This is a genomic window from Rhodococcus sp. NKCM2511 (assembly GCF_014905595.1).
Lineage (GTDB): Bacteria > Actinomycetota > Actinomycetes > Mycobacteriales > Mycobacteriaceae > Rhodococcoides > Rhodococcoides fascians.
In genome coordinates this window covers 113,765-225,661 of record NZ_BNHJ02000003.1, presented here as the reverse complement: position 1 = coordinate 225,661, position 111,897 = coordinate 113,765, and the positions used below count along the sequence as shown (strand labels likewise).

Here is a 111,897-nt window from a genome sequence, read left to right as displayed (position 1 = left end):
TGAGCAGCTGGGAGATGGCCTGCTGCCGATTGTTGAGCTCCTCGAGCAGTGGACCCGCATCGGTGATCAGTTTGTTGAACTGCTCGTTGCGGTCGGCCAGCACCTTGGAGGTTTCGCCGGTGGCTGCGAACAACTTCTTGAGTTCCTCGTCGCGGCTGGCCACCGTCTGCGACAACCGAGTCACGCCGTCGAGCGAGGCTCTGATGTTGGCCGGGGTCTCGGAGAACGCGTCGGACAACGTCCGCATGCTGGTGGCGAGCTGGTCGGTGTCGATGTCGTTGATCGTCGACGCCGCCGCCGAGAACGCGTCGATGACGTCGTACGGAGAGGTGGTGCGCGCCAACGGAATCGGATCTTTCGGGCTCAGGGTGTCCGAGCCACTCGGATCCAGTGCCAGGTACTTCTGCCCCAGCAGAGTCTTGATGGCGATGGCCGCTCGCGACTCGTTGCCGACCCAGGCGTCCTGCACCGTGAAGTCCACGAGCACCCGGTCGCCGTCGAGCCGCACGTCGGTGACCTTGCCGACCTTGACCCCCGCGATACGGACTTCGTTGGACGGCTTCAGACCTGCGGCTTCACTGAACTCCGCGGTGTACACCGAACCTGCACCGATGATCGGGAGACGGTCGAGGAAGAAGACCGACATCGTGGCGAGCAGGATGATCGCGATTCCCAGTGCCCCGATGGTGGCCGGACTACGTCGAGATGTCATTGCTTGATCCCCCCAGCTTTGCAGCGCTCTGCCGAGTTCGTGTACAGGGGCTGATTGACGGTCGGAAGCCCGGTCGGCAAATTCAGGTTCGGCGAATACCCCGGTCCGGCGACGATGTCGATACCGCAGAGGTAGAACGTGAACCAGGATCCCTGCTGAGCCGTACGAATCAGCTTGTCGAGCTTGACCGGCAGATTTCCGAGGACCGCGTCCACGTCGGCGCTGCGTCGATTGATGGTCTCCGACAACGTGTTCAGCGCTGTGACCGAACCCTGGATCGACGGCCGTGTCGGCTCGAGCAGGTCCGCGGTGGCGTTGGTCAGTCCGGCCAGCGAGGTCACGGCCGAGCCGACGACGTCGCGGTCGGCCGACAGGCCCGACACGAGCTGCTGAGTGTTGACGATGAGGCTGTCGAGCTGCCCGTCGTTCTGGTTGACCGTGGCGAGCACGTTGTTGAGGTTGGTGATGACCTGACCGATGACCTGATCCTTGTCGGCCACGGTGTTGGTCAGACTCGCAGTGTTCTTGACCAGTTCGTTGATGGTGCCCGATTCCCCCTGGAACACCTGGATGATCTGGTACGAGAGCTTGTTGACGTCATCTGCGCTGAGCGTGGTGAACAGCGGGCGGAATCCGTCGAACAGAGTCGTCAGGTTCACTGCGGGCTTGGTGCGCTCGAGCGGGATGGTCGCTCCCCCGGTGATCTTCTTGCCCTGATCGCCCGAACCCTGCTCGATGGCGATGTAGCGCTGACCGACCAGGTTGCGGAAGCGAATGGTGGCCGTCGAACTCGCCGGCAGCCAGTCGCGACTGCTCAGCGTGAAGTCGACCTTCGCCTCTCGTTCGTTGGCGATCTCGATCTTGTCGACCTGCCCGACGCGAACGCCGGCAATTCGGATCTCGTCACCCTCGTTGAGCGAGGTGACATCGGTGAACATGGCCGAGAACTTGGTACCACCACCACCGCTCGAGTTCGCGATGGTGAAGGCCAGGGTGGCTGTGGCGATGATCGTGATCACGGCGAACACGACCAACTTGATGATCGGCGCGAGAAGGCCTCTCATGGCACGGTCACCTCCACTCCTCTCAATGCCGGTGCGCCGAGTGCGGCGGCCCACGACGGAACAGTCTCTGGTGCAACACCACTCGCTTGTCCGTAAATGACGGCAAGGGTGTCACGCTCGAAGTCCGAGCCCTCGTAGCTCGCGGGCTGTGCAGACGCGGAGACAGCGGGAACGATGGAACTCTGAGCCGACTTCGGTGGGCCCTGCCCGGGGATCTCCTGCGGGCCGGGATTACGGGTCGGTACCTGGTAGGACCCGTCGTTGACCGAACCTCCCGGGTACTGCGGGAAGAACTCTCCCGGTGCCGCCGGCTCGAAGCAGGTGGCTCCGCGGTCGTCGAACAGCCGTGGCTCGTCCTGGTTCGGCAAGTAACGGCCCTTCGGGTTGACGAACGATGCGGACACGTTGATTCCGGGGTACTCGTCGCCCTCACCGAGGACGATCTTGCCGCGCCTGGCACCTTCGGCGAACTGACTGAAGGTGCAGCCGAACGTCGGCGAGAACTCGGCCAGCAAATCGAGAGCCTCTCGCGAGTTCGAGGCGAGACCGATCAGATTCTCGGAGTTGACCTGCAAGAAATCGGCGGTCGTGTTCGATGCCGACGTCAGCGAGCCGTAGAGCGTCTCGAGGCTGGACTGCCGCTCGACGACCGTATTACCCGTCGTACGCAGGTTGTCCAGCGCCGAGATCAGCTCCGGTGCCGCGTCTGCATAGGTCTGGGAGAAGTCGGCGAGACCCACCAGCGTCTGCTGGATGTTCGGCAGTTCGGTGTTGAGACCGGACACGACATCGGTGAGGTCGTCGATGGTCTGTCCGAGCTGCTCGCCGCGTCCGCTCAGGCCCTGCGCCAGTGACCCGAGGGTATTGGCGAGGTCCTGCGGCGGGATGGCTTGCAGCAACGGCAGCAACCCGTCGAGCAGCTGCCCGACCTCGATCGCGTTGCCGCTGGTGTCCTGTCGAAGAACGGTGCCGTCGGAGATCGGCGACGCCGAATCGTTCTCGGGCACGATCAGCGAGACGTAGCGCTCGCCGAACAGGGTCTTCGGCAGCAGCCGCGCAGTGGCATTCGACGGGATCAGCGGAGCCTTGTCCGGATCGATGGCGAGCTGCGAGGTGACGACGCCGTCGACGGTCGACGCCGAGCGCACCTCGCCGACGATCATGCCGCGCACCTTCACATCTGCGTTCATCGGCAGAGCGTTGCCGACCGAGTCGGTTTCGAGGCTGACGTTGACGACCGATTTGAACGTCTTGTTGTAGGAGGTGATGCTCCATCCGAGAAACAGGATGAGTACCAAGAAGAACGCAAGTCCGAGCAGTACTCGCTTCAGTCGCGACGGCGAGTCGATCATCCGGCAACCCTCACTGTGGTGGTCGTGCCCCAGATGGCGAGGCTCAGGAAGAAGTCCAGTACCGCGATCGTGACGATCGCCGTACGTACTGCGCGACCCACCGCGACGCCGACGCCTGCCGGTCCGCCGGAGGCGTGGTAGCCGTAGTAGCAGTGGATCATGATCAGCACGAACGCGAAGATGAGCACCTTGAGGAAGGAATACAGCACATCTTCTGGAGGTAGGAACAAGTTGAAGTAGTGGTCGTACGAGCCGGACGACTGCCCGTTGAAGATCGTGCTGATTCCGCGGGAAGCGACGTACGAGGCAAGCAGACCGACGATGTAGAGCGGGATCACCGCGACGAATCCGGCGATCATGCGGGTGGTGACGAGGAACGGCACGCTGGGCACTGCCATGACTTCGAGTGCGTCGATCTCCTCCGAGATACGCATCGCGCCGAGCTGGGCGGTGAAACCACAACCGACGGTGGCGGACAGTGCAAGCCCGGCCACGATCGGTGCAATTTCACGGGTATTGACGTAGGCGGACAGGAAGCCGGTCAACACCGAGCTGCCGAGCTGTTCCAGGGCGGCGTAACCCTGCAGACCGACGACGATGCCGGTGAAGCCGGACATCATCACGATGACACCGATGGTGCCGCCGATGACGGCGAGCGCGCCGCTGCCGAAGGTGACCTCCGCCAGCAGGCGGAGAACCTCCTTCTTGTAATGGACTGCGGTCTTGGGTATCCACCCGATGGCCCGCAGATAGAACGACATCTGCTCGCCTGCGCGATCGAGCACGTTGAGCGGGGCATTGCCGACGCGCTTGACGCGCATCAGCGTGCGGTCACCGCGACCTCTGGCGATCGTCATCGCGGTTACGCTCCCTTCGCTGGTACGACCTGGAGGTAGACCAGGGTGAGAATGAGGTTGGCGAAGAACAGCAGCAGGAACGTGATGACAACCGTCTGGTTCACAGCTTCACCGACACCCTTGGGGCCGGGGTTGGGATTCAGGCCCTTGTACGACGCGATGATGCCGGCGATGAGACCGAAGATCGCCGCTTTCGCTTCTGCGACATACAGATCGGGTAGCTGAGCCAACGCGGAGAACGACGCCAGGTAGGCACCGGGGGTACCACCCTGCAGGATCACGTTGAAGAAGTAGCCACCGACGATGCCGACGACCGAGACGAGTCCGTTGAGCAGCAGCGCCACGAGGATCATGGCCAGCACTCGCGGAACGACGAGGCGGTGAACCGGATCGATTCCCAGTACCCGCATCGCGTCGATCTCCTCGCGAATGGTGCGAGAACCGAGGTCGGCGGTGACGGCAGAACCGGCCGCACCGGCCACCAGGAGGGCGGTCACGATCGGACTGCCCTGCTGGATGACGGCGAGCACGCTGGCTGCACCGGTGAACGATTCGGCACCGAGCTGCTTGATCAGCGAACCGGTCTGCAGCGATACGACCGCGCCGAACGGAATGGCGACCAGTGCCGTCGGCAGAATCGTCACGCTGGCGATGAACCAGGCCTGCTCGATGAACTCGCGGAACTGGAACGGCCTACGAAAGGTGTTTCGGACCACCTCGACGAACAGTTCGACGATATTGCCCGCTTGTGTCAGAGCGGCGTTCGCGGGCGCGAACGCGGACTTCTTCGATCCCCCCATGTCTGCTATTGACCCCGACCTTGTGTTGGAGCTTGGTAGCCCTGCTGATCATGTCCTTGGTCGTAGCCTTGTTGGCTGTACCCCTGTTGGTCGTAGCCCTGCTGGCCGTACCCCTGTTGGTCGTAGCCCTGCTGGCCGTAGCCCTGCTGGTCGTAACCCTGCTGGTCTGCGTACGCCGGGTAACGCTGCCCCGAGTCGGTGCTGTCGAGGCTCTCCTGGATCGCGACCTGAGCGCTGTGCGGCAGGGTGTGCATGATCTGGCGCACCCGCTCCTGCCTGCGTCCGACGGCCTGGCGCACCGGCGTACCCGGGGTGGCCTTCATCTGCGGCACGATGCCTTCGACGTCGTCGACGCCACCGGCGTGGTGACCGGCGTCGACCATGGCCTGCTCCTGCGCCATCTGCGCCTCGTCCTTCTCTTCCGACATTCCGATCGGCCCGATCATCGTGCCGTTCAGGAATTGCTTGACCACCGGCTCGTCACTGGTGAGCAGCACCTCACGGGGGCCGAACATGACCAGCTGACGACGGAACAGCATGCCGATGTTGTCGGGGACCGTTCGAGCCAGATTGATGTTGTGCGAGACGATGAGGATCGTGGCATCGATGTTGGCGTTGATGTCGATCAATGTCTGCGAAATGTACGTCGTACGAACAGGATCGAGGCCGGAGTCCGGCTCGTCGACGAGAATGATCTCCGGGTCCAGCACCAGCGCGCGGGCGAGGCCGGCACGCTTGCGCATACCACCGGAGATCTCACCGGGCAGCTTGTCCTCGGCACCGAGCAGACCCGTCAGTTCGAGCTTCTCCATGACGATCTTGCGAATGTCGGACTCGGACTTCTTGGTGTGCTCGCGAAGCGGGAAGGCGACGTTGTCGTAGAGGTTCATCGAGCCGAACAGGGCACCGTCCTGGAAGAGCACTCCGAACAGCTTGCGGATCTCGTAGAGCTCACGCGAGGAGCACTGCAGGATGTCGGTTCCGTCGATGAAAATCTTGCCCTGCTCGGGGCGAAGGAGACCGATCAGCGACTTGAGGAAGACCGACTTACCGGTACCGGAAGGACCGAGCAATGCACTGACTTCACCCTTCGGCAGAGTCAACGTCACGTCCTGCCAAATCTTCTGTACACCGAAAGACTTGGTCAATCCTTCGACCGAAACCTCGACTCCCACGCTGACCTCCACAATTCATACACATCGACCCGGATGTGGGTTGCGTCACTGTATCCCATGCACGTGTCCGCTCCGACACAGGAGCTTACCGCCCGGTAAGAACTTCCCCGAGTCAGGCTGTAGAGCTTGCATCAGTGTGGCTCATCTCACGCGAGCCGGTCGGGAAGTCGCCCGAACTGTGACAAGTCCCTGCCGTCGGATTCTGTGACAAGACACAACTGCACCCGGCCGAGACCATTCGGAAAGCTTCGGACTTCGGCGTTCACGAGTAAACAGTGACGCGTTGCCGATGTCCCGGGATCGAGAAGACTCCGTGATCGGTCACAACGCAGCGCGATGCGATCCGCATCGAACACAGGAGAAGGCTCCATCGAACGCAGGAGCAGCCCTCCCCCGAACACAGAAAAGGGCCGCCCTCACCGAAGTGAGGACGGCCCCTTCTGTGCGCTCGATGTTAAGAGCGCGAAGTACGACTGCAGTGAAGCGGTCTTACTTGACGGAGATCTTTGCGCCGGCGGCTTCCAGCTTCTCCTTGGCAGCCTCGGCTGCATCCTTGGCGACCTTCTCCAGGATTGCCTTCGGAGCGCTCTCGACGAGGTCCTTGGCTTCCTTCAGGCCGAGGCCGGAGACGACCTCACGGACGACCTTGATGACCTGGATCTTCTTGTCGCCGGCCGACTCGAGAACGACGTCGAACTCGTCCTGCTCTTCGGCTGCCTCAGCCGGAGCGCCTGCTCCGCCTGCTGCTGCAACTGCGACGGGAGCAGCTGCGGTGACCTCGAAGGTCTCCTCGAATGCCTTCACGAACTCGCTGAGCTCGAGGAGGGTGAGCTCCTTGAACTGGTCGAGCAATTCTTCGGTGCTGAGCTTCGCCATGGTGGCGGTCCTTCCTGTAAGTACCTGGCCGCTGATCCGCGACATGGTGTTGGTGTGGAGCTGTTCGCTAATGCCAGCGGATCAGCTTTCGGCGGGAGCTTCCGCCGGTGCTTCTGCTTCTGCAGGGGCCTCGGCTGCGGCAGGTTCGCCGGCAGCCTTCTTCTCCTGCAACGCGAACGCCAAGCGGGCGAACTGCGATGCGGGAGCGTTGAACAGGCCTGCAGCCTTCGACAAGTTGCCCTTCATGGCGCCGGCGAGCTTGGCCAACAGGATCTCGCGAGACTCGAGGTCTGCGATCTTGTTGATCTCGTCCACGGACAGCGTTGCGCCGTCCATGTAGCCGCCCTTGATGATCAAGGCCTTGTTGTCCTTCGCGAAGGCCTTGATGGCCTTCGCAGCGTCGACCGGCTCGCCCTTGATGAATGCAATGGCGGTCGGTCCGACGAACAAGTCGTCGAGGCCGGTGATGCCGGCATCGGCAGCTGCGCGCTTGACCAGGGTGTTCTTGGCGACGGAGTACGTGGCACCTTCGCCGAGCGCACGCCGGAGCTGAGTCAGACCGGAAACCGACAGGCCACGGTATTCCGTGACGACGGCAGCCGTCGAACCCTTGAACTGGTCGGTGATCTCCGAAACTGCGGAGACCTTTTCGGGCTTTGCCATACTTCGCCTCCTCTCGTGGGAAGTTGTGTCGATCGCGAGAGGGCCGGAAAACGACGAACGCCCCGGTGCAGGAAGCACACGGGGCGTGAACAAGTGGCAGCCGAAGCTGCACGACAGGTTCCCTACCGCGTTCTCCTGCGTGGGCCGTCCGAAGCGATCTCGGACCTTCAACCGCACACCTGTCAGGAAATTTCCCTCGAGAAGGCGGTGACCAACGGTCTTGGGTAGAACTTGATTGGGCGGAACGAAAGAAATGCACGCACTGCGAGCACATTCCTTCTGGACCGTCGACCAGGCTACAACACCTCGGGGGTCAACTCCAAAACGATCGGCTACTGCCGCACCCCGTAGACGACCAGGTTGCGTTCGTAACTGCCCACGGTCGCATCGAAATCGCCCGAACAGGTGATCAACCGGATCTCGTCGCCGGGCACCGCGCCGAACACCGACGCCGTCGGGAAGTCCGCCTTGCCGTGGTCGCCGATGCGCTCGATCCGATAGTCCGCTCGGCCACCTGCTTCGTCGCCGACCGTGACGATATCGCCCGGGTTCAGATCCGACAGCCGATCGAACACCGCAGGCCCGGTAGTCGAGTCGACATGCCCGGCGAACACCGTCGGACTGCCGATCCCACCGGGTCGGCCACCGCCGGTGAACCACCCGACGTCGTCGTAGTCGGTGGGTACCTCCATCTCGCCGCTGTCGGCAATACCCAGGCCGACGAGCCCCTCGTCGAGCGCGATGGCAGGAATGCTCAGGCGCATCGGGATCCGCCAATCCCCCACTACGCCGGACAGTTCGGGCGAGGGCACGGGCACGGGCACGGGCGACGAAGAGGACACCGTCGGGGCCGGCTCAGGTTGTGACGACGGTGGCGACGGTGGCGACGCACCACATCCCGTCACCACCGCCGTCAGAACCGCAGCCGTCAGAACCGCGGCCGCGAGTGCAGCCCGCGTGGGGAGCTTCAGCTCTGCACCCCGCGGGTGCGCCGTGCCACCAACGTCACGCCCGCGACAGCCATCGCGCCGAGGGCTACCGCGCCGACGACGGGAGCTGCGGAACCGGTCGCCGAATCGGATGCCGCGGCGAGCGCCGCGCCGCCACCTCCGGTTGCTACCGATCCGACCGGAATCCGGGTCAGCTGTCCTCGGACCGCTCCGGCCGAGAAGTCGACGGTGTGGGTGTCGGCCGCGAAGCCTGCTGGGTCGGCTTCGATCCGGTCCAACGTGAATCCGGTACCGCTGTCTGCATCGGCACCGGCCGGGGTCAGACCGGTGGTGAACGGACCCTGCATGCAGCCGTTGCTGTTGCGCGGGCCGTCCCCGACGGGGGTCGGGTTCGGGAACGCGAGGCGCGGCGGTCCCGCTGCACCTGCTGCGGCCTGGTGGATATGAGTAGCCGTCTTGGCCGGGCTCATGTAGTCACCTGTCACACCGTTCAGCGAGATGTCGTAGCAGATGATGTCGAGGTCGGAATTGATCCGCAGCGTGAAGGTGCCCATCGCGCCCGGCTGACCCGGAGTGGCCACGCCGTCACCGTTCAGAACCTGATCGGGCGTGGCCATCGCGGTGAATGCGCTGGTGAAACTGTCCGGTTCGGCGACCGGGGTGTCGGCAGCGGCCGGGCCCGCCGAGAACAGCAGCAGCGCCGCCGCGGTGGCCGTACCGCCGACGAGTGCCGTGGCGGATCTACGAACGGACGCCGCCCGGCGTGTAGTGGAACGTGTGATCATCTCGTGTGCCTTCCATGAAAGTATCGGGCAGGCGAGCCCGTACACGGTGTACGACGGTCGGCGCGTAGATGTTCAAATATCGGTAAAGAAATATTCCAGTCTTGGATATGAACGCCTGCGGGGCCGCAGACGTAATCACTGTCATGAGCATCGGGAGCGTGATCGAGCTGAACTTCGATGTCGCGGCCGCATACGACCAGCACGCGTCGGAGATGCTCGGTTACGCCGTCAATGCCCTCCGCGATCGAGCCCTCGCCGAGGATTGTGTGCAGGAGACGTTCCTGCGGGCCTGGCGGGCCAGAGCGCGCTTCGACCCGAGCCGAGGTTCACTTCGCACGTGGCTCTTCGCGATCGAGCGAAACGTCATCGTCGATCTCGTTCGGTCCCAGGCGAGAGTGCCTGCGACGACATCGGACCGGCCCGACGAGCACGAACGCGGACCGAGCGCCGTCACGCGCGACACCACCGCCGACACCGACGAGCGGCTCCGCGTCATCGCGGCACTGGCACAGCTCTCGCCCGACCACCGCGAGGTCGTCGTGGCCGTGCACGTATCCGGAAGCAGCTACGCCGAACTGTCGGAGTCGACCGGAGTGCCGGTACGCACGCTCCGCACCCGCGCCTTCTACGCCCTGAACGCACTACGCAGAAACCTCGACAGAAAGGAGGACCGATGACAGCCTCACCCGATCGGCGAGCAGAGCTGATCGCTGCAGCAGTCGGCGACGATCTCGACGATGCCGAAGCCGGCGAACTTCGCGCGCTGGCCGCGTCGGACCCCACGGTCGACACCGAGATCGCTGCACTGCGCGCGACGACGGAGCAGCTCGAACGCCGGGGCCCGAACCTGCCGTGGCTCGACTCGACTCCGCCGCCCGGACTCCGCGAGCGAATCCTGGCCGCCACCCAGAACGCCGACAACGCCGTTGCCCCTGGGCGTTCGGGCAGCTCCGGATTGCAGCCGGTCGCCAGGCCGCGGTTCGGTGTCAGGAACGGGTCGGCCGGGTTGGCCGCTGCCGCGGCCCTCGTCGGCGTTGTCGTCGGCAGTGCAGCAGTACTGGGCATCGACGCATACCGCTCCGAGCCCGGTGAACCCCAGGTCGTGGTCACCGGACCACCAGGAACTCTCGGGGCCTACGAGGAAATATCGTTCACCACCAGCGGACCGACTGTCGACGTCGAAGGCGGTCTCGTCGCCCACACGTGGGGAACGGAAACCGTCCTCGAAATGGACGGCATCTCCGAGGGCGGTCCGTACGACGTCGTTCTCGTCGACCGATCGGGCGTCGACCGGCCGTCCGGCACGTTCCTCGGCAGCACCGTCACCATCGAGTGCCGGATGAATGCCGCCGTCCTGCGCGGCGACGTCGCCGAGATCGAGATCAGGGGTTCGGACGGAGTCGTACTCGCGTCGGCTCAGGTGCCGTCTGCCTGAACGCTTGTCTCGGAACGCAATCCGGGCCACCAATTTCGCTCGCCGAACAGCTTCATCATCGCCGGCACCATCATCATGCGCACCAGAACCGCGTCGAACAACACGGCGACAGCGAGCGCGAACCCGAACTGTTGGAGTTCGAGAACATCGGCAGTGAGGAAGCTGGCGAACACGGCGATCATGATCGCGGCCGCAGCAGTGATCGGCCTGGCGGTGTGCTCGAGGCCGTCGACAATCGCGGTGTCGTTGGCGCTGGTGTTGTTCACGCTGGGGTCGTTCACGCTGTGTCGGTTGCGATGCGAGACGAACACCTCGCGCATCCGGCCGATGAGAAACACCTCGTAATCCATCGACAGACCGAAGACCACGGCGAACACGGTGACGGGCAGATACACCTGGATGTAGCCCGGACTGTCGAATCCGAGTAGCGACGATCCCCATCCCCACTGGAACACCGCCACCGTCGCACCCAACGCCGCGCCGGTGACGAGCACATTCATGGCGACCGCCTTGATCGGAATCACCACGCTCCGAAAGACGATGCCCAGGTACACCAGCGAGAATGCCAGCACCGCGAACACGACCCACAGGAATTTGCTCGAAATCTCCTGGGAGGCATCGACGACGAGGGCGGTGGTTCCGCCGACGGACACGGTGGTGCCGTCGCGGTCTGCGGCAACAACTGCCTGCGACCGGATCGACGCGACCAGGTCGGAGGCCTCGGTCGAGTCGATCGGCACCGCGGGCACCACGATCAGCAACGTGCGGCCGGAGTCCTGTTGCGCCAGGGCGTAGTCGACGCGACCGTCGGCTCGGATGTCGTCGGCGAAGACCGCGACCGTGGCCGCCTGCATCGGTTCGAGGGGACGGTCACCACTGCCGGTGAACACGACGGTGATCGGCGAAATCGTCCCAGGAGCGAACTTCTCGGTGAGGACCGTGTTGGCCCGGCCGCTCGGCTCCGCGGCAAGGGCGTCGGCTCCGAGGTCCACCCCGTACTGGATGGTCCCGATCGGCACCAGGCAGGCCAGCAGCACGGCTGCGGTGACGGCCGTGTAGCGCCACGGGCGTTCGATGACGTGTCGCGCCCACCGTGACCACCACGTGGGTATCGCGGCATCGTGCTCACCGACCGCCGGAGGCTGAAACCTCTGCGGTAGCGACAGTGTCGAGATTCGCGGGCCGAGGACCGCGAGAATTGCCGGTAGCAGCGTCCAGGCCACCACGACGACGCACGCCACCGTCAGCGCTACGACGAACGAAATACTCTGCACGGCAGGAACATCGACGATCGCCAGAGCACCGAGCGAAATGAGTACGACCAGACCGGAGATGACGATCGTGTGGCCCGCCGTTCCCATCGCGGCCCCGACGGCCGCATTCGTACGCCCCTGACCCGTGGCGTCCCCCGGCAGCGTGGTGCGGTCCATTTCCTCTCGAAATCGGCTGACGATGAAGAGCGCGTAATCGATGCCCAGACCGAGACCGAACATCGACGCCACCGTCGTCACGAGGACGTCGAAGGTCATGACGTGCGAGAGCAGCGAGAACACTCCGAACGCCGCCAACACTCCGATGCCCGTGGTGACGAGCGGCACGATGCCGGCGACCACGGATCCGAGAGCCAGGATCAACAGCACGAATGCCAGTGGTAGGCCGATACTTTCGGCCCGGACGGCGTCGTCGGACTCGACTTTCGTCAGATCGACGGTCATCGGCGAGTAACCGGTGACCGCCACGTCGATACCGCCGGCGGACGCCCCGTCGATGAGCTTCTGCATCCGTTCTGCTGTCGCGATCCGGTCGCGAGGGTCGCCGCCGAAACCGACGAAAGCCAGTGCCGACGTTCCGTCCTCGGAGATCTGGGGCACGAATCCGGCCGTCTCGTAGGGATCGACGACCCGCAGCACATCCGGGGATTGCCGCAGCGCAGAGACGGTCTCGCCGACGCGTTCGCGGAAAGCGGGATCTGCGACGCGGACCCGATCCGACGTGAACGTGACGACGAGCTGCTCGGACCCGAACGAGGAGAAGTGCTGTTCGACGAGCGCGTCGGCGCGACTCGATTCGGTACCGGGGACGGAGAAGTTGGCACCCACCAACGAGTTCTGCAGTGCCGGATAGAGCGCAGCAGAACCCACCGCAAGCAACAGCCAGACGGCCAGCACGAGCCACCTGTGACGGCCGACCGTTTGCCCCCAGCGGTCACCGATGTCGAGCCTGGTCTGCGCACGGTCGAGCACCACCGTCCGATCGATCATGGCCGAGGCAGCTCGAGATCGCGGTTGTAGATGCGGTACGTCCGGTGCGGAGTCTGCTCCATGCGGGTCAGCACCGATCCCTTCATCCAGGGGCTGTCGTCGAGCACCGGCGCTGCCTCCACCCGGGTGTAGCCGAGATCGCGCATCCGCACCGACAACTCCATGATCAGCAACGACGACACCGCGCGATCGGGGCAGTCCGGATCGACGAACAGCATGTCCACCCGCACCCCGTCGATGACGTCCGTCCGGCTCGGCTTCTTGACGTGCCACAGCGTCACCAGGTCTCGCAGCCACCGCGACTTCAGGTGCGCGGCCTTGGCCGCGGCCTGATTGACGTCCGGGATGCCCATCAGAAATCCGACGGGCTTGCCGTCCAACTCGGCCAGCAGGGTGAGCCGTCGATCGAGGACCGGAAGCATCATCTTCAGCAACTCGAAGAGTTCGACGAACGACAGTGGTGAGAAGCCCCAGAAGTTCACGAACGTCTTGTTGTAGAGATCGCGCACGATGCGCGCGTCGCGGCGAACCGTTCGGTACTTCATGGAGCGGAACGTCACTTCCGAACGCGCCTTGATCTTTTCGAAGATCTGCATGTGCCGCGCATATTCGGGGCGGTTGTAGATCACGCACGGATCGTCGAACAGGTAGCTGTAGAAGTCCTTGATCCCCACGAGCCCCCACTTCTCGAAATGGGCTGCGTAGTACAAAGGATTGTGCGGCATGCCCACCAACGGAAGGGCAGGCTCGTCGTCGACGACGATGCCCGCGCTGTAGAACATCGACGGACCGAAAGGCCCGGACATCGCGCCGAGCCCGCGCGCGGCAAGCCACGCCGCCGCGGCGTCGAGCAGGCCGGTGGCGACCTCGTGATCGTCGACGGCCTCGTAGAACCCGAAGAAGCCGATGGATTCACCGGTGTACTGGGTGAAGCTCGTGTCGTGGATGGCCACGACTCGTCCGACGACGACCCCGTTCTCGCGTGCGAGGAAGGCCGCGATATCGCGGGTCGACGCGATGGCGACCGGCGGCGAAATCAGGATCCGATCGAGATCCATGGGTTCGTCGGGCAATCGGTACGGATCACCCTGGTAGACGAGATCGGTGACAGCCTTGAATTCGTTCCAGTCCTGGGTGGACTCGACCCGGTCGACAGTGATCATCGTTCCTTCTCACATGAGGTGTTGTCTGCCACCGGGATTGGTGAGCGGGCGACGACGCTCTCCCCCGCGAACACGTACTGACCCGGTCGGACGGTGATGGTTTCGGCGAGAGCGTCGGGGACGAACACGTCGCATTGAGACCCGAAGCGGATCATCCCGTACTGCTCGCCGCGTTCGACGGTGTCGCCGACGGCGACGTGCGCGACGATCCGGTCGACCCACAGATCCGCTATCTGTGTCACCGTCACCACCGACCCCGACGAATGTTCGATGGAGATGGTGAGCCGCTCGTTGCTCAGTATGTAGTCGCACCCCTCGTCGTACGGGGTGCGCCGCGTCAACAGGTTCGCTCCCACTCGCGCCATCGACTTGTTGAACGGTGCCGCGGAGCGATGACGCCGCATGCCGATGGTGCCCGAGATCGGAATCCTGTTGCGGTGCACCGAGTATTCGGACATGTAGATCCCGATGAGGTATCCGCTCTCGGTCGCTGCCACACCCGCGATCTCGTCCAGCGGAATGGTTCTGCCCTTCTTGACGGCGAATGCCGTCGAACCCGCGTCGACGCGTTTGACGTACGTGACGAACCCGTCGGCGGGTGCCAACACCGACAGCGGATCGGCCGGCGGAACGCGATGCGGGTCTCGGAAGAAGAACCGGGTGCGCCAGTACAGGAACAGCCCGAACGGCGCCGCCACGGCGACACCCACACCGACGAGTGCTCGTCCGAGCGACATCAGAGATGTCGCTGTTCGTCGATGCTCTCCGACCACGTCACGAACGCGTCGGCTGCCCGGTGACGTAGCGCACCGGGCAGCAGCCCGAGGGCTGCACACACGACGTAGAAGCCAACGGAGAGAACGGCATTGGTGACCTCGTGGCCGAGGGAGAGTTCCCGCAACCGCACCGAGGTCGGCTCGAATCCGTCTGCCACGTCAGTTGACGACAGGGGTGAGCGTCTTGAGCTGGGCCTTTTCGAAGTACAGCTCGAAGAGCCTGCGGTGATCGCACCAGGAGGTGTCGTGGTCGACGGGCAGGATGGCCTCGGGCTTGTGCACCAGCCGCATGAGCTTGTCGATGTTGTCGGCGAGCATGGTCTCGGCGAACCGAGGAGAGATACGGACGCTGACGCGTTCGACGAACTCGTCCCAGCTCACCAGGTCGAGGCCGAGGAGCTCGGCGTACAGGTCGTGTCCGTAACCGGTCGGGTTACTGGGCAACAATCGGGTGAGCGGGTGGCTCCGCAGTGCGTTGCCGGCCATGACGTCGCACATCACGTCCACCGGGACGTAGTTCATTCCCGGCCCGTCCCAGATCGCGCCGGCGGCGATCGCCAACTCCACGATGCGCCAGAAGCTGTAGACGCGGCCCGGATCGAGGCCCAGGTCGGTACTGCCGAGGATGTAGGGGGCCTCGGCCAGCGTGACGGAGTACGTGTCCGACATCGACAACCACCCGAGCAAGGTGGCATTGACCCACTTCATCTGGGCGTACCCGGAGTACCACCACGAGTCGGGACGACGAAAGTCCTCGGGCTTCTGGTAGAGATGCGCGCCGATGCTGCCGACGTAGGTCAGATGCTTACGGGCCGAGGTGATGCTGAATTCGAGGATGCGCAGCACGCTGACGAACCAGTCGTCCCGCAGCTCGGCGTAGCTCTCGGTGTAGTCGGTCGAGCTGGCGCAATTGAAGATCTGGCCCACACCGGCTGCGAGTTCGAAGTACCCGGCCTTGTCCAGACCGAAGCGGAACGAGGTCGGCGTGCCTTCGACGATCCGAATCTTGTCTGCATCGACCGTGATCTCGTACTGATCGAACGTGCGCTGGAGTCGCTCGAGGGCCGACTCCTCCTCGGTGGAACGAACCACGGCGTACACGACGTCGACGGCGGAGTCCCGGGTGAGACGACCGATCAGATGCGCGCCGAGAAACCCGTTCGCTCCGAACACGAGCGCAGTGTCGGTACGCGGGGGTGCCATGCTCGCGACGCGGCGACGGGTCTCCTCGTCGATGAACGGCCGCAGCGCGGTGGGATCGCCGTTGCTGAGGGCAACGACATCGGCGTACTTGCCGGCAAAGCGAAGCCCCGGGCATTCGCTGGTGATCAGTGCGTCCGCGTGCGGCCAGATAGGCCGTTGCGATCCGTCTCCGAACAGTGCTTCTACGTGCATTCGTACTCCCCTGCAACGGTCGGTGTCCCACATCACTCGGACGGGCAGACGTTAACAACGCAGCGCGCGTCGTAGTCGCTGGTTTCGAAAGTCTGGTACGCCCCACAGCAACGCTCAACCGGCGTTGAGAATGTTCCCAACAAAACACAGAACTGAGGCCGTCTCGTTGGAGCACACCACGACCGATTCGCGTTCCACAGGACAAAGAGGGTCGTTCGAAGGTCTAATCGTTCTCCATGACCGCCGTCGAGCCCCACCCCCTCCTGAGACCCCCGCGCGACCCCAGCGGCGGCGAGGCCGCGCAGGCCTGGGCAGCGATCACGGCGCAGGCTCCGCAGTACCCACGAGTGTCCGTCTCGGCCGACGTGCGCATTCCGATGAGCGACGGAGCGGCCCTACGCGCATACGTCTTCCGCCCTGCCGATGCGTCCGGGCAGCCGGTACCGGGGACGTTCCCGACGGTCCTGAACCTGACGCCCTACAACAAGCTGCTGATCAAAGGCATCGATACGATCCTCGAAACACCGATACTCGGCCGAGCCATCAGGAAGTTCTCGTCGGCGTTCGACCTGACCGGTACCGCGTTCGACGGCATCACCGAAATCACCCGTGTGGTCGCGGGCGGAGCCGCGGATCTGTTGTCGGTCAACCGCCACCTCGTTCGTAGCGGGTACGTCCAGATGATCGTCGACGTTCGAGGAACCGGAAGCTCCACCGGCACCTAGGACGTGCTGGGCACCCGAGAACAACTGGACTCGATCGAAGTGATCGAGTGGGCGCGCCGGCAATACTGGTGCAACGGCAGAATCGGTATGGCAGGCATCTCGTACTCTGCGATCAACGCACTGCAGGCGGCGGCCAAGAGACCCGACGGGCTCGACGCGATATTCGCCGTCGAAGGTTCGGTGGACATCGTTCGCGAGATCTTCGCAACCGGAGGCGCGACCTCGGCGTTCATTCCCCTGTGGCTCGCTGCTGTCAACGGACTCAAATGGGCACCTGCGGTGAGAGGAATCGATACCGTCGCCTGGCTTCGCGATCGCGTCCGTTCACCTGCGACCGACCTGTTCGATCTGGCCAAAGGCTTTGTCACGGGCAATGATCCACGAATCTACGACGACCCGTACTACGACACCATCAACGCCGTCATCGAGGACATCACCGCACCGACCTTTCTCTACGGCTGCTGGCACGACATCTTCGGCAGCTCCGCCCCGGACATCTACAACCGACTCGCTCTCGAACGCGGCTCCAAACAACTACTCGTCGGCGACGGCTACCACGTCAATCCCGGAATCGGTTTCGGTGAACCGGGATTCCCACCACGACTGGACGTACTCGAGCGAGCGTGGTTCGACAGGTGGCTGTGCGACATCGACAACGGAATCGAGAACTACGGGCCGGTCACCCTCCGACAACAGGGCGGCAATTGGACTGCGCACGGCCGCTTTCCGGCTCCCCAGGCACTGTCGCGCAGGCTGTATCTGTCGGCCGAAGCGTCGAACACCGCCGCCCACGCCGCCGGCGACGGCAGCCTCGCCTACGAGCCGTCCACGTCGTCCGGCGTGCTGACCGTACGTCCGTCCCTGCGTGCCGTCGTATCCCGGGACACCACACAGGTTCTCGCCGGTGTCACGGCTCTACTGGGCGGCGGCTTCACCTACGACAACCGATTCGCCGAAGGAGCCGCCGCCACGTTCACCACCGAACCCGCCCGCGCGGACGCCGTGCTGTCGGGGCCGATGAACCTGCATCTGCGCGTGATCTGCCGTGCCCGAGAAGCATTGTGGGCGATCATGATCTGCGACGTCGCCCCCGACGGTAAGTCGACCGTGCTGAGCAACGGGGCGTTGCTCGCGTCTCGCCGAGCCGTGGACGACGAGCGATCACTGTTCGCACCGAACGGCGACTACACCCGGCCGTACCACCCGCTCACCAAGGCCGCTGTGCTGCCGGTACCCGTCGGGCAGCCCATCACACTCGACATCGACATTCTCGGCACCGAAGCTGTGATCGCGACGGGCCATCGCCTCCGGCTGGCCGTATTCGCCACCGACGCACCACGGTTCATCCCCATCCTGCCGGACCTCGTTCGCACTCGACTGAAACCGCAGGACATCGCGATCGACCCACACGATCCCAGTTACCTGGTGGTTCCGGTGCTGGGCGCCCCCGACTGGTAGGAACGAGAACATGAGAATCGAACAAGGCATCGCGCCGTCGAACTCCATCGACATCGCGTACGAGGACATGGGTTCGGTCGACGACCCCGCCGTACTGCTGATCATGGGTCTGTCCGCGCAGCTGACGCTGTGGCCCATGGACTTCTGCACGCGTCTCGTCGACGCCGGCTATCGGGTGATCCGCATCGACAACCGCGACATCGGGCTGTCGACGAAGATGACGGGCAGAAAGGTGCACGGCTGGCAGATTCTTCGGCTCCTCCGGCACGAACTGGGGATGTCGTCGGACGTCCCGTACACGATCGTCGACATGGCCGCCGATGCGGTCGGCGTACTCGACCACCTCGACATCGACTCCGCGCACGTCGTCGGCGCGTCGATGGGCGGCATGATCACGCAGGTGTTCGCCGGTAGCTACCCGCAGCGAACCAAGTCCGTGTCCATTCTGTTCTCGAGCACCAACGAGGCATTCCTGCCACCGCCGGATCCCCGGGCACTACTGCCGTTGATCGGTGGCGTCGGCAAGGACGCCACGAAGGACGAGATCATCGCGCATTCCGCGAAGACGCTGTCCACGATCGGCTCCCCCGGGTTCCGGACCCCGCTCGAGGAACAGCTCGAAATCGCCCAGGTGATGTACGAACGCAACTACAACCCGTCCGGAGTCATTCGGCAGATGGCGGCCATCACCGGTACCGGCAGCCTCAAGCCCTACGCACAGAAGATCGACGCACCGACGACCGTCATCCACGGGACCGCGGACAGACTGGTGCGGCCGGCCTGTGGCAAGGCCATCGCCCGGGCGGTTCCCGGCGCGGAGCTGACCCTCATCGAGGGCATGGCACACGACCTGCCGGCCGCGTTGCTCGACCGGATCAGCGGCCTCGTGCTGGCCAACTTCGCTCGCGCGAACGCAGCCTAGATCTCGGCAGGACAGAACGACGAAGGCCGGCCTCCCACAGGGAGACCGGCCTTCGTTCGGAGCTGAAGAAATTACGCGTTCGCGTCGTCCTCGAGGAGGTTGCGAGTGCGGTTGGGATCGACCTGGACGCCGGGTCCGGTGGTGGTCGAAACGGTGACCTTCTTGACGTAGCGACCCTTCGCCGACGACGGCTTCGCACGCAGGATCTCGTCCAGTGCGGCACCGTAGTTCTCGACCAGCTTGGTCTCGTCGAACGAGGCCTTGCCGATGACGAAGTGCAGGTTGGCTTGCTTGTCGACGCGGAAGTTGATCTTTCCGCCCTTGATGTCGTTGACGGCCTTGGTCACATCGTTGGTGACCGTGCCCGTCTTCGGGTTCGGCATCAGGCCACGCGGTCCGAGGACACGGGCGATGCGGCCGACCTTGGCCATCTGATCGGGGGTCGCGATAGCGGCGTCGAAGTCCAGGAATCCGCCCTGGATGCGCTCGATCAGATCTTCTGCACCGACGACGTCGGCTCCTGCTGCCTCTGCTTCAGCAGCCTTCTCACCAGCGGCGAAAACAATAACCCGAGCGGTCTTGCCGGTGCCGTGGGGAAGGTTGACGGTGCCGCGCACCATCTGGTCTGCCTTGCGGGGGTCGACGCCGAGTCGCACTGCGACCTCGACGGTGGGGTCGAACTTGCTCGACGCGGTCTCCTTGGCCAGCTTGGCGGCTTCCAGAGGCGAGTAGAGGTTGTCCTGGTCGATCTTGGCGGCCTGCTCGAGGTAGGCCTTACTGCGCTTTGCCATGTCTTACTGTCCTTCGTTCGAGTTCAGAGTGGTTGACGAGCCTGGCCGGCTCTCCCACGTGTGATGCTTGAGAGGCTGAAAATCAGCCTTCGACCGTGATGCCCATCGAGCGAGCAGTGCCGGCGATGATCTTCGCGGCCTGATCGATGTCGTTGGCGTTGAGGTCTTCCTGCTTGGTCTTGGCGATCTCGCGCACCTGATCCATGGTCACCTTGGCGACCTTGGTCTTGTGCGGCTCGCCGGAGCCCTTCGCCACGCCTGCAGCCTTGAGCAGCAGCTTGGCAGCGGGAGGAGTCTTCAGCTTGAAGTCGAACGTACGGTCCTCGTAGACCGAGATCTCGACGGGCACGACGTTGCCGCGCTGCGACTCGGTCGCGGCGTTGTACGCCTTGCAGAACTCCATGATGTTGACGCCGTGCTGGCCCAATGCGGGGCCGACGGGCGGTGCCGGGTTGGCGGCACCGGCCTGGATCTGAAGCTTGATGATCCCGGCTAGCTTCTTCTTCTTCGGGGGCATGTCTTGTTTCCTTGTATTCGCTCGGGTTTCTTGCGGTTGCTACTGCAAGTCTGTGCGGTCGGCTTCTAGATCTTGGAGACCTGGGTGAAGCCGAGCTCGACCGGGGTTTCACGGCCGAAGATCGATACCAGCACCTTGAGCTTCTGCTGCTCTGCGTTGACCTCGCTGATGCTGGCCGGGAGGGTCGCGAACGGGCCGTCCATGACGGTGACCGACTCGCCGACCTCGAAGTCGACCTCGATGGTGGGCTTCGACGTGGTCTCGCTGCCCTGCTCGGCAGTGCCTGCGGCCGCTTTCGCGTCCTTCTTGGCACCTTCCTGAGGCATGAGGAACTTGACGACCTCGTTGATGGTCAGCGGCGACGGACGTGACGTCGCGCCGACGAAACCGGTGACGCCGGGAGTGTTGCGAACCGCACCCCAGGACTCGTCGTTCAGTTCCATGCGGACCAGGATGTAGCCCGGCAGAACCTTGCGGTTGACCTGCTTGCGCTGGCCGTTCTTGATCTCGGTGACCTCTTCGGTGGGAACTTCCACCTGGAAGATGTAGTCACCGACGTCGAGGTTCTGCACACGGGTCTCGAGGTTGGCCTTGACCTTGTTCTCGTATCCGGCGTAGCTGTGAATGACGTACCAGTCACCGGGAGCGCGGCGCAGAGCCGCCTTCATCTCGGCAACGGGGTCTTCGGGCTCTGCAGTGACGTCGACGTCAGCGGCGACCTCGGATGTCTCGTCACCTTCGGCGGGAACGTCGTCCCCGGCGGCAGCGGCGACGTCGGCCTTGATTGCTTCGTCCGTCTCGCGGTCCTGAGCGGCCTGCTCCGCTTCGAGGCCCTGCTTGGTCGCCTCGACATCGGCGTCGAATGCGGCCACTTCGGTGGCGTCGTTGTGCGGCGTGCTCACGTCAGCACCCTTTCTCTAGTTCCTGCTCGGTTCGATCGTCGAAAAGTCACGGCAACTGCGTTCGGTCAACCGAACAGCCAGCCGACGCCCTTGATGAACAGCAGATCGAGGCCACTGATGAACGCGACCATGAACGCCAGGAAGACGAGCACGACGGTGGTGTAGGTGACCATCTGCTTCTTGTTCGGCCAGATGACCTTCCGAAGCTCGGCGACGACCTCGCGGAAGAACTGCAGCAGACGCAGAAACACATTCGGTCGCTTGTCGAGCTTGGCCTTGCCGGATCGAGCCTTGCCCGAAGCGGCCTTCGCGGGTGCGGCCTTCGTCATCGACACGCCGGCGGCGCTGCCACGGGACCTGCCGGACGCGCGCTTGCCGGTGGGAGCCACTGCGCCTGCAGCGGCATCATCTGCGGTTGTGTCAGCATCGGAGAGACGGCCCTCGGAGCCAGGTGCGACGTCGTCTGGAGCCGAGGAGTTCTCGAACTCCTCCGATCGACCGTCGCGCTTACCGCGCTCCTCGCTCACGTCGTTCCTCTCAGTTGCTGACACCTTGGGCAGGGGCGACAGGACTTGAACCTGCAACCTACGGTTTTGGAGACCGTTGCTCTACCAATTGAGCTACGCCCCTTCGGCCGAAAACTTCTCGGCCGCTCTGGTGTCCACCCGACGCATTCACGCGAACCCACACAACCTCCGAGGAGGACGCGGGTAGCGCACAGCGCTGGATTACCCCAGAAATCTCAGTGTACTGCACACCCTTCGGAACAGATAAATCCCGTCGTTCCGGCAGCTCGGTGGCCGTCCGGATCGACCCATCATCAGGCCAAGCGAACCGTAGCGGTCGCTCGCCCGAAAATCTTCTTGCCCTCGAACTTCGCCACGATAGCGATGACGGCAGTTCTCTCGTCCGCATCCACCGACTTGATCTTGCCGGAGAACTCGACCGCAGCCGCGGAGTCCTCGGACACGTAGACCGAGCTGGTGAAGCGAACGTTGTATTCGGTGACCGCACCGGGATCACCCAGCCACGACGTGACGAACCCGGCACCGAGGCCCATCGTCAGCATGCCGTGCGCGATCACATTGTCCAGGCCGGCCAGGCGGACGACCTCGTCGCTCCAGTGAATCGGGTTCGGATCTCCCGAGACACCCGCGTAGTTCACGAGATCGCCGCGCGTGAGCATGACGACTCGCTCCGGCAACTCGTATCCGACGGAGACGTCGTCGAAGCTACGAAGCGCCATGCATGATCACTTCCTTGACCGCGTGCGCGATGTTCTCGTCGACCTCGCCGCCGGTACGCGCGACAATGGTCGTCCACGTCGTCTGCACGACCTCGCCGTTCTGGTCGGTGACGATGTTCTTGGTGGTCATGATGTCGCTGCCACTCATCTGACGGAACGACTCGAGGTGTACATCGCACACCAGTCGATCGCCGACCTGAATCGGGCGGTGAAATTGCAGCCGCTGATCGGTCTGCAGAATCTGGCTCGGGTCGTACCCGGTGATGACCTCTTTGAACATCCGCGTCTGCGCGATGATGCCGACCAGCGAAATGAAGGTCAAGGGCGCGAGGAGACCGTCGTAACCGAGGCCCTTCGCTGCGTCCTCGTCGTGATGCGCGGGATGGAAGTCCTGGACCGCACGCGCGTACTCACGGACCTTTTCGCGGCCGACCTCGTAGAAGTCGTCGACGCGGTAATGAAAACCGACCATGGACGCCGCGTGAGCGGATACATCCATGGCCGGAATTTCAGATGATGCCGCAGCATCGTGTGGTGCTTGTGACACGGTGGAAACGACCTTTTCTACCCTTACAGAAGGGCAGTTGGACCTAGCGAGACTCGCGGTGCGCCCGGTGCGTGCCGCAGTTGGAGCAGAACTTCTTCAGCTCGATACGGTCGGGATCGTTCCGACGGTTCTTCTTGGTGATGTAGTTGCGGTGCTTGCAAACCTCGCAGGCCAAGGTGATCTTGGGCCGCACATCGGTGGAGGAGGCCACTGGACGCCTACTTTCGGGTAAATCTGATCTGGGTCAATCAGGACTGTTCATGCGTGCTACTTGCCGTGCTTGCCTACTGTGTAGCGGTGACCGGACTTGAACCGGCGACGCAACGATTATGAGTCGTTTGCTCTACCAACTGAGCTACACCGCCTCAGGTGCTCATCGTCCACCATCCCACGAACGGGAGCGCGACGTCGAGCCATCCAATCCAGCGAGCCCCCTAACGGAATCGAACCGTTGACCTTTTCCTTACCATGGAAACGCTCTACCGACTGAGCTAAGGGGGCGGGTGACTACGGGAACTCTCGTTCCGCAGGCTCCACCTCAGAACACGAACAAGCCGTGCGCTGAAGCCTTCAAGAGGTTACACATTCCGAGCACCGACTGCCAAATTGCGAGGTCAGCGGCCCTGATATGTCCTCTTCACATGGAAACCCCAGCGAGAAAATTTCTCGCCGGGGTTCCAGGTGTGGCAGATGTAGGATTCGAACCTACGTAGGCATAAGCCGACGGATTTACAGTCCGCTCCCATTGGCCGCTCGGGCAATCTGCCGTGCTGCGATCGAAGTCCGTGCTGGTCTTCGGCGCGGTGAGAAGAATACAACGAACGTCCCCCCGGAACGCAAACCGGGTGGATACGGTCGGTAGCGGGCCGATAAAGTCCCAGCGGGATGTGGACCGACACCACCGCAGAAACAAATTTTCGATTCGACTGGAGAGTGTGAGAAGTGGCTGATTCGTCCTTCGACGTAGTGAGCAAAGTCGACCGGCAGGAAGTGGACAACGCTCTCGGACAGGCCGCGAAGGAGCTGGCGACCCGCTTCGACTTCCGAGGATCGGACACCAGCATCGAGTGGTCCGGCAGTGGCGAGTCCGAGACCATCGTCATCACGTCCGAATCCGAGGAGAAGGTCAAGGCAGCTCTGGACGTCTTCAAGGAGAAACTGATCCGACGCGACGTATCGCTCAAGGCTTTCGAGACCAACGACCCGGCCGCGTCCGGCAAGGTCTACAAGGTTACCGGCAAACTCGTGCAAGGCATCAGCACCGAGAACGCCAAGAAGATCTCCAAGAAGATCCGCGACGACGGCCCCAAGGGCGTCAAAGCGCAGATCCAGGGCGACGAGCTGCGCGTGAGCAGCAAGAAGCGCGACGACCTGCAGGCAATCCAACAGTTGCTCAAGAACGAGGACTTCGGCATCGCCCTGCAGTTCGTCAACTACCGGTAGAGCGCCGCATGTGAGTGGAACCTCGTAGCAGGCTACGAAGTTCCACTCACATGCCGCAGGCTCCGCTCAGTACGGCCGATGGCCGGCCATCCGCTCGAGCCGTTCGATTCGGTCGGCCATCGGCGGGTGGGTGGCGAAGAGCGCGCCCGCCTTGTCGCCGATGCGGAACGGATTGGCGATCATCAGATGCGACTCCGCGGCCAGCCGCGGCTCGGGCGGCAGCGGTGCCAGCTGCACCCCCTGCTCGAGCTTTCGCAGTGCCGACGCCAGCGCCAACGGGTCGCCGGTCAGCTCGGCACCGGACTGGTCGGCCTGATACTCCCGAGAACGAGAGACCGCGAGGCGAACCAGGCTGGCCGCAATGGGTCCCAGCATCGACACCAACAGCAGCGCGAGCGGGTTCGGTCCCCCGTTGCCGCGTCCGCCGAAGACGTTGGCGAAGAAGGCCAGGTTCGCCAGACCCGAGATGACCGACGCCATGGCACCGGCCACCGACGAGATCAGGATGTCGCGGTTGTAGACGTGCGAGAGTTCGTGTCCGAGCACCGCTCGCAGTTCCCGCTCGTCGAGGATCCGAAGTATGCCCTCGGTGCAGCACACGGCTGCGTTGCGCGGGTTCCGCCCGGTGGCGAACGCGTTGGGATTGTTGGTCGGGCTGACGTACAGCGCGGGCATCGGCTGATGCGCCGTTGTCGCCAGTTCCCGCACGATCCGATACATCGCGGGCTGTTCGAGCTCACTGACCGGTACCGCGTGCATCGACTTCAGAGCCATCTTCGCGCTGTTGAAGTACGCGTAGCCGTTGACGCCGACGGCCAGCACGATCGACCCGATCAGAATCATCGAGTTACCGAACAACGAACCGATGAAGACGATCAGCGCAGACATCCCGACCAGCAGGCCGAATGTCTTCGCACCGTTGGCGTAACTGTTCATCGTGACGGGTGCCTCCTCGTACCGGGTGTTCCTACCCGATCCAACGACGGCACCCCGACGTGCAGTTCCCGACCACCGAGTGGGCGACTACCCCACGCGTTCGACGGTGTAGTTCACCAGTCGGCCCAGGGCGTCGTTGGCCGGTCCCTGCGGCAGCAGTGCGAGCTCGGCGTGGGCGCGGTCGGCGTACTCGCCGAGGGTCTTCTTGGCCGCGACCATGCCGGGTGATCGCTGCAACAGCTCCAGGGCCTCGGTGACCAGCGCATCCTCGGTGACCGGGCCGGCCAGGATCTCGCGCAGGCGGTCGCCGTCGGCACCTTCCTCGCGGAGCGCGAACAGCACCGGCAGGGTGTGCACGCCTTCCCGCAGGTCGGTGCCGGGAGTCTTACCCGACTGCTCGGTGGCCGAGGAGATGTCGATGATGTCGTCGGAGATCTGGAACGCGGTGCCGACAGCGTCACCGAGGCGCTCGAGGCGTCCCACGTGCTCGGCATCGCCGCCACTGAACGTGCCGCCGAAGCGCCCACAGGAGGCGATGAGCGACCCGGTCTTCTCCCACACGACCTTCAGGTAGTGCGCGATGGGATCGTCGGTGCTCTTGGCCCCGATCGTTTCGCGCATCTGCCCGGTGACCAACTCGGCGAAGGTCTCGGCGATGATGCGGACGGCGTCGGGTCCGAGGGTGGACACCAGACGCGACGCATGTGCGAAGAGGTAGTCGCCCGCGAGAATGGCCACACTGTTGCCCCAGCGTGAGTTCGCACTCTCGGCTCCGCGGCGCATCGACGCCTCGTCCATGACGTCGTCGTGATAGAGCGTCGCCAAGTGCACCAGCTCGACCACGGTGGCGGCGGTGACGATCGCCGGATCTGTCGGCGACGGCCCCAGCTGGCCGGTCAGCACGGTGAACAGGGGTCGGAATCGCTTACCGCCGGCCTTCGCCAGATGCAGAGCAGCCTCGGTGAGGAACTCTTCGCCGTCGGACAGTTCGCTGATCATCAGCTCTTCGACGCGCGCGAGACCGTCGGCGACGGATCGAGCGAGCTCCGGGTCACCCAGGTCGACTCCGGCAACGACCGTTACTGCGGTCGCGTCGTCTGTACTCACGATGTTGATCCCTGTCCTGTCGTCGGCGTCGAGCGGCGATGGATGACGGAAACTGCTGCTCGGGTACTACCGTAGTGAACCTAGTGTGCACACTCGCACGACGGTGCCGCCCACCACAGGTGACTATTCCCTCACCGAACCGAGCCCGAGTCGCTTCCCGACGCGGCCTGCAGGGCCAATGAGTGAACGACGTCACCGCTCCGACGGTGAACACCCCCGATGAGCAGGGCCTCGACAACGGTCGACCGAAGGCCCTGACGGCGCAGCACCGCGGCAATCGGGATACTGGGATCTGTGACCTCATCCAACCCGGCCCTGCCCTCCTCGACCGATGTGTTGGTCGTGGGCGCGGGCCCCGCAGGATCGTCCGCGGCAGCGTGGGCAGCGCGTTCCGGCCGCGACGTCGTACTCGCCGACGCGGCCGTCTTTCCCCGGGACAAGACGTGCGGCGACGGGCTGACTCCGCGCGCGGTCGCCGAACTCGATCGGTTGGGCCTGGGTGAATGGGTTCGCGGTACCGCGCGCAATCGCGGGTTGCGCCTGAGTGGGTTCGGCCAGGAACTCGAGCTCGAATGGCCGAGCAGATCTTTCCCGGCGGTGGGCAGCGCCGTCCCGCGAACCGAATTGGACGACCGTATTCGCCGCGTCGCCGTCGAGGCCGGGGCTGTGATGGCCGAGGGTGCCAAAGCGGTGTCCGTCACCCGCGACGGAAATGCGGTCCGAACGGTGACGCTGCAGACCGGCGAAGGCAGCCACGAGGTCGCGTGCCGCACTCTGATCGTCGCCGACGGAGTCCGGTCCACGCTGGGCAAGCAACTCGGACGCCAGTGGCACCGCGACACCGCGTTCGGCGTCGCCGCCCGCGCGTACATCACGTCTGCGCGCAGCGACGACGAATGGATCAGCTCACACCTCGAACTGCGCGACGGCGCAGGCACGCTGCAGCCCGGCTACGGATGGGTCTTCCCCCTGAACGACGGCAACATCAACATCGGCGTCGGCACGCTGGCCACCGCCACCCGGCCCGCACCGGGAGCCCTGCGTCCCCTGCTGGACCTGTACACCCAGCAGCGGCGGTCGGAATGGGAATTGACCGGCGAGCTGCGGTCGGTCGCGTCGGCGCTGCTGCCGATGGGCGGGGCGGTCTCCGGCGTCGCGGGGGTGAACTGGGCGATCATCGGCGACGCCGCAGCGTGCGTGAACCCACTCAACGGTGAGGGCATCGACTACGGACTCGAAGGCGGCCGCATGGTCGTCGACCTTCTCGATCACGCCGACCTGACCGACGCCTGGCCGACCCTGCTGCGTGAGCACTACGGTCAAGCCTTCTCCATTGCTCGACGCCTCGCCGGACTGCTGACCGTGCCGAGGTTCCTGCCCGCAGCGGGCCCGGTGGGCATGCGCTCGCGGGCACTGATGAAAGTCGCGGTCCGGTGCATGGGCAACCTGGTCACCGAGGCCGACAGCGACCTCGTCGCTCGTACGTGGCGAACCGCAGGAACCACGTCACTGAAAATCGATTCGCGGCCGCCGTTTTCGTAGCCGCGCGCGGACTCAGGGCCGAATTGCCTTGTGCAGAGCCACGATTCCGCCGGTGAGGTTGCGCCACTGCACGTCGGTCCAGCCGGCGTCGGCGATGCGCTGAGCCAACTGCTCCTGGGTGGGCCACGCGCGAATGGACTCGGCGAGATAGACGTAGGCGTCGGGGTTGCTGCTCACTGCGCGAGCGACTTTGGGGAGCGCCTTCATCAGGTACTCCATGTATGCCGTGCGGAACGGGCCGAAGACCGGGGTGGAGAATTCCGAGACCACAAGACGCCCACCGGGTTTGGTGACCCGGGCGATTTCGCGCAGACCTGCATCGAAGTCGGAGACATTGCGAAGGCCGAACGAGATGGTGGCGGCGTCGAAACTGGCGTCGGCGTACGGAAGCGCCATCGCGTCACCGGCGACCATCGGCACTCCGCGGGAGAGTCCGGCTCGGAGCATGCCCTTGGAGAAGTCGGTGGCGACGCACCAGGCTCCGCTGCGTCCGAGTTCAACGGTGGAGACGCCGGTGCCGGCGGCGAGATCGAGCACCCGCTCGCCCGGCTTCAGGTCGAGGGCTCGGCGGGTCAGCTTGCGCCAGCTGCGGTCCTGGCCGAACGACAGAACGGTGTTGGTGATGTCGTAGCGGCGGGCGACGCCGTCGAACATCGACGCCACCTCGTGGGGCTCTTTTTCCAGGGTTGCGCGCGATGTCGTGGCCACGAACTCCAGCTTACTCAGGCTGCTTCGGTCACCCGTGGCGCTGTGATGCCTTGCACGTCGTAGTAGTGGGAGATCAGCTCGTCGCAGATGGCAGGCCAGGTGCGGTGCAGAACCGATCGGCGGGCGGCGTTGCCGAAGCGGGCACGGGTGGTGGGTTCGGCGAGGGCGCCGACTGCACTGGGCAGCAGCTCGGTGAACTTGTCGACCGGCAGTAGGTAGCCGTTGCGGCAGTGCGAGACCAGATCGCGGGGTCCGCCGGCGTCGGGCCCGATGACGGGCACTCCGCTGGCGAGGGCTTCTTGGACTGCCTGACAGAAGGTTTCGTGTTCGCCGGGGTGGACGAAGATGTCGAAGCTGGCGTAGGCCTGCGCGAGTTCGTCTCCCCCGAGTTGCCCGGTGAAGATCGCATTCGGCATCAACGCCTGCAGTGCTGCCGTATCGGGTCCGCCGCCGACGATCACCAGCTGAACCGACGGATCTGCGGCCAGCACGGCGAGCCGCTCGACGTGCTTCTCCGGCGCGAGCCTGCCGACGAACCCGACGATCAGCTTTTCGCCGGCTCCCCATCGGCCGCGAAGGGTGGCCGACGCGGCCGAGGGCGCGAACCGAACCGCGTCCACTCCCCTGGCCCACCGGTGTACGCGCGGGATGCCGTGCTGCTCGAGCGCGTCGACGGCCGAGGTGGACGGTGCCAGAGTGCGGGCCGCTCCGCGGTGGAGTCTCCTGGTCCAACGCCACGCGGCCTTCGAGGTCAAGCCGAGGCCGTAGCTCGCGGCGAATCCTGCGACATCGGTCTGGTAGACGGCGACGGCAGGCACGTCGAGGCGGTGGGCGGCGGCCAGGCCGCCCGCTCCGAGCAGGAACGGGGACGCCAGATGCACGACGTCGGGCGCGAAGGTCCGTAGCGCCGAGACCATCCCGAGGCCAGGAACACCGACGGGCAGGGAGCTGACCTTCGGCACCATCACGGACGGCACTCGGTGGACCGGGACGCCGTTGTGCCAGGTCGCCGCTCGCGGTCCCGACGGGTTGTCGGGGGCGACGACGATGGCGTCGTGCCCGGTCTTCTCGAGATGTTCGAGGACACGGATCACCGAGTGGGTGACGCCGTTCATGTTGGGTAAGAACGATTCCGCAACGATGGCTACTCGCACGGTCCTCAGTGTGGGTGGCCACGCAGTCGCCCAGGCATGGACGACGTTACGTGTGGGCCAACGTCACACGAATTGCTGGGCGACCCACGACGGATCCGGGTTGGTGCGGTGTTCGGAGCCCGCGAACACCGTCGGAACCGTCTCGTTCCCGTCGTTCACCGACCGAACCCGCGCTGCGGCAGCAGCATCTGCGCGGATGTTCGTCCACACGGCGTTCTTTCCGCGGAGCAACAGCGCAACCCGCAGCCGAAGGCAGAAGATGCAACCGGGACGCCAGTAGATCAGCGGCACCGATTTCTCGGTCGCAGCCACTCGAGACGCGTTGTCGGACAGAGAACGGGGATACAGCACCGGAGTCGTCAGGACGAGCAGGAACACCACCACGAGCACCATGATCACCATCGAGGACGCGATGTTGCCGAAGTTCACCAACGCGAACCCGGCCACTGCGGCGACAGCAGCGATGACCCACTGTCTGGCATTACGCATTCTGTGCCTCCTTGCGCTGGGTCTCCTTGCGACGTAACCAGAACAGGGCAGGCCCGGCGATGAGCCACGTGACGACGATGACCGATCCGGCAGGAACGATCGCTACCGCGGCGTCACGGCCGGCGACACGCACCAGCAGGTCGCTGTCGCTGTCGTCGGAGTCCGCCTTGTAGTACTCGACCTCGATGCGCTGCCCCACGACGAGATTGGTGGGGTACAGCACGCCGAGTCTGGGATTGTGGGTCACGCCGTCGGGGGTGATGAAACTGACCGCCGAACGCAATTTGCCCGCCGACAGCACCTCGGCCGTCGCGACGCCCTTGTCGGAGTCGATGGTGACGTCGTTTCGCCAGGCACCGACCACCAAAAGGACCGACAGAACCGAGATGGCGACCGCGACCACGAGCACGACCAGCCGGATTCTGTGCAGAGTTCGGCTGCCCCTCTCGGTGTCGGTCACAGCATTCAGGTTACTTCGCGGCCGGTTCGCCTCCGCTCCGGTAGCCTCTGTGCTCATGTCGCGCAGCTTCGAGTTCACCGTCGAATCGTCCAATCCGCCCGCTGACGTGCACGCCGCACTCACCAGTGAAGACCAGTGGGCCGCCCGCTTCGCCAAGGCGAAGAAGACGGACGGGTACGAGATGACCAAGCACGACGACGGCGGCTTGACCGTGGACATCACCGAGGAAGTCGGCACGTCCGAACTGCCCGGGTTCGTCACGAAAGTCATCAAGGGCAAGCTGATCGTCTCGCGTACCGACCACTGGGGTCCGCTCGAGGGCGACCACGCCGAGGGCACGCTGGTCGGCGGCACCACGGGTCTACCCGCGAAGGTGAACGGCACCCTCTCGCTTCGCCCCGACGGCACCGGAGCGAAACTGATCGTCAAGGGTGAGTCGACCGTCAAGATTCCGCTCGTCGGCGGCAAGATCGAAGACCTGATCAACAAGATGATCAAGGACATGATCGATCAGGAAACCGGCGAAACACTCGAATGGGTTGCTGCGCAACAGAATTAGAGACGGGCCCGGATCGCTGCGTGTAGGTCGCGCAGCCCGGACCGATCCGTGGTCACTTCCAACACGCGGATTCCGTCGGCATGGCCGGTGAGTTCGGTTGCCAGATCGGCCAAGTCGACCAGGTGGTGCTCCACGCGGTAGGCCCCGCACAACGCTCCCAGGTCCATTCCGTGCGGTGTTCCGAACACCCGCTCGAACACACCCGCGTACTGCGGGTCGCCCTGTTCGAGAAGCTCGAAGATGCCGCCGCCGTCGTCGTTGGCGACGACGATCGTCAGGTCGTCCGGACGCGGCTCACCGGTGCCGATGAGTAGACCGGCCGCGTCGTGCAGGAACGTCAGATCACCGAGAAGTGCCACGGTGCGGCGCTTTCCGGCCATCGCCGCACCGATGGCCGTCGAGACGGTGCCGTCGATGCCGGCCACGCCGCGGTTGGAGAGGACCTTCACGCCCGGGATCGGAGTCGAGACCAGGGCCGCGTCGCGCACGGGGTTGGAGGCTCCGAGCACCAGCTGATCTCCGGGCTGCAATGCCGACATCACCGCGTCGGCCACATGCAGACCCGTCGGCTTGGGGTGCTCTCGAAGTTGTTGGTGCACAGCCTTTTCCGCTCTCTCGGACAGCGCGGCGCAACGGGCGATCCAGGCGGGGTCGGGTGCGCCGGTGGTCACGGCACGCGTGCCGGTGGCCAGTACGTTGCCCGAGACGTCGGGCCAGCGCGGGCCGGTGGTGAGCGCGATGACGTCCACCGCCGGATCCGCGAGCAGCGCCGACACCTGCCGGTGCAGGGTCGGGCGACCGGTGATGACGGCTTGACGCGGCTTCAACTGCGCAAGAGCCAAGGGATGCAACGCGATTCCGTGCAGTGGCGCGGTCGGCTCGGCAACGGTCGGCAAGCCGGCGAGCTCAGGACGAACGGCACCGCCGTGCCCGGACACGACGACGGTGTCGACCGACAGATCGAGTTCGACCGGGACGTCGAGGGTCGCCTGGGTGGTCGAGGTCCACGGCATCCCGTCAGGACGTCCTTCGGGCCGCGCCCCCGGATCGCCGAGAGCGGGGACCAACGGTTCACGCAGTGGAATGTCGAAGTGCACCGGTCCGGCGTTGCCCGAGCGCGCACCGCGCGCAGCAGCGATCACCCGCGAGACCGCGCTTCGCCACTGACTGTTCTGCTTGGGTCCTTCCTCGGCGAGCCCGAGGCTGATCGTCGCGCGGACCTGCGACCCGAACAGGCCCAACTGCTCGATGGTCTGGTTGGCACCGGTGCCGAGCATCTCGTACGGCCGGTTGGCACTGATGACGATCAGCGGGATCCGGGCGTAGTTCGCTTCGAGCACCGCGGGCCCGAGGTTCGCCACCGCTGTTCCCGACGTCATCACCACCGGGACAGGTTGGCCGCTGCCCAGGCTCAGTCCGATGGCCAGGAATCCGGCGGTCCGCTCGTCGATCCGCATGTGCAGTCGTAACCGGCCGGCCGCGTCGGCTTCCTGCAGAGCGAAGGCCAACGGGGCGTTGCGCGAGCCGGGACAGAGCACGACGTCTTCGATCCCGCTGCGCGCCAGTTCGTCGACGACTGCAGTGGCCTGAGCGGTGGACGGATTCACAGTTTCCAGAGTGTCAGATGCTCCGGTCGGCCGCCGCAACCGGGCTTTGACAGTATTGAGGCGTGCGTACAGTCTTCCGGCCCGACGAGGTCTCCTCCCGCCGCTTCTACCAGCTACTCACCGCGTCGGTGGTCCCCAGGCCCATCGCGTGGATCTCCACGGTCTCGGCCGACGGTGTGGCGAACCTCGCGCCCTACAGCTTCTTCACCGTCTCGTCCGTGGAGCCGCCGGTCGTCCAGTTCACGTCCGTGACCCGCAAGGACAGTCTGCGCAACATCGAGGCCACCGGCGAGTTCGTCGTCAATCTGGCCACGGCACCGTTGGTCGATCAGGTCAACGGCAGCTCGGCGAGCTTCGAGCACGGCGTCAGCGAGTTCGAGGCCGTCGGCATCGAGAGCGAACCCAGTGCGATCGTCACGCCGCCGCGGGTAGCCGCGGCCCCGATCGCCATCGAAGCCACGCTGCACCGCGTCGTCGAGGTGGGAAACTGCTTCGTCGTCATGGGCAGCGTCGTCGCGGTGTCGGTTCGACCAGAATTTCTCGCCGAGGACGGCCTGCCCGAGTTCGAGACCATCGCTCCGCTCAGTCGACTCGGCCGTACCGAGTGGGGACTGCCGCCCGAGGTTCGCGAGATCGAGCGACCTTCTTGATTCGCTGGCTGCTGCTGGTTCTCGTCACGGTCGCACTGACCGTCGGGGCCGATGCACTCGGTGTGCCGTCGGCTGCATTGTTCGTCGCACTGCTGGTGGCGATCGTGTTCGCGCTCGCCGGATGGGCTCCGACGACCGGAACCGAGCGAGCGCCGCTCCCCCGCAGGCTCGGCATGGCGGCGCAGGCAATCCTCGGCGTCGAAATCGGCACGCTGGTGCAGAGCGACACTCTGAGCTCGCTGGGCGATACCTGGCTGCCGGTACTGCTGGCATGCATCGGCACCCTGTTGCTGTCGATCGCGGCCGGCGCACTGTTGGGGCTTCGTAAAGACATCGATTCACTGACCGGCTCCTTGGCGCTGGTCGCAGGCGGAGCCTCGGGATTGGTGGCGATCACCCAGGAGTTGGGCGGCGACGAACGCGTGGTCGCGGTGGTGCAATACCTGCGTGTCGTGCTGGTGACCACAACGCTGCCGCTGGTCGCAACCCTGGTGTTCGACGCCCAACCCGGACAGTCGTCGGTCACCGCCGACGTACACGAGGCGCTGTGGATCGACCTCGCCTTCGTCCTGATCTGCGGCGTCATCGGGGTAATGCTGGCCAAAGCGATTCGGCTGCCCGCCCCCGCCCTGCTCGGCCCGCTGATGATCGCCACGCTCGCCGACGTGCTCGGCGTCTCGTTCGACGCGTCCGTCCCGACGCTGTTGCTGTGGGCGGCGTACATCGTCATCGGCTGGCAGGCCGGACTGCGGTTCACCGTCGCCAGCTTGAAGTCGATCTCGCGGGTCCTACCCGCATCGCTGATGTTGATCATCGCCGTCACCGTCTGCTGCGCGATGCTCGGCCTGTGGCTGGCGTCCGCGACGGGGACGAGCGGCTACGAGGGCTACCTCGCGACCACTCCCGGCGGGGTGTACGCCGTGCTGGCCATCGCCGCGTCGACCGGGGCGAACGTCACCTTCGTCGTGGCCGCCCAGGTGATCCGCGTGTTCATGATGCTGTTCGCAGTACCCGTCGGAGCCAAGGTGGTCCAGCGCTACCGGCGCGGTCGGCCCGAGTGAGAGATCGACGGAACCCCATCACAGCTTAGGGTCGGCTAACCTGTGCGGCATGGGTAAGTACCTCAAACCGGAGAACCCCGCGTTCTACCGCCTGACCGTGCTCGGGAGCGACCGAATCAGCCCCAGCTTCATCCGGGTAACCCTCGGCGGCGATTCGTTGTCGAACTTCCGCTACATGGGCTACGACCACTGGTTTCGCCTGTTCCTGCCGCAGCCGGGCCAGGACGAGCCGCGCATCCCCAGCGCCACCTCGATGCTCTGGTACGCCCAGTATCTGACGTTCTCCAAGGACACCAAGCCGGCGGTCCGCAACTACACGGTCAGCCGATACCGCGCTGCGGGAGAGGGCACGTACGGCGACGGCCCGGAGCTGGATGTGGACTTCGTGGTGCACGGCGACGTGGATGGTGGCGGCGGAACCGGTGGTCACAGTGGGCCGGCGTCGTCGTGGGCTACCAGGGCGGTCCCAGGCGATCGCGTCGCGATCTTCGACGAAGGGCGCATCTACACGTTCGAGGGACAATCGAGTTGGCAGTTGCTCGTCGGCGACGAGAGTGCTGCCCCGGCGATTCTCGGCATACTGCGGTCGTTGCCGGCCGACGTTCGGGTCAAGGCCTTCGTCGAAGTGCCCACCGAGGCCGACATCCAGAAGCAGGACGTGCACGCAGGCGTCGAGATCGAATGGATCGTGCGCCCCAACCCGCTGGCCAAGCCGGGCGAGGCCGCGTTGGCCGCGGTGCAGAAAGCCGAGCTTCCGGACGGCGATCCGTACGTGTACGTGGCCGGGGAACAGGGGCTGGCGACGGGCCTGCGTAGATACCTGGTGAACGAGCGTTCCGTACCCAAGTCTCGGATCTGCTTCACCGGATACTGGAAGTTCGGTAAAGCCGCCCCGTAGCCCTCGATTAGTGTGACTTCACATGCCCGGCTCCGGAAAAGGTCATACCGTCGTCACCGACTCGGCAGCAGTCGACAGCGCACCGTACGCATCGTTGCGTGCGCGGCCACTCCCCCGAGCCGAACGATACGAGCTGGGTCGACGCCTGCGCGACAAGGTCCCGATCGCATCGCTGGGCGACTGGACACCGCCGCCGGATCGCCCGGACCCGGTGCAGCAGATCGAGTACTCGCACCAGGGCCGGATCGAATGGCTCATCCCCACGCGCCTCGAGCGCATGGTCGAATCCCCGTACGGCTTTCTGCGCGGGACGGCCATCGTCATGGCCCGTGACGTCGCGATGCTGCCGTCCACCGGCATCAACCCGGTGATCAGCGGCGACGCCCACCTCGGAAACTTCGGCTTCTACGCCTCCCCCGAACGCGACCTCGTCATCGACCTCAACGACTTCGACGAAGCACACCCGGGTGCCTGGGAATGGGATCTACGACGCCTCGCCGCGAGCATCTGGGTGGCCGGCCGTCAGAACGGACGCAGCGAGGATCGGTGCCGCGATGCCGTCGCCGCCTGCGTGTCCGCGTATCGAATCGAGGTCGCGCGCCTCGCCGACGAACCGCTGATGTCGCGGTCGTTCCAACGGTTGACGGCCGAGAAACTGCAACGGGATGCCACTGCGGGATCGTTGCGGAAGGAGATCAAACGCGCCACCAAGAAAGCGCGTCGACGCACCAGTGACCGCGTCCTGCCGAGATTCACCGAGGAACACGAGGGCACTCGCAGGATCGTCGAGGAGCCGCCGATCACCACCCGTATCTCGGCCGAGGACGAGGAGTTGCTGGCCGTCGGACTGGACGAATACCTGGGCACCCTCACCCCGCATTGGCGTCGGGTGCTGGGGGGATACACGTTGATCGACGTCGCGCATCGCGTCGTCGGAGTCGGCAGTGTCGGGCTCCGGGCGTACGTGGCACTGCTCGAAGGCACCAGCGCGGACGACGTGGTGTTCCTGCAGCTCAAGCAGGCCAGACGGTCGGTGCTCGCCCCGTACGTGCACGGCGAATCGGCCTGGCACGACCATCAGGGACAACGCGTGGTGGAGTACCAGCAGGATCTGCAGACGGTCAGCGATCCACTGCTGGGGTGGTGCACGATCGCCGGACGGCAGTACTACGTGCGGCAGTTCCGCAACATGAAGGGGACGATCGATCTCTCGTCGATCGATGCACCCGCGCTGGTGGACTACGCGCGGGTGGTGGGTCGACTACTCGCGAAGGGACACGCTCGCACCAGCGGCGCGTCGATGATCTCGGGATACACGGGCGATTCCGATGAACTCGACGTCGCACTGTGCCGATTCGCGCGGCTCTACGCCGACCAAACCGAGGCCGATTGGGAGTGCCTGCGGCAGTGGCGTGGTTGAGTGCCTCAGGGGGCACATAACCACGCCACTGCGCGGAGCGCACTAGGCGTGCTTGGCGACTAGATCGCCGACGCGCGGGAGTGCCTCGGTGACGTTCTTCTTCGCCGAGCCACGCAGGCTGCCGTAGAACTTCTTCACGACGGACTTGTCCGTCTCCTCGATGCGCGCATCGGTGACCGAGAGCAGAGCGTCGGACGCGGCATCTCCGTTGGCGGCGAGATACTCACCGAACGTGCCCTGCGGGGCGGCGTTGTACGACTGCCAGAACGGATCGAGCTTGTCGACGAAATCGGGCCACAGAGCCGAGACCGCATTGTCGATGTAGGACGGACCGACCTTCTTCACTGCGCCGTAGCCCCCCTTGACCGCGAGGCCACTCGCGCCCTTCTTGTCGGCTACCTCGGCGTCGATCAATGCCAATACGTCGACGCGCAGAGCGTCGGCCTTCGACTCGTCGAGCAGCGAATCCTTCAGTGCAGCAACCACTTCGAACTTCCTCCCAGATGTGTCGGCGGCCCCACGCGGACCGGGCGCAACACTACCGCAGCAGTGCGTGGCAGCGTCGCACTCGCTCGATCCACCACTGCGTGCGCTCGGCGTCGGCACCGAGTTCGATCAACGCGTGCGGATCCGGCTCGACGCTCTGGACCGGATACGTTCCGTCGACCACCTCGGGTGCCGGTGCGACGTCGCGAACGAACAGACTGCCCGTCCCCAGTCCGCAGGCGAATTCGAGATGCGGCAGCGCGGCGGCAGCGGCGAGCCCCGAGGCGATGCCCACAGCCGAATCGAGTGCACTCGACACGACCACCGGCACGCCGTACTCCCCCAGTTCGCCGGCCAGTTCGAGCAGTGCGCGCATGCCGCCGAGCGGAGCGACCTTGAGTACCGCGATGTCCGCGCCGCCGGCCCGCACGACCTTCATCGGATCCTCGGCCCGACGGATGCTCTCGTCCGCGGCCACCCGAACTCCCGGAGCCCGTCGCCGCAGCTCGACGAGCTCGGCAACCGTGGCGCACGGCTGCTCCGCGTATTCGAGTGGCCCGTCCGCAGTGATCGCAGCCAACGCAGTGACTGCCTCGTCGACGGTCCAGCCCCCGTTGGCGTCGATCCGCACCCGCGGCACCAGCTCGCGCACCGCACGAACGCGAGCCACGTCGTCGGCCAGGCTCTGCCCCTTCTCGGCCACTTTCACCTTCGCCGTTTCGGCCCCGGGTGAGCGGCTCAGCACGCCCGCCACATCGGAGGCGGCGACCGCGGGCACGGTCGCGTTGACCGCGATGCGTCGACGCACCGCATTCGGCGGGCCATCCCACGCGGCCTCGATCGCCGACGCCAACCACGGGGCGGACTCGACGTCGTCGTACTCGGGGAACGGAGAGAATTCACCCCACCCACCGGGACCACGAATCAACATCACCTCACGGGTGGTGATCCCACGGAACTTCGTCCGCATCGGCATCGAGAGCACGTGCGCACCGTCGAGCAGATCGTCGATCGGGGGAATCATTGCTGCCCCGGGAGGAGCTGCACCATCAATGCCTCGCAGTCGGCGAGCAGGTTGCCGTCCAGGTCCGTCAGCCTCGCGCTGATGAACGTCTTGCGACCCTCCACCTTGTCCACGGCACCCTCGACGACCAACTCGGTGTTCAGTGGGGTCACCTTGCGGTAGTTGATGTGCAGATATGCGGTCCGGCTGATGGGCCGACCGTAGGCATGCTGGATCAGGCCGAAGAGGTCGTCGAACAGCAGCGGAAGGGTGCCGCCGTGCGCGGCGGCGTTGCCACCGAGGTGGAAGCGACGGAACATGCCACGGCTACGGACGCCGTCGGCTGCGAATTTCTCGATGATCCACGGCGGCAGCAGCAGCGAACCACGGCCCGGCAGAGCAGGTACCCGCCCCGCGGTCTGCTTGCCTTCGGCGACCACGTGCGGCTCCAACAACTCGATCAGTTCCCGAGTCTTGCTCGCGGCTGCCTCGGTGACGTCTGCGGGCAGCGACGTGGACACCGCGAGATCCTGAACCGTGCGCAGTGCCTCGAGCAACTGCCCGTATTCCGGCCCCACCTTCGCCGGAACGAAACGCGGGAAGCCGCCGTGGTGGTCGTAATCGGGGTCGGAACTGCGGTCGAGCTGCATCGGATCGGTCATGACCTGCACGCTAGCTGCATCGCCCGGCCGCAGCGGATTCAGCCCTCGCCGCCGTTAAGCTGGCCCACGTGACCTTCACTCCCGCACTGTGGCGTCCCGTTCCCGGCTTCGAAGATCTGACCGACATCACCTATCACCGCCACGTGTCCGACGCGACCGTGCGGGTGGCGTTCGATCGTCCCGAGATTCGCAACGCTTTTCGGCCGCACACCGTCGACGAGCTGTACCGCGCGCTCGAACACGCTCGCGTGAGTTCGGACGTGGGAACGGTGCTGCTCACCGGCAACGGGCCGAGCAGCAGGGACGGCGGCTGGGCGTTCTGTTCCGGCGGCGATCAGCGCATTCGCGGACGAAGTGGCTACCAGTATGCGGACGGTGAAACGGCCGAGACGGTCGACAAGGCTCGCGCGGGCCGTCTGCACATTCTCGAAGTGCAGCGGCTGATCCGCTTCATGCCCAAGGTCGTCATCTGCCTCGTCAACGGGTGGGCAGCGGGTGGCGGGCACAGCTTGCACGTGGTGTGCGATCTGACGCTCGCGAGCCGCGAACACGCTCGCTTCAAGCAGACCGACGCCGACGTGGGCAGCTTCGACGGTGGTTACGGCAGTGCGTACCTGGCCAAGATGGTCGGGCAGAAATTCGCCCGTGAAATCTTCTTCCTCGGCGAGACGTACTCGGCCGAGGAAATGCACCGCATGGGCGCGGTGAACAAGGTGGTCGATCACGCCGAACTCGAGAACACCGCCATCGAGTGGGCCGCGAAGATCAACGCCAAGTCGCCGCAGGCGCAGCGGATGCTCAAGTACGCGTTCAACCTGCAGGACGACGGTCTCGTCGGCCAGCAGTTGTTCGCCGGTGAAGCCACCCGGCTGGCGTACATGACCGACGAGGCCGTCGAGGGACGCGATGCGTTCCTGGAGAAGCGCGAGCCCGACTGGTCGCCGTTTCCTCGATATTTCTGACGCTTCGTGACCCCGAACTCGCATCACCGCGATCGCGGTACTGCCGCGGGTGCTCTGTGGGCCTGGTTCACGCAGCCGTACGACTACCGCTGGATGGCGGACTTCCAGAACTCGCGGCCCACCGGAAAGCTCATCCGATGGGTGATGGCAATCCTGACGCTGAACTACGGCGCTCTGGCGGTGGTGGCCCTCTTCTCCGACGGTGCCACGCGGAACGCCGCGGCAATCGGCTGGAAGGCATTCCTGGTCGTCATGGCGGTGGCGGTCGCGGCCGCGTGGATCGTCAAGCCGTTCCCGGGCCGTCTCGGGGTGGTGGCATTCGCGGTGTTCGCCGATCTGGGCACCGCGTCGTCCATCCTCGTCAACCCGATCGCCGACGCGATCCTGACGTGCGCGCTGTTCGCCGTCATCGGCACGTTCTGTACGTTCTTCGTCAGTCCACGGTGGCTGGTGGCTCACCTGATCTTCTCGGTGGCGTGCACCATCGCTGCCTCGGTGGCGACGTACCGCACCGGCGACGTGGACGTCGCGTCACTGATCTTCCGGACCGACGTGGTGTTGCTCGCGATCGCCGGGGTGCCGCTCACCTCGCATCTGTTGGTCACCGTGTTGACCGACGACGCCCGCAGTTCGTTGCTCGACCCGCTCACCGGGTTGCTGAATCGGCGCGGGCTCGAATCGGTGATCCACGACGTCTGGTTGCTCGGCCGCGAGGAGGATCGCTGCTCGGCCGTCGTGGTCGTGGACATCGATCGCTTCAAAGCCGTCAACGACGACTACGGGCACGAGGAGGGTGACGCCGTCATCGTTCGCGTCGCCGAGCGTCTGGGCGCACACATGGGTAGATACGGCGTGATCGCACGCACCGGCGGCGAGGAATACCTCGCGGTGGTCTCGACGTCGCGCCTGCACATCGATGCGTTGATCCATGGTGTTCGACGAGCCATGCGCGATCCCGACGACGGCGTCGCCGTGACGGTCAGCGTGGGGGCAGCCATCCTGCACGCGAGTTCACCCCTGTGGGAGCAGAACCTCGACCTCGTGACGCGGGCGATGCGGGTGGCGGACTCGATGATGTACGAGGCCAAAGCAGCCGGCGGAAACCGGATCGTCACGACGGTGCTGTGATGCCACTGATCGATGCCACTGATCCGGGTCGTTCCGCAGGCTCCACTCTCGCTGTGACCATCCTGCGGCAGTGATGGTCGGTTGCGTGATATCCATGCGAGGTGGACATCCTCGCTGCACGTACCATCCTGCGCCCGGTCGACTACCGGAAGACCCTCGAGTTCTATCGAGACGGCCTGTCTCTTGCGGTGTGCCGTGAATATCCCGGCGGCACGGTGCTGTTCGCAGGCCAAGGGTTGATCGAGATCGCAGCGCACGGTGGCACCGAGGAGCCGGGTTCGTTCTCCGGGGCACTGTGGCTGCAGGTGCGCGACATCGATTCTGCCACAGCGGAATTGGAGCAGGCCGGCATTGCGATCGTGCGGGCGGCGACCACCGAACCCTGGGGACTCATCGAGATGTGGATCGAGGATCCCGATGGAATCCCCATCGTGCTGGTGCAGATTCCGCAGGACCACCCACTCCGCCGGGATACTCGCTAGCCACCCGAGACGGTTCGCAGTACCGCCGACGCCGATTGCGGCCTCGACCACAGATATCCCTGCGCCAGAGTGCATCCGAGATCGAGAGCGGCGTCGGCCTGAGCTCGACTCTCGATCCCCTCGACGATCATCGTCAGCTCCAGATCCTTGGCGACCGAGGCCAACGACTTGATCATCGCCCGACCGGCCACGGTGTCGATGAACCGCGTCAGATGTCCGTCGATCTTGATGCCGTCCGGTTGCAACGTCACCAAGCGTTCGAGAGACGACCAGCCGGAGCCGAAGTCGTCGAGCAGGACGCGGAAACCCAGCCGGTGCACGTCGTCGATGTGCTTGCGCAACAACGGCCCTGGCGTCACCGACGAGGTCTCGGTGAGTTCGAGCGAAATGGACTTCGGCGACACCTCGGTCGACGCGATCGCACGTTCGAGTTGGCCGACGCCGTCCGGATGCGCCAGATGACGTCCGGAAATGTTGACGGTCAGCCGCAGGTCCGGTCGGTGTACGTGCCACTTCTTCATCTCCGCGGCCGCCTGCGCGAGCACGCTCAGATCCACGTCGATGATCAGTTCACTCGCCTCGGCGAACGGCACGAAGTCCGCGGGCACCACCAGACCCCGAGTGGGATGGTGCCAGCGCGCCAATGCCTCGAAGCCGACGATCTCCTCTGTCCGTAGGTCCACGATCGACTGGAACCACGGCACGATGTGACCGTCGGCGAGGGAGTCGGCAATGTCGTTGTCGCTGCCGAGTCGGGTGGATCCCGAGCCGACCCGCCGATGCAGATCGAGCTGCTCCTCGAGGACGGACGCGAACTGTTCGAGCTCCTGCATCTGGTCGTTGGAGAGGGGCCTCGAGGTGCGGTCGAGCAGACACAGAGTGCCGATCACCAGCCCTTCTCGTCCGCGAAGCGGAACCGAGGCATAGGACTCGATGCCGTTCTCGTCGAGCAACGCGCGTTGCCGGGTGGTGGCATCGACCCGGCCGTGGGCGACGACCGCAGGCACTCCCGTGCGCACCACGTCGTCGCACAGGGTGTCGGCCCGCACCACGGTGGACATCGGTGGACCGCCGATGTTGACCAGTGTGTACTGGGTGTCCTCGTCCAACACATTCAGCTGGGCGATGGCGAATCCGACACTGCGTGCCGCGAATTCGACGGTGGAGCGCAACGCGGGTGTGGTTGCTTCCAGATCGAGGTAGCGGCGAGCCGAGTCGCTCTGCCGCCGGGACTGGGAGCGTGCGGTGTCGTGCACCTCACCGTCCACCAGCATCTCCTCGCAGCCGACATCCGGGCACGCTCTCGACCCGGGTGGAACCGAGTTTAACCGTGCACGAACGGCAGACCGCAGGCAAACCCCATCTCGAGCTCGTCACAATGCCGGGAAGCGCGTGTGCAGGAGCCGATGACGCAACACAGCCGCGGCCACCCGTGCGCCTTCGTCGGTTGCGACGCGATTGTCGGCCGAGCGGAACGCTCCGAGAGCGTCGAGTTCTGCGATCAACGTGTCCGCCAGAGTCTCGGCGTGCTCCGACTCCGGCTCCTCCCCCGCATGGGTCCATCCCTCCGCACGCAACAGTCGCGCCGAATCGTCGGCCGTCGCCTGAGCGTCGGCGATGTCGTTGCCCAGGATCATCCGGGCCAGGAGAACCTCCGCAGCGATCGAGTCGGGGTGGTAGTCGCTGCCGACGATTCCCCCGGTGAGCACGCGCCACAATCCGTCCGAGCTCAGCTGCCGGGTGCGCGTCGTCGGAACCAGCCTGCCTGCGGAGCGCCGCATCAACCGAAGTCGCATCACCAGACGCCGGAGAGCGAGAACCTTGTCGGTATCGAGTTCGCGTCCGACGAACTGCGGACGCTCGGCTACCGGAAAGACAGTGCGAGCAATCCGCGCCACCAGATCGTCCGGCAGATACCCGGCATCGGTCAGCGCCACGCCGTCGCCGATGCACCCGATGAAGCTCTCGAGTCTGCGCACGCACCCGTACACCGGCTCGACCGCCTCGTGCAGCGCCTCGCGCAACCCCAGGTACAGCTCGGCTCGTGGAGCGCTGTAACTGCTCCACAGTTCGATGCGGTGGTCGAGAAGTTGTTCGAGCAGAACGTCGTCCGTGCCGTTCTTGCCCTGCTCCGAGGTCAGCACCGCGTCGGTCACGCCGCGGCGACGCGTCGCCCGTGCGGTGACTCCCAGCGGCCTGCCACCGGGCTTCGACGGCTCGAACTCACCGGCAATGGTCGCCACTTCGAGTGTCTCACCGATCTTTTCGACGATGGCCCGCTCGACCCCGGTCGGAGCGTCCTGCCACGTCACCAATTCGGTGTCGACTGCTCCGATACCGGATTTCTCGGTGGCGACGCGGTACTGCTGCAGCCAGATCGCATCGTCGGTGGCACGTACGAGCTCGTCCGTCACGCCGCTGCGTGCGATCTCCGCATACGCGACCCGTCCCAGCCGCTCGAGCAGATCCCCGAGCGCACGGGCGATGTCGACGGCCCGGTCGGGGCCCTCGGCCGCGTGGCGCAGATAGATCCACAGAAATGTCTGTACGGAATGCTGTGTCGGCCCCGCAGGCGGCGACACCGCGGCCAGTCCGTCCCACCCGAGCCGGGCGTCGGCGGCAAGAGCCGGATCGACGGAATCGAAGTACGACAGGGCGGCCGACACCGCATCATCCATACCGGATCCCTTCACGTCGTCCACTGTTCCACAATGCTTCGACCAGAGGAGACCACCGTCGTGCGCTATGCCACAGACGAAGTGGACATATAAGGCAAAAAGGTGAACGGGAGGTGAACTGAAGACGACTTCGCGGCACCCGAGAAGAACACTTCGCAAGAAATTTCCGCGAATGGCCGTTCGTGTCCCACACTTTCCACCGTGAGCGCTGAATTTCTCGTACTTCTCGTGGTGGTCGTGACGGCCCTTGCCTTCGACTTCACCAACGGTTTCCACGACACCGCCAACGCCATGGCGACGTCGATCGCAACGGGGGCATTGAAGCCCAAGGTCGCGGTCACCCTGTCTGCCGTCCTCAACCTGGTCGGCGCCTTCCTGTCCGTAGAGGTCGCAGCCACCGTCGCGAAGGGGATCGTCAATCTCGGCGACACCGGCGGCCAGGCCCTGCTGACCATCATCTTCGCCGGCCTCGTCGGCGGCATCCTGTGGAACCTCGCCACCTGGCTGCTCGGCATCCCGTCGAGCAGCTCGCACGCACTGTTCGGCGGCCTCATCGGTGCCACCATGGCGGGCCTGGGAACCAGCGGCGTCGTGTGGGACGGGGTGTGGAGCAAGATCGTGTTGCCCGCCGTGCTGGCCCCCATCGTCGCCGGCCTCGTCGCCACCGTCGGCACCTGGATCATCTACCGCATCACCAACGCAGTTCCCGAGAAGTCCAAGGAGCGCGGATTCCGTTGGGGCCAGATCGGTTCGGCCTCACTCGTCTCGCTCGCCCACGGCACCAACGACGCCCAGAAGACGATGGGCGTGATCTTCCTGGCGCTCGTCGCGTACGGGACCGTCTCGCCGGACGCCGAGATGCCCCTGTGGGTCAAGGTCACGTGCGCCCTCGCCATCGCGTTGGGCACCTACCTCGGCGGCTGGCGCGTCATCCGCACCCTCGGTAAGGGCCTCGTCGAGATCGCATCCCCGCAGGGCATGGCAGCCGAGTCATCCTCTGCGGCAATCATTCTGACGTCGAGCCACCTCGGCCTCCCGCTCTCGACCACGCAGGTCGCGACCGGCTCGATCCTCGGATCGGGACTCGGAAAGCCCGGTGCCGCCGTGCGCTGGAACGTCGCAGGACGCATGGCCGTCGCCTGGGTCATCACCCTGCCGCTCGCCGGCGTGGTCGGCGCCGCATGCTGGCTGCTCGCCCACACGATCGGAGGTCTGCCCGGCATCCTCGTGGTCTTCGCCATCCTCGTCGCCCTGGCCACCGTCATGTACATCCGCTCGCGCCGCGAACCCGTCGATCCGGACAACGTGAACGCCGAATGGGACGGCGGACTCGTTCCTGCCGCCGCCGAAACCGACTCCCCCGCGAAGGTCTGAACATCATGGAAACCCTCAAGCACACACTCGATTCGCTCTGGCAGGTCGTTCTCGTCGGCCTGCTGCTCGGTGCCGGACTGCCCGCGATCTTCGCTTTCGGACTCAAGGCACTCTCGGTCGGTGAGCCCTCGGACGAGGCCACTGCCTCGGGCACCACACGCGTGGCCCGACCCGCAGTCGCCACCGCCGCGGCCGTCCTCTGTTTCGCAGTGGTCGTCGTCGCGATCGTGGCCGGAATTCTCTTCATCATGAAGAACTTCCTCGACAGCACATTCGGCATCTCCGTCTTCTGACACACCCGAGAAGGGGTACAGCTCTCATGACCGACTCCACCAAGACCGCATTCCCGGCCTCGGTGCTCGAATGGCTCCGAGCCGGATACCCCGAGGGCGTTCCGCCCAAGGACCGATTCCCGCTCGTCGCCCTTCTGCGCCGCGCCGCACTCACCGACGCTCAGGTGCAGGAGATCGTTCTCGAACTCGTCTCTCCCGCCAACGGTGCACTCGACGACGGTGCCATTTCGACCGAGGAGATCGCGACGTACATCCGCGACCAGATCGACGCCGAGCCGACGGCCGAGGACATCTCCCGTGTCTCGGCACGACTGGCCGCCGGTGGCTGGCCGCTCGCGGATCCGGCTGCCCTGTAAGACCATGCCGGTCCCGTCGTTTCTCCACTCGATCGTCGAGTGGCTCCGCGGTGGGTATCCCGACGGGGTACCCGAAGCGGATTACGTTCCCCTCCTTGCCCTTCTGAATCGGCGACTGTCCGACGACGAAGTGCAGTCGGTGATGGATGCCCTCATCGCCGACGGCCAGCTACCTGCCGACAAGGCCGGAATTTCCGTCACCATCACCAAGGTCACCAACGAGCTGCCTAGAGAAGAGGACGTCAATCGGGTGCGCGCGAACCTCGCCGCCGGGGGTTGGCCTCTGGCCGACCCGTTCACGATCCGGCGCAAGGACTAATCTCGCCAGTGTGCTCGAGAGCGTTCCCATTCCAGCAGGCTCGGCCGCGGCAGACATCCTGCCGCGGCTGAGCCGTCTGCTGGCCGGCGACGGCCCGGCCGTCCTCCCCGTCCCCGCCGACGATCCACGCGAGATCCGACGCCTGCACGACGCGTTGGCCCCCGGAACCCCCATCGACGACGACGTCGCATTGGTCGTCGCGACATCGGGGACGACGGGAATTCCCAAGGGTGCCATGCTGTCTGCGTCCGCACTGGTCGCGTCGGCGACGGCAACCGAGGAGCGCCTCGGCGGCCCCGGCTCGTGGCTGTTGGCTCTGCCCGCACACCACATCGCCGGGATGCAGGTGTTGCTGCGCAGCGTGCTCGCCGGCACGTCGCCGGTGATCATGGACGTCTCTGCCGGCTTCGACCCGGCCGCCTTGATCGAGGCCGTGGGACGGATGTCGGGTCCGCAGCGCTACACCTCCCTGGTGCCCGGCCAGTTGGTCAAAGCACTCGAGAACCCCGAGGCCACTGCAGCACTGGCATCGCTGGACGCCGTGTTGCTCGGCGGCGCTGCCACGCCGATTCCGTTGCGCGAGAGAGCCATTGCCGCGGGCGTTCGATTGGTACGCACCTACGGCATGAGCGAAACCGCGGGCGGCTGCGTGTACGACGGAGTTCCGTTGCACAGCACCGTCGTTCGGATCGACGACGGACGAGTGGTTCTGGGCGGGCGGACTCTGGCCTCGGGCTATCGCGGATTACCCGATCACCCGGCGTTCGCCGAGCCAGGATGGTTCCGCACGGACGACGCAGGCACGATGATCGACGGAGTGCTGAGCATCACCGGTCGACTCGACGAGGCCATCTCGACGGGCGGCTTGACCGTCGTACCGCAGGTGGTCGAAGCCGCGCTGGCAACGCATCCCGCTGTCCGCGAGTGCGCTGTCGTCGGATTGCCGGATGAGCGCCTCGGCCAGAAGGTGGTGGTAGCAGTGGTTGCCTCTGCGCCGGTGACGTTGGCGGAGTTGCGCTCTCACGTCGAGCAGTCGCTCGATGCCACCGCTGCACCGCGGGAGCTGTTCCTCGTCGACGCACTGCCGACGCGGGGTCCGGGCAAACTGGACCGCGCGGGATTGCGAGCCGCGTTGGCAGCGCGGTGAGAGCACCCGACGCGCGTATCCGTCAGGACACGATTCGACCGTCCTCGAGTCGCACGACTCGGTCGGCCGCGGCCAACACCTCGGGATCGTGAGACACACACGCAACGGCAACTCCGCGCATCGTCTCCTCACGCATGACGGCTCGAATCCGTTGTCCACTAGCGGCGTCGAGACCTGTCGTGGGTTCGTCGAGCAACAGGAGATCGGCCCGGCGGGTCACACCCTGAGCCAGTAGGGTCCGCTGACGCTGCCCTCCGGACAGGTCGGCGAACGGCATGCCGGTCAGTTCCGCGATGTCGAGGCGCTCGAGGGCGTCGCGCACCGATGCCCGAGCCTCGGTGTTCATCGGACGCCACCGGCCGAGGCGTCCCCACGCACCCACTGCCACGACGTCCCATACGGTCAACGGCAACCGATCCGGCACAGCAGCGCGCTGCGGAACGAATGCAATTGCGCGAGTTGCGCTTCGGGTCCCGCCCGTCAGTGGCCGGGTGCCGGCGACCACCTCGAGCAACGTGGACTTGCCGGCACCGTTCGGCCCTGCGATGGCCGTGAGCCGACCGGGTAACAGGTCCAGATCGACGCCTGCGAGTGCCGTGTGGCCGGAGAACTCGACGCGGACGCCCCGGAGGCGAGCGAACTCGGACGACGCGCTGACAGCTGAGGTGTTCACATTGCCACTATACGATTTTGAATATCGTTATCAATCTCATTAGGCTCCCGAATGTGCCATTTCAGACAATCGACGCGCTGTTCGAGCCGTTCGCCCTCGGTTTCGTACAACGCGCCCTGTTCGGCGGAGCCCTGGTCGCCGTGCTGTGCGGGGTGGTCGGAACGTGGGTGGTGATCCGCGGCATGGCATTTCTGGGTGAGGCGCTCGCACACGGAATGCTGCCCGGTGTCGCTCTCGCGACCGTTCTCGGAGTTCCGGTGATGATCGGCGGCGCACTGAGCGCGGTCGCCATGAGCCTCGGGATCACCGCGCTGCAACGCCGCGGAACACTGTCCTACGACACGAGCATCGGGATGTTGTTCGTGTCCATGTTGGCGCTCGGCGTCATCGTCATCTCCCACTCGGGGAGCTTCGCCACCGACGCCACGTCCATACTGTTCGGCGACATTCTTGCCATCTCGCACACGGACCTCTATCTCCTGGCCGGAGCGGCCGCACTCGGAGTCGCCGTCGCGGCGCTGTTTCATCGACCGCTGGTCGCCGTTGCGCTGGACCCCCGAATTGCCTCGGTGCTCGGACTCGGGCCGCGCTCGGCTCAAGCAGTTCTCGTCGCACTGGTGACGCTGGCAGTCGTCGCGTCGTACCAAGCCGTCGGCTCGCTGCTGGTCGTCGGACTCCTGCTCGCCCCTGCCGTCGCCGCCGGGCAGTGGACCACCCGCATTCCCACTCGAATGCTGGTGGCGGCCGTCCTCGGCGTGCTGTCCGTGTTCGGCGGCCTACTGATCTCCTGGCACGCGGCCACCGCCGCCGGTGCCTCCGTGGCGGCGACCGCGATCGCGGTGTCCGGCCTGTCGTACGCGATACGCAGTGCCGTCACCGCCATCCGTCATCGCCCCACTTCACCCGAAAGGAACACGTGCGCACCCGCATCCTGACCACCACAATCGCCGTCGGTGCCCTCGTTCTCGCATCGACGGCCTGTTCCTCGGAGACGAACGTGCCACCCACAGACGAACCCACAGGCGAAGGCCACGGGGCAATAGCCGGTGCCGCCGAACTCGCCGAACCGCGGCTCGGGCTCACGTCCGTGGACCCGACGGGGAGGGTGTCCCATCTCGATCTGCTCGACGACACCGTCACCGATCTCGGGACCATCGGAGCCCCGCAGGCTCTGCACACCGACGGCCGTTACCTGTTCGTGCAGACCGACGCGGGCGTCGAGATCATCGACAGCGGGGTCTGGACCTGGGACCACGTCGACCATTTTCACTACTACCGCAGCGAGCCTCGACTACTCGGCACGGTTGGCGGCTCAGGCACGGCAACCGTCGCCACGTCCAACCTTTCGACCTCGGGCGGTACCGGACTGTTCTTTGCCGACTCCGGCGACGCTGTACTGCTCGACACCGAGGCACTGTCGAAAGGCACAGTCGTGGAACGATTCCGAAAGGTCACCAACCCCGGTGCCGGAATGGTCGTTCCCGTCGGCACTTTCGCGCTCGTGACCGAGGGATCCGGGCCGTCGACCTCGGTCGTCGGGTACACCGCCGACGGCGAACGCACCGGGCCGGTCGAACCGTGCCCGCAGGCCCGCGGCACGATCACCACCAGGGTCGGTGCCGTGATCGGGTGCGCAGACGGCGCACTGCTCGCCTCGGCCACCGGTGACGAGTTGGCGGTCGAGAGAATCCCCTACCCGGCCGGCACCACCGCCGCGGCAGCGACGTCGTTCGACAACCGCGAGGGCCGCCCCACGGTCGCAGGTTCTGCCGGTGCAGAGGGTATTTGGATGCTGGATACCCGCGAACGGTCGTGGTCCCTACTCCCGGCACCGGCACCCCTGGTGCACGTCACCGCCGTGGACGATGCGGACGAGCACATGCTGGCCCTCACCGAGGATGGCCGAGTCCTGGTACTCGACGGCAACAACGGAGCAATCCTGGCCGAAACCGAACCGCTGGTGGCCGAATCACTCGAGGCCGGCGCGTCCCCGACTCTCGTCGCCGACGATCAGCGCGCCTATCTCAGCGCCCCGACCGAACGACGGCTGTACGAGATCGACTACGCCGACGGTGCCCGCATAGCGCGGACCTTCGACACCGCGACCGAACCGGCCTTCACCGCGGAGACCGGACGATGACGAGCGGACGCGTCAGCCGCTTCTCATCGGCAGTGGCGGTGGCCGCAGCAATCGGACTGTGCCTGAGCGGCTGCTCCGCCGACGGTGACGACCGCCCGGTGGTAATCGTGTCCACGAACATCCTCGGCGACGTCGTGCAGCAGCTCGTCGGCGACGAGGCAGACGTGGTGACGCTGATGAAGCCGAACGCCGACCCGCATTCCTTCGAGATCTCGGCGCAGGAAGGTGCCCGCCTACGCACGGCAGACCTGATCGTCTCCAATGGTCTCGGCCTCGAGGAAGGTCTGCAGCAACACCTCGACGAGGCAGCGGCGGAGAACGTGCCCACCTTCGTCGCGGGCGACGCCATCGATGTCCTCGAGTACACGGAAGGGGACGCCGCAGGCAGTCCCGATTCGCACTTCTGGACCGATCCCGCGCGCATGACAGCCGTCGTCGATGCCCTCGAACCGGCGCTCGCCGGGCTGGACGGTGTCGATTCTGCCGAGATCGCCGACCGCACAGCAGGTTACCGGCTGCAGTTGAAGGGGCTCGACGACGACATGAGCGCCACCTTCGCTGCGATCCCGGATCAGCGCCGCGCACTCGTCACCAATCACCATGTATTCGGTTATCTCGCAGACCGTTTCGATTTCACGGTGATCGGGGCAGCCATTCCCGGCGGCACCACCCTGGCGGCACCGTCTGCTTCCGATCTGGCCGAACTCGTCGGAGCCATCGAGAAGACCGGTGTTCCTGCAATATTCGCGGAATCGTCTTCTCCGGATCGTCTCGTCCAGGCCTTGGCGAGTGAGGCCGACATTCGCGTCGCTGTGATCGAACTGTTCACCGAATCCCTCACCGCACCCGACGGCGGTGCCCCCGACTACCTCACCATGATGCGCGTCAACACCGAGCGCATCTCCGATGGACTCACCAGCTGACCGATTCGTCACACAGAAAAGGAACAATCATGCGTATCAACGATTTTCGAAGGGCGAGCGTCACCGCGCTCGCCCTCGGTGCGGTAGCGACCCTGGCGGCCTGCTCCTCCGGCACCACCCCCGCCGCCGAATCCACATCGATTGCGGCCGGGCCACGGGTCGCAGTGTCCTACGAAGGCGGCCTTCGGGTGCTCGACGCCGACACGTTCGAGACCGTCGCTGATTTCGACTCCGAGGAGTACACGCGCCTCAACCTCGCCGGCGACGACCGCAACGTCATGGTCACCACGAGCGAGGGCTTCCGTGTGCTCGACACCGCGGCCGGGACGACCGAGCAACCGCAACTGACCGACACCGTCTTCGAAGCCGAGAAGCCCGGTCACGTCGTACGACACGGCGGCAAGACCATCCTGTACGCCGACGGCACCAGCGACACCACGATCTTCGACACCGCAGCACTCGAATCCGCAGACGGGCTCCCGGAGACCGAGAGCATCCCCGGTGTCGACGCGCACCACGGCGTCTCGATCGTCCTCGAAGACGGCACGTTTCTCACCACGGTCGGGAACTCGAACGGCCGCACCGGCATCGAGGTTCGTGACGCATCGGGCGCGGTCGTCGCCAAAAACGATCAGTGCCCCGGCGTCCACGGAGAGGGAACAGCGGAAGGCGAGATCGTCGTCTTCGGTTGCGAGAACGGCGCTCTGATCTACGACAAGGGCCAGATAACCAAGCTCGACGCCCCGGACCATCCCTACGGGCGGACGGGCAACGCGTACGTGAGCGAGACCAGCCCCCTCATCGTCGGAGACTACAAGGACGACCCGGACGCAGAGGGCTCACTCCTGCACGCGGTCACCGTCATCGACCCCGCGGCCAAGACCCTCGACGTCGTGAAGCTCCCCGACGGTGCCGAGTACACCTGGCGCGGAGTCGCCCGAGGCCCCGGCGACCTGGCCTACATCATCGGATCGGACGGCGCAGTCCACGTATTCGATCCGACGACAAAGACATTCACCGCCTCGTACCCCGTCATCGACGCCTGGGAAGGTCCCGCGAAATACCAGGACGCCCACCCCGGCATCTCCATCGCGGGTGACACCGCCTACGTCACCGAACCGGCCGGCAACAGCATCCACGCCGTCGACCTCACCACCGGAAACGTCACCGAGAGCAAGCAACTCGATGTCACGCCCAACGAATTCGTCGTCGTGACTGCCTGACCCTGCAACCGGGGACGCAGAAATCCACTCTGTGTCCCCGGGTTCGGCTACCCCGTCCGATCCGGCGGACCGTCGACCACAGGTGTGCCTTGGTGATGCACCAGTTCCCATCCATCGGAGGTGCGTCGCCAGATCGACGATCGATGGGCTCGACGTCCCGACCGTCGTGACGTCCACTGCACCAGAACGACACCCACGTCCAGTATCCGTCCGGAGAGATCGTGGACCTCGATGATACCGTCGGCCGTACTCTCTCCGCCCAACAGCTCGAGTATCGACTGCTTGGTCCACACCGCCCCCGACGCTCCGATCTCGACGAAATCGTCCGCAAGCAGCGCCGCGAGTCTGCTTCCGTCACGACGGGTTTCGGCCCGCTGCAACTGCCGCTCCAGCTCCAACACCTGGCCGACCTCATCGTTCTCCGGCACCGATGTCAACCCGCCATTTCGAGGTACAGCCGCTCGACGTCGGCGTCGGACCATCCCGCCGGTTCGAGGATGTCGGCCCACATGCGCACTGCGTCGGCTCCGTAGCTGTGGCCGTGCCCGTCGTCGACGTCGGTGGAGAACACCTGATCGAAGGTCAATTGCCAGAACGTCACGAACGGGAACCACTGCACTCCCGGGTCGACGTCGGTGCCGCGGGGTTCCCGTAGCCAGTCGGGCCTGCCGAGGATCAGATCGGGTGACCACCACACGATCGGGTCGGATGCGTGCTGCCAGTACACGATTCGCGGCTCTTCCCACGGACCACCGATGTCGAGATCCCCGGACGAACTCGCGAATCGCACGTGCTCTCCGCCGTCGATGAAAGGCAGGATCTCGCGGGAACCGGCGTCACGTCCGCTCGTGATACGCGCCCACTGAGGCGTGAAATTGGGGTTGCCGACCCACAGAGCGCCGTCGATACGAGCGATCATGTCCTGCGCACCGCTGAATGCATCCTGCCCGCCGTAGGCACCGAGGCTCTCGCCGAACAACACCAGTTTGGGTCGTGAATCTTCCGGGAGTTCGCTCCACACCGCGTAGATCGCCTCGAACAGGGCTCGTCCGGCATCCTGCGGGGTCTGCCGATCGGCCAGAAATGCCATCGGGCTCGGCAGGAACGAGTACTGTATCGACGCAATCGCCGAATTTCCGTCGTACAGATACTCGAGAGGGCCGGCGACGGATTCGTTGACCCAGCCACGTCCGGTGGTGGTCGCGACACCGAGCACGGCCCGTGAGAATGCGCCGGTACGTTCGAGTTCGGCCACCACCCGCTCTGCCACACCCTCCACCGTTTCAGCCGACTCGACACCGGCGTACACGCGGATCGGTTGCACTGCAGGCCTTCCGGTGAACTCGCCGATCTCGTCGGGCGATGCCCCGGAGACCACGAAGCGTCGCCCCTCCTGACCCAGCGACTCCCAGTCCTCGTTCGACGCATCCGAACCCGACAGTTCTGCTGCATCAGGCTTTTCCACCCCATCGTGGTTGCCGCGATCGGCGGTAGAGGCCGACTTTTCCGCGACGGCCACAATTCCCCGAATCAGTGCACCGTTGACGGCGAACACCACCAGCAGGGCAACGACGATCACGCTGGCGATCCGCGCCACCGGCTTCGGCACGTACTGCTTGCCCCATCGCGTCAGAGCCCGAGTTGCTCTGCGCAGCAGGCGGCCGAGAGCAAGCACCCCCACCGCTACCACCAGCGAGAGCACCAGCACCGCGATGTAGAGCGGCCGGCCGGGGTCTTCTACGCCGACCAGCTTGCGCACGATCTGCTGCCACCACGAACCGAGGATCAGGAAGAGCGGAATCACCACCACCGCAACCGCGGCCAACGCCCACCACCCACGTCGACGCCACTGCTCCGACCAGTCCGGTGACACTCCGCAGAGCCGAACCACCCAGGCAACGAGGCACCCGACGCCGTACCCGATCGCGACGCTGATCCCCGTGGCCACCGCCTGCAGGTACCACACACGAGGTAGCAGAGACGGAGTCATCGACAGCGCGAAGAACACCAGAGCGAAGAAGATCCCCACCGGATGTAGTGCGCGACAGTACCGATCTGCTCGTGAATCCCGCCAATACGAACGTATCGAGGCCGACCGCCGTGTGGTCACCCATAGATCGTATTGGCCCGCCGACTGGGCCGCACCCACTTCGACGTGCAAGCATTCACGCCATGAGTGTTCTGGTCTGCTTCCACGCGCATCCCGACGACGAAGTGTTCGGCACGGGCGGCGTCATGCGGCTCGCGGCCGACGCCGGCCACCGCGTCGTACTCGTGACGGCAACCGACGGTGCCGTCGGCGAATATCCCGACGGCATCCTCGCCGACGGGGAGACGTTGGCCGCGCGCCGACACATCGAATTGGACCGTTCGGCTGCCGTCCTGGGGGTCGCGCGCGTCGTTCGCCTGCACTATGCCGATTCCGGAATGGCCGGCACGCCGGAGAACGGCAACCCGGAGGCGTTCTGCAATGTCGACGTCGACACCGCGGCTGGACGATTGGCCGACGTGTTGCGCGAGGAGCAGGCCGACGTCGTCACCATCTACGACCCGAACGGTGGATACGGCCACCCCGACCACATTCAGGTGCACGTCGTCGGCAAGCGCGCCGCCGAGATCGCCGAGACGCCCTACGTGTACGAGACGACCACCAACCGTGACCACATGCGCAGGTTGATGGAAGCCAATCCCCACTGGAGCGAAGAGGCGTCACCACCGGACATGGAGTCGTTCGGACTGCCGGAAACCGAAATCACCACTGTCGTCGACGTGTCGAGCGTCATCGCGGCCAAGCGGGCCGCGATGGAAGCGCACGAAACGCAGGTCGGCGATTTCGGGCCGTTTCTCGCAATGCCGATCGAGCAACTGACCACTGCGTTCGGTCTCGAATGGTTCCGCAAACTGCGGGGCACCGGCGGGGTCGGACTGACAGAGACATCGTTGCCGCTCTGACACCACCGGTGTGCCGGTCGTGGGGTCCGTCGTATTGGGCTCGAGGCCGCCCGTCGAACACCCTCGACCTGACGTTCGGATTGTTTTGGACCTCTAATCAAACCTCGAGACGGTACAGTGTCCACGTCGCCGTACAGGAGAGGCCGGTTGGAGATGCGTTCGTCGGTAGGTGTGTCCCTGGGAACGTGCGGCATCCGCACGTCTCGGACGACCGAAGACGGCACGTGGACAGACGCCGCTCCCTTCGACGACTGGCAGCTCTCCCCCTCCCCCGAGGACGTCGCGCGGGTCGTTCGCGGAATCGTCGACCGCCCGGACGCGCCGCAATCGCTGGGCATTGCATACCGGACCGCCGACGAGCGTGATCGCATCACGAACGCTCTGGCCGAGGAATACGTCTCGGACGTACATCTGATCGACGAGACCGACGCTGCCCTCGAGTACCTCCGTCCCGGCCTGGCCAGCCAGCACCGCACCATCGCCCTGTTCGACGCAGGCGAGACCGGTGTCGACATAGACATCGTCGACGTCGAATCCGGCCGCTCCTACGGCTCGACTCGTACGACAGCAATCAGCGGAGCCTCGTTCGACGCGGTGGTTCGGGAACACATACTGGGCCTCGGCATCGTGCGGGAGCCGCACACACACGACGAGGACACTGCTCTGACGGCATTCTGCCGTGGCATCAAGGAGGCACTGTCCACGCACGAGACCACCAGCACGCCCGACGGCGAACACATTCTTCTCGAGCGCCACATCTTCGAGCTGTCGATCGCCCGGGCCACCGAACAGGCGGCCACCACGGTCCGCCAACTGGGGCTCGAAGCCGAGTTCTATCCCGACGCCGTCATCGCCATCGGCGGTACGAGCAATGTCCCTCTGGTCCGCACGACACTCGAACGGTTTCTGCAGCTGCCGATCATCGTCCCCGAGCAACCAGAACTCGTCGTTGCAGGTGGGGCGGCCGTGCACGCTGCGCGCGTCGACGTCGATCGCATTGCACCGGTCGTCTCGCACCGACCGGCGCTGGCGCGGCTCGGATTGATCGCGCTACCGATCGTGGGCGTCATCGCCGCCGTCGGACTGTTCTCGGGCCTGAGTTCCGAGAGCGAAGACCAACCGCTGAGCACCCCTGCCAGCGTGGACGAGGGCATCCGGCAGACCACGACACCCTCGGCTGCACGGACCACCACCGCCACACCGTCACCGACCCCGGACATCCCGGCCCCGCCGCCGACGTCAGCTGCACCACCTCCAGCCGCCGACAGCGCGCCGTACGTGCAGTATCAACCGCACTACAACCCGCCGCCACCGCCGCCCGCTCCGACGGTGCCGCTACCGCAGATCCCCGGTGTCCAGATGCCTGTCATCCCGCTGCCGGTACTGCCGCGCCTGCCGTTCTGACCGGCCGCGTCCGCACCCTCCCGGCAGATACGGAAAGATCGTCGCTCATGGCCACCACCGCACAATGGATCGAAGGGGCGCGACCCCGAACGCTCCCCAACGCTATCGCCCCCGTCCTCGTCGGCACCGGTGCAGCCGTGTCCCTGGACGCAGGCGTGTGGTGGAAGGCTCTACTGGCACTGATCGTCTCGTTGGCGCTGATCGTGGGCGTCAACTTCGCCAACGACTACTCCGACGGAATCCGTGGCACGGACGACGACCGAGTCGGCCCACTCCGACTCGTCGGCTCCAAGGCCGCCTCGGCAGGAGCCGTCAAACGGGCCGCCATCGGCTGCTTCGCGGTCGGTGCCGTCGCAGGTCTTGTCCTGGCCGCCACGAGCGCTTGGTGGTTGGTGATCGTCGGCCTGATCTGCATCGCCGGTGCCTGGTACTACACAGGCGGCTCGAAGCCTTACGGCTACAGCGGATTCGGCGAGATTGCCGTGTTCGTGTTCTTCGGACTCGTCGCCGTGCTCGGCACCCAATACGTGCAGGCCGAGCAGATCGACTGGGCGGGCGTGCTCGCCGCGGTAGCCGTCGGATCTTTCTCCAGTGCCGTACTCGTCGCGAACAACCTTCGGGACATCCCCACCGATACCGAATCCGGAAAGCGCACGCTCGCAGTGCGATTGGGCGATACCCGCACGCGCTATCTACACCTGGCACTGCTGGTCGTCCCGTTCGCCATAACGGTCGCGCTGATCGCCCGAACCCCGTGGGCCCTGGTCGCCCTGCTCGCGCTACCCCTCGCTGCGCGCGCCAACTCGCCGGTTCGCGGCGGTGCTCACGGGTTCGAGTTGATTCCTGCGCTGCGTGATTCGGGACTGGCAATGCTCGTCTGGGGTGCCGCTACCGGTGTGGCGCTGGCGTTCGCCTAACGCTTCTCGGGCACGAATGCGCCGAGCAGAAAGTTCACGATCGAGATGATGATCGCGCCCCAGAACGCGGCAGCGAAACCGACGATCTCGAGGCCGTAACCGGTCTGCGACGACAGCCACCCCGTCAACATCAGCATCAACGCGTTGATCACGAGAGTGAACAGCCCGAGGGTGAGAATCAGCAGCGGCAGTGACAACAGCTTCACCATCGGCCTGATGAACGCGTTGACGATCGTCAACACGGCCGCAATACCGAGCAGGACCACGATGTCCCACCCGTCACCGCGGCCCGAGCTGGTCACGGTGATGCCGTCCACGAATTCCTTCGCAACCCAGATGGCGACGGCATTGATCACGAGCCGAATCAGAAAGTTCATGGCGCCCATCGTAGAGTTCGGGCCCGCTCGGAGCTACGACGTGCGAACCAGCAGGACCGCGTCGCGCAGATCGTCCAGGCTGCCGCGAACACTCACGAGCTCGGTGAACGATGGATCGGCACCTGCGATCACACCGAGAAGCATGTGCTCGACGCCGATCTCCCTGTCCCGCAATCGGACGGCCTCCTTCAAAGCCAGCTTCAGCGCTTCCTTGGCCGACGGCGCGAACGGCAGGTGAGAATCGTTCGAATGGTCGACGTCGCCGAACCCCACCGCAGACTCGACGGTGTCGATCACTTCGTGAAGGTCGATGCCGATGGACCGTAGGGCCCGGGCGTCCCTCGACAGCACGTCCTCGAGCGCGTTGTCGAGGGTGAACCCCGCCTCGGCCAGCGCAGACCCGAGCGGTTCGTCGGCCTTGTCGAGCGCACCGAGGAAGAGATGAATGGGTTCGATCCGCTCCGAGTGCAACGCCCGGGCGTGCAGCCGGGCACTGATGACGACCGCCCTGGCCTGAGTGGTGAATCGCTCGAACATGGTTGTCTACCTTCCCTTTCCGCCGTGCTTCTTGTGAACGGCCTGTCTGCTGACACCCAGCGAATCCGCTATCGCCTGCCACGCCCATCCCTGATTCCGCGCATTGCGGACCTGGACGGCTTCCAGACGTTCGAGTAGACGGCGAAGTGCGGCTACGGCACGCAACCCCTCCCCCGGATCGGAACTGGCGGCCGCGGCGGCCAATGCAGTGGCTTCTGTCATGTATGTCAATGTAGGTTGACAGAAAGGGGGTTGTCAACCTTTATTGACACACAAGTCAGTGGTCCACAGCGATATCGACAGAGACCCGCCCACGGTCGTCACGGGTCGCCGTCGCGAGGCCGGAGTACCGGACGCCGCCGAGGTCGACATCGACACGACCGCCGCCGTCCACGAAATTTCGCCACCAGTTCTTCTTGTCCGGCATCGCCACCCTGACCTTCAGGTGCTCGCCCTTCCGGCTGATCGCAAGCGGCAATGTGATCCTCTTGCCGGACTTCCGGCCGGTATAGGTCAAAATGCCCATCGAGCGTCCGAGCACCCTGTCGAGCACCGGTGCCTTCGTCACGACCATGAAGACCTTGTTGAACCCTGCCGCCGACTTCTGAAATGTGTTCATCGTGTCCGCCTGACAAATCGCCCCGCACGTGTCGGCGAGCGTAGCCGTGACACAGGCCGACGGGAACGTCACTGAGACGGCAGACCGGACTCCATCGACTCGGCGAGCGTGGTCAGGGCCTCGAGAACACGGTTTCGACGTGCACCCAACGCATCGAACAATCTTCCGTGCGCTTCGAGCTCTCGGGGAAATACATCATCCACGATGCGCCTTCCCTGATCGGTCAGGGTGATCGACGCAGACCGTCGGTCTTCGGCGCTGGGCACGCGCTGCAGAAAGCCGCGACGTTCGAGCTTTCCGAGCGTCTTGCTCACACCTGCGCGGGTCATGCCGAGCAGCTCCGCCAACCGCGCTGCCGTCACCGGTTCGATCGCGTAACGCAGGGGCACCATCAATTCCACCTCGGCGACGGATACATCGGCCGCGGCGTATATCGGTTCGACGGCCACGTCGAGCAGCGCGACGATGCGCTTGATCTCGGCCACCACATGCATCGGCGAGGTGTCCAGCTCCGGATTGAACTCGGCCCACCGTGCACAGGTCAGCTCACGAAGCGAGGCATCGGTCATCGGCACCACCAATATTGTTAACTAGTTGACAGTTCTGCTACGTTCACAACATATCGCACCACCAAGGAGGCATCTTGACGTACGACACCGTGGTGATCGGTGGCGGCCCAGCCGGACTCAGTGCCGCGACACTTCTGGCTCGCGCCCGCCGAAAGGTGATCGTTGTCGATGCCGAAGAACCACGCAACGCGCCTGCCGACCATGTTCACAACTTCCTCTCGCGCGATGGTTCCACACCCGAGGAGTTGCATCGGGCTGGATGCGAGGAAGTCCTCCGATACGGCGGAGAAATTTTGCGCGGCAGAGTAATTGGACTCGACGAGGGATTCGAGGTCCGCCTCGAGGGCGGCGAGTCCCGGCAATCGCGGTCGGTCTTGGTGGCCACTGGGCTTCGAGACGAACTGCCCGATATCCCCGGGGTTTCCGAACAGTGGGGCTCGGGAGCGCTGCATTGTCCGTACTGCCACGGCTACGAAGTTAGGGATCAGCCGATAGCCGTGGTCGGCGGATCCAACCGACCGTTCACGATCCACCAGGCGTCGCTGATTCGCCAATGGTCGGACGACGTCGTCTTCTTCACCAACGGCATCGAACTGAGTGAAAACGAACGCCTCCGACTCGACGCGCGGTCCGTCGGAATCGTCGACGTACCGGTTGCCCGAATCGTTGTGCAGGACGGTCGCGTCATAGGCATCGAGCTGACGAACGGGACCGTCGTTCCTCGAACAGTCGTGTTCGTCGGGCCGACGTTCGTTCCGAACGACGCGCTCCTGCGATCGATCGGATGCACTCGCCTCGACAACGGCTGGGTGGCCACCGACCCGACCGGGCTCACCAGTGTGGACGGCCTGTGGGCTGCGGGGAACGTCTCGGATTCCCCCGCCCAGCTCATCAATTCGGCAGCAGCAGGGTCGAAGGCTGCAATCGCCATCAATCACTACCTACTCGAACTCGATGTGACCCGAGCCGTCAGCGCGATCTGACGCCTCCTGCCAGCGCCGAAGAATGTGTCGGTGCCCTGTTCTACACTTGCCGCAGTGGATCGAATACGTGTTCGATCTTCAGTCGCTGGGGGGTGACATGGGGCTACGGAAAGCGGCGTGGGTGACGGGGGACCATTCTCCGCTCGCCGACGTTCTGGGCGCGCGACGGACGATCAACGCTGCCGTCGCTTCGGAACTTGCTCTGCTGGACGAGTATGTCCGCAGCCGAACGGCCGGCGCGTCACCGTGGGACACCGGGGTCACCGAGAAAGATCTGTTCAACTCGGCAGTCTGTGAACTGGCGGCGGCTCTGTCGTCCACGTTTGCCGCCATCAACAACAAGGTGCAGATGTGGCGTCAACTGCGCCCTCTCGTGCGTCAGGGCTTCATCGACGGTGCCCTCGATCTGGAGCGAGTCAGAACGATCCACGATCATCTACTTCATGCCCGTCCGGAGACGGCCGTTGCCCTGGAGACCGAGATTCTCAAGGCCGCCCGGGAGATGGCACCGGGAGCTCTGGGCCGCGAAATCGATCGACTGCTCATCGAGGCCGACGCCGACTGGGACCGTGCGGTACGCAAGCGTGCCGCACGCACCGAGAAGCGAATCCGCCTTCGTCGCCGGGCACGAGGACTGTCGAGCCTGACCACACTGATGACCGACGGCGAAGCCGACGAACAACTTGCGCGGATCGACGCCGAGGTCATACGCCTGCACCCGGAGGATCCGCGGTCGGACGACCAACGACGGGCCGACGCTCAGACCGCCTTGATGCGCGGGGAGACACTGCTGTGCGAGTGCGCGACATGCCTGACGCCGCGCGACGGCGACAGGGCCCCCGAGCACGATGATCCGGACACAGCGGACAACGAACCATCGGACACCGACTGCGCCGCAACCGACGGAACAGGCAGCGGCAGTTCCACTTCCGCTGCACCGGGGGACGAGCCGCCGACGAGCCAATCACCGAACACGATCCCACCGGACGCACCGCCACCCAGGCTTCCCACGCCCGGCTCTGTGAATACCAGAGCTACCCGATCGCGGCCGGGTGGGGGAACGCTGATCGAACGGTGGCGTGCCACCGTCGGGGACGACCCCATCGGGATCCACGCCTTGTACCCCGACGGCCATGGGGGCATGAAACTCCCGCCGCCAGGCGCGCTGAGCCATACGCCCAGTCGAGCTCTCGCGGCGAAGGTTCGAGCCGAGAACCCGTACTGCCTGCATCCTGGCTGCAACGTGCCCTCGGAACGATGCGACCTCGACCACATCGTCGAATTCGACCGACACCGCCCCGAGAAGGGCGGCTGGACCATCCTCACGAACATCGGTCCGCGCTGTCGGCTCCACCACAACCTCAAAACGCGCAAACTTTGGCGCACCGAACTGCTTCCGGACGGAGTGCTGCATATCGTCGATCCACTCGGACGTCACTACTTCACCCCACCCGCCCTGTGAAAAACAATCACCTAGGGTTGGTTCGGTGAGCACCGCGAATCTGACCCGAACCGAAACTCGCAGGCGATCGCGCCACATAGACGGGGTGAAGTATCTCGTCGATCTGAACCTCCTGCGCGCCGAGGACACGGACGTCGACACCTTCGAGTCGGTGACGACCATCGAATTCGATGCGACGACGGCGGCGACATGGGTCGATTTCATCGGTGCGTCCGTGGACGAGGTCACCGTCAACGGCACCGATGCACAGGTCGATTACGACGGAGCTCGCATTCAACTGGTCGGACTCGCCGACCACAACGTCGTTCGGATACGTGCACGCGGCCGGTACAGCAGGTCGGGTGAAGGACTCCACCGCTTCGTCGACCCCGTCGACGACAACGTCTACCTGTACACCCAGTACGAACCTGCCGATGCTCGACGGGTGTTCGCGAATTTCGAGCAACCCGATCTGAAGGCCTCGTTCACGCTGAGGGTCACAGCACCCCCGGCATGGACGGTCCTGTCCAACCGCGCGGGAGTCACCGACGGCACAGTCACCACGTTCGCCCCGACGCTGCCCATATCGACGTACATCACCGCGGTTGCGGCCGGGCCGTACCACGGCGTCGAATCGTCCTGGACTCGAGGCGATCTGACTGTCCCGCTCGGCGCGTACTGCCGCGCATCCCTCGCCGAGTATTTCGACGCCGAGGACATCTTCGACATCACCGAGCGTGGCCTCGACTTCTTCCACGACAAGTTCGACTATCCGTACCCGTTCGGTAAGTACGACCAGATTTTCGTCCCCGAATACAACCTCGGTGCGATGGAGAACCCCGGGCTCGTCACGTTCACCGAATCGTACGTATTCCGTTCGGCGGCAACCGAAGCCCAGTACGAGGCTCGGGCGAACACGATTCTGCACGAGATGGCGCACATGTGGTTCGGCGACCTCGTCACGATGCAATGGTGGGACGATCTGTGGCTCAAGGAGTCGTTCGCCGACTACATGGGTGCGTACGCGTCGGCCGAAGCCACCCGATTCACCGATGCCTGGGTCAGTTTCGCGAACCGCCGAAAGGCGTGGGCCTATTTGCAGGATCAGCTTCCCACCACTCACCCGATCGTCGCCGACATCACCGATCTCGAGGCAGCCAAGCTCAACTTCGACGGCATCACCTACGCGAAGGGCGCGAGCGTTCTCAAGCAGTTGGGGGCGTTCGTCGGTGCCGACGCCTTTTTCGCTGCGTCCCGCAACTACTTTCGCACGCATGCCTTCGGCAATACGACCCTGACGGATCTCTTGAGCGAGATGTTCACCGCCAGCGGGCGAGACCTCGAGACCTGGGCGGGCGCGTGGCTGCAGACCACCGGCGTGTCCACACTGACCTATACCGGTGACGCCGTCGAGCAGACGGATCCGCGTCCGCACCGCATCGCGGTCGGGCTCTACGATCCGGACGAGGCCGAAAATCTCACGAGGACCCACCGCTACGAACTCGACATCACCGACTCGCGAACGCCCGTCGACTTCCCCGATTCTGCACTGGTTCTGCTCAACGACGACGATCTGACCTACGCCAAGATCCGATTCGACGAGCGCTCCACCGCCACCGTGCGGACCTCACTCGATCGCATTGTCGATCCCCTTGCACGAGGGCTGGTGTGGTCGGCACTGTGGAACTCCACCCGGGACGCCGAGCTCTCTGCGATCGAATACCTGGACATCGCAACCAGATTCGCGCCGACCGAACCCAAGATCGGGTTGCTCTCCGCAGTCACGGCCAACGTCGCGTACACACTCGCGCACTACCTCCCCGAAGACCGACGGGACGAGCCCACCCGGCATTGGCTCGAAGCGTCGTGGCGGCAGCTGCAGTCGAGCGAACCCGGAAGCGACGCGCAGTTGGTGTGGGCGCGGGCGGTCGCATCGGCTGCGCAACTCGACGACTTCCTGGCCGACGATCTACGCTCCCTGCTCGATGGCACCGCGACCATTGCCGGGCTGAGACTGGACCCCGATCAGCGCTGGGCATTCTGGCTGGCACTCGCCGCCACCGGACACGCAACTATCGCAGAACTGGATGCCGAACTCGGTTCGGACGACACACTTTCGGGGCGCACTGCCCACACCGCGGCGTCGACAGCGATCCCTGACGCCACAGTCAAAGCGAGCGCGTGGACTTCCATCACCGAGCGCGACGACGTGTCCAACGATGTTCTCGACGCCTACATCACCGGGTTCGGGGCGGGTCACCGACCGGACCTCACTCAACCGTACGAGGACCGGTATTTCGAGTCCATCTCCTCGTTGTGGACCTCACGCAGCATCGAGATCGCACGGAGGATAGTTGTTCGCCTCTTTCCTCAGCAATCGTCGACCGACAGTGCAGACGTGTGGCTCGCGGAGCACGAGTGGGCACCGGCTGCGTTGCGGCGCTTGGTGATCGAGCAGAGAGATCACCTGGCCCGGAGTTTGCGCGTGCAGGCTCGGCTAGGGTGACGATCATGTCCGACCATGATGCTCGACGTTCGTTCGCCACATCCGCTCTCGCCGCAGGCGGCTTGCTCGGCGGCTTCGCCGTTGCTCGCCGGTCGCACAATCGCCAACTCGGCGGAGCGGTGCTCGCTGCAGTCGGCGTTGCCTGCACCACGCAATGGCAGAAGTCCTCGGGCTCGGCTCGTGCCGGCGCACTGCTCGGGACGTACCTCGTGGCGTTCGGTGCGTCGCATCCGCTCGCGAAGAAGATCGGTGCGTGGCCGGCCGTCGGGACGGTCGCCGCTGTCACTGCGGTGACGTCGATGGTCGTGACCTGGTAGATCTGCTCAGAACACCCCGGTACGGATGAACTGCTCGAGCGCGGCGGTCGGTTCGTCGAGATCCATCCCCTGGCCCGCGACCCAGGTGTCGTCGAAATAGGTTTGCGAGTAACGGTCTCCGCCGTCGCACAACAACGTCACCACACTGCCGGTGCGTCCCGCGGCAATCATCTCGGAGATCAATCCGAAGGCACCCCAGATGTTGGTGCCGGTGGATCCTCCCACTCGTTTACCGATCGCAGCCGAAGTGAATCTCGCGGCCGCCACCGACGCAGCGTCGGGCACCGCGATCATTCGATCGATCACTTGGCCAACGAAGGACGGTTCCACCCGCGGTCGCCCGATGCCTTCGATACGTGAGGACTTACCGGTCTCGAAACTCGCGTCACCGGTTTCGTAGCCTCCGATGAAGGCCGAATTCTCTGGGTCCACGACGGCCAAACGCGTTGCGTGTCTGCGGTATCGGATGTAGCGACCGATGGTGGCGCTCGTTCCGCCTGTTCCCGCGCCTACGACCACCCAATCGGGGATGGGACATTTCTCGAGCCGGAGCTGATCGTAGATGGACTCAGCGATGTTGTTGTTCCCCCGCCAATCGGTGGCCCGTTCGGCATGGGTGAACTGGTCCATGTAGTGGCAGTCGGGCTCGGCTGCGAGCCGATGCGCCTCGGTGTACATCTCACCGGGGTGGTCGACGAAGTGGCAGCGCCCACCGTGCGATTCGATGAGGGCGATCTTGGCGGGACTGGTACTTCTGGGCATGACTGCAACGAATTTCAATCCCAGCAGGCCGGCAAAATATGCCTCACTGACCGCCGTGGAGCCGGACGACGCCTCGACAACCGTGGTTCGCGCGGTGACCCAGCCGTTGCAGATCGCGTACAGAAACAGCGATCGCGCCAGCCGGTGTTTGAGGCTGCCGGTGATGTGAGTGGATTCGTCCTTGAGGTACAGCGAGATTCCCCATGCGGCAGGCAGTGGATAGCTCAGCAGGTGTGTGTCGGCACTGCGCTGAGAATCGGCTTCGATCAACCGCACTGCGTTGTCGACCCACTCACGCGATCCGGAGTGGTCCACCGATCCGGTCACTTGCGGCCGTCTTCACCGCGCAGCTTGGACTGCAGGTCCGCGCGAGCGGTGCGTCGGTGTTCGTCGACCGCAGCGATGGACTCGTTGACGCGGATGCGCATCTGCTTGAACAGAAGCAGGGACAACGGCAGCGAGATGAGGACGCCGAAGATCGCGGCGACGAGGATCGGAACCTCGATGCCGAAGAGTAAACCGACACCGATGATGATCGCGGCAATGACGATGACGAGCGCCAGACGCGCGAACGTGTACACGGCGAGATTGATGGCAAGGGACTTCTTCGCAGAACGGCCGGGCGTGGGGTTTCCGCTGGTCGGGTCGCTTCGGTCGGCATTCGTCGCATCACTCACAAGCTCAAGGTTACCGGGCCGTGCAGGGCTTCCCACCCACCCCTGGCGTGACCGATTTGTCCATTACCTCCCCTTTACCAACCTTGTATCAGTCGAGTACCTAGGGGTCCGAGTGCAACCATGGGGCTCACAACACCGCAGACCGATATCTCCGGTTCGACGCAAATGCACAGAACCGCACCGTAGGAGGACACGACAGATGAGCGCACCCACGTTCCACAAAGCTCAGGACTCACTTCTCACACCGGGTCAGGTAGCAGCGCTTTTTCACGTCGACCCCAAGACCGTGACTCGCTGGGCGCACGCCGGACGTCTCGGATCGCTCCGCACTCCCGGCGGACACCGTCGCTTCCGCGAAACCGAGGTCATGCAGCTGCTGACTTCGCTGACGACCGAAGCCGGCGTACAGCACTGAGACAGGCCATTCGGCGCAGTTTCGGCAACGACCTCCGCACCCGTACGAACTCATCGAACATTCTCAGGAATCTTCGACGCTCGACGGGTGCGGAGGTCGTTGCATGACGGCTACCCTCGTAGTAGGAGGTGCGTCGTGATCTATCTATTGGCGTTGATCGGTTTGGTGGCAGTGATTGTGCTGCTGTGGAAGGCATTCGGACCCAGCACGCAACCTGAACCCCCGCGGACTGTCGGGCCCGATGACGATCCGGAATTTCTCTGGAAAATCAACCGGGACGCTCGTCGCGGAGGCAAGGACGGGACCGACGCCGGCACTGAAGTCGGCGAATAAAGTTTCCGATCAGCTGCGGCGAGAAGTAGTGGGCGAGGCCGGAAAGCCTGCTGCCACCGCCGCAGCTACTTCGAGGAGTGCCTTTCGCGTGCGTCCACGAAGCCTGCCCAGTTCGATCTCAGCCCCCTCCTCCAGATGCGGGTCGAACGGAATCGTCCGAACCTGAGCGCATCGCTGCTCGAAATGTTCGACCACCTTCTGCAAGTCGACTTTTCCCGCCCTCGGTCTTACCGCGTTGACCACAGCCACCGACGTGGCCACCAGGTTTCGATAGCCATGGGCATCGAGCCAATCCAATGTCGCCGACGCGCTCCGCGCCCCGTCCACCGACCCTGAGCTGACGACGACCAGAGTGTCCGCGCCCTCGAGAATGCTTTCCATCGCCGAATGCATCAACCCGGTGCCGCAGTCGGTGACGACGATGCTGTAGAACTTCTCGAGCAGTGTCACCGTTCGGTCGTAGTCGTCACCGCTGAATGCCTCGGACGCCGCCGGGTCCGAATCGGAGGCCAGCACCTCCAGCCGGTGGACGTTCTGTGAGGTGTAGGCCCGAACGTCGCTGTAGCGCTCCAAGGAATCCATGTCTCGCAACAGATTTCGGACCGTCGCCGTCGTTTCCGACGGTACTTTCTGCCCCAGCGTTCCGCGGTCGGGGTTCGCGTCGATCGCAATCACGCGGTCACCGCGGATGTCTGCGAACGTCGAGCCCAACGTGGCCGTTGTCGTCGTCTTTCCGACCCCACCCTTCAGCGAGAGCACCGCGACGCGGTAGCACCCCACCAATGGTCGATCAACCTGCGCGGTCAATTCGAGACGTCGCTGTTGCGCCGGACTGTTCCCCACATCGATCCGACCACCGGACACCAGATACAGCGCACGACGCCACCCGGCCACCGGAGCGACACTTGCAGACCTGATCAGCAACGAATCGCCGAGGTCGGCCGCCGACATCGGCTGCGACGGTGGTCGATGATCCGGCTGAACGACAGCAGCCACGGCAGGAACCACAGCAGGAATATGGCCGGGCAACATCGGTTGCGGCCACGAACCGGGTTGCGGAGCCCACTGCCCATACCCCTGACCCTGACCATACCCATGCGTCGGCCAGCCGTTCTGGGCCTGCCACTGATTCTGGGCTGCCCACTCGTTGTTCGGCTGCCAATATTGCTGGGGCACAACAGCATTCTGGGGCAACACCACCCCGTTCTGCGGCTGGACAGGGTGCTGACCCTGTTGCCCAGGCGGCTGCGGCTCGCCCATGGGCCGAGTCGGCGGACCAGGGGGCATGGCCGTGTCGGACGAAACAGGTGACACAACCGGTGGATCCGATGCTTCGGGCATCGTCGGCATCTCATCGGTCGGTGGCGTCACCTCGACGGGTGGAGTCGACATTGCCGCGACAACAGGAGTCGGGCTCGGAGCATCCGCGGGCGGCATGGCGATGGGGGTGGATCGGAACGGTTCACGCTCCCCCGAAACCCGAGACTCCCCCACAACCCGAGAAGACCCCGCAGTCTCAGCAGACCCCGCAGTCTCAGCAGACCCCGCAGTCTCAGCAGACCCCGCAACCCCCGAAACTTCCCCAACCCCGGCAGACCCGGGAATCGGGGTCTCGGTCACCACCGGCTCAGGCGTGTTCGGGGGTTCGTCGTCGTCCATCGGTCGGACGGGTTGCCAATTGTTTCCGCGCCGATCGGCCATGACCGATTTCCCCCCAGTGTGCGTCCCGCGTCGAGTGCCGGCTCGGATGTCTCCCCCATCGAGCCGGATCGGACGCTACCAGCTGCGCGTCGGCAGCGGAGCGTGTGGAACGCGCAGAAGTCAGTTCAGTCCTGCGTAGCTGTGCAGACCGGAGACGACCATGTTGATGATGAAGAGGTTGAACAGCATGGCAGTGAATCCACCGACGTTGATCCACGCGGCGCGGGTGTTTCTCCAGCCGGAGGTGGCGCGGGCGTGCAAGTAAGCGGCGTAGATGATCCACGTGATGAAGGACATCGTTTCTTTGGGGTCCCAGCCCCAGAAACGTCCCCATGCGGCCTCGGCCCAGATCGCGCCGAGGATGACGCCGGCTCCGAACAGCGGGAAGGCGACGATGGTCGTCTTGTAGGCGAGTCGGTCGAGGGCTTGGGCGTCAGGGAGCTTGGAGGCGAAGCGGCCCCAGAATCCCACGCTTTCCTCACCGAGGGGTTGTTTGATGCGCAGCAGGAACAGCAGGCTCGCGACTCCGGAGACCAGCAGGATGCCGCTGCCGACGCTGACGATGGTGACGTGGATGGGCAGCCAGTAGGAGCGCAGCGCCGGGACGACGGGTGCGGCGTCGGCGTAGAGCTTGGTGGCGGCGAAGAACATCAGCACGATGATGGGTGCAAGGACGAACACCAGCATCGGGCGCATCGCCTTCTTGCGCAGCACCACCACGGAGGTCAGTGCTGCGGCAGCGGTTGCCATGGTGACGAACTCGTACATGTTGCCCAGCGGGAATCGGTGGGTGGCGAATCCGCGGAGCACGACCGAGGCGATGTGTAGGACGAGGGCCGGTGCGAGCAGCGCGAACCCCATGCCTGCGAGGCGTTCGGACAGCGGGCGCTTGGGTGCTTCGATAACGCGTCCCGGGCCGGAGGACGCAGCCACCGACGACGCGGTCACCGGGGCTCCGGCACCGACGAGCTCCTTGGCCTGAGCGGCCGTCGCCTTGGCGGAGGCGTACTGAGCGATGAGCAGGACGAATGCGAGCACGTAGATGGTGAAGGCTGATTCGAACGACCAGTCGCTGTACTGCGAGAGTGTCTCGTTGATCGGCATCGGTCAGTTCTCCTGTTTCGAGGTGTCGCCGAGCAGGCGGGTGCACAGGCGGTCGAACTCTTCGCCCCACCCCGCCTGATCGGTGCGTGCAAGTCCGCCGAGTTCTACTACAGTACGTCGTGAGTCGCCGTCGGCGGTGAGTCGGACCCAGATTCTGCGACGTTTGATCACCAGTGAGACGAGCAGTCCGCCCATCATTGTCAGCGCGAACACCAGGACCCAGGTCTGAGCCGGGTCGTGCGAGACCTGCAGGTTGACGAATTCCTTCGCCCCGTCGAATCTGACGACGGTGCCGTCGCTGAGTGTGGCCGACTCCCCGGGCATGAGGTTGACGCGGTCCTGCTTGACGAGCCTGCCCTGGGCGATCATTTCCTGATCGAGCGAGAAGATGGACTGCGGGAGTCCCGTGTCGAGTCCGGTGTCGCCTTTGTAGATGTCGATGGCGACGGCGGGGTCGTTCATCGCCGGGAAGCTCGACGACAGCAGACTGCCGTGGAACGACGCCGTCGGGGCGAACAGTCCTTCGATGGCGATCTGGTTCTTACGCCGGTCCAGCGCGTCGGGGTAGAGGCCACCGGGTGGGTCGACTCGCAGTACCCCGCTGGAGAGGAATGTGGTGGCGTCCGTCGGCTGCCATTGGATGGTGTCGGTGCGGGTCTCGCCGTTCGGGAACGTCACCGTGAACGTGGGCGCGTAGCCGTGGCCCTGCAGGTAGACGCGGTCGCCCGCGACCCGCAGCGGATGGTTGACCTGCAGTCGGTCGTCCTGCCAGTCGTTGTTCGCCAGATCTTCGCCGGCCTGGTACTGGATGTTCGAGGTGAACATTTCCGCCTGGCCGTTGTCGAGGTAGTCCGCCTGAAAATCCTTGACTCGCAAGCACAACGGCTCGAGGTCGGTGCCGTCGACGAGGTTGCCCGCCCGGAACGAGTCGTAGTTGGCAGGCGTGGAGGTACAGAATCCGGGGCCGTCGTCGGCGATGACGATGCGGTTTCCCTCGTAGCCGAGCAGCTTGCCCATGGCGATCGCGGCCAACAGTCCGACGAGCGAGAGGTGGAACACGAGGTTGCCGAGTTCGCGAACGTAGCCCTTCTCCGCCGAGAGCGTCACTGCCCCGCTGCCCTCGGACCGTTGCGCGACGCGCCACCCACGCAGCTGAGTACGGACCTGGGCTGCGATCTCCTCGGGTGCGCCGTCGACGTCGTACCGGGTGTGGTGCGGCAAGCGCGAGAGGTTCCGCGGCGCACGAACGGGCTTGGAACGCAACTGTTTTGCGTGCTCGATGCACCGCGGCAGGATGCAGCCGATCAGGGAGACGAACAGCAGTGCGTAGATCGCGGTGAACCAGAAGCTGCCGAACACGTCGAACAGTTCGAGCTTGTCCATGATGGGGCCGAGTGTCGGACGGTCGGCGATGTATTGGTCGACCTTGCCCGCGTTGAGGCTGCGTTGCGGTACCAGGGCTCCGGGCACGGCGGCGAAGGCCAGCAGGAACAGCAGCACCAGCGCGGTCCGCATACTGGTGAGCCCGCGCCAGGTGTTGCGCACCACGGCCACGGCCTTACCGAGTACGGATTGCTTGTGCGGCGGCGACGCTTCTGTCCGCTCCTCGGTCTCGGCGGTCATATCGGCAACACCACATCGGAGACGAAGGCGTCGCGCACCCAGCCGACGAATTGATCCCAGGCACCGGTGACCAGTGCAATTCCTACCGCTATCAACATGATTCCGCCGAACACCTGTATCTGTCGTGCGTGTGTACGTAGCCAGCCGACGCCTCGAAGTGCGCTGACCGATCCGAACGCGAGGATCACGAACGGCAATCCAAGACCGAGGCAGTACGCCACGATGAGGGTGACTCCGCGGGCAGCCGTGGCACCGTCGGTGCCTGCGGCGAGCGAGATGACGCCGGCGAGGGTGGGCCCGAGGCACGGGGTCCAGCCGAGTGCGAACACTCCCCCGAGCAAGGGCGCTCCGGCGAGGGAGCCGATCTGCTTCGGCTCGAACCGCACATCGCGCTGCAGCGCGGGAATCAGTCCGACGAACACCAGGCCCATGGCGATGGTGACGACGCCGCCGATTCGCATGAGCAGTTCGCGGTTGATCGCCAGCACCGAAATTGCGCCGAACACCGACGCGGTGGCGAGAACGAACACCACGGTGAATCCTAGGACGAACAGCCCCGCGGCTCCCGCGACGCGCAGCCGACCGCTGCGCACCTTCGTCTTGACGGCCGCTTCGTCGGCGCTGACCGCCGGTGCGTCGGCTCCGACGACCCCGGCGAGGTACGACAGATATCCCGGAACCAGCGGTACGACGCACGGTGATGCGAAGGAGACGAGCCCGGCCAGGACGCAGGCTCCGAGGGCCAGCAGCAGCGGCCCGGAGGCCGCAGCTTCCTGGAAACTCGCGCCGACGCCGGCTAGGTACATCTCGCTCACGGCTGCACAGGCTCCTCGGCTGCCACGCGCTCGACGACGGGCTGCAGGTCCTCGACGAGCAGTTCACGCAGGAACACGGCGGCCACGCGGTGCTGTCGATCGAGCACGATGGTCGTCGGAATGACAGAGGTCGGAACGCCACCGAGCGCGGTCAGGGTGCGCATCGGCGGGTCGTAGATCGAGGAGTACGTGACGTTGTTGCTGACGACGAAATCCTGTGCTGCGGTCTGTGATTCGTCGCGCACGTTGATGCCGAGGAATTCGACGCCGGAGGCCTTGGTGGCCTCGTAGACCTTCTCGAGGTCGTCCGCTTCTCCGCGGCACGGTCCGCACCACTGACCCCAGACGTTGAGGACGACGACGTCACCCTCGTAGTCCGACAGCGAGGTCGTCTTGCCCTCGGTCATCAGGTCGGGCCCGGAGAGTTCGCCGAGTGCGCCGCGGTCGGACGGCGGATCGTAGAAGATTTCGGTCTTTCCGCCGGGCGAGACGAACTGGAAGGTTCCGCCCTGAGCAACCGCGTCGGTGCCGGTCGAACAGCCGGCGACGAGGGCCACAGCGGAAACCGCGAGCAGTAACCTACGCACCGGTGATCCTCGGGTCGGATGCTCCTGCTGGCTCGGAGTAGACGAGATCGACGAGCTGATCGCCCTCGTAGACCAGTGACGTCAGCGACGCGAGTCCACACTGGCGATTGCGCGGGTCGTGCCAGAGCCGGTCGCCCTGGAGGAACCGGCGCAGCGTCCAGACCGGGAGTTGGTGGCTCACGCAGACGGCCTCGTGCCCGACGGCTGCGACTCTGGCCGCGTTGACGGCGGCGAGCATGCGGTGTGCGATCTGCAGGTACGGCTCGCCCCAGGACGGGGTGAACGGGTCGCGCAGCTTCCACCAGTGCCGAGGCCTACGCAAGGCGCCGTCGCCGACGGCAACGCGCAGCCCCTCGAACTCGTTGCCGGCCTCGATGAGGTTCTCGTCCTCGGACACCGTCAGGCCGTGGGCTGCCGCGATCGGGGCAGCAGTCTCCTGGGCGCGTTGCAACGGCGACGCGACGACGTGCGTGATGTCGTGACCGGCGAGCGCATCTGCGACGGCCTTGGCCTGGGACTGGCCGGTGACCGACAGCTTGAAGCCGGGCAGCCGCCCGTAGAGGATGCCCTTGGGGTTGTGCACCTCGCCGTGCCGGAGGACGTGCACGATGGTGCGCGTCGTCGAGTGCGGATGTGTTGCGGGGGCCTCGGTCACGTCGGGGTCCTGTTTCTCGCTAGTCGGGTGGTGATCACTTCTGAGTGGACGTCACAGTGGTGCTACAGCGGCTGCCGCAGCCTTCGCGGCAGCCGGGGCCGCGTCGGCGATGATCTCGAAAGCTCGATCGTCGAGAGCAGCCGAGACGAACCATGCCTCGAAAGCGCTCGGCGGCGGGTACACCCCGCGAGAGAGGAACGCGTGAAAGAACGCCGGGTAGCGCCACGTCTGGGCAGCCTTGGCCTGCGCGTAGTCGGTGACGGGTCCATCGGCGAAGAACACACTCACCATAGTGCCCGCGAACTGCACGTGGTGGTCGACGCCTTCGGCGGTGAGAGCATCGCCGAGCAGTGTTCCGAGTCGCTGCGAGTTGGTCTGCAGCTTCTCGTAGACGGCGGCGTCGGCCAGTTGCAGGCTCGTCAGGCCGGCAGCGACGGCGACGGGGTTACCGCTGAGGGTGCCCGCCTGGTACACCGGCCCGGCCGGTGCGAGGTAGGCCATGATGTCCGCGCGGCCACCGAATGCTGCGGCCGGCAGCCCGCCGGACATGACCTTGCCGAAGGTGTAGAGGTCGCCGGCGACACCGTCGATGCCGTACCAGCCCGCGGCGCTGACACGGAATCCGGTCATCACCTCGTCCATGATCAGCAATGCGCCGCGCTCGGTCGCAAGTCGGCGTAGTCCCTCGTTGAAGCCGGTGACCGGCGGGATCGCGCCCATGTTGCCCGCGGCCGCTTCGGTGATGATGCACGCGATCTCCCCGGGATTGGCGTCGAACGCGGCGGTGACGGCGTCGAGGTCGTTGTAGGGAACGACGATGGTGTCCGATGCCTGAGCGCCGGTCACTCCGGGTGACGTCGGCAGTCCGAAGGTGGCCAGTCCCGAGCCCGCGTCGGCCAGCAGGGCGTCGACGTGGCCGTGGTAGCAGCCGGAGAATTTGAGGATCTTGGTGCGGCCGGTGAAGCCGCGCGCCAGACGCACCGCGCTCATCGTGGCCTCTGTGCCCGAATTCACAAGGCGAACCTGGTCGACGGGGCCGACGCGGCGCACGATTTCCTCGGCGAGTTCGATTTCGCGCTCGGTGGGTGCGCCGAACGACAGTCCGGTTGCGGCCGCCTTCTGGACTGCCTCGACGATCGCCGGATGGGCGTGTCCGTGGATCATCGGACCCCAGGACGAGATGAGGTCGACGTAGGACTTCCCGTCCGCGTCGGTCATCGTGTATCCGCTGGCCTGCGTGATGAAGCGTGGAGTGCCGCCGACCGATGCGAACGCACGCACCGGAGAGTTGACGCCACCGGGAATCACTGTGCTCGCGCGGGCGAAGAGTTGGGCCGATACGGGGGCGTCGTTGCCGTCAGGAACAGTCACGACTTCCAGTGTCCCAGGTTCTGCGAAATCACCAACTACAGGGCGTAATAATCGCCGAAACAGGGAGTCGGCCTGGTTTCGGCGATTGAAGACCCCCGCCCCGGGTATTTACTTTCGATGACAAACACCGATGGCGTCACCAAGGTCGCCGAATTGATGTCCGAAGCCGGACTGTGCATGTTCACCACCGTGGGCCGGGACGGCCACCTCATCTCGCGTCCGATGGCACTGCAGGAAGCGGAGTTCGACGGGGACCTGTGGTTTTTCGCAGCGCAGGACTCCAGAAAGGTACGCGACATCGCCGCCGACCCGACGGTCAACGTCTCGTTCCAATCCGGTCAGGGCTGGGTGTCGCTGTCCGGTACTGCTGCGGTCGTCGAGAACAAGGCCAAGGCGGAGGAGCTGTGGAATTCTCGGGCGGCCGCGTGGTTCGAGAAGAACCCCGACTCGCGTGAGGTCGCTCTGATCCACGTGGCCGCCGAAGGTGCCGAGTACTGGTCCTCCCCGGGCTCGAAGGTGTCGACCCTGCTGGCCTACGCCAAGGCGAAGGTCACCCACGAGCGTCCGAACCTGGGCGAGCACGATGTGGTCGAACTCGAACTGCCCAATACCTCGACGAGTTAGTTCCGCTCGTGCCGGGCTGCCGTCGGGGGCAGGTCCGGATTACCGGTCACGTCATGCTGTCCTGCCTCGGACCGGTCGGCACTCGCGTTCCGATCGACAGTCGCATTCCGATCGGCACTCGCGTTCCGATCGACAGTCGCGTTGTGCTGCGCACCGAAGTCCCGATCCGCGCCCGCGTCGCGGCCGACGTTGTGGTCACCGGTCACCTTGCGGTCGCCCTTCACATCCGGATCGATGTGGTTCGCGCGCTCGAACTGTGAGTTCACTTCGTCGCGTGATGCCGCCGCGACTCCCTGGTGAGACTGGGCCTGCTGAGCAAGTTTCTCTGCCTCGGCAGCTTTGACGTCCGCCTCCGCCTGGGCGCGGCGTGCCTTGGCCTCGCTCTCGCGGGCCTGCAGTTCACGCTCCTCGACGACGGTCGCTTGATCGGCCGCCTTCTCGCGAAGGTGGTTCGCTTCCAGCCTCTTTCGCTCTTTGCCCTTGCGTGCCACAACCAGGGCGACGGCAACGACCAACACTACGACTACTACTGCAACGATGATCCACACTGCGGTGCTCATGATGGAACTCCCGATCTGTTCCGACTGCCGAAGTGGCAGACGTTCCGAGCCGGTTACCCGAGTAATGAGCCGGCAAACTCGCCGAACATCGTCCAGGCGAGCGCGCCGAAGTCCTGTGCGTCCAGCGCGGCGGCCCCGTTCGGCACACATGCCAGCAGCTCGACGCCCGTCACGAGCGGCAACTCCTCCACGTTGACCCGCGCCGCCAGATCGGGTTCGGCCGGCCACGATCCGATCACCAGGCCCGCACATGTCACACCCGCTGCGCGCACCGCGGCGACGGTCAGCGCGCTGTGGTTGAGCGTCCCCAGCTCTGCCCCTGCCACGATCAGGACCGATGCGCCGACGGCGCCGGCGACATCGAGTGCGGTGAACCCGCCGGCACCCAGGCGCACCGCTACCCCGCCCGCACCCTCGACCACGACGAGATCGTGGGCCTCGTCGAGCCCTCGCACCGCGTCGACGACGTAGTCGAGTTCGAGCATCGACCGACCCGAACGGCGTGCTGCGGCGTCGGGCGCGAGTGGCTCGGGGTACCGCGCCAGCTCGATTCCGCGGACTCCCGAAAGACGTTCCACCACATCCATATCCGACTCGTCCAGGCCGTCGTCACCGACTCCGGTCTGCGCCGGTTTGCACACCGCCACCGTCCGTCCATGTGCCCGGGTTGCGGCCGCGAGCGCCGCGGTCACCACGGTCTTGCCGACGCCGGTCGACGTTCCGGTGACGAGAAGAACCGTCATCCCGATACCGCCGCACGCAACACCGTCGAGAGAACGGACGTGGCACGGTCGATATCGGTGTCGCTGAGGTCGGCGCGCGCGGTCAAGCGCAGCCGAGATGCGTTCGCGGGAACCGACGGCGGCCGAAAGCACCCGACGCGCACGCCCAGGTCAAGACACTCCCCGGCCGCGCGGACGGCACGCACGGCGTCGCCGAGTACTACCGGAACCACCGCCGACGCCGTCGGCGAAACACCGGCGGCCACCGCCAATTGCCCTGCCCGCCGACCGATCGCGGCGACCCGATCGGGTTCGCTGCGCAGCACCGCCAGCGCTGCCGATGCCGCGCCGACCGCGGCCGGGGCGAGCGCGGTATCGAAGACGAAGCTGCGCGCACTGTGCAGTACCTGGTGCCGTACCGAAGCCGGCCCGAGCACCACCCCGCCCTGCGATCCGAGCGCCTTGGACAGCGTCGCGGTGATCACCAGGTCCGGCAGTCCCGCCACACCGGCGTCGTGGACGGCACCGCGCCCACCGTCACCTCGGACGCCCAGCCCGTGGGCTTCGTCGACGATCAGCACCGCGTTCCATCTCCGGCACGCCGCGTACAGCTCGTGCAGCGGCGCGAGATCGCCGTCGGCGCTGAAGATCGAGTCGGTCACCACGAGCGCGCGAGATTCCGTTCGTTCGCGGAGCAACTGCTCGACGTGCTCGACGTCGCGATGCCGCGCCACGGCCACCCGCGCCCGAGACAGACGGCAGGCATCGATCAACGACGCGTGCGACGCGGCGTCCGAGATCACGACGGAGTCGCGGTCGGCGAGCGCGGTGACGACTCCGAGATTGGCGGTGTAGCCGGACGAGAAGACCAGTCCGGTCTCGGCACCGACGAAGTCGGCAAGGTCCTGCTCGAGCTGTTCGTGGGCGGTGGTCGTGCCGGTGACCAATCGAGATCCGGTGGACCCGGTGCCCCACCGACGCGTGGCCGCGCAGGCCGCGTCGACGGCGTGCGGATGACGAGACAGGCCGAGGTAGTCATTCGACGCCAGGTCGAGTGTCGAATCCTCGGGACTGCGAGCGTGGACGACGCGCTCGAGCCCGGCCGCGCGACGGTCGTATGCGGCGGCGTCGAGCCAATCGAGTGCACTCATGTCCACGACCATACTTGAACAGTGTTCAAGTATGGGTGTTCAAGTATGGTCGCGCGCCACCGCCACCATGGCATCGGCGATGGCTGCCACATCGGCATCGGTACAGACATACGGCGGCATCGCATAGACCAACCTGCCGAACGGCCACAGCCAGACACCTGCGTCCACGGCGACGGCCGTCGCACGTGCCATGTCGACCGCGCCGGTCAGTTCGATCACCCCGATTCCGCCGAGCACGCGCACGTCGGCCACGCCCGGGAGCGACCGGGCCGGCTCGAGCCGTTCGGTCAGCACGTCTGCGACGGCGGCGACCTCGGCGCGCCAGTCGCGCGAGAGCAGCAGCTCCACCGACGCCACCGCGATCGCGCAGGCCAGTGGATTGCCCATGAACGTGGGCCCGTGCATCAGACCGCCCGCCTCACTGTTCGACACCGTCTCCGCCACCTCGGTGGTGCACAGCGTCGCCGCCAGCGTCATGTAGCCGCCGGTCAACGCTTTGCCGACACACATGATGTCGGGTGCGATGCCCGCGTGATCGGCGGCGAACAGCTCACCGGTGCGGCCGAACCCGGTGGCGATCTCGTCGAAGATCAACAGCACGCCGTACTCGTCCGCGAGTCGGCGCAGTTCGACCAGCAGACGTGCGTCGTGGAAGCGCATTCCGCCGGCACCCTGCACGATCGGCTCGACGATGATCGCGGCCACGTCGTTCGCATGCGCCGCGAGCACCTGCTCGAACTCGGCGACGTAGGCGGCAATACCCGCCGCATCGGACGCGGCGGGTGGCGCGGACGCGAACACCTGCTGCGCCAGCACACCGGTCCAGATCCTGTGCATCCCACCGTCCGGATCGCAGACACTCATCGGCGCGAACGTGTCCCCGTGATAGCCGCCCCGCCACGTCAGCAACTTCGTTCGCCCGCTCTCACCCCGCCCACGCCAGTACTGGACTGCCATCTTCACCGCGACTTCGACGGACACGGACCCGGAATCTGCGAGGAACACCTTGTCCAGCCCGGCCGGCGTGATCGAGACCAGCAGCTCCGCCAATCGCGCCGCCGGCGCATGAGTGAGGCCTCCGAACATCACGTGACTCATGCGGTCGAGCTGGTCTCGCGCTGCCGCGTCCAGCACCGGATGCCGGTAGCCGTGCACCGCCGCCCACCACGAACTCATGCCGTCGACGAGTTGGCGACCGTCGGCCAACGTCAGTCGAACCCCGGACGCGCTGTCGACGACCAACGGTGTCGTCGTCGACGGAAATCCGCTGTAGGGATGCCAGAGATGCTCGGAATCTATTCGACGGACGTCGTCTGAAGTCAGCACGCCAGAGCACACTGCCACAGCACCCGACCGTCCGTACCGAGACTGGGCGGGTGGCGAAATGTCCGAATCCTTTAGCATTGCGACATGACGACGCGCACCGTGACGAGACTGGCAGGGGTGGTCGTGGCCGTAACTCTGACGCTGTCCGCCTGCGGGGGACCGTCCGAAACGCCGACGCCCACGACCACCACGGCACCGGCGTTCGCGATCGACACCTCGACGCCGCTGGGCGCGGTCAACGACCGAATTCTGCAGTGGATCAACGCCGACGCCGCCCCGGATCCGGCGGCGGTGGACGCCGTGACCGGCGCGGAGCTGGCGGCAGCACTCGAGCCGATGGGCGGGCTCGTCACCCCTCTCGAGCAGTTGCGCGCCGGGGCGCCGAACGTGGCGACGGGTTTCGAGGCCGGCCCGGACAGCGCCGTTCTTCGCTTCACCACCGCCGGCATTCCGGCCACGATCACCACTTCCCTCGGTGCCGACGGCACGCTCGACGGCATTCTGGCCAGTCCGGAAACTCCGAAGATCTCGTCCTTCGACGAGCTCGATGCCGCCCTGTCGAAGGTGGCTCCGAATTACTCCTACAGCGCGTCTCGTCTGAACGGCGGTGAGTGCGAGTCGGTGTACTCGGTCAATGCCGACGCGATGCTCCCGCTGGGATCGGTGTTCAAGCTGTACGTTCTCGGGGCGCTGACCGACGAGATCGAGGCGGGCAGCGTGCGATGGGACGACCAGCTGACCATCCGCGACGAGAACAAGAGTGCGCCATCGGGTGAGCTGCAGAACCGCCGCGACGGCACGACGGTGTCGGTACGCGAGGCCGCGGAGAAGATGATCTCGCTGTCCGACAACACCGCCACGGACCTGCTGATGGAACGCCTCGGTCGGGGCCGCGTCGAGGCTCAGCTCGCCACGATGGGTCATCACGATCCCGCGGCGATGACGCCGATGATGGACACCCGACAGTTCTTCGTCATCGGGTTCGGGAATCCGAATCTTCGTTCCGAATGGGCGGACGCGGACGCCGACGCTCGCGAGCAGCTCCTGAAGCAAGCCGATTCCCGGCCGCTGGACATCCACTTCGAGAATTTTCTCGACAACCCGGCATCGGCCGACGGCGTGGAGTGGTTCGCGAACGCGCAGGACGTGTGTGCGGCCATAGGGTACCTGGCAACCGGCCCGTCGGCGGAGGAGAACCGTCGGATCCTGGCCATCACCCCGGGTGTGCAGCTCGATCCCGCTCGATGGCCGTACTCCGGCTTCAAAGGCGGAAACGCTCCCGGCGACCTCGCCGCGGTGTTTTTGACAACCGACGCCTCGGGCCAGGACTGGATCGTCACCGAGCAGTTCCGGGCGGACGGTGCCATCGACCTGATCCCGTCCAGCTACGCGTTCCTGGTTGCGCAGGAAGCTTTCGCTTTGTTGAAGTGAGTGGGATTTGTAACACCGGTGTTACCGCTGGATTACACTCGTGCCCGTGGAGGCACAACACGAACCGGCTCAGCAGGCGTGGCCGACGGGCTTCAAAGAGTTCCTGGTCTGCGAGTTCACCGACTTCAGTCCCCTGGTGACCAGGGCCATGGAGGACAACTGCGCGTCGCTGTTCCACGACGGTCCCTACGGCAGATCCGGCTTCTGGCGGACCTTCCGGGCCGTGTTCCGAGAATTCGTCTGGCCGGTCTGAAGTTCCGGGCCTCACGGGCCGCGGCAAAAGGTTACCGTCGAGTATGGCAACCACAACGGATCACCTTCGGAACACTCTGGACGGCCGCTGGCGTGATGTGAAGAACGAGGCGCGCAAGCAACTCGCGCGCGACGAGTTCCGCCCGCATTACACACCGAACACCGTCATCGCCCGCACCAAGGCGCTCGAGCAGCTCAAGCTTCTCGCCGCGGCCGGGGCTGCCGACAACGGATTCAAGAAGGAACACGGCGGTACCGGAGACGTCGGTGCCGCGGTGACGATGATCGAAATGCTCGCGATGAGCGACCTGTCGTTGATGGTCAAGGCCGGGGTCCAGTGGGGACTGTTCGGCGGTGCCATCGAGAACCTGGGTACCGAGCGTCACCACGAGGCGTACGTACCGAAGATCATCAACCTCGAGTTGCTGGGCTGCTTCGCCATGACGGAGACCGGACACGGCAGTGACGTGCAGTCTCTCGAGACGACGGCGACGTACGACCCGAAGACCGACGAGTTCGTGATCAACTCACCCACTCCGTCCTCCCGCAAGGACTACATCGGTGGTGCCGCCGAGACTGCGACCGTCGCTGCCGTCTTCGCGCAGCTGATCACCGCAGGGCCGGGCGAGGAGCCCGAGGGCCACGGCGTGCACTGCTTCTTCGTGCCGCTGCGGGACGAGAACGGCGACGACCTCCCCGGCGTGACGACCTCGGATTGTCAGTACAAGGGCGGACTCCCCGGCGTGGACAACGGCCGACTGATGTTCGACCATGTCCGCATTCCGCGGGACAACCTGCTCAACAAGTATGCCGACGTCTCTGCTGACGGCACGTACACCTCCCCCATCGAGAATCCGTCCAGGCGGTTCTTCACGATGCTCGGCACGTTGATCCGCGGGCGCGTCACAGTCGGTGGCAGCGCTGCGGCCGCAGCTCGTGTCGCCCTCGACATCGCGACGCGATATGCGTTGCAGCGCAGGCAGTTCGCTGCCCCCGGTTCCGATCAGGAAGTGCTGATCATGGACTACCTGGTGCATCAGCGTCGACTCTTCCCGCTCATCGCCAAGTCGTACGCACTGCAGTTCGCGCAGAACGAGCTGGTGTCGAAGATGCACGAGCTGCAGACTGCGGACAACCCGGATGCCGAGGAGCAGCGCGAGCTCGAGTCGCGTGCCGCCGGCCTCAAAGCCGCCAACACCTGGCACGCCACTGCCGCGATCCAGGAAGCACGCGAGGCATGTGGCGGCGCTGGCTACCTGGCCGAGAACCGGCTGATCTCACTCAAGGCCGACACCGATGTGTTCACCACCTTCGAGGGCGACAACCACGTGCTCACGCAGTTGGTGGCCAAGGAACTGCTCACCGCGTACGCCGACGACGTGAAGTCGATGAGCCCGGTCGAGTGGGTCAAGTTCGCAGCCGACATGGTCGGCGATCGCGTCGTCAAACGCACTGCGGCGCAGGCGATCATGCAGACCATTCTCGATCGGCGTCAGGACAACGAAGAGGAGGGGTCGCTGTTCAACCGCGGCACCCAGGTCAAGATGTTCGAGGATCGTGAGGAGTACCTGCTGTCCACGGTCGCGCGCCGTCTGCAGTCGAAGTCGAAGGAGAGCAGTTCGTTCGACGCGTTCAACGCGGTACAGGACCACGTTCTGCACGCTGCGAGCGCCCACATCGACCGCATCATCTTCGAGGCCTTCATCGCCGGTATCGAGTCGTGTGAGGACGAGACCACCAAGGACCTGCTCGAGGAGGTCTGCGATCTCTACGCCCTGTCGGTGATCGAGGACGACAAGGCCTGGTTCATCGAGCATCGCTACCTGTCCACCGAGCGCTCCAAGGCAGTGACTCGCGCGATCAACGAGCGGTGCCGCACCCTGCGTCCGCATGCGGAGTTGCTGGTCGACGGCTTCGGCGTGCCCGAGGCTCTCGTCGGTGCCGCGATGCTCGGCGAGCCCGGAGCGGGTACCGAGGAAGAACCGGCCGGAAACCCCAGCCACGCGCACTGACGCGTAGTCGGGGGTCAGCCGGGAGAGATCGCGAAGACCCGGCAGGGACCACCGGTCGCGCCCGCGTGCTTCGGTGCGCCGACGACGACCGTGGCCCCTGCCGGGGGCACGGCATCCAGATTCGCCAGTGCCTCCACTCCGTATCGGCCCGCGCCGAGTACCGCTGTGTGCGCTGGATAGTCGCGGTCGCTCATCCGATCGAGACTGAGCGTGTCTACCCCGATTCCGACGACGTTGCGCTCGCGCACCAGCATCCGTGCCGCGTCACCGCCGAACCCGGGTGCGGCACGTTCGGCGAGCCGGTCCTGCCATCGACTGTGCATGACCACCAGTGCGCGATCGGGTATCCGTCCGTGCTCGCGCTCCCACCGGGCGATGTCCTCGGTCGTCACGACCGATTCCGGATCCGACGCGGCCCGCGCGGAGATGTCCAGCACGACCAGCGGGGCGATCAGGTCTTCCAGCGGCAGGATGTCGGCCGTCGCACCGCCGCGCACTCGATGCGCGGGGGCATCGATGTGCGTGCCCGTGTGCTCGTAGTACGAGAGCTTGTTGACGAGGAAGCCGCCCAACTCGTAGGCGGCGACCGGGTGCATCGAGAACGGTTCGTTACCCGGCCACACCGGAAACGTCGGACTCAACGTGTGCGTCAGATCGATTAGTCGACCTGCGGGGATCACCGCTGCGACCGCCGGTGCGGCGCGTGCAGCACCGCCGGCCGCGACCGTCAGAGCAGCTGCCCCCAACGACCCGAACAGCGCCCTACGTCCGATCCTGCGGTGAACAGACTCGACGACCTCGGGGCCGCACATCAGTCGGCAGCAGGGGTGACGAGAAGAACCTTGTCGTCGGATCCGTTGTCCGTGGTGAGCAGGAAGGCTCCGTCGCTTCCGAAGCTGGTGAGCGAGCGCAGCCGACCGTAGGTACCCACCAGGGCGTCGGCTTCGTCGACGTAGTCCGTGCCGTCCTCGGACAGCTTGAGGAACACGAGCTTCTCGCCCTGCTGACTCGACACCACTGCGGAACCGTTCCAGGAACCCCATCCCGCGCCGTTGGCGAACGTCAGGCCGGGCGTCGCGATAGTGGGGCTACCCGAACTCCACACCGCCGCGCGGGCCCCGGGCACCCGGGTGGGATCGGTCATCGGCACCGACTCGTCGTAGACGAACGGCAGCCGATCCGGCCGGTAGCCGTAGTTGCCGCCGGGGACCAGTAGGTTGAGTTCGTCGTCCCTGGTGGTTCCCTGCTCCACCTCGTAGATGTCTTGAGTGCCGGGCCGTATCGCGAGCCCCTGTACGTTCCGATGACCGAGCGTGAAGACACGTCCGGGTGCATCGGCCGCCGCCGAGCCATCGGCGTTGATGTGCAACACCTTGCCGCCCAACGAGTTTCGATCCTGCGGCACCGACGGCGACGCGGTGTCTCCGGTTCCGATGTACAGGGTGCCGTCGGGGTGGGCCAAGATGCGGCAGCCGCCGTGGCGACCACCGTCGGCGACGGGGATGTCGTCGACGAGAGTGCCGGTGCGCGTCAACTCGGTCCATGCGGAGTCGACGGTCCACGACACCACGGCGATATGGTTGTCGGTGCCCCCGCCCGCACTACCGGTGCCCGCACTGCCGGCACCTGTTCCCTGACCCTGCACGCCCTGGCAGGTGTAGATGGTTCTGGATGTGGCGAAGTCCGTCGCCAGTGCGATGCCCATCAGGCCTGTCTCGCCCGACGCGTAGAGATCGCCTAGATCCGCTTCGAGATCGCGAGTGGCACCGCCGACATCACGAATGACGAATCGTCCCGCTCGCTCGCCGGTCAGCACCGTCCCGTCGGGGGCAACCACGGCATCCCACGGTTTCGCGAGCCCGTCGAGCACGGTGGTGACCGTCAGGTCGGGCAGCGGATCGGCCTGTGCCGTCGCTCCCGTCGAGCATGCCAACGTCAGGAAGACGCTGGCGGCGAGCACACCGGAACTGGACACCAGCTTGTTCATCCACACTCCTGACGACGATCGGCCACCAGCCCGATATGACCGGTATCACACGATCATAAACACACCGAGGAGATGGCCGACGCAGTCAGGACGCGATTCGGTAGCCGGCTTCTTCGATCGCGGCGTCGACGGCAGCAGCGTCGAGTTCCGCGTCACTGCTGATTACGACGGCTCCGGTGTCGACGTCCACATCGACGCCCGTGACGCCCGGAACCTCGGACACTTCTTCCTTCACCGACGCTGCGCAATGCGCGCACGTCATACCCTCGACGGAGTAGGTCGTCTGCATTTTGTTGCCTCCCATGTCTGGTCAGGAACGTACGAGACGCGCAATGGCCTCGGACGCCTCTTTGACTTTGGCGTCTGCTTCGGGCCCGCCCTGCCGGGCGGCGTCGACGACGCACCCGGCGAGGTGGGCGTCGAGCAGCTTCAGCGACACGGACTGCAACGCCTTCGTCACCGCGGATACCTGGGTGAGAACGTCGATGCAGTACCGGTCGTCGGCGACCATGCGTGAAATGCCGGCCACCTGCCCCTCGATGCGACGCAGTCTTTTCAGCAGGTCGTCCTGTTCGGCGCTGTAGCTGCTCATGCCGTCGATCATACCCCTACCCGGTATGGGAAGGTTCGTCCGTCAGCAGTCGACGGACGCCATCGATCGCAACCAGTCCCCCGACGATCACCGCCAGGGCGGCGACCGCAATCCACGCCCCCGAGTAGTACGTGCCCGTGTACGCCGGAGAGACGTCGGGAACGGCGGCGAATTCGGTGGTGCGTACGCCTGCCTTCCAGCACACCACCGCGCAGATCACCGCGACCACTGCGAGGACCAGTTCCACCCAGCCGACGGACTTCCTCACACGTACTCCTGCTTCGCCGTCTCGAGTGCGGCGCGTAGACCGTCGTCGTCCTTTGCCCACGCTTGCACCAGTCCGCCGCCGACCAGTCGCAGCCCGATGCCGTGCCGTTTGCGCGGCACCCCCGAGAGCTCCCCGAGAACGCGTGCGGTTTCCCACTTCTTCGGCTCGTATTCGCCGTCCTCGTACTCGGCAGGAGGGAAGATCTCCGTGATCTCGGCGACGTCGACGGTTTCGGTCCCCTGCCGCAGCTGCCGGGTGGTCAGCTCGACGCTGACATGCATCCGGGCTGCGCGGAGCTGTACGTAGGTCAGTCCGACGAGAATCAGCGAGAACAGCGCCAGGGCGAACCAGTGGATCGCCGGTCCCGACGCCAGCTCGACCGCGAGCACCACCAGACAGAACGCGGGGCCCCACAGCAGAGCGCGCCAACGGCCACCGGGCTCGTGGAACAGAACGGGGTCGGTGCCGCCGAGATCATTGCTCACGAACGAACCACTCTCGCGCCGTCGGTCGATACACCAGCACCGATGCAACGACCAGTGCGATCGTGATGATCAGCAACACGAACGGGAAGACGAGCGCGGCGAAGGTCAAGAGCAGCGCGGTGGCCCCGGACAGCGCCACCAACGCCCGTCGGAACCGTCGGTCGCCACCTCGGACGGGGCCCGACATCAGCCCCACTGCCAGGCCGACCACGCCGAAGATGACACCGAGACCTCGGAACACGGTCAGAAACGAGTCGATCTGTTCGTCGCTCGCACCGCCGTCGGTGAACGACGCGCGGATCTGCTCGACGGGCAGCGTGAGCGCGATCATGCAGACGACGATCAGCATCACTGCCGACGCCAACCACAACCAGTACGCGGTGGAGACCACCCGGGGACGAACCATCGATTCGTCAATGTCAGCACTCACGCTCGACATACTGCCACCGCGCGGTGGCACGGAGTTCAGCCGGCAGAGATTCCCAGCGCCATGATGGCGATGGCCGCCGACACGGCGAGCACCAGACCGAGCAATGCCCACCCGGGCCTGCCGTTCTCGGCGGGACACGCGTTGCTCTCGGCCGCCGCGATCGACTCCGGGAGGGCACGACTGGGCGGCACCGGAATGTTCTCTGCCATGTTCGATCCGATCACTCGATACGTTTATCGAAAGTGATGGTAGTCACACCGGCGGGCTCAGCGCGCGGAACACGCTCGAAATCAGCGCTTCCGCGAGGACAGGAAGTACTCGTTGGATTCCTTGCGGTGCATCAGGTAGATCGCACCCGCAGCAAGCACACCTTGGCCGATGCTCAGCACGCTCATGACGATGTTCATCGCACCGGTACTCGATGCGATCGCGAACAGGTCGAGAATCGTGGTGAACACGGTGATCGAGCCGATGACGGTCAGCAGCATGCGCGCCCACATCTTGCCGGCACGCATCCGCTTCACCCAGAACAGGAACAGGGCACCGAATCCACGACGACGAACAGCGTCACGACGAGCATCACCGTCACCATCGACTGCGTGGACTCGACGGTCATGTCCGCCGCCGCACCCTGTGCTGCGAGGTCGTCGAGCAGAGACTGCGCGAATTCCGCGCGTGCGCCGAACAGCGTCCACACCGAGTACAGCGCCGAGATCGCACCGATCAGCGCAACTCCCCACCACAGGTGCCGGGCAGTCTCCACATCCACCGGTGCCGGGCGAGCGGACGGCTCGAGCTCGGGACCGGACTGAGGGAAGCCGTGTTCGAGCTCCCAGCGCTGCCAGTCCGGTTGCAACGGAGGATTGTTCGGCACGTTGCTGTCAGGATTGCTACCGTCCGCGTTGTTGCTCGGAGGAAAATCGTTCACAGCCAGCCCGCCACTTCGGTTGCCCAGTAGGTCAGTACGACATCTGCACCGGCGCGCCTGATGCCGACGAGCGATTCGAGGACCGCGGCGTCCCGGTCGATCCACCCGTTCTGGGCAGCGGCGGTGATCATGGCATACTCCCCCGAAATCTGGTACGCCGCAACCGGAACCGGTGACATCTCGGCCACGTCGCGGAGAATGTCCAGATACGACATCGCCGGCTTGACCATCACCATGTCGGCACCCTCGTCAAGATCGAGCTCGACCTCGTGGGTCGCCTCACGGCGGTTGGCCGCGTCCTGCTGATACGTCCGACGGTCACCCTGCAGCGACGAGCCGACCGCTTCACGAAACGGTCCGTAGAACGCAGACGCGTACTTTGCCGAATACGCCAGCTGCCCCACCTCGACGTGACCGGCCGCATCGAGTCCAGCACGAATGGCACCGACCTGGCCGTCCATCATGCCGCTCGGCCCGAGCAGGTGCGCTCCGGATTCCGCCTGCGCGACGGCCATGTCGACGTACCGCAGCAACGTCGCGTCGTTGTCGATCGAGCCGTTCTCGCTCAGCACACCGCAGTGGCCGTGCGAGGTGAACTCGTCGAGGCAGGTGTCGGCCATGATGACCGTCGAGTCACCGAGATCGGCTTTCAGACGGGCCAGGCCTCGGTTGAGGATTCCGTCCGGATCCGTTGCCCCCGAACCGTTCTCGTCCTTGTCCTCGACCTTGGGGACACCGAACAACATCACGCCGCCGACACCGGCTGCGACTGCTTCCTCGGCTGCCCTGCTCAGCGAGTCCAGCGTGTGCTGGGACACTCCGGGCATCGAGCTGATCGCGCGGGGCTCGGAGATGCCGTCGGCGACGAACATCGGCAACACCAGATGCCGTGGCTGCAGCGACGTTTCGGCCACGAGGCGGCGCAGTGCCGGAGTGCGGCGAAGGCGTCGGGGACGGTCGGTGGGGAACAAGCGAACCTGCCTCACTTGGTTCGTCGTGCGCGTTGTGTGTAGCCGGAGCTACGCACAACGCGCACGAGGCGCATTCAGCGCCTGCGTGACTTCTTACCGCCTGCGTGACTTCTTGCGCGGTGGCGGCAGTGCACCCTCGGCCCGCAGCCGAGCCGCGTGTTCTGCCAGTGCCTCGACCAGCGGTCCGACCTGAGCCGACTCCGGCTGCACGTCCACGCGCAGACCGAACTCGACGGCCGTCTCGGCAGTCTTCGGGCCGATGCATGCCACGAGCGTGCGAGCATGCGGCTTACCTGCGATGCCGACCAGGTTCCGCACGGTGGAGCTCGAGGTGAAGCACACCGCGTCGAATCCACCGGTCTTGATCATCTCGCGGGTCTCGGCGGGGGGCGGCGCTGCCCGGACGGTGCGGTAGGCCGTGACGTCGTCGATCTCCCAGCCGCGTTCGCGCAGCCCTTCGGCGAGCGTCTCGGTAGCAATGTCGGCGCGCGGCAACAGAACTCGATTGACCGGGTCGAAGACCTCGTCGTACGGCGGGAAGTCCTCGAGCAGTCCGAGCGAGCTCTGCTCTCCCGACGGAACGAGTTCGGGATTGATGCCGAACGAGCGCACCTTGGCCGCGGTTGCCTCACCGACACAGGCGATCTTGACGCCGGAGAACGCACGCGCGTCCAGGCCGAATTCCTCGAACTTCTCCCACACCGCGCGAACGGCGTTGGTCGAGGTGAACACGACCCACTGGTAGCGGCCGTCGACCAGGCCCTTGACGGACCGTTCCATCTGAGCCGGGCTGCGCGGGGGCTCGACGGCGATGGTCGGAACTTCGATGGGGATGGCACCGTGCGTGACGAGGCGATCGCTCATCTCGCCGGCCTGATCCTTGGTGCGCGGCACCAGCACGGTCCAGCCGTACAGTGCGCGAGACTCCCACCAGGACATCTTGTTTCGTCCGGAGACGACCTTGCCGACGGTAACCACCAGAGATCCGACGAGCTCGGATCCCGCGTCGTTGAGGGTGGCCAGTGTTGCCTCGACGGTGCGCTGCTGACGGGTGGTGCCGCGCACGGTGATGGCTGCAGGTGTCTGCGGTGCCAGGCCGTGTTCGACGAGGGCACTGGCGGTTTCGGCCAGGTGCCCCGCCGTGGCGTGCAACACCAGCGGGCCGGGAGCAGCCGCGAGTGCAGCCCAGTCGACCTCGCCGCGAACGTCCGCTTCGGTGTGGCCGGAGCCGAGCGCCATGCCTGCGTAACTGGGTACCGCGGAGCCCGAAGGCAGACCGGGCAGCACCTCGAACGGCACGTGAGTGCGGGCCACGGCACTGACCTCGGCGATCACCGAGTCGGTGGTCAGCGGATCTCCCGAGACCAGACGCACCACATCGTGGCCGTTCTTGGCTTCGGCGAGAAGGGTTTTGGCGACCTCGGCGGGCTCGCCCAGTGCCGGGCGCACCTCGACCCCGTTCTCACCCGTCTCGGCATCGCGAGGGACGTCGGCACCGACGAGAGCGGTGACACCCTTGTCGACGTCGGGATCGGTGAAAGCGAGCTCGGCCGCTCCGAGCACTTCCCGTGCCCGGACCGTGAGCAGAGCCGGGTCACCGGGCCCGGATCCCACGAACAGGATCCGTCCGTTGGTGTTCTTGCGGACTGGGCTCATCGGTTGTTCTCCAGTGCTGTCTTGTGTGGGTACTGCAGTTCTATCGGGGTTGCGGTGCCCCGTTTGGGAATCAGCCGGGCAGTGGCGATCGACTCTCTTCGCACTACGGGACGGGTCGCCGCGCGTTTGGCGCGTCCGCGAACGGGTGCCGTTATTGCCCTAGACATGAGATCCGCCCTGTGCTGGTTCGGTGACCGAAACGAGTTCGCGTGCACCGAGATCGAGTAGTTCGCGGGCCAGTTCGCGGCCCAGTTCCTCGGCCCGGTCGGGTGACCCGACGATCGACGCGCGAATGGTGTCGCTGCCGTCGATGGCCGCAACGCAGCCGCGCAGCGACAACTCGTCGAAGATGCGGCCGTCCTCGTCGATGGACTCGACGACCTCGGCGATGGCACCCACCGGCGCGGTGCAGCCGGCTTCGAGTTCGGCGAGCAATCCGCGTTCGGCGGCCACTGCGGCCCGCGAATGTGCATCGTCCAGTGTGGCGATGGAGGTGGCGAGATCGGTGTCGCCACTGCGACATTCGACGGCCAGTGCCCCCTGCGCGGGTGCCGGCAGCAACTGCACCGGATCCAGCGCTTCGGTGACGACGTCCAACCTGCCGATACGGGCCAGTCCCGCCCGCGCGACAATGACGGCGTCGAGCTCACCCGAGGCCACCTTGCCGATGCGGGTGTCGAGGTTGCCACGCAGGGGTCGAACGTCCAATCCCTGTCCGAGAGCACGCAATTGAGCAATTCGGCGGGGTGCGGAGGTACCCACCTTCGCGTCGGCGGGCAGCTCACCGAGCACGAGCCCGTCGCGGGCCACCAGTGCATCTCGGGGATCTTCACGCGCCGGAATGGCAGCGATGGTGAAGCGCTCGTCGGCGGCGGTCGGCAGATCCTTGTACGAGTGCACTGCTATGTCGACGGTGCCGTCGGCCAGGGCCTCACGCAACGCCGCGGTGAACACCCCGACGCCGATGGTCTGCACCGGTGCTGCCGACAGGTCGCCCGCGGTCTTGACGATCACCAGTTCGGCTTCGACTCCCGCCGCTGCGAGAGCCACCCGAACCGTATCGGCCTGAGTGGTCGCGAGAAGGCTTCCGCGAGTACCGATCTTGACGACGCCGGTCATTCCTGATCCCCCTCGGCGGTGGTTCCGGGGCGAAGATCGGTACGGCTTGCCGTGAAGTCGTCGACCAACTCCAGGGAACCGATTTCCATGGGAGTCGCCACGGCCTCGACCGAACCGGGGCTGAGCTCGAACAATTCGCGCAGCGCCGCAGCATAGGAATCTCCGCCGGGAGTGCTGGCGAGCTGCTTGACGCGCACCGTCGGTGAATGCAGCAACTTGTCGACGACGCGGCGCACGGTGCGGGCCACTTCGTCACGCTGCGGGGAGTCGAGCCCGGGCAGCCGCGACTCGAGCCGCAGCAGTTCCCCTTCGACCACCTCGGCGGCGCGCTGGCGCAGCGCTGTGACGGTGGGGGTGACCTCGGCAAGTCGTTGTCCCGCAAGGTAACCCGAGAGCTCGTTGGAAACGATCTCGCGTGCGGCCGACGCGTCGTTCGCGGCAGCTCCGGCAGCGGGGTCGCGCTGCAGGGATTCCATGTCGAAGACGGTGATGCCCGGCAGACCGGAGACGGCCGGGTCGACGTCGCGCGGCAGTCCCAGGTCGCAGATCACGAGCGGCCGGTCTGCGTCGCGGCGGGCGAGTGCGAGGTGGGCGTCGGCGATGGAGACGACGGCCCCCACCGCACCGGTACAGGTGACGAGGATGTCGGCGGCGGCCACTGCGTCGGCCAGGTTCTCGAGCGCGACCGAGGAGGCGGTGATTCCGTTCGAGACGGCGTTCTCGGCCAGGTGGTCGGCTCGTTCGCGGGTGCGGTTGACGACGGTCAGCGCCTCGATTCCGGCCCGGCCCAGGTGTGCGACGGCGAGTCCGCCCATCGCTCCTGCGCCGAGGACCACCGCGGTGCGGCCGCGGAGCGAGCCGCCGAACACGTCTGCGGCGCGGTCGAGAGCGACGGACACCACCGAGGCTCCGGCGGCGTCGATGCCGGTTTCGCTGTGCACGCGCTTGCCGACTCGGAGGGCCTGCTGCGCGAGTTCGTGCATGACGCGGCCCGATGCCTGCTGACCGTCCGAGGCGGCGTAGGCCGATCGAATCTGGCCGAGGATCTGCTGCTCTCCGATGACCATCGAGTCCAGGCCACTGGCCACGGCGAACAGGTGCTCGACAGCTGCCTCGCTGTACCGAACGTAGGCGTGCTTGGTCAGGTCGGCGATTTCGAGGCCGGAGTGCTCACCGAGAACTTCGCCGACGGCGGTCAGTGCGCCGTGGAACGCATCGACGACCGCGTAGATCTCGACCCGGTTGCACGTGGAGACCACCATGACCTCGGAGATGTTTCCGCTGGCCATCAGTTTGTCGGTCAGTTTCGGGCGATCGGTGTCCGTGATGGCGACACGCTCGAGGACTGCGACGGGAGCGCTACGGTGCGATATCCCGACGAGAAGGACACTCACGGTGCAATCACCGATCCGTTTCTTGTCGAACTGTTGACTGGGCTTGGATTACCGGCGATGCGCGGGCCGTGACTGCGACCCAGACGCGAGGTGGAAGGCAGTGGTGACGCCGACACGGGCGTCGACACCGGGGCTGTCACGATCGTCGGCCCGGACACGTTGCGGGAGCTGTTGAAGGACAGAACCTGCATCTCGACGGCCAGGTCCACTCGGCGTACCTCGACGTGGTCGGGGACGTCGAGCACCATCGGCGAGAAGCTCAGGATGCACTCGACTCCGCCCGAAACGAACCGGCCCGCCACCTGATGGACGGCCTCGTCGGGAGTGGCGATGACACCGATGGTCGCCTCGAGTTCGCGGCAGGCGTCTTCGAGCTCGTCGATATGCCGAACAGTGAGTCCCTCGACTTCGGTGCCGACTCGCGCGGGGTCGATGTCGAACAGGCCGACCATGGTGAATCCGCGACGTGCGAAGCCGCCGTATCCGGCGAGAGCCTGACCGAGGTTGCCCACACCGGCCAGTACGACGCGGTGGCCACGGTCGAGCCCGAGAGCACTGTCGATCTTGGCGCGCAGGCGCGCGACGTCGTAACCGACTCCGCGCACACCGTTGGGTCCGAGGAACGAGAGATCTTTGCGCAATTTCGCTGATCCGACGCCTGCTGCGGTGGCAAGCTCTTCACTCGAGACGATGAGAACGCCTTCGTCTGCAAGGATCGAGAGGACCCGCAGGTATGTCGCCAGACGAGTGACCGTAGCCTGAGGGATGACCCGCTCTACGCCGCTGGGCGACGGGCGCTCTTCGGTCACGTCTGGGGCTCCTCGTCCGAACGGCGTCGATGCCGGTCTTCACGCTGATCCTGCGTTCGTGTCTATTTCACGAATGCTGTTCACACCACGGTAACTGCTTGTGAACGAATGAACAAAGTTGCGCATACCGGCCCTCACCTGCACACGGAGAGCAATCACACGTTCTTAGGGTGCCCTGCCCGGCCCAGATCGGCCCGCAATCGGGGCACGTCGACCTCCCAGTAACTGTGCTCGACACCGTCGAGTAGCACCACGGGCACTCGATCCCCGTACTCCGCGCGCAGGTCAGGCGATTCGGCCGCGGCCTCGTCCACGTCGATGACCGTCACGGCGACGCCGAATTCGGCGCACACCTCGTGCAGCACCGCGGACGCGTGGGTGCAGGAATGGCAGCCTGCGCGGGTGAGAAGTGCCACGCCGGACGGAGTCGTTTCCATCCGTCCACTCTGACATGCCGGCAACAGAGACGAAGGTCACAGCTGCGCGGTGCGACGGGAACTGTTCATCGTCGGTAGGTGCCGTCGTGCGACGCTCGTGTCGGACGCACGCATTAGGCTGCGAGTGACGTACTGGCGAGGGAGGTGGACGTGGTGACTGACGGGGGCACAGACCTGCCGATCGAGGACACGCCCGATGTCGACATGGTCGACACGAACGATCCGGACGGGGACAAGCAGCGCAAGCGGCGTATTCGCCGGATTCGCAATCCGTTCGGCCCGTCCGATGCGGAGGTCCGCGCCAACGTCGCGGGTGAAGCGAGCGCCGATGCCGCTCTCGCCCTGCAGGTCGAGTCCGAGGGAGCGGTTCCCCGCGATCTGACCGCAGCCGCCTTCTTCGACGTGGACAACACCATGGTCCAGGGCGCATCGATCATCCACTTCGCGCGCGGACTCGCCGCCCGAAAGTACTTCACCACGGGCGACGTCGCCCAATTCGCTTGGCAGCAAGTCAAATTCAGGGTCAGCGGCAAGGAGAACAGCGAGGACGTGGCCAGTGGCCGCGAGAAGGCGCTCTCGTTCATCACCGGTCGTCCCACTGCCGAGCTGAGCCGGCTCGGCGAGGAAATCTACGACGAGATGATCGCCGACAAGATCTGGGCGGGCACCCGTGCCCTCGCCCAGATGCACCTCGACGCAGGTCAGCAGGTGTGGCTGGTCACCGCCACTCCCCTCGAACTGGCGCAGATCATCGCCAAGCGGCTGGGCCTGACGGGCGCGCTGGGAACTGTCGCCGAGAGTAAGGACGGCGTCTTCACCGGCCGTCTCGTCGGCGACATCCTGCACGGCATCGGCAAAGCTCATGCGGTGCGGTCGTTGGCCGTACGAGAAGGCCTCAACCTGAAGCGGTGCACCGCGTATTCGGACAGCCACAACGACGTGCCGATGCTTTCGCTCGTCGGTACTGCCGTCGCGATCAACCCCGATCCGGACCTGCGTGAGCTGGCGAAGAACCGCGGCTGGGAAATTCGCGACTATCGCACCGGACGCAAGGCCGCCAAGATCGGCGTTCCCACTGCGCTGGCCCTGGGCGCGGTGGGCGGCGGTCTCGCCGCGGTGATCGGTCGCCGCAAGGCCTGACCTCGCTCGCCCGTCGGGTCAGAGCGTCAGTTGCATCAGGGTCAGGTCCAGCCAGCGCCCGAACTTGACCCCCACCTCCGGCATCTGTCCGACGCGAACGAATCCGAACTTCTCGTGCAGTGCAATGGACGTGGTGTTCTCGGATTCGATGAACCCCACCAGCACGTGGATGTCGCCGCCTCGGGCCCGGTCGATCAATTCGCTCAGCAGGGCACTGGCCAGGCCGCGGCGATAGAAGTCGCGGTGGATGTACACCGAATGTTCCACCGAGTGCCGATAGCCGCTCTTGACTCGCCACTGGCCGTACGACGCGTAGCCGGCGACCCGGCCGTCGACCTCCGCGGTGAGTACCGGGTACCCGGCAGCGATCCGTCCCTCGAACCACGCTGTGCGATCGGCGAGGTCCACCTGTTCCTCGTCCCAGATGGCGGTGGTGTTGGCGACCGCATCGTTGTGGATGTCGAGAATGTCTGGGAGGTCTTCTACCGTGGTGTCGCGAATATGCACTGGCAGAGGATAACCCGAGCTATCCGAGAAAGACGTTGCGTCTCTTGGCAAGCAGTCGGTACAGCGTGTGCTGAATGGTTTCGCGCACGTGGTCGGTCAGCTCGAAGAGCACCATCGGATCCTCGAACGCGGTGGCGTCGTAGGAGTCGGTGTGAATGGGCTTGCCGAACTCGATGTACCACTTCGACGGCAACGGAATCAGGCCCAGCGGCCCGAGATGCGGGAAGAACGGTGTCACCGGGAAGTACGGCATCCCCATCAGTCGTGCCAGCGGGGCGATGTCGCCGATCTTCGGGTAGATCTCCTCGGATCCGACGATGGAGCACGGAATGATCGGCGCACCCGTTCGCAGCGCAGCCGAGACGAAGCCGCCGCGGCCGAACCGCTGCAACTTGTACCGCTCACTGAACGGTTTGCCGATGCCCTTGAAGCCCTCCGGGAACACGGCGGCAACTTCCCCGGTGCGCAGCAGCCGCTCCGCGTCGGGATTGCACGCCAGCGTATGCCCGGCCTTGCGGGCGATCGTGCCGACGCCGGGCATCTCGAATGCCATGTCGGCAGCCAACATTCGCAACGGCCGGTGGGCAGGGTGATGATCGCGCACGGCAACCGACGTCATCAGCGCGTCGACCGGTACGACTCCGGCGTGGTTGGCCACGACGAGCGCACCTCCCTCGGCGGGGATGTTCTCGATGCCCTTGACCTCGACGCGGAACCATTTGTCGAACAGCGGACGCAGCAGCGGCAGCCACACGGCATCGGCGAAGTGCGGGTCGTAGCCGAACTCGTCGACGCTGTAGTCGCCGGCCAGGCGTCGACGCACGAACTCGGCGACCGAGGAGATCTGGTCGACGATCGCGGTCTTGGTGTCGTCGATCATCGACAGCACGGGTGCCGCTTCTGCGGCGATCGTGGCCGCAGAAGCGGCGGGGGTCGGGTCCACCAGCGGCGTCGGCTCACGTGGATCGGCGTAGGCCGATGGGTGCCGCTCGCGTGAACCCTGCGCGGCGCGGGCGGACCGGGCGGACGCGCCGCCGTGCAAGGGAATGACTTTGGCCACGTCGCTCACCTGTCCGCTCCGGATTCTCGCGCCGTGTCGGCACTGCCGAGCGAGGCCAGTACGCGCGCCGCGGACGCCCCCGTGTCGACGGCCCCGAGCAGCCGATTCTCGATGGCGTCGACCCACTCGGTTCGGACGACCGGCCGAAGAGCCGCGCCGCGCACGAAGTCGTCGAACGCCTGGACTGTGGTCCACCGAGGCTCGAACCCGAGCACGGACCGCATCCGCGTGGTGTCCAGCCCGCAGCCGAAATGGAAGTAATCGAGTTGCTCGGTCGTGAATTCGCGCATCATCCCGCCCATGAGCGCCCGCCCCACGCTCTTGAACAGTGGAAACGGCACCGGAACCTGCACACGGCCGGCACGTCGAATGGCCTGCGAGAGCATGATGGTGCCGTCGGCACCGATGTTGAACGTGCCTGCCGGCCCGCCGATGGTCGCGCGTTCGAGAGCCGCGAGGGCGTCCTCCTCGTGCAACAGCTGCATGCGCGCGTCGCGTCCGACAATGCTCGGAATGAGGGGTGACGTCATGTACCGGGAGATGGTGCCGTTGAGCCGCGGGCCGATCAGTGGGGCCATACGCAGGATCGATACCGCGATATCCGGGCGACGACGACCGAGTCCGCGAATGTAGCCCTCGATGTCGATGGTGTCCTTGGCGTACGCGCCGCTCGGTGGGCGTCGGGCACTCATCTCCTCGGTGAATTTCACCGGATCCTTGGCGCTGCATCCGTACACCGAGGACGACGACCGCAGGACCACCTTCTCCACGGTCGGCGACTTCTGGCACACCGCGAACAGCTGCATGGCTCCGATGACGTTGAGGTCTTTCATCGTCGCGCGACCGCCGGATTTCGGGGGCTTGGCGACCGTGGCCGCATGCACGACGGTATCGACGCCGGCGTTACGAATCACCTTGCCGATCAACGGGTTTCGAATGTCGGCACGAACGAATTCGGCGCGACCCATACGTCGCAGCAGATCTTTGCTCGGAGATTTCTCGTCGACGGCGATGACACGTTCGATGCGAGGGTTCTGAGCGAGCCGGGTGACGAGGTATCCGCCGAGGAATCGACTGGCACCGGTCACGAGCACCACTCGGGGCGCGGCAACACCACGATCGCTCGGACTCACTGCGCCTCCCCAACTTCGGCTCCCGTGCCGAGCCTACTGGATCGACAGGTTTCCGCGAGGTCTGAAAGGAAAGGAGGTCCGAAAGGCAAGGAGCCACTCGCCTTCGAACGAGCAGAGCCCGCCACCGATGGTGACGGGCTCGGCCGTGAAGCAGATGACGGCAGGCTTATTTGCCGAGTTTCCTGCGCTGCACGCGGGTACGACGAAGCAGCTTGCGGTGCTTCTTCTTCGACATGCGCTTGCGACGCTTCTTGATCACTGAACCCATGCGGGTGTCCTCACGTTCTTCTCTAGCGTTTTCGCGCACGCCGTTTGCGTACGCCTACCTGACAACCAAGCCCGAAGGCTTCGAGCCAACAACCTTGGTCACCGAGCTGGCGCTGGGGCCACGTACTCGCCCACGGCTGCACACCGGCTGGCTGGCACGACGAACGCCAATCCTACCGGTGTGAGCCGTGACTTACGAAACCGGCCCGGTCTTACGACCTAGCTACGTGCACTAGCCTGCGTCGAAATACGAGGTCTCGAGATAGTCGTGTACCGCCTTGGCGTGCACACGAAAAGATCGACCCACCCGTACTGCGGGCAGCTCTCCGCCGTGCACCAGTCGGTACACGGTCATTTTCGAAACTCTCATCAGAGTCGCCACCTCGGCGACAGTGAGGAACTGTGTTCCGGCCAGAGCCGGTTGACCGTCCGGGGACGAACCCTTGGACGGCTTGTTTATAGACGCCATCAATCCACTTACCTCCGGCACGTCTCATGCGGCAGGCTTCCCCTCCTGCCGAACAGACACGCACGTGCTGCCCCCGAGCCTATAGGGACAGATGGGGTTACTGCGACGGGTGTGGGGAAAAGATTTTTTATTCTGCTGTGATGCCCATCTCAATCGATCGGGCGTTGGCTGCACCGAGAGCATCGAAAAATGCAGCTCGGAGGCCGTTTCGCTCCAATTCGCGTACCGCCGCGGCGGTCGTTCCGCCCGGGGAGGTCACGGCATACCGAAGCTCGCTGGCGGACTCGTCCGAGCGATCCAGCATCGCTCCCGACCCCACCATCGTCTGTGCGACGAGTGCAGACGCGACATCCCGGCTCAATCCCAGGCCCACTCCCGCGTCGATCATGGCCTCGGCGACCAGGAAGAAATAGGCCGGACCGGACCCGGACACGGCCGTCACCGCGTCGAGCTGATGTTCCTTGACGACGACGACCTTGCCGACGGCCGACAGGATGGAGCGCACGAGCTCGAGGTGCTCGGCGCGGGCGTACTTCCCCGGGGCCAGCACACTGACGCCCTCCCCCACCAGCATGGGGGTGTTGGGCATGACCCGTACGACCGGGAATCCGGCGGGGAGCTTGGGCTCGAATTTGGCGGTGGGCACGCCAGCGGCGAGCGAGACGATGAGTTGTTCGCGGTCACCGTCGAGCTCGATCTTGGTGATCTGATTCAGTGCGCCCTCGACGTCGGCCGGCTTGACCGCCAGCACGATGACGTCGGCTCCCTCGGCCGCGTCGGCGACACTGGCGGTCAGCACTCCGAAGTCCTTCGCGATCTCTTTGGCGCGCGGCTCGGACTTCTCGGCGACCACGAGGTCGCGCACGGCATGACCGGCCTCGAGGAGTCCCGCAATCAATGCCTCGCCGATCCGTCCGCCACCGATCACTGCAATTCTCGTCATACGGCCAAGCCTGCCATGTCAGTTCGAGCGCGGCACCATCGCCAACTGTCGGCTCTGCACCACCACGGCACCGGTCGAGTCGAGTATCAGGTGGTCCTCCTCGAACCAGGTGCTGCCGATGACGGAGCTGGTCGCTGCCACTCGCAGCCACCCCGGAGCCGGGCGGCGACGCAGATATGTCGTCAGCTGGACCGTCGGTGCCCAGCCGAACATTCCGCGGTTCATCGTCACCGGGGCCGAGATGTCGCCTGCCATCAACGCGAAGAGCACCGACGTGTCGGCGTCGGCTTCGTCGCCCGCGAAGGGGCGCACCCACAGTCGAATTTCGGCCTCACCCTGCTGACCGGTGAGAAACGATGCCGACGACGGTTCGATCCGCATCTCGCAGCCCTTGGCGACGTGCACGATCGACGCCATGGGGTGATCGCCTGCCACCGCGAGGGTGTCCGCAGGAGGCTCCGCGGCCATCGACGTCAGCGACAACGGGGTTTCGTGGTTCGGTTCCTCCGAGTCGGGCCGACCGAGGGTGACCACCGCCCGCACTGCGACGCGTCCGGCCTGAGTCAGCTCGACGTCGACGTGCGAGACCTGCCTGCCGCGCTTGCGCACGATCGTCGTGAGCGCCACTTCGCCTGGGTCGGGCGCGGCCAGATAGCTGACGCTGACGGCCAAAGGCTGGATCTCGACCTGGGCCGGGTCGATCAGCACGATCTGCTGACGCGCCGCGGCCGCGCAGATGGCGAGCATCGCCCCGCCGTGCACTTTGGGGCCGATGGTCCAGGTGGAATCGATCGCACCGGCGAAGGACGCCGTGTCTGCGGAGACGTCGAGTGGGACCAGTGTGGTTGCGGCCCGGAACGGGCTGGTGGAACTCATTCCGGACAACTTACCGGCAGTCAGGACAGGTGTGCGCGGGCGAACTGCAGCGCCTGGTCCAGCATCGACGAACGCTCGGGCACCGTGCGCGCATTCTGAGTGTTGATCTCGATGACGGCTTGACCGTCGAATCCTCGCCGCACCAGTTCGGTGCAGACCTGGGCGCAGGGCTGGCTGCCGTGCCCCGGGATCAGATGCTCGTCCACGGACGCGCCGCGGCCGTCGGCCAGATGCAGGTGCGCTATCCCGTCGCCCATCCGGTCGAGCATCTCGAGTGCGTCCGAGCCTGCGGTCGCGGTGTGCGAGAGGTCGAGTGTGTAGTGGCCGTGACCGACGTCGGTCGGGTCGTACGACGGCGAGAACGCCGACAGGGCCGCTCCCGGGCCTCCGCGTCGTTCCAGCCGTTGGGCGGATTTCTCCTTGCGCCCGAAGAATCTGTCGGCACGCATCGGGAACATGTTCTCCACCGCGACCACGACGTGGGAGTTCGATTCCAGTTCCGCCACCTGATCGGCGAATCCGTCGCTGTACTTGCGCTGCCAGCGGAACGGCGGATGCACGACGACGGTCGCCGAACCCAGCTTCTCGGCCACTTCGACCGACCGGGCCAGTTTGACGATCGGATCCGATCCCCACACCCGCTGTGAGATCAGCAGACACGGCGCATGGATGGCCTGCACCGGTATCGAGTACTCACGTGACAGCGCAGCCACCGCATCGACGTTCTGACTGATCGATTCGGCCCACACCATCAGTTCGACGCCGTCGTAACCCAGATCGGCGGCATAGCGAAACGCTGCCTCGGTGTTCTGCGGGTACACCGAGGCCGTGGACAATCCGACTTTGATTCGCTTCGCCGCCATCGTTGTCGAAACTCAGCCGGTACTGAGCTGGAAGGCCAACGGACCGAGCGTGACGAACACACCGACGGCTATGGCAATGACGATCGAGACCAGATCATCGGTACGCCGGAGAATCCTCACCACGGCGACAAGACCGACGATGACCAGCACCGACAGCACCAGTGCCACCCATGGCAACACGTCCCACAGCTGCTCGAAGCCCTTGAACAGCAGCGCACCGACGACGATCGACACCACTGCCTGCCCGATGAGCACCAGCCACTGCCGAACCGCGCCGCCCTTGCCCTTGACCGGGGACTTGTCCTTGCTTCCCGTGTCCTTGCTCGCCGTGTCCTTACTCGCCGACTTGCGACGATCGGCACGCGAGCCGGTACTCGCGGTGTCGGCGGTCTTCGGGTCGGCGGTCGTCGAGTCGGCAGGGTCGTCGTCGGTGGTCGGCTTCGTGAGGTCGACCACCTCGGGTATGACCTGAGTGCCGGCCTCGTCGGCCGATTCGTCAGTGGCCTTCTCGTCCGCGATCTTCTTAACAGCGGTCTTTTTGTCGGCGGTCTTCTTGTCGTCGACCTCGTTGTCGCGCGTGATGCGCGGGGTGACCGCGGTCTTCGCCAGGTCGTCCACCTCGACGAGAGCGGCATGTGGGCTCTCCACGAGCGGCGCACGCGAGGTGACGTCGGTCTTGGGTTCCGCGGATTCGGTCGAACGCGGCGGCTGGAATCCCGCCGATCGGCGGGCCCGTCCCTGCTCGGCCTGGGTCGCCCCGTACGGGCGTCGCTCCGATCCCTGCGCGGCAGGAGCAGCGGGCCGCAACCCGCGCGCGGTGTCGTCGTGCGATCGATTGAGCAGGTCTCCGGCGACGGTCGTGGAGCCCGACAGCAGTTCCGGTTCGGGCTGCTGCTTGTCGCGCTTGCCTGCCGGTTGGTACGGGGTCGGGCGGGTGCTCTGGGGCCGGGCCGGTTGCGGCGTGGACGCCGCGGTCGTGTTGCCGTCGGATGCACTGCTCGTGGGCTCGTTCGCAGCGGTATCGGGAGCTTCGTCCCGCGGCTCGTCGACGACGGGTGCGCTGCGGTCGCCGGGTTCGTCACGAACGACGGGAATCTCCCCGGTCAGTTCGGCCACGGAGATGCCGCCCTTGACGCCTCGTCGGCGTCGCCCTCCTGCCGTCAAGTTGGTCTTCTGGCCGTTTCTGGCCAACAGCTCGGCGACCGAGATCTGCCCGGTGTCTTCCGGGTTGGCGTCGCTCATCTCGAACTCCCCACCAGATCGCCGTCGGCTTCGGTGTCCAGCTTCCTCAAAATCAAACCTTCCCTCAGCGCCCACGGACAGATCTCGAGTGACTCCACCGACAGTGCCCGCATGCTCGCCTCCGCTACCAGCGCCCCGGCCACCAGTTGTGGTGACCTGTCGGCACTGATGCCTTCCAATTCTGCACGGTCGGCGGCCGTCATCCGCGATATGAACGCGATGAGTTGCCTCAGACCGCTCGCCGTCAGCGTTCTCGTCACTCGCGGACCGGCCGCGGAAGGCGCAGCACCGGTCAAGCGAGCCAACGAACGAAATGTCTTCGACGTTCCCACCGCGCGGTCCGCGTCGCCCGCAGCCAACAGTTCCTTGGCCGGTGTCGCGAGTTCGGCATCCAACCAGTCACGAAGCACGGCGATACGACGCTTTCCCGGAGGATCCTCGTCGAGCCAGTCCCGGGTGAGGCGACCGGCACCGAGCTGCAGGGAGAACGCCACGTCGGGATTCTCGTCGCTGCCGCTGGTCAGTTCCAGCGATCCGCCGCCGATGTCGAGTCCGAGGATGCGCCCGGCGCTCCAGCCGTACCAGCGGCGCACGGCCAGGAACGTCAATCTGGCCTCGTCCACGCCCGACAGGGTTTCCAGGGCCACTCCGGTCTCGGCGAGAACACGCGCGAGAACGTCGTCGGAGTTGTAGGCGTCGCGCACCGCGGAGGTGGCGAACGCCATCAGTTCACTGCAACCCGACCGGGCGGCGATGGCGGCGAACTCACGCACCTCGTCGACGAGCCGATCGGCACCCGCAGGAGTGATGTTGCCGAACGCGTCGGTGTTCTCCGACAGGCGCAACGTCGCCTTGCTCGAGCTCATCGGCGTCGGGTGTGCGCCACGGTGTGCGTCCACTACGAGCAGATGCACCGTGTTGCTACCGACGTCGAGCACCCCTAATCGCACAACCCCACGGTACTGGGTCTACCGTCGTCGTTTGTGACAGCAGGTCGTGAGCAGCAGTCGTTCGCTGCAGAGGTCGAGTTGGATTTCCCGCGGGAATGGGTCGAGTTTCCCGACCCCGACAACGCCGAACATGTCATCGCCGCCGATCTGACGTGGCTGTTGTCCAACTGGACCTGCGTGTTCGGCACCCCCGCATGCCAGGGCACCGTCGAGGGTCGCCCCGACGACGGATGCTGTTCGCACGGCGCGTTCCTGTCCGATGAGGACGACAAACGCAAGCTCGACGAGTCGGTGAAGTTGCTCACGCCGCAGGACTGGCAGCTGATGGACAAGGGTCTGGGCAAGAAGGGATACGTCGAATACGACGATCTCGACGACGAGCAATCTCTGCGCACGCGGCGGTACAAGGGTGCGTGCATCTTCCAGAACCGACCCGGGTTCGAGGGTGGCATCGGGTGCGCACTGCATTCGATGGCGCTGCGCAAGGGCATCGAACCGCTCGAGGTCAAGCCCGACGTGTGCTGGCAGTTGCCCATCAGGCGCACCCAGGATTGGGTGACGCGTCCCGACGGCTCCGAGATTCTCAAGACCACCATCGGCGAGTACGACCGACGCGGTTGGGGCGAAGGCGGACTCGATCTGCACTGGTACTGCTCCGGCTCACCCGACGCGCACGTCGGAGCCAAGCAGGTGTTCGAGTCGTACAAGCCGGAATTGACCGAGCTGCTCGGCAAGGCCGCGTACGAGGAGTTGGCGTCCCTGTGCAAGCGTCGCCGTGGCCTCGGTCTGATTGCCGTACATCCGGCCACTCGTGAGGCCCAGCGCCGGTAGAGCGGCTGGCGCCGCACGTGAGTGGAAACTCGTAGCCCACTACGAGTTTCCACTCACATGCCGCAGGCTCTACCCCTCGAGCTTGTAACCCAGACCGCGCACGGTGACAAGGTGTTCCGGCTTGGCCGGGTCGGTCTCGATTTTCGACCGCAGTCGTTTGACGTGCACGTCGAGAGTCTTCGTGTCGCCCACGTAATCCGCGCCCCACACTCGGTCGATCAACTGGCCTCTGGTCAGTACCCGGCCGGAGTTGCGCAGCAGGTATTCGAGCAGGTCGAATTCCTTGAGCGGCAACGTGATCTGATCGGATCCGACCATCACCACGTGGCGTTCGACGTCCATCCGCACCGGCCCGGCTTCGAGCACTCCGGTGTCGGTGCCGCCGTCGACCTCGGCGTCACTGCCGCGACGCAGTACGGCGCGGATACGAGCGATCAGCTCACGGGCCGAATACGGCTTGGTGACGTAGTCGTCGGCACCGAGTTCGAGCCCGACGACCTTGTCGATCTCACTGTCACGCGCGGTCACCATGATCACGGGAACGCCTGAGCGCGAACGCAATTGCTTGCACACGTCGGTGCCGCTCATTCCGGGAAGCATCAGGTCGAGCAGCACGATGTCCGCGCCGGCACGATCGAATTCGGCCAGAGCCGACGGTCCGTCGCCGACGACGGTGGCCTCGAACCCCTCTTTGCGGAGCAGGAAGGCCAGCGGATCGGCCAACGACTCTTCGTCTTCCACGATCAGAACGTTGGTCACTGATTCTCTCTTTCTGTAACCGCGGCGTCGTCTTCTTCTTCGAAGTACGCGGGGATCTGGAGGGTGAAGGTGGATCCGGTGCCCAGCTTGCTCCACAGCGAGATGCTGCCGTTGTGGTTGGCTGCGACGTGTTTGGCGATGGCAAGGCCCAGGCCTGTGCCGCCGGTGGCCCGCGACCGAGCTTTGTCGACGCGGAAGAATCTCTCGAAGACGCGTTCCTGGTCCGCCTTGGCGATACCGATTCCGCGGTCGGTGACGGCGAACGCGACGTTCGATCCGCGCAGTGCCCTACTGACCGAGACGGGCGAACCGTCGGAGGAGTACGCGATCGCGTTCTGGATGAGGTTGGCCAGGGCCGTCACCAGGAGCGCCTGGTCGCCGAGTACTTCGAGCCCGCTCGGGTGATCGGTGGTGACGGAGATGCCCGCGTTCTCGGCAGCGAGTTTGGACCGGTCCATCGCCTCGTTGACGACGGTGTCGACGTCGACCACTTCCAGGTCGGGCAGTTTCTCGGCCCCCTGCAGACGCGACAGGGCGATCAGCTCGGTCACCATGTTGCCCAGGCGCTTGGATTCGGCGACGACCTTGCCGCCGAAGTGCCGGACGGAATCGGGATCGTCGGCGGATTCGAGCAGCGCCTCGGCCAGCAGGCTCATCGCACCGACCGGCGTCTTGAGTTCGTGACTGACGTTGGCCACGAAGTCGCGACGCGTGGCCTCCATCCGTACCTGCTCGGAATCGTCGTCGGCGAAGAGAACGACGAACCGTCGGTCTTCTTTGCTGAGCAGTCTCGCGACGCACCGGACGGCAATCTTGTCGCGGCCGGGCCGGGGGGCCTTGGCACTGAGATCGACTTCGACGGGATTGCCGTCGGACAGCACTTTCGTCGCCGCGGCCCACGCCCGCTCGTCGATGGAACGGTTACGCACCAGACCGAGCTCCTCGGCCCGAGGATTCGACAGCACCACGTCGTGAAATTGATCGACGACGGCGATACCGCTCTCCGACGCCAGCACGATCAGGTCCAGTACCTGCGACATCGTCAATCCGGAGGTGGCGCGGCGGCGCTCCGAGTGTCGAGTGTTGAGGTACGGGATCAGAACACCGCCGACGAGGTATCCCACGAAGGCCGCGGCAATTGCCAGTAGTACGGCCGATGCAACACTCACACCGGAATCGTACGTTCGATGGACGGCTCACATACGCAGGGTGCAGGCATTTCCCTGGTCGTCATAGCCCTCGTCGGCAGTGTTCTTCGTTCGTTCACCTGCAGTTTCGACAAACTGCCGGTTTGTGCGTGGCGGAGTTACTTACCGCCCTGGTTTGCCACGGCAGCCGCACCCGCAGCCGCTGCTTCCGGATCCAGGTAGGTGCCACCCGGATTGGTCGGCTTCAGCTTGCCGTCGACCTCGGTGAGGTCGTACTGCAGTGGGATGCCGGTGGGGATGTTCAGTTCGGCGATGTCCGCGTCGGAGATCTCGTCGAGGTACTTCACGAGTGCACGCAGCGAGTTGCCGTGTGCGGCGACGAGCACGTTCTTGCCGGCCTTCAGATCGGCGACGATCGTCTCCTCGAAGTACGGGATGAGCCGTTCGACGACGTCGGCGAGGCATTCGGTCAGCGGAACGCTGTCCAGGTCGGCGTAGCGGGGATCGGCGTCCTGGCTGAACTCGCTGCCTGCCTCGATGGCGGGCGGCGGCGTGTCGTAGCTACGACGCCACAGCATGAACTGCTCGTTGCCGTACTTGTCCTTGGTCTCGGCCTTGTCCAAGCCCTGCAGTGCGCCGTAGTGACGCTCGTTCAGACGCCAGTCGCGCACGACGGGGATCCAATGCCGCTCGGCCGCGTCGAGCGCGAGGTTCGCGGTGCTGATCGCGCGGCGCAGCAGCGAGGTGTACAGCAGGTCGGGCAGTACGCCCGCCTCGGCGAGGAGCTGGCCGGCTCGCTTGCCCTCGGCCTCGCCCTTCTCGGTCAGTCGCACGTCGACCCAGCCGGTGAACTGGTTGGACGCGTTCCATTCGCTCTCGCCGTGACGAAGCAGAATCAGGGTTCCGATACTCATGTGGTCAGTTTCTCATGCGGGACGCTGGGGAGTGGAGCCTGCGGAACGACCTAACGCTGGGGGTCGTGGCCCGCGTGCGACGAGCACGCCGACGACGACGATCATGACGACCGCGGTGAGGGTGATCGGGATGGGGATGATCGGGTCGAACAACACGAGCACGGCACCGACCGGAACTGCGATGTTGACGACGCGATCCGCGTGGGCGCGGATGGCGATCAGCCACACTCCGAGGACGAATATCGCAATCGGCACCGTGACGGTGAACGACGCGGCGACGTCCCCGAGCTTGCTGTGTTCGGTGAGCACATCGATCTCGACCTCGATGCCGGCCGAGAACGCGCCCGCCGCGGCGAAGATGAAGTAGTGCGTGTAGCCGTAGATCAGCGAGTTGCCGAACTTTCCGATGGCCCGGTGATGCGGCGGCCAGAAGTAGATCCACCACAGACTCGCGGTGACCACGAGGGTGAGGACGGAAATCGAGATCAAGGGTGCCAGCGCCGTCTCGTCGTGCAGCGCTTCGATGATGGCGTTGGCCGATGCGAGCAGACTCTCGCCGAGCAGTATCAGCGTGAACAGCCCGTAGCGTTCGGTGATGTGATGCGGGTGCCATGGCGTCGACCCGCTGCGTTCGGCGATCAGTGGAACCGCCATTTCCGCGGCTGCCAACACGAAGAACAAGACGACGGCGGCTGTGCCGTCGAACAGCACCAGCCAGAGAATCCACAGAACTTGAACGCCCGCAATGCCTGTCGCGTATGTCAGTGCGGTCTTCTTGTAGTCACCGGTCCGAGACGCTCGAACCCATTGCGTCACCATCGCCACGCGCATCACGACGTAGCCGAGCACCACGACCGCAAAGTCCTTGTCCACGAACGCTGATTCGACTCCGGCGGCGAGCACCAGCACGCCGGCCATCTGCACGACGGTCAGCGTTCGATAGAGCCAGTCGTCGGTATCGAAGGAGGTGGCGAACCACGTGAAGTTCATCCACGCCCACCAGATCGCGAAGAACACGAGCGCGTAACTGAGCAGGCCGTCGGCGACATGGTTCTCGGTGAGCGCGTGATGGAGTTGCACCGCCGCGATACTGACGGCCACGACGAACACGAGGTCGAAGAACAATTCGAGTGGACTCGCCGCGCGATGCGGTTCGTTCGGATCGCGCGGACGCATCTGTACCAGCCGGGCCGAGGAAAGATTCACGAAGGCAGAGTAAGGCATCCGATTCGCGAATGTTGTCGTGATTGCGTTGCCGTAGTTGCCTTTACGGACATTTCGGGCAGGGTCGACGGTATGGCGTTGGCAATGCACGGAACCTCCCACCCTTTTTGGCGACCGCACGCCGGGGTTCCGCGCATAGCGGGGGTGCGAGGTCCGGAGAAAGGGTGTGAGGTTGCGGGACTACTCCCCCAGCGCCGCCCCGATCTCGCCGACCCGAGCGCCCACGCTCTGATCAACCTCTTCGGTGTCGACGAAATAGCGCCGAAACACCGAGCGCATCAATTCGATGACCTCGATGTGTTGCCTGATCGCAACAGCCGCCGACCGTTCCTCACCATCGGCCAGTCGCTTGAACTTGCGACCCAGCTGTCGAGCTGAAGGAAGCGTTCCGAATGCGTCGAGATCGACGAGAAACTCCGTCTGCTGCACCATGCCCTCCAGGTGGGCGATGTACGTGACGCATGCAGCGTCGCACTGCGCCGCAACACCTTCCGGTATATCCAAAATTCCGGCTGCGGCCTGATCCGACGAGTGTCGCCAGTTCTGCATCGAGTCGAACAGATCCCCGGGGTTTTGTCCCACAGTCATACCCTCCAGTTCAGTTCGAGATAGGTGGGAGCGATGCGCGCGTACTGCTCGCAATATTCTCGATTTCCACACACGGATCTCTTGCTGGCTCGCTCGCCGCGCGAGTGTCGAGGACGAAATACACCAGACCCTTCTCCACCTCGAATGCCATGCCACAACTTCGTCCGGCGGGGCGATCGGCGCGGAGGAATTGGTATCCGCCGAGAGCGTCGACCTTCGAGAATTGATTGAAGCGGTCGTTCGCCTCCAGATCGTCCAGCGAGTGGAAGCCCGAGAACGCGCCCAGGAAGTACCACGATCCAGGGTCAGGGTCTGTCCAGATACACGTCTTCCAGTCGTTCGACAGCGGGGCGTCTCCGAACAAATTCGTGGTCTTGCTCCCCACATCCAATCCCGCGGCATCGACGGCATTGTCCGGGATGGTGCAGGGGTCCCAGGGCTCGGTGGCGATCGGCGCAACGCTGGTCGACGTCGGCAACGCAGCATTCGGTGCACTCGGCGTCGACTCACCACATCCGGCGACCAGCATCATCAGTCCGACCACACCCGTCACCCAGCGCCCCGTTGCTCTCACAACTGGTTGGACGCGGCGAGCACCCTCTCGGTTCCCCGGCAACCTCACACGCTTACTACCAACTGCGCGCCCCCGCTCACTCAGGAGCGAGGGCGCGCAGTCGACAAATACGGTGTGAGGTCACCACCAAGCGGGCATCAGCCGCAGTTCGACGGTGCCGGCTCTCCTCGGAATCGTGCGTCCACGTACGCGTAGGCCTCGGGCAGTCCGACGATCGATCCGCTGAAGTGCTCGGCGAGTGGATACGCCCGGAACTGCACGGTTGCTCCGGCTGCGCAGTAGCGGTCGACCGTCTCCTTCACCGGCGCGAACGGGGTGATGAAGTCGTTGATGCCGTGCCAGATGTACACCGGGGCCGTGGGGACGCCGTCGTAGTCGACGAGACTGTTCTTCTTCAGTACCGCCTGCGCAGAGGGCAGGGACGCGATGTCGACGTTCGACAGATCTCTCGCGCTCTTGAACGCTCCGCCGATGATGATGGGGCGCCTGCATTCGTTGCTCACGCGATCTCGCAGGGCCAGGCCCGCTGCATTCAGGTTCTCCGAGACGGGGAATTCGGTCGGGTATTCACGTTCGAGTCCGAGTGATGCCGCGAGTGCCATTCCGAAGGCGGGGTGCGGAATCGCGCTGTAGCCCAGGTTCTGTGCGATCAATCCCAGGTCCGCCGGAGTTCCACCGTGCACGCTGGCCACGATGTTCAGCTCCGGCGCGTAAGTGGGTGCCATGGCACCGGCCCACGAGGTCGCCAGTGCGCCTCCCGAGTAACCCAGCAGTGCAACGGGACTGTCCTTCAGCGGCAACTGCTCGAAGTTCTGCACGGCCCGCACACCGTCGAGCGTCAAACGACCTTCGTACTCCGCGGCTCCGTAGGCTCCGGTCGGGCCGAGGTAGTCCGGCACCGCAACCGCCCAACCGCGGGCGACCATACCGACGTACAGGCTCGGCGATTCACCGATCTCGTATGTGAAAAGACCATGTGACGGTGCACATTTGACGCCCAGGGCATTGATGACGGCTTGATAGGACACCAGTGGGGTTCCCGCGCCCTTGCCTCGCGGCATCAGCACGGTCGTCACCGCGGCGACGGGTGCGCCTGCGGAGTTGGTGGACCGATATTTGAGTTGCCAGATGTCGGTGTTGGGGTACATCCAGGCGTCGGCCCGTCGGCTGGCCAAGATGTCACCCGGCGCGTGATCGGCGATGTCGGCCGGTGCCGCGTAGAAGACGTCCGGATCCGGGGCCGTCGGCGCGGGAGCCGCCGAAGCTGTTGTGCCCACTGCGAACAGGGACGCGCAGAGCGCCACCAGGATGGACCCCAGGGTAAAGAATTTTCGG

Annotated in this window: 125 protein-coding genes, 4 tRNA genes and 1 pseudogene (1 of these 130 running past the window's edge); 38 read left to right on the top strand and 92 right to left on the bottom strand. The window is 65.3% G+C overall.

Annotation, left to right across the window (positions count from 1 at the left end; genetic code table 11):
• The 10 genes from JLZ96_RS20590 to JLZ96_RS20545 all read right to left on the bottom strand — a co-directional run.
• On the bottom strand, positions 1-712 hold the 5' portion of the coding sequence (locus JLZ96_RS20590; RefSeq protein WP_032365273.1) for an MCE family protein. Its footprint begins 287 nt before the window's first position; 712 of the gene's 999 nt are visible here — the first part of the coding sequence; the start codon lies at positions 710-712; its stop codon lies beyond the left edge, outside the window.
• A complete protein-coding gene (locus JLZ96_RS20585; RefSeq protein ID WP_032365272.1) occupies positions 709-1,776 on the bottom strand; it encodes an MCE family protein in 1,068 nt (355 codons plus the stop codon). Before JLZ96_RS20585 ends, JLZ96_RS20590 begins: the two co-directional genes overlap by 4 nt.
• The gene (locus JLZ96_RS20580) at positions 1,773-3,128 is read right to left on the bottom strand and encodes an MCE family protein (protein WP_032369724.1); all 1,356 of its coding nucleotides are present in this window, start codon (positions 3,126-3,128) and stop codon (positions 1,773-1,775) included. The genes JLZ96_RS20585 and JLZ96_RS20580 overlap by 4 nt, the downstream gene beginning before the upstream one ends.
• Entirely contained in the window at positions 3,125-3,985 is an 861-nt protein-coding gene (locus JLZ96_RS20575; RefSeq protein WP_032365270.1) for an ABC transporter permease, read from the bottom strand. The genes JLZ96_RS20580 and JLZ96_RS20575 overlap by 4 nt, the downstream gene beginning before the upstream one ends.
• Positions 3,986-3,990: 5 nt before the next feature.
• On the bottom strand, positions 3,991-4,785 hold the full coding sequence (locus JLZ96_RS20570; protein WP_032365269.1) for an ABC transporter permease: 795 nt from the start codon (positions 4,783-4,785) through the stop codon (positions 3,991-3,993).
• Between the two features lie 5 nt (positions 4,786-4,790).
• Positions 4,791-5,960, bottom strand: a complete 1,170-nt coding sequence (locus JLZ96_RS20565; protein ID WP_201011131.1) for an ATP-binding cassette domain-containing protein — start codon at positions 5,958-5,960, stop codon at positions 4,791-4,793.
• 489 nt (positions 5,961-6,449) lie between these two features.
• Complete coding sequence (rplL, locus tag JLZ96_RS20560; RefSeq protein ID WP_032365267.1) at positions 6,450-6,836, bottom strand: 50S ribosomal protein L7/L12; 387 nt, start codon at positions 6,834-6,836, stop codon at positions 6,450-6,452.
• Positions 6,837-6,917: 81 nt separating this feature from the next.
• Positions 6,918-7,499 (bottom strand): 50S ribosomal protein L10, encoded by a 582-nt coding sequence (gene rplJ / locus JLZ96_RS20555; RefSeq protein ID WP_032365266.1) that lies wholly within the window; start codon positions 7,497-7,499, stop codon positions 6,918-6,920.
• A gap of 332 nt (positions 7,500-7,831) precedes the next feature.
• A complete protein-coding gene (locus JLZ96_RS20550; RefSeq protein WP_236254186.1) occupies positions 7,832-8,323 on the bottom strand; it encodes a class F sortase in 492 nt (163 codons plus the stop codon).
• Positions 8,324-8,466: 143 nt separating this feature from the next.
• The gene (locus tag JLZ96_RS20545) at positions 8,467-9,234 is read right to left on the bottom strand and encodes a CHRD domain-containing protein (protein ID WP_032369727.1); all 768 of its coding nucleotides are present in this window, start codon (positions 9,232-9,234) and stop codon (positions 8,467-8,469) included.
• 143 nt (positions 9,235-9,377) lie between these two features.
• Here JLZ96_RS20545 and JLZ96_RS20540 point away from each other — a divergent pair, with 143 nt between their 5' ends.
• Together JLZ96_RS20540 and JLZ96_RS20535 are read left to right on the top strand one after the other, a co-directional pair.
• Entirely contained in the window at positions 9,378-9,911 is a 534-nt protein-coding gene (locus JLZ96_RS20540) for an RNA polymerase sigma factor (protein ID WP_236254185.1), read from the top strand.
• Entirely contained in the window at positions 9,908-10,669 is a 762-nt protein-coding gene (locus JLZ96_RS20535; RefSeq protein ID WP_201011128.1) for an anti-sigma factor, read from the top strand. The genes JLZ96_RS20540 and JLZ96_RS20535 overlap by 4 nt, the downstream gene beginning before the upstream one ends.
• Here the strand turns inward: JLZ96_RS20535 and JLZ96_RS20530 are convergent.
• The 5 genes from JLZ96_RS20530 to JLZ96_RS20510 are packed head-to-tail and all read right to left on the bottom strand — an operon-like array spanning position 10,651 to position 16,264.
• Positions 10,651-12,930, bottom strand: a complete 2,280-nt coding sequence (locus JLZ96_RS20530; protein WP_201011127.1) for an MMPL family transporter — start codon at positions 12,928-12,930, stop codon at positions 10,651-10,653. The two genes, JLZ96_RS20535 and JLZ96_RS20530, sit on opposite strands and share 19 nt — an antisense overlap.
• Positions 12,927-14,093 carry a hypothetical protein gene (locus tag JLZ96_RS20525; protein ID WP_167328932.1) on the bottom strand — a complete coding sequence of 389 codons (1,167 nt, stop codon included), beginning with the start codon at positions 14,091-14,093 and terminating at the stop codon, positions 12,927-12,929. The genes JLZ96_RS20530 and JLZ96_RS20525 overlap by 4 nt, the downstream gene beginning before the upstream one ends.
• Entirely contained in the window at positions 14,090-14,830 is a 741-nt protein-coding gene (locus JLZ96_RS20520) for a phosphatidylserine decarboxylase (protein WP_201011126.1), read from the bottom strand. The genes JLZ96_RS20525 and JLZ96_RS20520 overlap by 4 nt, the downstream gene beginning before the upstream one ends.
• On the bottom strand, positions 14,830-15,027 hold the full coding sequence (locus tag JLZ96_RS20515) for a serine/threonine protein phosphatase (RefSeq protein ID WP_201011125.1): 198 nt from the start codon (positions 15,025-15,027) through the stop codon (positions 14,830-14,832). Before JLZ96_RS20515 ends, JLZ96_RS20520 begins: the two co-directional genes overlap by 1 nt.
• 1 nt (position 15,028) lies before the next feature.
• Positions 15,029-16,264 carry an SDR family oxidoreductase gene (locus tag JLZ96_RS20510; RefSeq protein ID WP_094652061.1) on the bottom strand — a complete coding sequence of 412 codons (1,236 nt, stop codon included), beginning with the start codon at positions 16,262-16,264 and terminating at the stop codon, positions 15,029-15,031.
• Positions 16,265-16,500: 236 nt separating this feature from the next.
• Between JLZ96_RS20510 and JLZ96_RS20505 the strand changes: the two are divergent.
• Both JLZ96_RS20505 and JLZ96_RS20500 read left to right on the top strand, forming a co-directional pair.
• A pseudogene (locus JLZ96_RS20505) lies at positions 16,501-18,447 on the top strand (CocE/NonD family hydrolase).
• Positions 18,448-18,457: 10 nt separating this feature from the next.
• Positions 18,458-19,369, top strand: coding sequence for an alpha/beta fold hydrolase (locus tag JLZ96_RS20500; protein ID WP_032365255.1), 912 nt, complete (start codon positions 18,458-18,460; stop codon positions 19,367-19,369).
• Between the two features lie 71 nt (positions 19,370-19,440).
• Here JLZ96_RS20500 and rplA read toward each other — a convergent pair whose 3' ends face one another.
• From rplA to JLZ96_RS20445, 11 genes are all read right to left on the bottom strand, one after another.
• Entirely contained in the window at positions 19,441-20,160 is a 720-nt protein-coding gene (gene rplA, locus JLZ96_RS20495; RefSeq protein ID WP_027498276.1) for a 50S ribosomal protein L1, read from the bottom strand.
• Positions 20,161-20,242: 82 nt separating this feature from the next.
• Positions 20,243-20,677, bottom strand: coding sequence for a 50S ribosomal protein L11 (gene rplK / locus JLZ96_RS20490; protein WP_008713829.1), 435 nt, complete (start codon positions 20,675-20,677; stop codon positions 20,243-20,245).
• 65 nt (positions 20,678-20,742) lie between these two features.
• Entirely contained in the window at positions 20,743-21,579 is an 837-nt protein-coding gene (gene nusG, locus JLZ96_RS20485; protein WP_201011124.1) for a transcription termination/antitermination protein NusG, read from the bottom strand.
• A 65-nt stretch (positions 21,580-21,644) separates the two neighbouring features.
• A complete protein-coding gene (secE, locus tag JLZ96_RS20480; RefSeq protein ID WP_032369898.1) occupies positions 21,645-22,106 on the bottom strand; it encodes a preprotein translocase subunit SecE in 462 nt (153 codons plus the stop codon).
• A gap of 30 nt (positions 22,107-22,136) precedes the next feature.
• Positions 22,137-22,209, bottom strand: a tRNA-Trp gene (locus JLZ96_RS20475).
• A 190-nt stretch (positions 22,210-22,399) separates the two neighbouring features.
• The gene (hadB, locus tag JLZ96_RS20470) at positions 22,400-22,825 is read right to left on the bottom strand and encodes a (3R)-hydroxyacyl-ACP dehydratase subunit HadB (protein WP_032365253.1); all 426 of its coding nucleotides are present in this window, start codon (positions 22,823-22,825) and stop codon (positions 22,400-22,402) included.
• The gene (gene hadA, locus JLZ96_RS20465) at positions 22,812-23,324 is read right to left on the bottom strand and encodes a (3R)-hydroxyacyl-ACP dehydratase subunit HadA (protein ID WP_048316186.1); all 513 of its coding nucleotides are present in this window, start codon (positions 23,322-23,324) and stop codon (positions 22,812-22,814) included. The genes hadB and hadA overlap by 14 nt, the downstream gene beginning before the upstream one ends.
• A gap of 91 nt (positions 23,325-23,415) precedes the next feature.
• Positions 23,416-23,583, bottom strand: a complete 168-nt coding sequence (rpmG, locus tag JLZ96_RS20460; protein ID WP_027498281.1) for a 50S ribosomal protein L33 — start codon at positions 23,581-23,583, stop codon at positions 23,416-23,418.
• An 81-nt stretch (positions 23,584-23,664) separates the two neighbouring features.
• Positions 23,665-23,737 (bottom strand) — tRNA-Met (locus JLZ96_RS20455).
• 63 nt (positions 23,738-23,800) lie between these two features.
• A tRNA-Thr gene (locus tag JLZ96_RS20450) sits at positions 23,801-23,873 on the bottom strand.
• 183 nt (positions 23,874-24,056) lie between these two features.
• Positions 24,057-24,139: transfer RNA gene (locus JLZ96_RS20445), tRNA-Tyr, on the bottom strand.
• A 175-nt stretch (positions 24,140-24,314) separates the two neighbouring features.
• On the opposite strand from JLZ96_RS20445, the gene JLZ96_RS20440 reads away from it, so the two are divergent.
• Positions 24,315-24,815 carry a YajQ family cyclic di-GMP-binding protein gene (locus JLZ96_RS20440; protein WP_027498282.1) on the top strand — a complete coding sequence of 167 codons (501 nt, stop codon included), beginning with the start codon at positions 24,315-24,317 and terminating at the stop codon, positions 24,813-24,815.
• Between the two features lie 66 nt (positions 24,816-24,881).
• Here JLZ96_RS20440 and htpX read toward each other — a convergent pair whose 3' ends face one another.
• Positions 24,882-25,751 (bottom strand): zinc metalloprotease HtpX, encoded by an 870-nt coding sequence (gene htpX / locus JLZ96_RS20435; RefSeq protein WP_027498283.1) that lies wholly within the window; start codon positions 25,749-25,751, stop codon positions 24,882-24,884.
• 87 nt (positions 25,752-25,838) lie between these two features.
• Entirely contained in the window at positions 25,839-26,858 is a 1,020-nt protein-coding gene (locus tag JLZ96_RS20430; protein WP_032365250.1) for a polyprenyl synthetase family protein, read from the bottom strand.
• Between the two features lie 294 nt (positions 26,859-27,152).
• On the opposite strand from JLZ96_RS20430, the gene JLZ96_RS20425 reads away from it, so the two are divergent.
• Entirely contained in the window at positions 27,153-28,400 is a 1,248-nt protein-coding gene (locus tag JLZ96_RS20425; protein WP_201011123.1) for a geranylgeranyl reductase family protein, read from the top strand.
• A gap of 12 nt (positions 28,401-28,412) precedes the next feature.
• On the opposite strand, the gene JLZ96_RS20420 is transcribed toward JLZ96_RS20425, so the two are convergent.
• From JLZ96_RS20420 to JLZ96_RS20405, 4 genes are all read right to left on the bottom strand, one after another.
• Positions 28,413-29,108, bottom strand: coding sequence for a demethylmenaquinone methyltransferase (locus JLZ96_RS20420; protein WP_027498286.1), 696 nt, complete (start codon positions 29,106-29,108; stop codon positions 28,413-28,415).
• A 14-nt stretch (positions 29,109-29,122) separates the two neighbouring features.
• Complete coding sequence (locus tag JLZ96_RS20415) at positions 29,123-30,262, bottom strand: glycosyltransferase family 1 protein (protein ID WP_201011122.1); 1,140 nt, start codon at positions 30,260-30,262, stop codon at positions 29,123-29,125.
• A 63-nt stretch (positions 30,263-30,325) separates the two neighbouring features.
• Complete coding sequence (locus JLZ96_RS20410; RefSeq protein ID WP_236254184.1) at positions 30,326-30,751, bottom strand: glutaredoxin domain-containing protein; 426 nt, start codon at positions 30,749-30,751, stop codon at positions 30,326-30,328.
• Positions 30,744-31,211, bottom strand: coding sequence for a DUF3592 domain-containing protein (locus JLZ96_RS20405; protein WP_201011121.1), 468 nt, complete (start codon positions 31,209-31,211; stop codon positions 30,744-30,746). Before JLZ96_RS20405 ends, JLZ96_RS20410 begins: the two co-directional genes overlap by 8 nt.
• A 55-nt stretch (positions 31,212-31,266) precedes the next feature.
• On the opposite strand from JLZ96_RS20405, the gene JLZ96_RS20400 reads away from it, so the two are divergent.
• Positions 31,267-31,770 (top strand): DUF2505 domain-containing protein, encoded by a 504-nt coding sequence (locus JLZ96_RS20400; RefSeq protein WP_094665472.1) that lies wholly within the window; start codon positions 31,267-31,269, stop codon positions 31,768-31,770.
• Here JLZ96_RS20400 and menD read toward each other — a convergent pair.
• Positions 31,767-33,377 carry a 2-succinyl-5-enolpyruvyl-6-hydroxy-3-cyclohexene-1-carboxylic-acid synthase gene (gene menD, locus JLZ96_RS20395; protein ID WP_201011120.1) on the bottom strand — a complete coding sequence of 537 codons (1,611 nt, stop codon included), beginning with the start codon at positions 33,375-33,377 and terminating at the stop codon, positions 31,767-31,769. The two genes, JLZ96_RS20400 and menD, sit on opposite strands and share 4 nt — an antisense overlap.
• 62 nt (positions 33,378-33,439) lie before the next feature.
• On the opposite strand from menD, the gene JLZ96_RS20390 reads away from it, so the two are divergent.
• From JLZ96_RS20390 to JLZ96_RS20375, 4 genes are read left to right on the top strand one after another with little or no spacing between them, the layout of a single operon-like run.
• On the top strand, positions 33,440-34,027 hold the full coding sequence (locus tag JLZ96_RS20390) for a flavin reductase family protein (protein ID WP_032365245.1): 588 nt from the start codon (positions 33,440-33,442) through the stop codon (positions 34,025-34,027).
• Positions 34,024-35,088: an AbrB family transcriptional regulator gene (locus tag JLZ96_RS20385; protein WP_032381386.1), complete on the top strand. Its 1,065-nt coding sequence runs from the start codon at positions 34,024-34,026 to the stop codon at positions 35,086-35,088. Before JLZ96_RS20390 ends, JLZ96_RS20385 begins: the two co-directional genes overlap by 4 nt.
• 49 nt (positions 35,089-35,137) lie before the next feature.
• The gene (locus JLZ96_RS20380; protein ID WP_201011119.1) at positions 35,138-35,986 is read left to right on the top strand and encodes a siderophore-interacting protein; all 849 of its coding nucleotides are present in this window, start codon (positions 35,138-35,140) and stop codon (positions 35,984-35,986) included.
• 22 nt (positions 35,987-36,008) lie between these two features.
• Positions 36,009-37,406: a DUF2252 domain-containing protein gene (locus tag JLZ96_RS20375; protein WP_032386218.1), complete on the top strand. Its 1,398-nt coding sequence runs from the start codon at positions 36,009-36,011 to the stop codon at positions 37,404-37,406.
• Between the two features lie 42 nt (positions 37,407-37,448).
• Here JLZ96_RS20375 and JLZ96_RS20370 read toward each other — a convergent pair whose 3' ends face one another.
• From JLZ96_RS20370 to JLZ96_RS20360, 3 genes are read right to left on the bottom strand one after another with little or no spacing between them, the layout of a single operon-like run.
• Entirely contained in the window at positions 37,449-37,892 is a 444-nt protein-coding gene (locus JLZ96_RS20370) for a DUF6918 family protein (protein ID WP_027498296.1), read from the bottom strand.
• A 52-nt stretch (positions 37,893-37,944) separates the two neighbouring features.
• Entirely contained in the window at positions 37,945-38,916 is a 972-nt protein-coding gene (locus JLZ96_RS20365; protein ID WP_032390593.1) for an o-succinylbenzoate synthase, read from the bottom strand.
• Positions 38,913-39,557 carry a PaaI family thioesterase gene (locus JLZ96_RS20360; RefSeq protein ID WP_027498298.1) on the bottom strand — a complete coding sequence of 215 codons (645 nt, stop codon included), beginning with the start codon at positions 39,555-39,557 and terminating at the stop codon, positions 38,913-38,915. Before JLZ96_RS20360 ends, JLZ96_RS20365 begins: the two co-directional genes overlap by 4 nt.
• Before the next feature lie 68 nt (positions 39,558-39,625).
• Here JLZ96_RS20360 and JLZ96_RS20355 point away from each other — a divergent pair, with 68 nt between their 5' ends.
• From JLZ96_RS20355 to JLZ96_RS20345, 3 genes are all read left to right on the top strand, one after another.
• A complete protein-coding gene (locus tag JLZ96_RS20355; RefSeq protein ID WP_201011118.1) occupies positions 39,626-40,519 on the top strand; it encodes a 1,4-dihydroxy-2-naphthoyl-CoA synthase in 894 nt (297 codons plus the stop codon).
• Between the two features lie 6 nt (positions 40,520-40,525).
• A complete protein-coding gene (locus tag JLZ96_RS20350; protein ID WP_236254183.1) occupies positions 40,526-41,647 on the top strand; it encodes a diguanylate cyclase in 1,122 nt (373 codons plus the stop codon).
• A gap of 101 nt (positions 41,648-41,748) precedes the next feature.
• Positions 41,749-42,129, top strand: a complete 381-nt coding sequence (locus JLZ96_RS20345; protein WP_027498301.1) for a VOC family protein — start codon at positions 41,749-41,751, stop codon at positions 42,127-42,129.
• Here the strand turns inward: JLZ96_RS20345 and JLZ96_RS20340 are convergent.
• Both JLZ96_RS20340 and JLZ96_RS20335 read right to left on the bottom strand, forming a co-directional pair.
• Entirely contained in the window at positions 42,126-43,397 is a 1,272-nt protein-coding gene (locus JLZ96_RS20340) for an EAL domain-containing protein (RefSeq protein ID WP_027498302.1), read from the bottom strand. The two genes, JLZ96_RS20345 and JLZ96_RS20340, sit on opposite strands and share 4 nt — an antisense overlap.
• A gap of 105 nt (positions 43,398-43,502) precedes the next feature.
• A complete protein-coding gene (locus JLZ96_RS20335; RefSeq protein WP_236254182.1) occupies positions 43,503-44,831 on the bottom strand; it encodes a hypothetical protein in 1,329 nt (442 codons plus the stop codon).
• 177 nt (positions 44,832-45,008) lie between these two features.
• Here JLZ96_RS20335 and JLZ96_RS20330 point away from each other — a divergent pair, with 177 nt between their 5' ends.
• From JLZ96_RS20330 to menE, 5 genes are read left to right on the top strand one after another with little or no spacing between them, the layout of a single operon-like run.
• Entirely contained in the window at positions 45,009-46,181 is a 1,173-nt protein-coding gene (locus JLZ96_RS20330; RefSeq protein ID WP_032386216.1) for an inorganic phosphate transporter, read from the top strand.
• A 5-nt stretch (positions 46,182-46,186) separates the two neighbouring features.
• On the top strand, positions 46,187-46,474 hold the full coding sequence (locus tag JLZ96_RS20325) for a hypothetical protein (RefSeq protein WP_027498305.1): 288 nt from the start codon (positions 46,187-46,189) through the stop codon (positions 46,472-46,474).
• Between the two features lie 26 nt (positions 46,475-46,500).
• Complete coding sequence (locus JLZ96_RS20320; protein ID WP_032369750.1) at positions 46,501-46,830, top strand: DUF3349 domain-containing protein; 330 nt, start codon at positions 46,501-46,503, stop codon at positions 46,828-46,830.
• Between the two features lie 4 nt (positions 46,831-46,834).
• A complete protein-coding gene (locus JLZ96_RS20315) occupies positions 46,835-47,149 on the top strand; it encodes a DUF3349 domain-containing protein (protein ID WP_032386215.1) in 315 nt (104 codons plus the stop codon).
• Positions 47,150-47,159: 10 nt separating this feature from the next.
• A complete protein-coding gene (menE, locus tag JLZ96_RS20310) occupies positions 47,160-48,296 on the top strand; it encodes an o-succinylbenzoate--CoA ligase (RefSeq protein ID WP_201011117.1) in 1,137 nt (378 codons plus the stop codon).
• A gap of 22 nt (positions 48,297-48,318) precedes the next feature.
• On the opposite strand, the gene aztA is transcribed toward menE, so the two are convergent.
• Entirely contained in the window at positions 48,319-48,969 is a 651-nt protein-coding gene (gene aztA, locus JLZ96_RS20305) for a zinc ABC transporter ATP-binding protein AztA (protein WP_201011116.1), read from the bottom strand.
• Between the two features lie 53 nt (positions 48,970-49,022).
• Here aztA and aztB point away from each other — a divergent pair, with 53 nt between their 5' ends.
• Genes aztB through aztD form a run of 4 tightly spaced genes read left to right on the top strand, consistent with a single transcriptional unit; the run spans position 49,023 to position 53,255 of the window.
• Positions 49,023-49,904: a zinc ABC transporter permease AztB gene (aztB, locus tag JLZ96_RS20300; protein ID WP_201011115.1), complete on the top strand. Its 882-nt coding sequence runs from the start codon at positions 49,023-49,025 to the stop codon at positions 49,902-49,904.
• On the top strand, positions 49,886-51,109 hold the full coding sequence (locus JLZ96_RS20295) for an ABC transporter (RefSeq protein ID WP_201011114.1): 1,224 nt from the start codon (positions 49,886-49,888) through the stop codon (positions 51,107-51,109). Before aztB ends, JLZ96_RS20295 begins: the two co-directional genes overlap by 19 nt.
• A complete protein-coding gene (gene aztC, locus JLZ96_RS20290) occupies positions 51,106-52,032 on the top strand; it encodes a zinc ABC transporter substrate-binding protein AztC (RefSeq protein WP_094717298.1) in 927 nt (308 codons plus the stop codon). Before JLZ96_RS20295 ends, aztC begins: the two co-directional genes overlap by 4 nt.
• Before the next feature lie 29 nt (positions 52,033-52,061).
• Positions 52,062-53,255 carry a zinc metallochaperone AztD gene (aztD, locus tag JLZ96_RS20285; RefSeq protein WP_201011113.1) on the top strand — a complete coding sequence of 398 codons (1,194 nt, stop codon included), beginning with the start codon at positions 52,062-52,064 and terminating at the stop codon, positions 53,253-53,255.
• A 47-nt stretch (positions 53,256-53,302) separates the two neighbouring features.
• Here aztD and JLZ96_RS20280 read toward each other — a convergent pair whose 3' ends face one another.
• Together JLZ96_RS20280 and JLZ96_RS20275 are read right to left on the bottom strand one after the other, a co-directional pair.
• Positions 53,303-53,683, bottom strand: a complete 381-nt coding sequence (locus JLZ96_RS20280; protein WP_236254181.1) for a DUF4440 domain-containing protein — start codon at positions 53,681-53,683, stop codon at positions 53,303-53,305.
• A gap of 5 nt (positions 53,684-53,688) precedes the next feature.
• On the bottom strand, positions 53,689-55,245 hold the full coding sequence (locus JLZ96_RS20275; RefSeq protein ID WP_201011254.1) for an alpha/beta-hydrolase family protein: 1,557 nt from the start codon (positions 55,243-55,245) through the stop codon (positions 53,689-53,691).
• A gap of 182 nt (positions 55,246-55,427) precedes the next feature.
• Between JLZ96_RS20275 and JLZ96_RS20270 the strand changes: the two genes are divergently transcribed.
• From JLZ96_RS20270 to JLZ96_RS20260, 3 genes are all read left to right on the top strand, one after another.
• Complete coding sequence (locus JLZ96_RS20270) at positions 55,428-56,207, top strand: PIG-L family deacetylase (protein WP_027498315.1); 780 nt, start codon at positions 55,428-55,430, stop codon at positions 56,205-56,207.
• 153 nt (positions 56,208-56,360) lie between these two features.
• A complete protein-coding gene (locus JLZ96_RS20265) occupies positions 56,361-57,611 on the top strand; it encodes an Hsp70 family protein (protein ID WP_201011111.1) in 1,251 nt (416 codons plus the stop codon).
• A 47-nt stretch (positions 57,612-57,658) separates the two neighbouring features.
• Positions 57,659-58,528, top strand: coding sequence for a 1,4-dihydroxy-2-naphthoate polyprenyltransferase (locus tag JLZ96_RS20260; RefSeq protein WP_201011110.1), 870 nt, complete (start codon positions 57,659-57,661; stop codon positions 58,526-58,528).
• Here JLZ96_RS20260 and JLZ96_RS20255 read toward each other — a convergent pair.
• The 5 genes from JLZ96_RS20255 to JLZ96_RS20235 form a co-directional block, all read right to left on the bottom strand.
• On the bottom strand, positions 58,525-58,905 hold the full coding sequence (locus tag JLZ96_RS20255) for a phage holin family protein (protein ID WP_032365232.1): 381 nt from the start codon (positions 58,903-58,905) through the stop codon (positions 58,525-58,527). The genes JLZ96_RS20260 and JLZ96_RS20255 overlap by 4 nt on opposite strands.
• A gap of 33 nt (positions 58,906-58,938) precedes the next feature.
• A complete protein-coding gene (locus JLZ96_RS20250) occupies positions 58,939-59,442 on the bottom strand; it encodes a Clp protease N-terminal domain-containing protein (RefSeq protein ID WP_201011109.1) in 504 nt (167 codons plus the stop codon).
• A gap of 6 nt (positions 59,443-59,448) precedes the next feature.
• Positions 59,449-59,664: a hypothetical protein gene (locus JLZ96_RS20245; protein ID WP_032365231.1), complete on the bottom strand. Its 216-nt coding sequence runs from the start codon at positions 59,662-59,664 to the stop codon at positions 59,449-59,451.
• A gap of 55 nt (positions 59,665-59,719) precedes the next feature.
• Positions 59,720-60,061 (bottom strand): nitroreductase/quinone reductase family protein, encoded by a 342-nt coding sequence (locus tag JLZ96_RS20240; RefSeq protein WP_201011108.1) that lies wholly within the window; start codon positions 60,059-60,061, stop codon positions 59,720-59,722.
• A gap of 68 nt (positions 60,062-60,129) precedes the next feature.
• Entirely contained in the window at positions 60,130-60,630 is a 501-nt protein-coding gene (locus JLZ96_RS20235) for a MarR family winged helix-turn-helix transcriptional regulator (protein WP_201011107.1), read from the bottom strand.
• Between the two features lie 74 nt (positions 60,631-60,704).
• Between JLZ96_RS20235 and JLZ96_RS20230 the strand changes: the two genes are divergently transcribed.
• The 4 genes from JLZ96_RS20230 (at position 60,705) to JLZ96_RS20215 (ending at position 65,877) form a co-directional block, all read left to right on the top strand.
• Complete coding sequence (locus JLZ96_RS20230) at positions 60,705-61,613, top strand: NAD(P)/FAD-dependent oxidoreductase (protein ID WP_201011106.1); 909 nt, start codon at positions 60,705-60,707, stop codon at positions 61,611-61,613.
• 67 nt (positions 61,614-61,680) lie between these two features.
• The gene (locus tag JLZ96_RS20225; protein ID WP_201011105.1) at positions 61,681-63,075 is read left to right on the top strand and encodes an HNH endonuclease signature motif containing protein; all 1,395 of its coding nucleotides are present in this window, start codon (positions 61,681-61,683) and stop codon (positions 63,073-63,075) included.
• 25 nt (positions 63,076-63,100) lie between these two features.
• Entirely contained in the window at positions 63,101-65,560 is a 2,460-nt protein-coding gene (pepN, locus tag JLZ96_RS20220; protein WP_201011104.1) for an aminopeptidase N, read from the top strand.
• A gap of 5 nt (positions 65,561-65,565) precedes the next feature.
• Entirely contained in the window at positions 65,566-65,877 is a 312-nt protein-coding gene (locus JLZ96_RS20215; RefSeq protein WP_032369908.1) for a hypothetical protein, read from the top strand.
• 6 nt (positions 65,878-65,883) lie between these two features.
• Here the strand turns inward: JLZ96_RS20215 and JLZ96_RS20210 are convergent, their stop codons facing one another.
• The gene (locus JLZ96_RS20210) at positions 65,884-66,966 is read right to left on the bottom strand and encodes a PLP-dependent cysteine synthase family protein (RefSeq protein WP_032365228.1); all 1,083 of its coding nucleotides are present in this window, start codon (positions 66,964-66,966) and stop codon (positions 65,884-65,886) included.
• The gene (locus JLZ96_RS20205) at positions 66,963-67,316 is read right to left on the bottom strand and encodes a DUF4229 domain-containing protein (RefSeq protein WP_082519146.1); all 354 of its coding nucleotides are present in this window, start codon (positions 67,314-67,316) and stop codon (positions 66,963-66,965) included. The genes JLZ96_RS20210 and JLZ96_RS20205 overlap by 4 nt, the downstream gene beginning before the upstream one ends.
• A gap of 199 nt (positions 67,317-67,515) precedes the next feature.
• On the opposite strand from JLZ96_RS20205, the gene JLZ96_RS20200 reads away from it, so the two are divergent.
• Entirely contained in the window at positions 67,516-67,731 is a 216-nt protein-coding gene (locus JLZ96_RS20200) for a BldC family transcriptional regulator (RefSeq protein WP_027498325.1), read from the top strand.
• Positions 67,732-67,866: 135 nt separating this feature from the next.
• Positions 67,867-68,064, top strand: coding sequence for a membrane protein (locus JLZ96_RS25060; protein ID WP_027498326.1), 198 nt, complete (start codon positions 67,867-67,869; stop codon positions 68,062-68,064).
• Positions 68,065-68,073: 9 nt separating this feature from the next.
• On the opposite strand, the gene JLZ96_RS20195 is transcribed toward JLZ96_RS25060, so the two are convergent.
• The 7 genes from JLZ96_RS20195 to hemL all read right to left on the bottom strand — a co-directional run bounded on the left by JLZ96_RS20195 (position 68,074) and on the right by hemL (position 75,920).
• A complete protein-coding gene (locus tag JLZ96_RS20195; protein WP_374758060.1) occupies positions 68,074-69,405 on the bottom strand; it encodes an AAA family ATPase in 1,332 nt (443 codons plus the stop codon).
• A 480-nt stretch (positions 69,406-69,885) separates the two neighbouring features.
• Positions 69,886-70,869 carry a c-type cytochrome biogenesis protein CcsB gene (ccsB, locus tag JLZ96_RS20190; RefSeq protein ID WP_167329968.1) on the bottom strand — a complete coding sequence of 328 codons (984 nt, stop codon included), beginning with the start codon at positions 70,867-70,869 and terminating at the stop codon, positions 69,886-69,888.
• A gap of 3 nt (positions 70,870-70,872) precedes the next feature.
• A complete protein-coding gene (locus JLZ96_RS20185; RefSeq protein WP_201011103.1) occupies positions 70,873-72,492 on the bottom strand; it encodes a cytochrome c biogenesis protein ResB in 1,620 nt (539 codons plus the stop codon).
• Positions 72,489-73,298, bottom strand: a complete 810-nt coding sequence (locus tag JLZ96_RS20180; protein WP_032369910.1) for a cytochrome c biogenesis CcdA family protein — start codon at positions 73,296-73,298, stop codon at positions 72,489-72,491. Before JLZ96_RS20180 ends, JLZ96_RS20185 begins: the two co-directional genes overlap by 4 nt.
• 5 nt (positions 73,299-73,303) lie before the next feature.
• Positions 73,304-73,894 (bottom strand): TlpA disulfide reductase family protein, encoded by a 591-nt coding sequence (locus JLZ96_RS20175; protein WP_045840652.1) that lies wholly within the window; start codon positions 73,892-73,894, stop codon positions 73,304-73,306.
• The gene (locus tag JLZ96_RS20170; protein WP_027498332.1) at positions 73,887-74,549 is read right to left on the bottom strand and encodes a histidine phosphatase family protein; all 663 of its coding nucleotides are present in this window, start codon (positions 74,547-74,549) and stop codon (positions 73,887-73,889) included. Before JLZ96_RS20170 ends, JLZ96_RS20175 begins: the two co-directional genes overlap by 8 nt.
• Positions 74,550-74,600: 51 nt before the next feature.
• Positions 74,601-75,920, bottom strand: coding sequence for a glutamate-1-semialdehyde 2,1-aminomutase (gene hemL / locus JLZ96_RS20165; protein ID WP_032369763.1), 1,320 nt, complete (start codon positions 75,918-75,920; stop codon positions 74,601-74,603).
• Between the two features lie 117 nt (positions 75,921-76,037).
• On the opposite strand from hemL, the gene JLZ96_RS20160 reads away from it, so the two are divergent.
• The gene (locus JLZ96_RS20160) at positions 76,038-76,544 is read left to right on the top strand and encodes a pyridoxamine 5'-phosphate oxidase family protein (RefSeq protein WP_201011102.1); all 507 of its coding nucleotides are present in this window, start codon (positions 76,038-76,040) and stop codon (positions 76,542-76,544) included.
• Here JLZ96_RS20160 and JLZ96_RS20155 read toward each other — a convergent pair.
• Genes JLZ96_RS20155 through JLZ96_RS20140 form a run of 4 tightly spaced genes read right to left on the bottom strand, consistent with a single transcriptional unit; the run spans position 76,541 to position 80,303 of the window.
• Entirely contained in the window at positions 76,541-77,104 is a 564-nt protein-coding gene (locus JLZ96_RS20155) for a hypothetical protein (protein ID WP_052073657.1), read from the bottom strand. The genes JLZ96_RS20160 and JLZ96_RS20155 overlap by 4 nt on opposite strands.
• Before the next feature lie 53 nt (positions 77,105-77,157).
• Positions 77,158-77,847 (bottom strand): dethiobiotin synthase, encoded by a 690-nt coding sequence (gene bioD, locus JLZ96_RS20150; protein WP_201011101.1) that lies wholly within the window; start codon positions 77,845-77,847, stop codon positions 77,158-77,160.
• A complete protein-coding gene (locus tag JLZ96_RS20145) occupies positions 77,844-78,977 on the bottom strand; it encodes an 8-amino-7-oxononanoate synthase (RefSeq protein ID WP_236254179.1) in 1,134 nt (377 codons plus the stop codon). Before JLZ96_RS20145 ends, bioD begins: the two co-directional genes overlap by 4 nt.
• Positions 78,978-79,016: 39 nt before the next feature.
• The gene (locus tag JLZ96_RS20140) at positions 79,017-80,303 is read right to left on the bottom strand and encodes an adenosylmethionine--8-amino-7-oxononanoate transaminase (protein WP_374758057.1); all 1,287 of its coding nucleotides are present in this window, start codon (positions 80,301-80,303) and stop codon (positions 79,017-79,019) included.
• An 84-nt stretch (positions 80,304-80,387) separates the two neighbouring features.
• Here JLZ96_RS20140 and JLZ96_RS20135 point away from each other — a divergent pair, with 84 nt between their 5' ends.
• Genes JLZ96_RS20135 through JLZ96_RS20125 form a run of 3 tightly spaced genes read left to right on the top strand, consistent with a single transcriptional unit; the run spans position 80,388 to position 83,998 of the window.
• Positions 80,388-81,734: a serine hydrolase gene (locus tag JLZ96_RS20135; RefSeq protein ID WP_201011099.1), complete on the top strand. Its 1,347-nt coding sequence runs from the start codon at positions 80,388-80,390 to the stop codon at positions 81,732-81,734.
• A 46-nt stretch (positions 81,735-81,780) separates the two neighbouring features.
• Entirely contained in the window at positions 81,781-81,987 is a 207-nt protein-coding gene (locus JLZ96_RS20130; RefSeq protein WP_027498338.1) for a hypothetical protein, read from the top strand.
• Between the two features lie 43 nt (positions 81,988-82,030).
• Positions 82,031-83,998, top strand: a complete 1,968-nt coding sequence (locus JLZ96_RS20125; protein WP_032365221.1) for an acyl-CoA dehydrogenase — start codon at positions 82,031-82,033, stop codon at positions 83,996-83,998.
• A 14-nt stretch (positions 83,999-84,012) separates the two neighbouring features.
• Here JLZ96_RS20125 and JLZ96_RS20120 read toward each other — a convergent pair whose 3' ends face one another.
• From JLZ96_RS20120 to JLZ96_RS20050, 16 genes are all read right to left on the bottom strand, one after another.
• Positions 84,013-84,810 carry a cyclase family protein gene (locus tag JLZ96_RS20120; protein WP_032365220.1) on the bottom strand — a complete coding sequence of 266 codons (798 nt, stop codon included), beginning with the start codon at positions 84,808-84,810 and terminating at the stop codon, positions 84,013-84,015.
• Positions 84,810-85,985: a sorbosone dehydrogenase family protein gene (locus tag JLZ96_RS20115; RefSeq protein ID WP_032365219.1), complete on the bottom strand. Its 1,176-nt coding sequence runs from the start codon at positions 85,983-85,985 to the stop codon at positions 84,810-84,812. The genes JLZ96_RS20120 and JLZ96_RS20115 overlap by 1 nt, the downstream gene beginning before the upstream one ends.
• Before the next feature lie 85 nt (positions 85,986-86,070).
• Complete coding sequence (locus JLZ96_RS20110; RefSeq protein WP_027498341.1) at positions 86,071-86,274, bottom strand: heavy-metal-associated domain-containing protein; 204 nt, start codon at positions 86,272-86,274, stop codon at positions 86,071-86,073.
• A 21-nt stretch (positions 86,275-86,295) separates the two neighbouring features.
• Positions 86,296-86,577, bottom strand: a complete 282-nt coding sequence (locus JLZ96_RS20105; protein ID WP_027498342.1) for a metal-sensitive transcriptional regulator — start codon at positions 86,575-86,577, stop codon at positions 86,296-86,298.
• Between the two features lie 16 nt (positions 86,578-86,593).
• Positions 86,594-86,845 carry a hypothetical protein gene (locus tag JLZ96_RS20100; RefSeq protein WP_236254178.1) on the bottom strand — a complete coding sequence of 84 codons (252 nt, stop codon included), beginning with the start codon at positions 86,843-86,845 and terminating at the stop codon, positions 86,594-86,596.
• Positions 86,842-87,330: a hypothetical protein gene (locus JLZ96_RS20095; protein WP_201011097.1), complete on the bottom strand. Its 489-nt coding sequence runs from the start codon at positions 87,328-87,330 to the stop codon at positions 86,842-86,844. The genes JLZ96_RS20100 and JLZ96_RS20095 overlap by 4 nt, the downstream gene beginning before the upstream one ends.
• Positions 87,320-87,760: a hypothetical protein gene (locus JLZ96_RS20090; RefSeq protein WP_201011096.1), complete on the bottom strand. Its 441-nt coding sequence runs from the start codon at positions 87,758-87,760 to the stop codon at positions 87,320-87,322. Before JLZ96_RS20090 ends, JLZ96_RS20095 begins: the two co-directional genes overlap by 11 nt.
• A 35-nt stretch (positions 87,761-87,795) precedes the next feature.
• Positions 87,796-87,969: a hypothetical protein gene (locus JLZ96_RS20085; protein ID WP_201011095.1), complete on the bottom strand. Its 174-nt coding sequence runs from the start codon at positions 87,967-87,969 to the stop codon at positions 87,796-87,798.
• Positions 87,970-88,050: 81 nt separating this feature from the next.
• Positions 88,051-88,275 (bottom strand): hypothetical protein, encoded by a 225-nt coding sequence (locus tag JLZ96_RS25055; protein ID WP_236254177.1) that lies wholly within the window; start codon positions 88,273-88,275, stop codon positions 88,051-88,053.
• A 5-nt stretch (positions 88,276-88,280) separates the two neighbouring features.
• The gene (locus JLZ96_RS25050) at positions 88,281-88,688 is read right to left on the bottom strand and encodes a hypothetical protein (RefSeq protein ID WP_236254176.1); all 408 of its coding nucleotides are present in this window, start codon (positions 88,686-88,688) and stop codon (positions 88,281-88,283) included.
• Complete coding sequence (hemB, locus tag JLZ96_RS20075) at positions 88,685-89,659, bottom strand: porphobilinogen synthase (protein ID WP_201011251.1); 975 nt, start codon at positions 89,657-89,659, stop codon at positions 88,685-88,687. The genes JLZ96_RS25050 and hemB overlap by 4 nt, the downstream gene beginning before the upstream one ends.
• Positions 89,660-89,752: 93 nt before the next feature.
• Entirely contained in the window at positions 89,753-91,315 is a 1,563-nt protein-coding gene (locus JLZ96_RS20070) for a bifunctional uroporphyrinogen-III C-methyltransferase/uroporphyrinogen-III synthase (RefSeq protein WP_027498347.1), read from the bottom strand.
• Positions 91,316-91,474: 159 nt separating this feature from the next.
• Positions 91,475-92,434, bottom strand: a complete 960-nt coding sequence (hemC, locus tag JLZ96_RS20065; protein WP_094717287.1) for a hydroxymethylbilane synthase — start codon at positions 92,432-92,434, stop codon at positions 91,475-91,477.
• Positions 92,431-93,828: a glutamyl-tRNA reductase gene (locus JLZ96_RS20060; RefSeq protein ID WP_032390607.1), complete on the bottom strand. Its 1,398-nt coding sequence runs from the start codon at positions 93,826-93,828 to the stop codon at positions 92,431-92,433. Before JLZ96_RS20060 ends, hemC begins: the two co-directional genes overlap by 4 nt.
• Complete coding sequence (locus JLZ96_RS20055) at positions 93,825-94,637, bottom strand: redox-sensing transcriptional repressor Rex (protein ID WP_201011094.1); 813 nt, start codon at positions 94,635-94,637, stop codon at positions 93,825-93,827. Before JLZ96_RS20055 ends, JLZ96_RS20060 begins: the two co-directional genes overlap by 4 nt.
• Positions 94,638-94,792: 155 nt before the next feature.
• The gene (locus JLZ96_RS20050) at positions 94,793-95,074 is read right to left on the bottom strand and encodes a glutaredoxin family protein (RefSeq protein ID WP_027498351.1); all 282 of its coding nucleotides are present in this window, start codon (positions 95,072-95,074) and stop codon (positions 94,793-94,795) included.
• 204 nt (positions 95,075-95,278) lie between these two features.
• Here JLZ96_RS20050 and JLZ96_RS20045 point away from each other — a divergent pair, with 204 nt between their 5' ends.
• A complete protein-coding gene (locus JLZ96_RS20045) occupies positions 95,279-96,214 on the top strand; it encodes an HAD family phosphatase (protein WP_045840673.1) in 936 nt (311 codons plus the stop codon).
• Positions 96,215-96,232: 18 nt separating this feature from the next.
• On the opposite strand, the gene JLZ96_RS20040 is transcribed toward JLZ96_RS20045, so the two are convergent.
• The 10 genes from JLZ96_RS20040 to JLZ96_RS19995 form a co-directional block, all read right to left on the bottom strand.
• Positions 96,233-96,721 carry a GNAT family N-acetyltransferase gene (locus JLZ96_RS20040; protein ID WP_032365213.1) on the bottom strand — a complete coding sequence of 163 codons (489 nt, stop codon included), beginning with the start codon at positions 96,719-96,721 and terminating at the stop codon, positions 96,233-96,235.
• 19 nt (positions 96,722-96,740) lie between these two features.
• Complete coding sequence (locus tag JLZ96_RS20035) at positions 96,741-97,790, bottom strand: lysophospholipid acyltransferase family protein (RefSeq protein WP_027498354.1); 1,050 nt, start codon at positions 97,788-97,790, stop codon at positions 96,741-96,743.
• Entirely contained in the window at positions 97,787-98,914 is a 1,128-nt protein-coding gene (locus JLZ96_RS20030; protein WP_228139283.1) for an NAD-dependent epimerase/dehydratase family protein, read from the bottom strand. The genes JLZ96_RS20035 and JLZ96_RS20030 overlap by 4 nt, the downstream gene beginning before the upstream one ends.
• Positions 98,915-99,080: 166 nt before the next feature.
• Complete coding sequence (locus JLZ96_RS20025) at positions 99,081-99,182, bottom strand: 30S ribosomal protein bS22 (RefSeq protein WP_003402602.1); 102 nt, start codon at positions 99,180-99,182, stop codon at positions 99,081-99,083.
• Between the two features lie 231 nt (positions 99,183-99,413).
• Positions 99,414-99,650: a helix-turn-helix domain-containing protein gene (locus JLZ96_RS20020; RefSeq protein ID WP_008713658.1), complete on the bottom strand. Its 237-nt coding sequence runs from the start codon at positions 99,648-99,650 to the stop codon at positions 99,414-99,416.
• A 127-nt stretch (positions 99,651-99,777) separates the two neighbouring features.
• The gene (gene proC / locus JLZ96_RS20015; protein WP_027498355.1) at positions 99,778-100,593 is read right to left on the bottom strand and encodes a pyrroline-5-carboxylate reductase; all 816 of its coding nucleotides are present in this window, start codon (positions 100,591-100,593) and stop codon (positions 99,778-99,780) included.
• 18 nt (positions 100,594-100,611) lie between these two features.
• Complete coding sequence (locus tag JLZ96_RS20010) at positions 100,612-101,469, bottom strand: thioesterase family protein (protein ID WP_032369773.1); 858 nt, start codon at positions 101,467-101,469, stop codon at positions 100,612-100,614.
• Positions 101,470-101,489: 20 nt separating this feature from the next.
• On the bottom strand, positions 101,490-102,332 hold the full coding sequence (locus JLZ96_RS20005; RefSeq protein ID WP_032365210.1) for a sugar phosphate isomerase/epimerase: 843 nt from the start codon (positions 102,330-102,332) through the stop codon (positions 101,490-101,492).
• 12 nt (positions 102,333-102,344) lie between these two features.
• Positions 102,345-103,574, bottom strand: a complete 1,230-nt coding sequence (locus JLZ96_RS20000) for a hypothetical protein (RefSeq protein ID WP_094652028.1) — start codon at positions 103,572-103,574, stop codon at positions 102,345-102,347.
• A complete protein-coding gene (locus JLZ96_RS19995; RefSeq protein WP_032365208.1) occupies positions 103,571-104,524 on the bottom strand; it encodes a Ppx/GppA phosphatase family protein in 954 nt (317 codons plus the stop codon). The genes JLZ96_RS20000 and JLZ96_RS19995 overlap by 4 nt, the downstream gene beginning before the upstream one ends.
• Positions 104,525-104,557: 33 nt before the next feature.
• On the opposite strand from JLZ96_RS19995, the gene JLZ96_RS19990 reads away from it, so the two are divergent.
• A complete protein-coding gene (locus JLZ96_RS19990) occupies positions 104,558-105,355 on the top strand; it encodes a hypothetical protein (protein ID WP_027498360.1) in 798 nt (265 codons plus the stop codon).
• A 69-nt stretch (positions 105,356-105,424) separates the two neighbouring features.
• Here the strand turns inward: JLZ96_RS19990 and JLZ96_RS19985 are convergent, their stop codons facing one another.
• The 7 genes from JLZ96_RS19985 to JLZ96_RS19955 all read right to left on the bottom strand — a co-directional run bounded on the left by JLZ96_RS19985 (position 105,425) and on the right by JLZ96_RS19955 (position 111,881).
• Complete coding sequence (locus JLZ96_RS19985) at positions 105,425-106,114, bottom strand: response regulator transcription factor (RefSeq protein ID WP_027498361.1); 690 nt, start codon at positions 106,112-106,114, stop codon at positions 105,425-105,427.
• Entirely contained in the window at positions 106,111-107,283 is a 1,173-nt protein-coding gene (locus JLZ96_RS19980) for a cell wall metabolism sensor histidine kinase WalK (RefSeq protein WP_027498362.1), read from the bottom strand. The genes JLZ96_RS19985 and JLZ96_RS19980 overlap by 4 nt, the downstream gene beginning before the upstream one ends.
• A gap of 137 nt (positions 107,284-107,420) precedes the next feature.
• Entirely contained in the window at positions 107,421-108,176 is a 756-nt protein-coding gene (locus JLZ96_RS19975) for a phosphoglyceromutase (RefSeq protein ID WP_201011093.1), read from the bottom strand.
• A 12-nt stretch (positions 108,177-108,188) separates the two neighbouring features.
• Positions 108,189-109,352, bottom strand: coding sequence for a low temperature requirement protein A (locus JLZ96_RS19970; RefSeq protein WP_051365418.1), 1,164 nt, complete (start codon positions 109,350-109,352; stop codon positions 108,189-108,191).
• Between the two features lie 228 nt (positions 109,353-109,580).
• Positions 109,581-109,988, bottom strand: a complete 408-nt coding sequence (locus JLZ96_RS19965) for a hypothetical protein (protein ID WP_201011092.1) — start codon at positions 109,986-109,988, stop codon at positions 109,581-109,583.
• A 10-nt stretch (positions 109,989-109,998) separates the two neighbouring features.
• Entirely contained in the window at positions 109,999-110,541 is a 543-nt protein-coding gene (locus tag JLZ96_RS19960) for a DUF3558 domain-containing protein (protein WP_201011091.1), read from the bottom strand.
• Positions 110,542-110,699: 158 nt separating this feature from the next.
• Positions 110,700-111,881, bottom strand: a complete 1,182-nt coding sequence (locus JLZ96_RS19955; RefSeq protein WP_201011250.1) for a lipase family protein — start codon at positions 111,879-111,881, stop codon at positions 110,700-110,702.
• Positions 111,882-111,897: the final 16 nt, after the last annotated feature.

What these genes read in the sequence shown, in the direction of transcription:
- JLZ96_RS20215 (WP_032369908.1), top strand. Translation starts at nt 65,566, where the DNA reads ATGTCCGACCATGATGCTCGACGTTCGTTCGCCACATCCGCTCTCGCC.
- JLZ96_RS20045 (WP_045840673.1), top strand. Translation starts at nt 95,279, where the DNA reads ATGGTCGACACGAACGATCCGGACGGGGACAAGCAGCGCAAGCGGCGT.
- JLZ96_RS20135 (WP_201011099.1), top strand. Translation starts at nt 80,388, where the DNA reads ATGACGACGCGCACCGTGACGAGACTGGCAGGGGTGGTCGTGGCCGTA.
- JLZ96_RS20265 (WP_201011111.1), top strand. Translation starts at nt 56,361, where the DNA reads ATGCGTTCGTCGGTAGGTGTGTCCCTGGGAACGTGCGGCATCCGCACG.
- JLZ96_RS20115 (WP_032365219.1), bottom strand. Translation starts at nt 85,985, where the DNA reads ATGAACAAGCTGGTGTCCAGTTCCGGTGTGCTCGCCGCCAGCGTCTTC.
- hadB (WP_032365253.1), bottom strand. Translation starts at nt 22,825, where the DNA reads ATGGCGCTTCGTAGCTTCGACGACGTCTCCGTCGGATACGAGTTGCCG.
- JLZ96_RS20145 (WP_236254179.1), bottom strand. Translation starts at nt 78,977, where the DNA reads ATGAGTGCACTCGATTGGCTCGACGCCGCCGCATACGACCGTCGCGCG.
- JLZ96_RS20535 (WP_201011128.1), top strand. Translation starts at nt 9,908, where the DNA reads ATGACAGCCTCACCCGATCGGCGAGCAGAGCTGATCGCTGCAGCAGTC.
- JLZ96_RS20185 (WP_201011103.1), bottom strand. Translation starts at nt 72,492, where the DNA reads ATGACCGCCGAGACCGAGGAGCGGACAGAAGCGTCGCCGCCGCACAAG.
- aztD (WP_201011113.1), top strand. Translation starts at nt 52,062, where the DNA reads ATGCGTATCAACGATTTTCGAAGGGCGAGCGTCACCGCGCTCGCCCTC.
- rplJ (WP_032365266.1), bottom strand. Translation starts at nt 7,499, where the DNA reads ATGGCAAAGCCCGAAAAGGTCTCCGCAGTTTCGGAGATCACCGACCAG.
- bioD (WP_201011101.1), bottom strand. Translation starts at nt 77,847, where the DNA reads ATGACGGTTCTTCTCGTCACCGGAACGTCGACCGGCGTCGGCAAGACC.
- rplK (WP_008713829.1), bottom strand. Translation starts at nt 20,677, where the DNA reads ATGCCCCCGAAGAAGAAGAAGCTAGCCGGGATCATCAAGCTTCAGATC.
- rplL (WP_032365267.1), bottom strand. Translation starts at nt 6,836, where the DNA reads ATGGCGAAGCTCAGCACCGAAGAATTGCTCGACCAGTTCAAGGAGCTC.
- JLZ96_RS19975 (WP_201011093.1), bottom strand. Translation starts at nt 108,176, where the DNA reads ATGAGTATCGGAACCCTGATTCTGCTTCGTCACGGCGAGAGCGAATGG.
- JLZ96_RS20000 (WP_094652028.1), bottom strand. Translation starts at nt 103,574, where the DNA reads ATGAGCGACGCCAACCCGGAAGACACCGGGCAGATCTCGGTCGCCGAG.
- JLZ96_RS20400 (WP_094665472.1), top strand. Translation starts at nt 31,267, where the DNA reads ATGTCGCGCAGCTTCGAGTTCACCGTCGAATCGTCCAATCCGCCCGCT.
- JLZ96_RS20050 (WP_027498351.1), bottom strand. Translation starts at nt 95,074, where the DNA reads ATGGAAACGACTCCGTCCGGCGTGGCACTTCTCACCCGCGCAGGCTGC.
- JLZ96_RS20120 (WP_032365220.1), bottom strand. Translation starts at nt 84,810, where the DNA reads ATGTGCGGCCCCGAGGTCGTCGAGTCTGTTCACCGCAGGATCGGACGT.
- JLZ96_RS20025 (WP_003402602.1), bottom strand. Translation starts at nt 99,182, where the DNA reads ATGGGTTCAGTGATCAAGAAGCGTCGCAAGCGCATGTCGAAGAAGAAG.
- JLZ96_RS20365 (WP_032390593.1), bottom strand. Translation starts at nt 38,916, where the DNA reads ATGATTCCCCCGATCGACGATCTGCTCGACGGTGCGCACGTGCTCTCG.
- JLZ96_RS20500 (WP_032365255.1), top strand. Translation starts at nt 18,458, where the DNA reads ATGAGAATCGAACAAGGCATCGCGCCGTCGAACTCCATCGACATCGCG.
- JLZ96_RS20255 (WP_032365232.1), bottom strand. Translation starts at nt 58,905, where the DNA reads ATGAACTTTCTGATTCGGCTCGTGATCAATGCCGTCGCCATCTGGGTT.
- JLZ96_RS20530 (WP_201011127.1), bottom strand. Translation starts at nt 12,930, where the DNA reads ATGATCGATCGGACGGTGGTGCTCGACCGTGCGCAGACCAGGCTCGAC.
- JLZ96_RS20085 (WP_201011095.1), bottom strand. Translation starts at nt 87,969, where the DNA reads ATGGCAGAGAACATTCCGGTGCCGCCCAGTCGTGCCCTCCCGGAGTCG.
- hemC (WP_094717287.1), bottom strand. Translation starts at nt 92,434, where the DNA reads ATGACCGGCGTCGTCAAGATCGGTACTCGCGGAAGCCTTCTCGCGACC.
- JLZ96_RS20545 (WP_032369727.1), bottom strand. Translation starts at nt 9,234, where the DNA reads ATGATCACACGTTCCACTACACGCCGGGCGGCGTCCGTTCGTAGATCC.
- JLZ96_RS20155 (WP_052073657.1), bottom strand. Translation starts at nt 77,104, where the DNA reads ATGAGCACCGCAGTGTGGATCATCGTTGCAGTAGTAGTCGTAGTGTTG.
- JLZ96_RS20070 (WP_027498347.1), bottom strand. Translation starts at nt 91,315, where the DNA reads ATGAGCCCAGTCCGCAAGAACACCAACGGACGGATCCTGTTCGTGGGA.
- JLZ96_RS20245 (WP_032365231.1), bottom strand. Translation starts at nt 59,664, where the DNA reads ATGACAGAAGCCACTGCATTGGCCGCCGCGGCCGCCAGTTCCGATCCG.
- JLZ96_RS20375 (WP_032386218.1), top strand. Translation starts at nt 36,009, where the DNA reads ATGCCCGGCTCCGGAAAAGGTCATACCGTCGTCACCGACTCGGCAGCA.
- JLZ96_RS20540 (WP_236254185.1), top strand. Translation starts at nt 9,378, where the DNA reads ATGAGCATCGGGAGCGTGATCGAGCTGAACTTCGATGTCGCGGCCGCA.
- JLZ96_RS25055 (WP_236254177.1), bottom strand. Translation starts at nt 88,275, where the DNA reads ATGCGTGCCGGCAAGATGTGGGCGCGCATGCTGCTGACCGTCATCGGC.
- JLZ96_RS20510 (WP_094652061.1), bottom strand. Translation starts at nt 16,264, where the DNA reads ATGCACGTAGAAGCACTGTTCGGAGACGGATCGCAACGGCCTATCTGG.
- JLZ96_RS20525 (WP_167328932.1), bottom strand. Translation starts at nt 14,093, where the DNA reads ATGATCACTGTCGACCGGGTCGAGTCCACCCAGGACTGGAACGAATTC.
- JLZ96_RS20325 (WP_027498305.1), top strand. Translation starts at nt 46,187, where the DNA reads ATGGAAACCCTCAAGCACACACTCGATTCGCTCTGGCAGGTCGTTCTC.
- JLZ96_RS20125 (WP_032365221.1), top strand. Translation starts at nt 82,031, where the DNA reads ATGGCAACCACAACGGATCACCTTCGGAACACTCTGGACGGCCGCTGG.
- JLZ96_RS19965 (WP_201011092.1), bottom strand. Translation starts at nt 109,988, where the DNA reads ATGACTGTGGGACAAAACCCCGGGGATCTGTTCGACTCGATGCAGAAC.
- JLZ96_RS20320 (WP_032369750.1), top strand. Translation starts at nt 46,501, where the DNA reads ATGACCGACTCCACCAAGACCGCATTCCCGGCCTCGGTGCTCGAATGG.
- JLZ96_RS20575 (WP_032365270.1), bottom strand. Translation starts at nt 3,985, where the DNA reads ATGACGATCGCCAGAGGTCGCGGTGACCGCACGCTGATGCGCGTCAAG.
- JLZ96_RS20195 (WP_374758060.1), bottom strand. Translation starts at nt 69,405, where the DNA reads ATGCCCGAAGCATCGGATCCACCGGTTGTGTCACCTGTTTCGTCCGAC.
- htpX (WP_027498283.1), bottom strand. Translation starts at nt 25,751, where the DNA reads ATGAACAGTTACGCCAACGGTGCGAAGACATTCGGCCTGCTGGTCGGG.
- JLZ96_RS20270 (WP_027498315.1), top strand. Translation starts at nt 55,428, where the DNA reads ATGAGTGTTCTGGTCTGCTTCCACGCGCATCCCGACGACGAAGTGTTC.
- JLZ96_RS20250 (WP_201011109.1), bottom strand. Translation starts at nt 59,442, where the DNA reads ATGTTCGAGCGATTCACCACTCAGGCCAGGGCGGTCGTCATCAGTGCC.
- JLZ96_RS20410 (WP_236254184.1), bottom strand. Translation starts at nt 30,751, where the DNA reads ATGCGTAATGCCAGACAGTGGGTCATCGCTGCTGTCGCCGCAGTGGCC.
- JLZ96_RS20520 (WP_201011126.1), bottom strand. Translation starts at nt 14,830, where the DNA reads ATGTCGCTCGGACGAGCACTCGTCGGTGTGGGTGTCGCCGTGGCGGCG.
- JLZ96_RS20200 (WP_027498325.1), top strand. Translation starts at nt 67,516, where the DNA reads ATGAGCGCACCCACGTTCCACAAAGCTCAGGACTCACTTCTCACACCG.
- JLZ96_RS20580 (WP_032369724.1), bottom strand. Translation starts at nt 3,128, where the DNA reads ATGATCGACTCGCCGTCGCGACTGAAGCGAGTACTGCTCGGACTTGCG.
- JLZ96_RS20105 (WP_027498342.1), bottom strand. Translation starts at nt 86,577, where the DNA reads ATGAGCAGCTACAGCGCCGAACAGGACGACCTGCTGAAAAGACTGCGT.
- proC (WP_027498355.1), bottom strand. Translation starts at nt 100,593, where the DNA reads ATGACGAGAATTGCAGTGATCGGTGGCGGACGGATCGGCGAGGCATTG.
- JLZ96_RS20010 (WP_032369773.1), bottom strand. Translation starts at nt 101,469, where the DNA reads ATGAGTTCCACCAGCCCGTTCCGGGCCGCAACCACACTGGTCCCACTC.
- JLZ96_RS20110 (WP_027498341.1), bottom strand. Translation starts at nt 86,274, where the DNA reads ATGCAGACGACCTACTCCGTCGAGGGTATGACGTGCGCGCATTGCGCA.
- JLZ96_RS20020 (WP_008713658.1), bottom strand. Translation starts at nt 99,650, where the DNA reads ATGGCGTCTATAAACAAGCCGTCCAAGGGTTCGTCCCCGGACGGTCAA.
- rplA (WP_027498276.1), bottom strand. Translation starts at nt 20,160, where the DNA reads ATGGCAAAGCGCAGTAAGGCCTACCTCGAGCAGGCCGCCAAGATCGAC.
- JLZ96_RS20180 (WP_032369910.1), bottom strand. Translation starts at nt 73,298, where the DNA reads ATGTACCTAGCCGGCGTCGGCGCGAGTTTCCAGGAAGCTGCGGCCTCC.
- JLZ96_RS20275 (WP_201011254.1), bottom strand. Translation starts at nt 55,245, where the DNA reads ATGACTCCGTCTCTGCTACCTCGTGTGTGGTACCTGCAGGCGGTGGCC.
- JLZ96_RS20585 (WP_032365272.1), bottom strand. Translation starts at nt 1,776, where the DNA reads ATGAGAGGCCTTCTCGCGCCGATCATCAAGTTGGTCGTGTTCGCCGTG.
- JLZ96_RS20160 (WP_201011102.1), top strand. Translation starts at nt 76,038, where the DNA reads ATGACAAACACCGATGGCGTCACCAAGGTCGCCGAATTGATGTCCGAA.
- JLZ96_RS20315 (WP_032386215.1), top strand. Translation starts at nt 46,835, where the DNA reads ATGCCGGTCCCGTCGTTTCTCCACTCGATCGTCGAGTGGCTCCGCGGT.
- hadA (WP_048316186.1), bottom strand. Translation starts at nt 23,324, where the DNA reads ATGGATGTATCCGCTCACGCGGCGTCCATGGTCGGTTTTCATTACCGC.
- JLZ96_RS20570 (WP_032365269.1), bottom strand. Translation starts at nt 4,785, where the DNA reads ATGGGGGGATCGAAGAAGTCCGCGTTCGCGCCCGCGAACGCCGCTCTG.
- aztC (WP_094717298.1), top strand. Translation starts at nt 51,106, where the DNA reads ATGACGAGCGGACGCGTCAGCCGCTTCTCATCGGCAGTGGCGGTGGCC.
- JLZ96_RS20005 (WP_032365210.1), bottom strand. Translation starts at nt 102,332, where the DNA reads ATGGCGGCGAAGCGAATCAAAGTCGGATTGTCCACGGCCTCGGTGTAC.
- JLZ96_RS20360 (WP_027498298.1), bottom strand. Translation starts at nt 39,557, where the DNA reads ATGACCGATCCGATGCAGCTCGACCGCAGTTCCGACCCCGATTACGAC.
- ccsB (WP_167329968.1), bottom strand. Translation starts at nt 70,869, where the DNA reads ATGCCGATCAACGAGACACTCTCGCAGTACAGCGACTGGTCGTTCGAA.
- JLZ96_RS20235 (WP_201011107.1), bottom strand. Translation starts at nt 60,630, where the DNA reads ATGACCGATGCCTCGCTTCGTGAGCTGACCTGTGCACGGTGGGCCGAG.
- JLZ96_RS20240 (WP_201011108.1), bottom strand. Translation starts at nt 60,061, where the DNA reads ATGAACACATTTCAGAAGTCGGCGGCAGGGTTCAACAAGGTCTTCATG.
- JLZ96_RS20260 (WP_201011110.1), top strand. Translation starts at nt 57,659, where the DNA reads ATGGCCACCACCGCACAATGGATCGAAGGGGCGCGACCCCGAACGCTC.
- JLZ96_RS19970 (WP_051365418.1), bottom strand. Translation starts at nt 109,352, where the DNA reads ATGCGTCCGCGCGATCCGAACGAACCGCATCGCGCGGCGAGTCCACTC.
- JLZ96_RS20380 (WP_201011119.1), top strand. Translation starts at nt 35,138, where the DNA reads ATGGGTAAGTACCTCAAACCGGAGAACCCCGCGTTCTACCGCCTGACC.